Raw genomic sequence first — 108,694 nt, forward strand, 5'->3', positions numbered from 1 at the left:
CTGGTTTAGTCTTTCTCTATCTTGTTCTCTTGGCAGGTTTTTGTTCATGCCCGTGATACTCTATCCAATTGTCCCTTTTGTCAATCCCCCTCCACCTGAATCCTTACATTTTTTCAATAGAAATATTACGCCCCTCACTTTATCTGTAGCGTCTATGTTTGCAACAAATTTTACTCAACGGAGAGGGGGGGATTCGAACCCCCGGAGGTTTTAGCCTCATCCGATTTCAAGTCGGACGCATTCGACCACTCTGCCACCTCTCCAAATAATCTGTCGTTCTTGACTGCTGTCATCATTGCACGGTAATAGGGCGCTTTTGGCAACTAGCACAAAAACCGACAGATAACAGTATATCCTATCATTACAAAGTTGGCACTACTGAAGGGGAACGTTGATAAAAAATTTCTTGGGAAACTATCTGAAAGTCTTCCCCCACCCACACTAAAGAGGCTTGGGTAACTACATTTTCCGCCAAAGTCACAAGAGAAAAATTCCTCAACTTCACACCTTGTTTTTCCACAATGCGGGGTACAGTGGCTGCATTTAAGTAAATAATGCCTTCTGGACTTTTAAATACTGCTTTCCGCATCACCTGCTTAGTATGACGGAGTGTACGGTGCATATGGCCAAAGGTGACTAGGGGGATAGTTTTACCAGTGGTGAGACACAGAGAAATGGCCTCAGCTAAATCAGGGTCGCCAAAATCCCCACCGATGGGATGCCAATCTTTACCACAGGGGTCTTCGGGGCGATCGCCTAAACCACTCGGCCCATTATGACCGACAAAGATAATGTTGTCACAAGCGGCACTTTTGACAGCTTGAAAAATTTTCTCTGCTGACTCTTCCAAGCTGTTGACACCATATCTTTCTCTACAGATGTCAGCGAACTTCCACTCTGGCCCACCCCAGCTAAAGGGACGACCCCCAACCACAGTTAAATTCCAATCAGGGAAATCCAACTTGCCATAACCAACTTGGGTAGAACCTAATAAATCCAGTTGTGCTTGTACCCAATCTTCCTTGGTTCTGTCATAGGGACATTTTTTCCGTCCCCATTCTGTGGCCGTGTACCAGGCATCATGATTTCCCATGACTACTGCTTTGGGAATTGCCAGGGAAGCGATCGCCCTGACCACTTCCACTGATTCATTACCAAAATCCCCCACAAACAGCACCAAATCCACACCCAGATGCTTGAGTGCTATGCCATCTTCCACTTCCCACTGGTCGTGAACGTCGCCAACTACAGCAATTTTGAGATTTTGAGTTTTTTGACTGGTCATGCCACTTTAAAAAGCTGTCTAATTCCAGCATAGGCAACTCCGCCCAATTTGGACACAACTTCAGGAGATTAACCGTCCACTATTTTTGGTAAAAAATACTATAATTAATTGTAACAAAAACATAAATTGCAGCTAAAAGCAACTTCTAACTGTGTTTACAACTACAATTACTCCCAACCAACAGGGTATACCACTAGATTTATTTGCCGCCATTGAGGATTTAAAAAAAGAACTCAATGCAGTGATATTAGCCCATTATTATCAAGACCCAGATATTCAAGATATTGCCGACTTTATTGGCGATTCCTTACAACTAGCCAGGGCCGCAGCTAACACCAATGCAGATGTGATTGTCTTTGCTGGGGTTCATTTCATGGCAGAAACCGCCAAAATCCTCAATCCAGATAAATTGGTATTGCTGCCAGACTTAGATGCTGGTTGTTCCTTAGCTGATAGTTGTCCTCCAGAGGAATTTGCCGCTTTCAAAGCTGCCCATCCCAATCATTTAGTAGTGTCTTATATTAACTGCTCTGCCGAAATCAAGGCCATGAGCGATATTATTTGTACCAGTTCCAATGCGGTGAAAATCGTGGAACAAATACCCAAAGACCAGCCGATTATTTTTGCCCCAGATCGGAACTTGGGACGATACGTGATGGAACAAACTGGCAGAGATTTAGTATTGTGGCAAGGTAGCTGCATCGTCCATGAAACCTTTTCCGAAAAGAAAATCGTCCAATTAAAAATTACCCATCCTGAAGCAGAAGCGATCGCTCACCCAGAATGTGAAACCAGCGTCCTCCGCCACGCCAGTTTTATTGGCTCTACAGCCGCTTTACTTAATTATTGTCAAAAAAGCCCTAGCCAAGAATTTATCGTTGCTACAGAGCCTGGCATCATCCACCAGATGCAAAAATTAGCACCCCATAAACACTTTATTCCCGCTCCTCCAGAAAACAACTGTAACTGCAACGAATGCCCATTTATGCGGTTAAACACCTTAGAAAAACTTTATTTAGCCATGAAAAATCGCTCTCCAGAAATTACCATGTCAGAAGATATTCGCGTGGCAGCACTGCGACCAATCCAAAGAATGTTGGAAATGAGTGTTTAGACTCAGATATTAATTCCTTAAGGGATTTTCAGGAAATCAATGATCCAATCGGGCTTCTAGTCTGGGTTTAAGGGACGGCCATCTTACCTAACCCCCAAAAATTAATTAGACCTCTAGTGGTCATTGAAGTAGAGACGTTGTATACAACGTCTCTACTATGTTTGATTTGAAAATTCCCCAATTCATTAAGTTTGCAACTTCTGACCGTCTAAGTAACGGTCATTTACAAACACAAAACATATCGCCCATCTGCACTAGCTTATAATTTCCAAGGGGACGCGCTTCTCCATCGGTTAGTTTAAGGGGGATAAATGACTATCAAACGGTTGCTTTTAATTGCGATGACACTGTTAGCGGTGGGTTTGTCATCTATATCTTTATCGAATAGTTGGCAAAAACCTCAGTTCCAAAGTCTGCTGGAACTTTATCAAACCAATATTGTCCTGCAAGCACAGGCTTGGCAACCTGAAGATAGTTCTGAGAGTGATATCCAAAACTTCCGAGAATTAATTCTGGGTGATAAACCTTTAGACAGCGCCCAACAACAATATCAACAAGCACAGCAGTCTGTCCAAGGGAATTTAGAGAAAACCAAGCAGAAATTAGCTCAACTTCATTCCCCCAGTACCACCATCATTACAACGCCAAAACCTCTACCTGAGAAATCTCCAGCTACCCAAATCTCTGGTCAAAGTCAAGAAAAACAATTACAAAAATCTCTGCAACAGCAGGAAAAACTACTAGCTGAGTTGAACTTGCGGCTAGGTATTTTACAAGCAACAGCAGGAGAAACAGAGAAAGCCATTTCAAGCTGGAGTCAATTATCACAGACAGCAGAGGTAGATAGTCAAACAGAATTACAAGCAACAGCAAATGTATTAACGGGAATCTGGAGTAACCCACCTCGTGTTTTACCCAATTCTCAACAGCTAATACAAAACAATTTAGCTGGTTGGTTTCGTTCTACAGCCTTGATTCAGTTATACCAACTCCAGCAGCGTCAAGATGCACTCACCGCGGTGGAAACGGAACGACAAGAAACAGCTAGTGCGGCAATATTGAAACTAGCCCTCATTGCTACTATTCCTAGTGTCACTGCCTTAATTGGTTCAATATTATTAGTTTTTTTGCTATTGCAACGTTTAATCAAAGGCAAAGAAGCAATTTTAGCCCAAAATGCAGAATTAGTTTGGTCAACTCCTTGGAATGGGGAAACGGTTTTACAAGTTTTTGTGTTTGGCTTTTTATTAATGGGACAATTGTTTATCCCAGAATTATTAACACTATTACCATTGCCTAGAGGGACAGGTAATGCTCGCATCGAAGCTTTTTCCGTGTTTGTCAGTTATCTCTTAGTGGCAACTGGTGCGGTGTCAGTGTTGTATTTATCAATTAAACGCTATTTCCCCCTACCAGAACAATGGTTTCGCTTCAGTCTCAAAGGTAATTGGTTTTTGTGGGGACTAGGAGGCTACTGTACAGCTTTACCAATAGTGGTGATTGTTTCTTTGATTAATCAACAATTATGGCGGGGACAAGGAGGTAGTAACCCTCTGTTACAACTAGCCCTAGAAAGTCGAGATTTTGTGGCTTTGGGGATATTTTTCTTTACAGCTGCCATTGCTGCCCCCTTATTTGAAGAATTTCTCTTTCGGGGATTTTTGTTACCGTCCCTGACTCGGTATATTCCCGTTTGGGCAGCGATTTTGGCTAGTAGTGTGTTATTTGCGGTTGCTCACCTCAGCTTGTCAGAAATCTTGCCATTGACAGCTTTGGGGATAGTTCTGGGATTAGTATACACGCGATCGCGCAATCTCCTCTCTTCTATGCTTCTCCACAGCCTTTGGAATAGTGGAACTTTACTCAGTTTATTTCTCTTAGGTAGCGGGAATAATTAATTAGAAGTTCAGAACTGTTACGTTACACCTTGTCGATGAAAACAGCCTTTGATGAGTACAACGACAGATTTAATTGAATCCCATTAAACCTTTGAAAAAGTAGAAAATATTCCTCAACATCGCTTCTACCCAAAGCATGGCACGGTCTAACCAAGCTAAAATTTGCTCTAAGGGATGCTTTTCATAACCTAACAAAGTGGCAGAAATTTCGATCCAATCTGGTTTGGCTTCAAATCCAGATTGTTCACCAACTTGCATTTTTTTACTTCCCTCCAATTGTTTATCATTGATGGATGGGTTTGATGTAGCTGCTGATGGTTCTTGCAAAAATTCTTCATCAGATACATTGGGGGAATTGTCTACTTCTCTCTCAATGGCATTTTCTGTAACCTCACCAAATAAATCATCCCAACTTAGCCAAGGGTCTTCTATATTTTCAGCAACGAATTGATGATTGTCGGGTAATATTTGCCGTTTCCCTGGAACAGGGGTAAAGGAGGATTGTAAATTCTTGACTTCAGTTTGAATTCTCTTTCTATCCCTATCACCAAAAAAGTAATTAATAGCGGCTGCAATTAATTCAGAGATATTTAACTGCTGATGTTCTACTTTGTCACTATTAACAGTGATTTCTCCTCTCGCTTCTACGTATTCTTTGCCATAAAGGAAGATATTTAGCTGAGTTTGAGCAGTTTTGATAATTCCTTGACCTTGGTTCTGCACAGGGACTAAGGCTTGAGATTCTAAATTAGCCACAACTGTGTCGAAAAATGCCAAAATTCTCCCAAATTTGAAGAAAGATAATGGTGAACTATCTTCAATAGCTGAACTAGATGGTAAGGCTGTTTGATTTTCTTGATTTTGACCTGTGAGCTTATTTAAAATATTGTCAATTTTAGGTAATAACTCTTGTTGTTTCGCTTCGGCAATTAACTGCAAAGAATATTTGTATTCAGTTATTTCACTATTAATTCTATCAGCTAATTTATGCTGTTGTTGGGGTGTTAAAACATCTAAGATTCGATTATCCGTAGTCACCAAAACTAAATGGCGATTTTCTAATTGTGATGCGATTCCTTGTACCTTGGGGATATGATGCTGGAGGGAATCTTCTGTTGGTAGGGAGTGAGTAAGTTGAGAATCAATTTGTGGTTGTTTGCGAGTAATTTTCGACCACCAAGACCCCAATACAGTTAAGGGGTTGTGACTGGGAGAACTTGTTTCCACCACTGCGGGAGAAGGGAGATGTTCCACCACTTCTAAGATATTTTGAATTGGTGTGTCCGTGGCTGGTGCTTCTAGTTGTAATTGTGGTTTTGTGGCTGCGGTACTAGATTTTAAACCCTTGCCCACGGATTCATCAGGTTGTAGGATTTTGTAAAGTGGGTACAACAGCGCCTCCACACTCCATTTTGCGGCTACTTGTAAATTTCTGAAGCCGCTTTCCCACTGTTGTGTCAACCGCCGAGATTGCTGGTAGACAAAGTTAAAGAGTTTACTTTGATAACGACTAGAGGAACCAGAAGACATGGTAATGATGTGTTAGTTGTACCGTAATGTGGTTGTGAGACTCCCGCAAAACTGTTAGTTTTCATCAGTGCCATCATCTTATCGAAAATATGACCCTTCCCGTATCTCCAGCAAATACCAAATTTATCTTTGCAGCAATAGAAAACTTACGTTCTTGCTGTCAAGTTAATATTCAGTCTACTTGGTTTTACCACAATCAAGACTGGGTAATTACTGAGGTTATATCTTCCCATTGGTCAGATTGGCAACCTGTCCACCTAAATGATAAAGAACATATTGCGTGGAGTGGGGGAAAACAGGTGCTGTGGTTGCAACAAAGCTTTGTGGTTCCCCAAGCTTTACAGGGCTATGATTTGCAGGGGTTGGGGTTACGGTTAGCTTTGGTTTGGTGGGCAGACCAAGCGGAAGTTTATGTGAATGGTAAGTTGGTAGGAGAGGGTGATTTATTTGACTCGTCGCCGAGGGTGCTGTTGAGTGGGGATGTAAAATGTGGGGATGAATTTCTAGTTAATATCCGGTTAGTGAGTCCGGGCCATTGTGATGGAGCGTTGATGCGATCGCTTCTGGTGTACGAGTCAACAGATTATAATTCTCCTGACCCAGGTTTTGTGGCTGACGAGTTGGGGGTGATACAGCTATTTTTAGCTAAGTATGCACCAGATAAGTTAAATGATTTAGCCGCAGCAGTTGAGGAAGTCGCAAATTATCATTTTCCAGACGACTGGAACACTTTTCTTGTTTCTCTCCGTCAAAAAATTCTCCAATTTCACATTCCTAATCTCAATTCTCACATTTATCTTTTGGGTCATGCTCATTTAGATTTAGCATGGCTGTGGCCTGTGAGTGAAACTTGGAATGCAGCACAAAATACCTTTGAGTCAGCTTTAAAGTTACAGCAAGACTTTCCAGAGTTAACCTTTTGCCATTCTACGCCAGCATTATACGCTTGGATTGAGGAACATCGACCAGATTTATTTGCAGCGATTAAAAGCCAGGTAGACGCAGGAAAATGGGAAATTATGGGTGGTTTCTGGGTGGAACCAGATTTGAATTTAATTGCTGGGGAGTCCATAGTGCGGCAATTATTATATGGACAGCGTTATTTTCAAGAGAAATTCGGTCGTATTTCCCCTATAGTTTGGGTTCCTGATACCTTTGGTTTTTGTGCAACCTTACCCCAATTTCTAAGACAGGCCGGAATTGAGTATTTTGTCACCCAAAAATTGCGCTGGAATGATACCACTAAATTTGATTATGGATTATTTTGGTGGCGATCGCCTGATGGTAGTCAAGTATTGAGTTTCATGTCTGCACCCATCGGCGAAGGTATCGACCCCATTAAAATGGCCACATACGCCTGTGAATGGCATAGCCAAACTGAGTTACAAGCATCGTTGTGGCTACCAGGAGTGGGTGATCATGGTGGTGGACCCACCCTTGATATGTTGGAAATTGGACGACGCTGGCAACATTCACCAGTATTCCCTAAATTAGAATTTACCACCGCCGAAAAGTATTTACAGCAAATTACATCCCACACAGCAAACCTTCCAGTTTGGGAAGACGAACTGTATTTAGAATTCCATCGGGGATGTTACACCACCCACGCTGACCAAAAAGCGTGGAACCGACGATGTGAAAACCTGTTATATCAAGCTGAGTTATTCGCTACCTTAGCTAAAGTCTGCTGTGGGGTGAAATATCCCCAACAAGAAATAGAAACTGCCTGGAAACGAGTATTATTTAACCAATTTCACGATATTTTACCAGGTTCCTCAATTACTCAAGTGTATGAGGATGCTTTACCAGAATGGCAACAAGTGGAAGAGGTGGGAAGCAAAATATTAGAGGAATCATTGCAAGCGATCGCATCTCACATTAATCTACCATCGCCACCCCATCCCCAAAGTATACCTGTCATAGTTTTTAATTCTCTCAACTGGCAGCGTTGTGAAGTCGCCACCATCACTCTACCTAATTCTCCAGAATCTCAACCCGGATGGCAAGTCTATGACATTTTAGGAAATCAACTTCCATCTCAACAGACCACATCTTCCACCCTAATTTTTCTTGCCTCTGTCCCCTGCGTAGGATATAACATTTTCTGGTTGACTCCATCAACTAACCAACCCACCACCCCACCTCCTCAGAACTGGACGCTAGAAAACCCATATTTACGTATTCATGTCAACCCAGACACAGGAGACCTCAGCAGCGTCTTTGACAAAACCCAACAACGAGAAATTTTCAGCGGTGCCGGAAACCAAATACAAGGCTTCCAAGACAGTGGACAATATTGGGACGCTTGGAACATCGACCCCAATTATCACCATCATCCCTTATCCCCAACTCAGCTAAAATCAATCCATTGGCTAGAATATGGCCCAGTCCAACAGCGGTTGCGGGTAGTCCGTCAATTAGGTGCATCAGAATTTTGTCAAGACTACATCCTCCAAACCCATTCCCCCCTACTCAAAATTGCCAACACCGTGAATTGGCAAGAAAATCAAGTATTAGTGAAAGCAGCATTTCCTCTCAACCTAGAAGCTGATTTTGCTACCTATGAAATACCTTGTGGTGTAATTCAACGTACCACCAAACCTCAAACCCCATCTGAACAAGCTAAATGGGAAGTTCCTGCTTTACGTTGGGCCGACTTAACCGCATACACACCCACAGGAAAATATGGTGTTAGTATTCTCAATGATTGTAAATATGGCTATGATGCCACATCTAACCAACTCCGTCTCACCCTGTTGAGAAGTCCCAACTGGCCAGACCCCCAAGCAGACCGAGGGTTACATCAGTTTACCTATGCCATATATCCCCATACAGATAGTTGGGAACAAGCACAAACAGTTAGATATGGCTATGAGTTAAACATACCTTTGCAAATAGTAGTTAACCCACCCCAACAACCAACAGAAAATCAATTTCTTCCTATCACAGCATCAGCAGTAGAGTTTTTCAATTTATCCAATGAAAACTTAGTTTTAATGGCACTCAAACCCGCAGAAGATAATCCCGAAAAAATGATATTGAGATTTTATGAATGCCAAGGCAAAACAACTCCAATTTCTTGGACAAGTAACTTTTTCAAAATAGATGAACGAGTGAATTTACTAGAAGAAACAATGACAACCAATGTGCCAGAACCCAACAATATCGAACCTTGGCAAATCATCACCCTATCTCTTTCTCCAAACTATAGCAGGTGATAGGTGACAGAGTAGAGGGGAGGAAAAAGAAGATATTTCTATTCCTCCTTGTCTCCCTTGTCCTCCGTTTCCCCCATTTCCCTGTTCCCTCTCCCAAATATAAAATTTATTTGCACGACTACTTATACAGATAGCCAAAAAGCAACTTTAGGCATAAAAAAAGTGGTTCTGCATAACACAGAACCACTCTTCAAGCTTGCTACAAAGTTAACTACAATTAGCGGGCTTGACCATGACTAGAAGCCACTTCAATAGGCTTCATCAGATACAGTTTCAAGAACTGCCAGCCTAGAGAAACAAACAGAGGCAGCTTTTGGAAGAATTGCAGGAATTTAGGAGTACCAGAGTTAGCGATCGCACTCAATTTTTCGTTATTCTGAATGCAGATATCTAACCGTTGATAAAATTCTGGATTCTCAACATCTAAAATCACAGGGAAAACCCGTCCTGCGGTTTCATTGGTCTTCTTAATCACATAGATGTCATACTCTCTAGCATCCAAACCAATAGAAGCATAAAAATCCTTGCGTTGGATGTCATTGAGATACATTGTGGCAAACACTGACAACAGGAAGAAGCGACTCCATAGCTTCGCTTTCCAGTCGTTCAACATTTGCGGCTGCGCTCTCATAATTGCGTCAAAGAAATCACCATGTCGGTTTTCATCCTGACACCAATTTTCAAAGAAGCGGAAAATTGGATAAATCCGGTCGTTAGGATTTTTTTCTAAATGGCGATAAATGGTGATGTAGCGCCAATAACCAATCTTTTCAGATAGATAGGTAGCGTAGAAAATGAACTTGGGTTTAAAGAAGGTGTAGTTACGGCTCTTGGTCAAGAAACCCAAATCTAAGGACAGATTAAAGTCTGACATCGCCTTGTTTAAAAAGCCAGCATGACGTGCTTCATCCCGTGACATCAGGTTAAAGCATTCAGCCAAAACAGGACTTTTATCCTTCAAACGGCGGCCGAGTTCTTTATACAACAAAAATCCAGAAAACTCTGCTGTACAAGAACGTTCCAGAAATTCAACAAACAATCGGCGAGTTTCCCCGTCAATATGATCCCAGGATTGTTCAAACTCGGCATCCCGAACAAAGTGATGGCGGTTGTAGTCAGTGCGAAATTCTTCCAGAATCGCTCTTAACTCATCTTCATTGACCGAGATGTCCATCCGCGCCATCTCATCAAAGTCAGTTGTATAAAAACGGGGTGTTAAGAGGGTTTCCTTTGCCGGGACTTTAATCCCGGGCCGTATTTCTTCAAAGCCTGGTTTTTTTAGGGAATCTACCATGTTTTGATTGCTCTTTTGTTTTTTTATCTTGAGTACACCAGAGAGCCAAAGCCTATGGTCTCACAAGGTGCTAATTACATACAACCATTATAAATTTGTATAAAATTCAGTCTACCAAGGCGTGAGCCGTAAACTCACATATAAAACGTTAAGAGTTGCAACAAAAATTTCTATTATTACTGATAAAGTTACAACTAAGGCTTAATTTTTCAGTTACAAGGCATCACAGTTAGGGTGTGACAGGCTTAACCAGAAAAAATTGATTATCTTAGAATTAATCACTACTCTAGCTACCCCTGCTGATATTCCAGAACACAGCAGCAGCGACATATTAAAGGGTTGATAAAAAATGAATTTGCAAAAGCATGAGCATAAACAGCGTCTGCTTATCTCTTATGTGTTAACGGGGGCCTTGTTTTTCGGTGCAGGAGGACTACACCGTTTATATAACGGCAAATTTGTCTCTGGGTTATTATGGCTGCTCACTGGAGGAATGTTTGGAATTGGACAATTTATCGATTTGTTTTTAATTCCCAATATGGTGGAAGATTACGAGGAGAGATTGAGGATTAAAGCAGGTCTATCTCCCTTGGGTGTACCCTTCGACCCACCAGTTAACACCACCCAAGTATATAGTCCCATTGGCAACCAACTGGTTGTGAAATTAATTGAAGCAGCGGAAAGCAAAGGAGGAACTTTAACTGTGACTCAAGGAGTGAAGGCTACAGGAGCCAGTTTTGCAGATGTAGAAGCAGCTTTCAAGGAAATGCTGCGGTCAGGATACGTGAAAATAGACAACGACCCCATGACTGGAGCCGTTACCTACCATTTTCATGAACTGTGAAGTCAATTGTTACTGACAGGTAACAACTGACTAATTACTAATTACTAATTTCTACCTAGCCACTTTTGACCATTTAAGCGGTAGACTAAGCGAGATACCAACAAATCAAGAGTGATTTTACGCTCATCAATCAAGAAGGATTCAAGAGTGCTAGGTTTTTTACCTTCGTTACAGGAAAACCCTTTTTTACCTTGAATGTCGGCTTCTGGAAAATATACATTAAATTGGCGTTGCCCACTTTGCCAACTACCAATCACTTGCCAGCATTCTTCTGCGGAATCAAAGCCGACAATTGGATATTTCTGCTTGCCAAATGCCAATTGTAAATCTGACACTCCTTGTTGAGCAATTGCTTGTTGTAAAGCTGGCAAGTAATCTTGCTGCATGAACTCCTCAAATGGTTTATCTTCCACACTCGGAGCTTTTTCCTTTTTGGGAGCCTTAGCAGCAGCAGGTTTGTCTTCAGCAGAGACAGCAGCATTGGGGTTAACTGCTGGATTAGCTGTTTTAGGGTCTGGTGTGTTGGCTGTAGGGAGGTTTGAGGCTACAGGTTTGTTACGGCTAGGAGCCGCTTCTCCCGCTTGATTTTGATTGGTTTCTTCTGCCATTGCTCAGGTCAATCCTTTATTTAGCTTGCAGAGCGATCGCCTTATTGAGGATAATTGACTTAACCAAGTACCCTGTGGCGCTATACTCCACGCAGTCGCTCACCTTGAGTTAGTAAGTTAATTTCATTTTGACATACCAGAGCATAGCGATAGCTATTGAAAATATATACTCAATAGTTGTTTTGATTATATTTATTTTTCTCGATGATGACGATTTAATCACAACATATGAATATCCGCATCGTTGCCGAACAACTGCAAATTGAATTTACATTTACAGAACAACTTTTAGCTGTTCGGTTTCAAAAAATTTGGCAAATTCCTTTAGCGAATATCACTCAAGTAACCACAGAACTACCACCTAATACTTGGAAAGAAATACGCGCTCCTGGTAGTTTTGTTCCTGGGTTAATTAAAGCTGGAACCTATTACAATGATAGGGGTAAAGAGTTTTGGTATGTCACCAGAAAAAATAACTTTGGTCAGGTTTTAACAATTGAATTAACAAATGAAAACTATCGAAGAATTGTTTTTAATAATATAGATATAGCCACTGTTAATGAAGTGAGCGCAATAATCAATCAAAAAACTCAGATGGAGTAAGCAATATCTAGTCATAAAAATTTTCTCCCCACTGATTAGGGGGAGAAACCAAAGAACTTTCCTGCTGATATCTTCGATGTATTTTCTCAACCACCAGCTACAGCAGGAACAATGCTGACTTCATCACCATCTTTCAACGGTGTGGCTGTACCATCTAAAAAGCGGATATCTTCGCTATTAACGTACAAATTCAAAAACCGTCTGGGCTTACCTTCTTCATCACAGATTCGTGATTTAATCCCAGGACAGACTTGCTCTAGAGAATCAAATAATTCAGCAACGGTACTACCAACACATTGTAAGGTAGCTTGGTTATTAGTAAATTTTTGCAGAGCAGTGGGAACTAAAACTGTTACAGCCATCTTTAATGATTAATTTCCAATTCAGTGGTCGGTTGTCATTAGCTAGTTGTCCCCGATGAGTTGTCAGAATCAGGTCAGCAGGAATGAAGATTTTCTGCTCATTTCCCTGCTGTTTACCCCCTTTTACTTGTCACCAAGAACAAATTAGTAATAACTAAACAAGAACTTGCTGCCATTCGAGGCGGTCAAGTGTACGGGATCTTTCTAAAGCCCGTTCAAAACTATCTAGTTTGGCATCAATGGTCAAAGGTTCGCCAACGTAGCCTTGAACTGCTTCTTGGGTTTTTAAACCATTGCCAGTGATATAAACCACTGTAGTTTCATCTGGATCAATTTTGCCAGCTTCTACCAATTTTTTCAGCACAGCGATAGTTGTACCACCTGCTGTTTCGGTAAAGATACCTTCAGTTTCTGCTAAGAGTTTGATGCCTTCGATAATTTCTGCATCAGTGACTGATTCAATATTACCGCCAGTTTTTTGGGCTATTTCTACTGCATAAACCCCATCTGCTGGATTACCAATAGCAATGGATTTAGCAATTGTATTGGGTTTAACTGGTTTAATAAAGTCACGACCTTCTTTGAAAGCCTCAGCAATGGGAGAGCAACCTTCAGCTTGAGCACCGCTGAAACGGACTTTTTTCCCTTCTACCAAACCAACTTCTACAAATTCTTGGAAACCTTTATATATTTTGGTGAAGAGGGAGCCGGAAGCTAAAGGTGCAACTACGTGGTCTGGCAATTGCCAACCTAATTGTTCTGCCACTTCAAAACCGAGGGTTTTAGAACCTTCAGAGTAGTAGGGACGCAAGTTAATATTGACAAATCCCCAACCATGGGTGTTAGCTACTTCTGAACAGAGGCGATTGACTTGATCATAGTTGCCTTTAACTGCCATTAAAGTTGGGCTGTAGATAAGACTACCCAAAACTTTACCGGCTTCTAAATCTGCGGGGATGAAGACACAGCAATCTAAGCCAGCATGAGCAGCGATGGCTGCTGTAGAATTAGCTAAGTTGCCGGTGCTAGCACAGGAAACTGTGGTGAAGCCTAATTCTCTAGCTCTACTCAGGGCCACAGACACCACCCGATCCTTGAAGCTGAGGGTGGGCATGTTGACGGCATCATTTTTAATATATAGCTTGTTTAAACCCAGGCGACGGGCAAGACGATGGGAACGTACCAGGGGAGTCATACCAGTTCCTACGTCGATCACATCATCAGTGGCTACAGGCAAAAAGTGACGGTAACGCCAAATAGAATTTGGCCCAGCTTGAATAGTTTCTCGGCTGACTAAGCTACGTACAGCATTGTAATCGTACTTAACCTCCAGCGGGCCAAAGCATAATTCACAAACGTGACTAGCTTGGAGTTCATATTCTGCGCCACATTCTTTACATTTAAGGGCAGTGAAAGTGGCATTGCCTGCTTGCTTGAGGTTTGCGATCGCTTGGTTTGCTGTAGGTATTGCCTGAGTCATAGAACTAGCCTTCCCTGGATGTCTGTGTGTTTGTCCGTCAACTTTTGCCTGATAGTAACACGAGCAAAAATACTCGTCAAACATACCCGACAAAAAAAGTCGGATATTTAAAGGCAATATAGCAGGTGACAGTGCTAAAAGCCTTTGCTTGTCTAGCTTTTAACTTCAGTTCCGGATCAGATGAAACTCTTATTCTTCCGTAGACTAGAAAGCTTGTTCTTTTGTTGAGTAACTTCAAAACACCTTTAACCCAAACTTAGGTTAATCTTGAAGTTGTGTATTAACACAGTTTTACGAGTTGTTAAAAATAATTATATATATTAATCGAATCTAACTGGTTTAAACACAAAATTGAACAGGTCTATACAATCTATAAGTATTATTACTTGCGCGTAGACAAATAAAACTTTTAATACTTGAACTTACTTAAATAAATATACGTAGAAAATAATTTAGTGTAAACTTTTTTAATACTTTGATTGATACCACTTTTAATACTGTCATTTATGCCTTAAGATATACAGGGAAAATACCATGTATCAAAATTAGGAGCAAGTTTAGTAGTGTTTACATACAAATATAGATAATCCTAGAACCTGTGTAATTGTATTAATACGGAAAGCTAAGACCTAAATTCAGTGTTGAAACCCAACCCTTGTCATCACACTTCTTTGCTAGCTTCAAAGAAGAGTAGGTAAAAAACATTTCTGAGTTACATGGTTGCTGATACAAATATAAACTTATTGGTTCTGGCTTAAATATCCACAGTCAAACTCTCAACAACATCTCAGGCAATTTGGTCATTATCTACGCTTTCCACAACTTTTCCATAATCTTTTCCTAAATTGAAAATCGAGCTAACTTACCTATTAACTATGCATCAAACAATTTTATATCCTTACTGATTCATAGTTATTTCTTCTAGATAACCACAGTTACTAAATCTAGGTTAGATAAGCTTTATGCAAGTCTTTATATTAATAAAGACTGAGATTTTCTCTCTCATATAAATGCGTGAATAATGGTCTTAACTAATGATTTCCAATTGTCTAGCAATTAGAGAGGATTTAGTATGAGCCAGTTAAATCTGCATATGCTTTGTTGAATTACGACTAGAGAAATAATCAGCAATTTAATTGCTGCTTTTAGTTTATTCAACAAAAAAAATAGTGTTGTGAGTGCTATAACTTCCCATGAAATCAAATCAAAAACCTGTGCATCGTCAAAAATCCCGTGTTTTGCGGACTTTATTAGCAACAGCATTTTTAACTAATGGCATATTTCAATTTATTGCTCCCGTCTTAGCAGAAGGAACTGCCGCAGGAACATCCATTAGTAACCAGGCGACTGCTACTTATGAAGATCCAAATGAAACAGGTACAACCATCAATTCAACCTCAAATACAGTTACCGTCACTGTAGCTGAAGTTGCAGGTATTACAGTTGCTGCATCTGGAGTCACAGATAACAATGGTGGTTCTGTTGCTGTAGGTGATACCTTAACCTATACCTACACCATCACTAACATTGGTAACGACCCAACCAAATTTAGAATCCCCAATTTAGCTAAAGTAAGTGGACAAGCTACAGTTAGCGGCAACTTAGAATACAGCACAGATGGTGGCACAACCTGGACCGCCATTACTGGCACAGATGTAACCACAAGTTCCATCGTCCCTGGTGGTAGTGTATTAGTGCGTGTACCAGTGACAGTAGCAAGTGGTGCTAAATCTGGTGATGTGATTAAAGTCACCCTTGGTGATACCCAATCAGAAAATGCTCAAAACGTACTGCGGAATGATAGCGGTGGTGACGTTTATACCGTAGATAACCCAGATTCAGATCCTAATGATGTGGATGGTGCACCTGTGAACGGTGTCAGGGAAGCTAGTAATAGTCAACAAACTACCGTAGGTGCTACTCCCAAAAACTACTCTTTAGCAACATTGTTGAAGGTGAGAACTGGCTACAACAATAATTCCACCCCTAGCAATATCACAGACGACAAACTCACATACAGTTTAAGTCTGAAAGTAGAAAATAGCGATGTTACTGGACAAGGAATTAACCCTGCGCCTTTGGCAGGTTCTACTCTGAATGTGGACAGTTCCAGTAGTACCGCTTATATCTTGGTATCCGATGCCGTTCCTAAAGATACGGAATTAGCTGCTACCCCTACACCACCCCCTGGTTGGGACGCAGTATACACGTTAGATCCAGTTACAACTGATGCTAATGCTGCACAGTGGCGGAGGTTTACCACTACACCTCCTACTTTAGCCAATGTCACTCGTGTTGGTTTCATCAACAAACCAGCTCAAGTTTCTTCCATTGCTCCTGGTACCACCATTACAGGCTTCTCGGTTCAAGTCAAAGTTAAATCGACTGCTACTTCTCCTTTAAATGTGGCGAATATTGCCCAGGTATTTGGTCAAACTTCTGGCAATAATCTCCCTGTATACGATGAATCCGGTGACCAAAATCCCAGTAACTACGATGGTCCAGTGGGTAATATGACACCACCTGTTGGTGCACCTGATGCCAACAGTGACGGCATCCCCGACAGCATCCCAGATACAGCAGTTGATGATGGTTTCGTCAATAACACTGGTACTATTGCAGCGATTGATACTGAAACAGGTATTGATAACAGCAACAACAACACTGGTACTACCGCTGGTGGTGATGCCAACGTCTTTACAGTTCAAAACGCGGCAAATTCGTCCATTCTCAATGGTCCGAAAGATGCTCCTGGGGCGACTGGACCTGATGGCACGACAGCCACTGACTTTACTAACAAATCTTCCTTGATTCCTGCCGGAACGCTACCAGGCAGTACCATTAATCCTTCTGCGGTTGGTTTCCAAAACACCTTTAAGAATGATGGTTTAGATGCTGGTGTAGTCACCCTCACACCAACAGCACCAACTAATTTGACAGATTTACCAACAGGAACCAGGGTGACAATTACCTATGGTAGTAATTCTGCTGTTTATACTTACGATAGCGGCACTGGTATCTTCACACTCAACACAGGATCAACTATTACCATTCCTAATGTAGCAGGTGGAGCTAGTGTTAACTATGGTGTGGAAGTAGATTTACCCACTGGTACTCAGTTATCCACAGATATCGATAAAGGCTTCCCTGTCCGAATTACAGCTGCGATCGATAATTACACAACTGATACTAATACTGATGGTATCAAAGACAGTGGTAACGATGGTACCATTGATGCCTCTAACATCACCATTGACCGGGTATATACAGGCTTCTTGAAACTGTTGAAATTCTCCCGGATCTTGAAAGGTTCAGGGCCAGATGTAGGTACAGGACAGGGTAATTTTGAGTCTACTCCAGCCGTTAATGGTATCGATCCTAATCCATCTGTAGCTGATGTACCAAGAGTTCCAGCACCAGGCAATATTATTGAGTATCAGATTCGCTACAAGAATATTTCCGAAGTTCAATCTGGTACAGGTAACGTGATTTTGAAGGCTGATAAGGTGGTCATTACTGAAGATGGCACACAAAGTCCTAATAACTGGGCACTAGATAATGATGTGAATGGTCAAAGTGATACTAGCAACCAGCCCACCAAAGCTGTAGATCCTCGCGGTACCATTACCTTCTTCAGCGGTAATCCCGCCAACACGAGTGTAGGTGATATTACTGGAACAACAGCAGATACTGATGTCACCAAGTATATCAATAGCTTGAACGGCACTGTTGATCCACAAGTGGAAGGCAACTTTACCTTCCAACGGAAAGTGAACTAACATTTCCTACTCCCTCTCCAGCAGCTTTGGAGAGGGACAAATAATAACCATTTTGTCGAAATTTTGAGGTAATTTTCTGATGGACAGTATGAAGGCGAATGTACTCCGTAAAACTTGCAGTTATCTTTTAGTGGCAGCAATACCATTAATCAGTCAAATGCCGGGAGTAGCTGATTTATGGCAGCCTACTAGTGCTGTTGCCCAAAATGTCAATAAGAAATCTGCCCTACAGTTGCGGTTAAATGCAGAAAAACAGATAGTTGCCCAGGATCAGCAAGGCAAACAAACCAAGGTATGGCAACCCTTGAAAGGACAAGCGGTGGTACAGCCAGGAGATGTGTTGCGTTATACCTTAACTGGAGAAAATACTAGCGATCGCCCAATTAAGAATGTCACCATTAACCAACCCATTCCCCAAGGTATGGTCTATGTGATGAAGTCCATCACTGCCCCCGATGATACCAAAATTACTTATAGCGTTGATGGCGGACGTAGTTTTACGGAAAATCCCACAGTGCAAGTCAGACTGCCCAACGGCCAAGTAGAAACTCGCCCTGCACCAGCTAGTGCCTATACTCACCTACAATTTAAGTTGCCAGAATTGGGTGCAAAAACCACATTAAAAGCAACTTATAAAACTCAAGTACGTTAAATTTGCCAGTAATTAAATGCTGTGTACTGAGTAAGTGCTGGTAAACTATTACCCATTGATTTTGCAGTATAAAACCTCAATTATACTAGTATCTTGAACAAGAACACAGGTGGCATCCGTCAGGTAATTGGTCTCATCAGCCGTCCTCATCCACCACAACCCAACAAAATTTCTGGCAGTAGGAAGTGGTATAAAGTTTTAGCGGCTACTTTTCTACTGTCTAGTGGACTTCAAACCACTATTGTTCTACCTACTCAAGGCCAACAAACGGGAGCCTCTGTTACCCAAGGTAGAGTGATTGATTTTTTCAATCAAGCCGATTACACCTACACATTTAAAGACCCTGATCCAGTAGGGGGGGGAACAATTCCAGAGGGAATTATTCGCGGTGCCTCTAACCCGAATACTCTGAATAATGCCTTAGTAGACCCCTTTGGACAGATTTTAGGTTGTAGTGGTACACAATTGTCTGACTATACTGGCTTCTCCGTCGCTTTGTATGCAGCTGACCCCAGTGACCCTACTGGTACTGAATTAGGTAGCTTGCTTGCCCTCACGAAAACAGAAGTCCCTGATGTACCAGGTAACGGGATTCCTGCCGGTAGAGAGCCAAATGTGGAAAATAGTAACCCCTATTTTCTCAGCAATAATCCAGCAGGTGCTTACAACTTCTGGTTAGATTCCCGCAAAGGCCAAACTGATGTAGGCAAAACCTACATTTTAGTAGTTAATCCTCCTGCAAATTCCATTTATCAACAGAGACGTATTCAAATCAAAATTTTGGCCAATACCGCTAGTGGTGGCAACATCATTGTCAGCTATCTAGCATCATCTTTAGATGGTCAACCGATTAGTAGTACAGGGCAAACTCAGGTAGAAGTTTCCCAGGTATTAGTAAATAATGCAGAAATTCAAGGGCTAAGATTACTAGCTTTTCAACTCACTGCCAACATGTGTCAACCAAACCAAGTGCGGATTGTCAAAACAGGCGATCGCGCTACGGCAGAACCAGGAGACACAGTTATCTATCGGTTATCAATAAAAAATTTATCAGATACAACATTAAAAAATGTGGTAATTACTGACTCTTTACCCTTGGGATTCCGGTTCCTACCTCAGACAGTCAGGGCAGAATCAGGGGGTCAAGTAGCAAATATCAGCAGCGAAAGTAATGGCAACACCATCACCTTTAAAACTGATATTAATCTAGCCACTAACCAAATTTTAAATCTTGTCTATGCCGTGCAATTGACAAATGATGCCCAACGGGGCACAGGTCGCAATAGCGCCATTGTCAATGCCCAGCGAATTGATAATAATTTAGCCACTAAAGACGGCCCTGCCAGCCACACATTAAAAATTAGACCAGGTATTACCAGTGATTGTGGCACGATTATCGGTCGCGTATTTGTAGATAAAAACTTTGATGGGGAACAACAACCAGGGGAAGCGGGAGTACCCAATGCGGTGATTTTTTTAGAGGGCGGCAACCGCATTACCACTGATGCTAATGGTTTATTTTCCCTCGCTAACGTCCTGCCAGGATACCACACCGGAGTCATCGACCTGAGTAGTTTGCCTGGCTATACCTTAGCTCCCAATCAAAAATTCAGCGAACGCAACAGTCAGTCACGTCTAGTGCGGTTAGAACCAGGCGGTTTAGTACGCATGAATTTTGCTCTCACACCTAGCTTTCAAGAGCAAGTCGAAAAATGAAACCAAGGCTGCACCATCCACATAAAGTTAACCTGAGATTAATGGGGGCGATCGCTAGCGCCTTCAGCTTTGTGTTTTCACAGCAAATAGTCCAAGCCGAAGATACTAGCCCCAGTCAACCAGTCTCAGACCCTCCATCACCCGTCAGCCCTGAAGATAGCGTACAGCCACAGGAAACGAGTACCGATAGCGCCGCTACTAATACCCCACCAGCCCCCACACCGGAAACAGTAGCCATTCCACCTGCACCAGAAGTCTTACCCGCTGCACCACCTACCCGAACTATCCCCACAGCCCCTTCCCTCAACTTTCCCTCAACCCCTACCACACCAGCACCAGCCAGCACCCCAGCCACTACCCTTCCCACCAAAACCATCGCCCAAACCTCAGCCACAGGGCTGAAAATCCTCACCCCCACATCTGAAACTGTCTTAGATATACAAGCCACCTCCGTTATGGTGCAATCACCAGTGGGTAGTGAGGTGCAATTGCGAGTCAATGGTCAGTTAGTCGATAGCGCCTTGATTGGGCGGATCGAAACTGATACCACTAACAACCTATTGACCCAAACTTGGTACGGTGTCGTTCTCAATCCTGGGGAAAACACCATTTCTGCCCAAATCGAAGGAAGTCAAGCACCCCCCATCAGCGTGCGGGTAGTGGTAAGAGGTATCCCCACCCAATTAAAAATCGAGCCAAGAGAAGCGCGTATCCCCGCCGATGGACGTTCTTTGGCGATGATTCAAGGTCAACTGTTAGATGAAAATGGCAATCGCGCCAAACAAGATGCAGTCATCACCTTATTTCCTACAGCCGGGGAATTTGTGGGAGCAGACTTTAAACCTGACCAACCAGGTTTTCAAGTAGAAGCTAAAAGTGGTCAGTTCACAGCTGCCTTACGTTCCGACCTCAAGGCTCAAACAGTACGAGTGCGGGCAGTCACCAACGAATTAGAAGCCTTTACCCAACTACAATTTGAAACGGCCTTGCGTTCCAGTTTGGTAACTGGAGTGATTGATTTACGTCTGGGTGCCAGAGGCACAAATTACTATGGACGTTATCGAGATTTTTTACCAGGCGATAAAGACCATAGTACCCAAGTAGACTTTCATACAGCTGTATTTGCCACGGGAGCCATTGGCGAATGGTTATTCACAGGAGCATACAACAGTTCTCGAAGTTTGAATGAAGATTGTAACTGTGACTCTCGGCTGTTTAGAGCTTCCCAAGGTAGTGACCAAAACTATCCAGTCTATGGTGATAGTTCCACCAGTACCGTTGTTACACCTTCTATTGATAGCGTCTTTGTGCGGTTAGAGCGATCTCGTCCCACAGTAGGAGTCAGCCCCGATTATGTGATGTGGGGTGACTACAATACAGAAGAGTTTGCCCGATCATCCCAACAATATACGGCCACAACTCGCCAATTACATGGATTTAAAGCCAACTATAATTTAGGCGACCTGCAAATTACAGGTTTTTACGGCAACCATTTAGAAGGATTTCAACGAGATACCATTGCTCCAGACGGTACCAGTGGTTATTACTTCCTTTCCCGACGCATTTTGCTACCGGGCAGTGAAAATATCTTTATTGAATTAGAAGAACTGAATCGTCCAGGTACAGTAATTCAAAGAAGTCAGTTGAATAGGGGACAAGACTATGAAATCGATTACGATCGCGGCACGGTATTATTCCGGGAACCAATTCTCCGCACTGATGTTGATGGCTATGGACAAATTTTAGTCCGCCGAATTGTTGCTACTTATCAATACGATACCCAAGACTCTGACAGCTATATCTATGCGGGTCGTCTCCAATACAACTTTGACCGCACTCCCAATCAAGAGACTTGGTTAGGAACCAGTTATCTGCGAGAGCATCAAGGGGTACGCAACTTTGAACTCTATGGAGCGGATGCACAGATATCTCTAGGCAATAGCGGTAAATTAATTGCTGAATATGCTCACTCGACCAACGATTCTGATTTAGTGGGAACCGTGAGCGGTCAGGCCTATCGTTTGGAAGTGCAAGGAGAAATTTTCAAGGGTTTACAAGGTAGCGCCTATTATCGGTTTACAGATACTGGCTTTGCGAATAACGCCACCATTAGTTTTGTGCCTGGACAAACTCGTTATGGTGCACAACTCACTGGAAAAGTTTCTGAATCTACAAGTCTGCGGTTCCAATACGACCACGAAGATAACTTTGGCATTGCCCCCCAACCACGCAATACCTTTGAAGAACTGTTTGCACCGCAAACTGAAGCCACACCAGGTAGTAAAGTGGATAACTCCTTGACCACAGTTATGGCAGGAGTGCAACAGCGGTGGGGAGATGCCACATTTGATATTGATTGGATTTATCGCGATCGCCAGGATCGGATGGCTGAGGACTCTAGTAATCGGACCTCTCAACAATTGCGATCGCGTTTTACTTTGCCCTTGGCTAAAAATCTCACCTTCATGGCCCAAAATGAACTGAGTTTATCTAGCCAAACCGATAGTGTTTATCCCAACCGCACAATTTTCGGGTTAAATTGGGAAGCCATCAAAGGCATTAACGTTAGCCTCACCCAACAATTTTTCACCGATGGTCAATATAGTGGGAATTCCATCACCAGTTTAAATGTCAACGGTGAACATAAGCTAGGTTCAGACACTACTATCACTGGTCGTTATTCCATCGTCGGTGGTGCTAATGAAATGACTACCCAAGGGGCCATTGGTTTAAATAATAAATGGACTATCGCTCCTGGTTTAAAGTTGAGCTTGGCCTATGAACATGTGTTCGGCAACTTCTTCGGCCGTACCGCTAGTAGTCAGCAATTTTCTCAACCCTATGCCTTTGGTCAAGCTGCTTCTGGCATTAGCTTTAATAGTGGTGACAGTTACAGCATTGGCATCGATTATACTGATAATCCCCTGTGGCAAGCCAGCGCCCGTTATGAGTATCGTTCTTCCTCCAGTGGTAATAATACCGTTATCTCCGGTTCTGTCACTGGCAAACTTTCACCTGCCATTACTGCTTTAGCACGTTATCAACAAGCCAATTCTTCTAATCAAAAGCTAGTGGGCTTAGGGGACACAATTAATTTGAGAGTAGGTTTAGCTTATCGTGACCCCAATAGCGATAAATTTAATGCCTTACTACGTTATGAATATCGCCAAAATCCCTCCACTATCCCTGATACACTGCTGCTAGGTACTGGCACGGGTTCAGAAGACCATACCTTCGCCATGGAAGCGATTTACGCTCCTAACTGGCAATGGGAATTTTATGGTAAATATGCCCTGCGTAATAGCACTTCCTACCTAGCCCAGGATTTAGCGGGAACCAGTACAGTCAATTTGGCTCAATTCCGCGCTACCTATCGTGTGGGATACAACGTGGATGTAGTGGGTGAAGCTAGGGTTATTAATCAATCTACTTACACAGAAACAGGCTTTGTGGTAGAAGCAGGTTATTATCTCACTCCCAATCTGCGCCTCTCCGCTGGTTATGTGTTTGGTAAAGTTGATGACCGCGACTTTTCCGGTACTCGTTCTGCAAATGGCCCTTATTTAGGTTTAACTCTCAAACTCAACGAATTATTTGAGGGTTTTGGACTCCAAAAAGTTGCACCACCCCAACAAAAAGAATCTGTAATTCAACCAGTTGTGGAACAGCCAGGAACACCAGGGAAGTTAAAAATATGAAATTTTTATTATTAAAAAATCAATTAAATTTGACCAATTTATATCAAATAAATACAACCCATTCGCCTTGTCCAATCAGAAAAGTAGGGATAATGGGGATAATTTTCTTATCAGTTGTTAGTCAAATAAATATTGCATTGGCTCAAAGTCAACCAACAGGATGGAAAGTAATTGTTAATAGTCATCGAGATGTAGAAATTACCCCTGATGGGGAATTAACATTACGAGAAGCTATTTCTCTGGTCAATGGTAGTTTAAGAGTAGAACAGTTGAGCGATCGCGAAAAAAATCAGGTGGAAGCTTTGACTGGTAATTCCTCCCGCATCGAATTTAATTTACCACCACAACAAACCACTATTGCCCTCCAAGAACAATTACCACCCTTAACTAGCCCTGGCTTAACCATTGATGGGACAACCCAGCCAGGATATGATGCTAACTCATCTCCCACCGCCGAAATTAAGATTCCCCAACCCATAGTAAGTTTAACTGTCGCTGGCAATGCAGAGGTACTGCGGGGGTTGACTGTTCTGGCTAATAACATCACCATTCGTGGTTTGAGCATTTATGGCTTCACCTCTACCCACGCAGACACAGCCAGCACTCCTCCAGCCGATATTTTTATTGCTCCTAACTTTATCCCTCCCATCACTAAAGTTCTCACCCCCTTAGTTGGCACATTGCCACAACTAGAAAACCTCACCCCCACAGAAAACGTCGTCATTGAGGATAACTGGTTGGGCATTATGCCTGATGAAACAGTACCACCTGTTACTTCTGCCTTTGGAGTATCTGTTTTTAATGCCGTGGGCACAACCATCAGAAGAAACCGCATCTCTTATCACGATGGCAGTGCTATTATTACCGGACTGCGGGCAGAAAGAATGCAGATTGCAGAAAACATCATTCTCGGTAATGGTATTGCGGGAATGCCTGATGCCATCCGCTTAGATGGGAAAATTCATCAATCAGAGATTCGCTCGAACTTGATTTGTGCTAACGATGGTAGCGGTGTCTTTGTGTTTAGACCAGAAGGGGCAGTACGGATTTGGCAAAATCAAATTAAATTTAACGGCCGAAGGTTGCGACGTGCTGCCGTTTATTTAATGGGCAATGACAACCAAGTAGAAGATAACGAAATTACCTACCAATCAGGAGCCGGAGTCGTAGTTACATCCTATCCCCAAAGCGATCGCAATCAGATTATCAATAATCGCTTTTCTCATTTAGAAGGATTAAGTATTGACCTCAATACCCAACATAACGTAGGTGTACAAGACTTTCAAAATGGTGATGGCCCCAACCCACAGCGTAATTCCCCCAACCGACGGTTAGATACAGCCAACGCTGGTATTAATACACCAAAATTCCTTAGTCATGAGTTCTTTTGGCGGGAAAGTGGTGTTGTTGGCATTGATGGACTAGCTGACCCCAATTCCCAGATTGATATTTATCGCGTCAGTGGAAATCCAGATAGCTATGGTTTTTTACAAGAGCGTATCGGTACAGCCAACGCAGATGCTCAAGGCAAATTTAGCTTGAACTTAAGCAACCTCCAACCAGGAGAAAGAATCAGTGCCATTGCTACTCTGCCTCAGTATGGCACATCTGAACCGACTTACCCATCCTTAATTCGTTCTCTAGATACTAGCCAACCTCCGACCAACTCCACCGTAAAAATTGCTCAATCCTTACCCCAGTGTGTCACCAAACCAGTAGCAGAAACACCTCCACCACCTCCCCCACCACCGACTATACCTCCAGCACCAATCATTCTCAAAGTCCCGAAAAATATTCACTTTGCCCTAGATAAAGACAATATCAGTCCTACTAGTGGGAAAATCTTAGATGCGATCGCTCAAGTTTTACGTGATAACCCCTCTATCATTATCGAAATTCAAGGCCATACAGATAGACGAGCTAGCAATGCCTATAACTTGAAATTGGCAGCCCGCAGAGCTAAGTCCACCAGAAATTACCTCATCCGTCGGGGAATTGCCCCAGAACGCATGACCATTCGCTCTTTTGGTGAATCCCAATTACTCACCGATGGTAGCAGCAAGCTAGATCATGCTCGTAATCGGCGTGTAGAAATTAACTTCCAAGATTTCCGAGGCTTTGAGGTAATTGTCCAAGAACAAGATTTGCAACTGGAATAAAGGAGATATTTGTTATCAGCAAAATAATTTCATTTAGTCAAAATCTCAAATCTAAAATCTAAAATTGCTATGAGTCCAGTGTTAAAAAAAAATCTTTTAGCAGCTAATCATAACCCTGTAAACAACTATAAAAAATTCCTCAGTAGTCTAGCCTTATCAATGTGCTGTTTGAGTTATTGGACACAGATTGCTCATGCTGAAGGCAGTCGCAGTCTTTATCCTAGTGCAGCCACTGGCAGCAGAGCTAACATAGAATGGCGAAATAGCAAGTATGGAAATCTCATATTCCGTCGCACATTGTTAAAAGTATTTGCCAAACAAGGTGAATATATTTTAACTGGCTCTTCTGCTGTTGATGTCGGCAGTGGAGATATTTTGATTTTTAACCCTGGTCGTGTCACTGGTAGCGTTGGTGAGGAAACAATTCCCAGCACCGCTGATTTTCGTTGTTCTCCTGTCACAACAACCAATGCTGGAAAAATTACCTCCCGCGCACTAGAATTAGCCGGGCCTCGGTCAGTTGATGGAACTGGTAACACCTCTGGTTATATACCTTGTGCTTATCAAGCTCCCTCAACTGGGATTTATGATGTAGTTTTCTACGGTCCTGATGGCAATAATGTAGATACACAGGGTACGATTGCAGCAGACATTGCTTTATCCAATTCCATCAATTTTGATACTACTCAACGCACGAGTGTAGCAGCGTGGGACGTTACAGTCCGCAGTAGTGACATATCTTCAACCACTGATATTACTGGACGACTATTTAGTTATTATTTAGCTTTATTTACTGGAGCAAATGGCAGACCTCTGAATTTCCCAGTTTATCCTGTCACGACCGATGGATTTCGTTATCGTATTACACTTAGAGGTACAGATCCCAATGGTTTTGCCTTATACGGTAACCAAGTAGGTTTCTTTGACAGTGATGGTGTAACACCTCTTTACCATAATGTGTTAGGCACTGATGCTCAGTTAACAACTCCACAGGGTGGGGTTAAATTATCTCGTCCCCAATATCCTACTTTCTTTAACCTGCTTGACGATCAAGCATTAGCATATATTGATCGGTATAATCCAAATGGCACCCTAGATGGAACTGGTATTCCCGTTCTTCCCGGTATTCCTACTATTACTAACGTCGGCTTTACAGGTACTGCGGCAGCAAATAACAGTAATTTTGGTACTGGTGGTACTTTTAATTTTGACAGCAATGTTGAAGGTTATTACACAATTATTATCAGTAGAGATGGGGTCAACTTTGATCCTACCAAGGCAGAAAATCGGATTATCAGAGGAAATATCACGACTCCTGGTTCTCAAACAGTTCCTTGGGATGGCAAAGACAACAATGGTTCGTTTTTCCCAGTGGGTACTGGTTACAAATTTGTAGTCAGAACCCAAGCTGGTGAATATCACTTTCCCCTACTTGATGCAGAGAACAATTTTTCCGGTGGGCCAACCATTGAAATGCTCAATGCTACTAATCCACTAGGTAACAGGACAGCATTTTACGACGACAGGGGATATAAAACTATTGGCGGTACAACTATTGGTACTATTGGTTCCGTACTATGCGGTATTAATCCTCCTAACCCCGCCTTTAGTGACCCACTCAATGGTTTTGATAGTAGTTTAAATAACCGCAAATTCGGTCAATCTGGTGACAATGGAAATGCTAATACCAGCTGTAACGGTTCCTTTGGTGATGTCAAAGGACTAGATATCTGGACTTATTATACTCCTGTACTCGCACCGACTGACTTTAATATTGTTGATGCTGTTTCAGCAAATGCAGGAAAAGTCATCATCAATGAAGTGCTATATAAAGAAGTTGTCGGAAGTCCTGCTGCTTCCAATCCTGAATTTATTGAACTGTATAATGCCTCTTCGGTGGCTGTAAATTTGACTGGTTTTATCTTGTCAGATGGACATTTGACAGCTAGTGATAATGATGGAGCCAACGGCTTTACTTACACATTTCCTAATGGCACTACTCTCCAACCTGGTAAGTATGCAGTAATTTGGCTTGGTAATAATACCCCTAATAATCAAGCTACTAATGCTGCTTTTCAAGATTGGTTAGGAAATAATCCTAAACTCAATAACACTGGTGACGATATTTGGTTATACGATAATCAAAATAAGGTAATTGATTATATTGCCTATGGCACTGGTGGGGAAATTAATCAAACTCCAGCCTCTGTATTGAATCTTTGGAATGATGTCAATCAATCTAATTTAGCTAATGCTAGTGTAAATCAATCTATTAGTCTGACTCCCAATGGTCAGGATAGTAATAGTAGCAGTTGTTGGGAGCCAACCACAAGTACAGTACCTCTGACGAATTGTAGTAATGATTTGCAAACTAGAGATACTGATACTGTGACTGGTCGAATTACTAGTGTGGGAGAAAATAATAATGGTTCTAATCCTCCCAATTTAGTGTTAGTGAAACGCATTACTAGAATTAACAATTCAGATATTACCCAAATAGTAGATGGACGTAGTGATGTGCCGACCACTGATAATAATTATGTTATTCCTGCTCGTGCTGATGAAGATAACGACCCTAAATGGCCTGCTAATTATTTGCGTGGTTTAATTAATGCGGGAACAGTTAAACCAGGAGATATTTTAGAGTACACAATTTATTTTCTTTCCAATGGTCTAGGTAATGCTACTAAAGTTAAGTTCTGCGACTTAGTGCCTAATAATGTTACTTTTTTACCCACAGCTTTTAATGGGTTAACCCCCAAAGATGGTGGTTTACCAACAGCAGAGCAGGGTATTGCTCTAGCAATTGGTTCAATTACTCCATCATTTTATTTGACAAACGCAGCAGATAATGACAGAGGCAGGTTATATATACCAAATGATCCAGCTACACCGGCTCTCTGTGGCAGCAATACAAATGGTGCAGTTGTCGTAGATATTACGAGAGATCCAGATACTCCCTCTTTGCCGGCAGCTACTGGTTCTGGTACACCATCAAGTTCCTATGGATTTATTCGCTTCCGAGGAACAGTGAAATAATTACAGCATAGATGTAATCAACTACTTCTGATGGCTATTTTTTATAAACAGAAACTTGAAACTGATCAAGACTCATCGTACCAAATATATTTTGAGTTTTTTGTAATTGAAAATTGGATGATAAAACTTGTTGAATTTTCTGCCTTTCTGTCTCTACGTCTGTCTCGTTTTTTAACCGAGACCATACTGGATCAAAACTATCTAACCAAATAATACGAGAATATTTTTTTGATTTTTGTTGTAAAACTTGTTCTAAGCTAGCCGCAAATTGAGCAGGGTGCTGGGATAATAGCATGGCAGAAGATTGAGGAGGAAGATAATAAGCTAAACGCAGAACATGACCCCAAGCTTTAGAGTTCATAGCAACGAGAGTAGGCTGATTTATATCCTGTGATATCAAATCTGCAACTGCATGAAAAACTGAACGATGGCGGAAACTAAAATCACCAACACTAATAGTTAAATACACTGCCAATATCATGGCAGCTACTCCATTCACCCACTTTTGAGGAACTACTTTTTCTACCCATAAGGATAGTAATAGTAAACAGCCGGGGATAATAATAATCATCGTCCGTCCCCACCCAAAACCCAAGGTAAACTTTTTAGAAATGATATCTACTAATAAGGCTAGTAATAAAGGTAAGAATCCTAAAATTAAAGCTATTCCTAAATTAGTTTTTTCACCTTTCTGCCAGAGTTTAATAGTGCACAATAATAGGATGAAAAACGTTAAGATACCGGTAATAGTAATGCTCAAAGTTGGTAAAACTGTTGCCCAATCTCCTACTAATAGATTAATACCTAATGTTTGTAGAAAATCTTGTCCATGTTGTAACGCAGGTAAAACAGCTTTCTTAGCTGTACTAAATCTATTCAAATCTGCATTACGAAGTTGGATAATGGTTCCTCGTAATAACCAAGGTGTGGTCAGTAAAATTCCACCACTTAGACGCAAACCATGTTGCCACCAATTATGTCTATCAAGGTAAATAATTAAAACTGCTAACACCAAAATCCAATAGGCATAAAGATAAAAAGTTAATAATCCAGCTGCAATGGATACTAAGAAAATACCATTCCAAATCAACAGGTGGTAACGACTATGAGAACTTTCTTGATCTCGTTGATGAATTAAATGGAGTAGGGCCCATGCACTGAGCGTAGCCCATAAAACCAGAGGTGCATACATCCGCACGTTGAGAGAATGGAATAAATAAAAGGGATTTAATGCTAAAAGGGCTGCGAGAAATATGCCTCCACGATGTCCTAAGATGGTTTTGCCTAAACCATAGGTACTGCCTATAGTTGCTATACTGATTAGTGCGTTTGCACTCCGCATAGCAGCTTCGCTGTTTCCGAATAACCGCAACCATAGATGTTGAGTTAAGAAAAATAATGGTGGATGGGGTTCTCCTCCCAGTAGACTGTTGAATAAATTTCTCACAGTGGTAATGACATCACCAATACCTGATTCTGGTGGTAATTTGAGTAGGGATATATATTCTGTAAGTACAACTGGTATATCACCTGGGGTACTGTAAGCACCTTTGTTACCAGTAGCTAGAAGTAGTGATAGAACTTCGTCGTACCAAAATTCTCTACTTCCCATGTTGAGGATACGTAATAATACACCAACAAATATGGCTATTGCAGCTAATTTTGGCAGAGAAAATAACTTTTTCCAATTGCTTTTAAGAAAAAAAGTGTTCATTGTTACAGCAGTGTTTCTGTGTACAGCAAGTGTTTTGGGTAATAATCTGTATTTTCCCTGGTATTGTATGTTTCTGACTTAATTTGATATCTTTTATTATTAAATTTTTGGTAAAGCCTGGAAATTTATTCTTGTTCTGTCACTCTTAGAACACATTACCATGTGAGACTAATTGCTGATCGAAATCGATATTCGCTCATTCCAATACTTGTAGGTTACGCTCAAAAAATAAAATCATTGAGGTTGGGTTGAGAAATGTATCGCTAAAAGATATCTCGGTGATTATTTCTACCAATTCCTCTTTTGACAACTACTTTAGTTGTTCTCTGTATTTCTCTGGTGGTAGGTTTTTGCTCAGGGAAGCGATACTTTACCAAATCTTCCCTTTTGTCAATTCCCTCCACCTAAATCCTGATGCTAACTCTACCTATTGAATCTGTTAGTTAAAATTTTTGTTGAATTTCTGTTTAGCTTGTTCGTAAATTTCAATGGTAATTGGAGATAGACCGTTCTCTTGAGCATAGGCTTCAATCTTTTTACGGGCAAAAGGACGAACAAAAAAAGGAATTTCTTTAAGTTTGGCTTCTGCTTGGGCAGTCCATTGAATGGGTTCGCTCATGAATTTCTCGCTTTTAATTTTGATGGTTGATTAATACCTTACAGATTTTTGTAGGTAATGATGCCTTAATGAAGATGGCTAGATCAATTCTAGACAAATTGAGAAGAAATCAGCTTCTGGAACCTAAATAATTAGTAACTTTGACTACTATCATGATTTTTTCAATTGTTCTAAATAGACGGCACAATATATCAAGATTTTGTTACAAGTTTGTTAAGAAAAGTTACATGGCTCTTAACAAAAGGAAATTTGTCTTATGGGAGTTTCACTAGAGAAGAATCGACCACATGAAGTTGTCATTGTGGGTGGTGGGTTTGGTGGACTGTATACGGCAAAGGCTCTTGCTAACACAAATGTAAATGTTACTCTGATTGATAAACGTAACTTTCACCTATTTCAACCGCTTTTATATCAAGTTGCCACAGGTACTTTATCACCTGCCGATATTTCTGCTCCCTTGCGATCTGTATTCAGCAAAAGCAAGAATACTAAAGTTTTGCTGGGAGAAGTAAGTGATATTGATCCCAAAACTCAACAAGTGGTGATGGGTGACCAAAGCATCTCTTACGATACATTAATTGTGGCTACAGGTGCTAATCACTCCTATTTTGGGAAGGATAACTGGCAAGAACTTGCACCTGGGTTGAAAACTGTGGAAGATGCCATAGAAATGCGTCGGCGGATATTTATGGCATTTGAAGCGGCAGAGAAAGAAACTGATCTGGAAAAACGCCGTGCGTTATTGACTTTCGTGATTGTGGGTGGTGGCCCCACTGGTGTAGAATTAGCTGGTGCGATCGCTGAATTGGCATACCAAACTCTCAAAGAAGATTTCCGCAACGTTGATACTTCTGAAGCGAAAATCTTGCTATTACAAGGTGGTAATCGCATTCTTCCCCACATTTCACCAGAGTTATCAGAAGAAGCAACTTCAGCCTTACAAAAATTGGGTGTGGTTATTCAAACTCAAACTAGAGTAACCAATATTGAAAATGACATCGTTACCTTCAAGAAAGGCGATGAAGTGCAAGAAGTTGCCTCAAAGACTATTTTGTGGGCAGCAGGTGTTCAAGGTTCTCCAATGGGCAGAATCCTGGCAGAACGTACAGGTGTAGAGTGCGATCGCTCTGGACGTGTGATCGTCGAACCAGACTTGAGTATCAAGGGCTATAATAACATTTTCGTGATTGGAGATTTAGCCAATTTCTCCCATCAAAATGGTAGTCCCTTACCTGGTGTTGCACCAGTAGCTAAACAAGAAGGTGAGTATGTAGCTAGACTGATTAAACTACGCCTTCAAGGTTCTACATTGTCCCAATTTAGCTACAATGATGTAGGCAGTTTGGCAATGATTGGCCAAAATTTAGCTGTGGTAGATTTAGGTTTCCTCAAACTCACAGGTTTCTTAGCTTGGGTATTTTGGCTAGTGATTCACATCTACTTCTTAATCGAGTTTGACACTAAATTAGTAGTGGTATTCCAGTGGGCATGGAACTATATCACTCGCAACCGTCGCTCTAGATTGATTACAGGGAAAGAAGCTTTTGTTAGTCCACAAACTATCAACGATAGTAATCCCTACAAGGCTACAGAAACTAGACGGACAGTCAATGTCTAAGACTATCTATTTTTAGCAGCTAATCCCAGTTGAAGACTAGTAATAGACCCGCTATTAATCTCAACACTTATTTACCTTAGTGTGAGACTAATGGCGGGTTTCGCTTATATTAGGGGACAGGGGACAGGGGACAGGGAACAGGTGACAGGGAACAGGGAAGAGTGTTAAAAGCTGTTGTTTATCTCAGTTTTAGCAATCTTCTAACCGCCTTGTTTACGGCTATATAATACAAGGATTAACAGTGTCAGAAACCTTCTCCTATTTAGGGTGAAGATTACTTGAAATGAGTATTGAAAATACACAAGCAATATTAACCTCTCACTCTGTAACAATCACAGATATCAAGGCAGCACAACAAAGGCTTTTGGGTATTGTTCACCATACACCAGTGATTACTTCTAGTAGTGTGAATGAACGCACTCAAAGCCAAGTTTTTTTTAAATGTGAAAATTTTCAACGTACAGGTGCATTTAAGTTTCGTGGTGCGTATAACGCCTTAACGCAATTATCAACAGAGCAGAAAAAAACAGGGGTGATAACTTATTCTTCCGGGAATCACGGTCAAGCGATCGCTCTAGGGGGAAAATTACTCAACATTCCCACAACTGTAGTTATGCCAGAAGATGCTCCCCCAGTCAAGCAAACTGCCACTCGTGCTTATGGTGCAGAGGTGATTTTATATAACCGTCAGACAACTAACCGGGAAGAACTCACCAAAGGTCTGGCCCATGAACGTCAATTAACCCTGATTCCACCCTACGACCATCCCCATGTGATAGCAGGACAAGGTACAACAGCCTTAGAACTAATTCAAGAAGTGGGAGAACTCGACCTGTTACTAGTGTGTTGTGGAGGTGGAGGACTAATTTCTGGTTGTGCAATTGCCACAAAAGCACTTTTACCTAATTGTCGAGTTATAGGTGTAGAACCAGAATTAGCTGATGATGCTACCCGTTCCTTTTACAGCAAAACTCTACAAACCGTCCACAACCCCAATACCATTGCTGATGGTGCGCGTACTCCCAGCTTGGGTAAAATCACATTTCCGCTGGTGCTGGAATACGTTGACGATATGGTGACTGTATCTGAGTCTGCCATCATTCGCACCATGTTATTTCTTTGGGAACGGTTGAAAATAGTCATTGAACCTACTGGAGTATTAGCCGCAGCAGCACTATTAGAGGGTGTAATCACTGCACCAGGAGCAAAGATTGGTGTAATTATCAGTGGAGGGAATGTAGACTTATCGCAAATTGGTGAATTATTGACTACGAGGTACTATAGCAGGTGACAGGTGACAGTTAACAGGTGACAGTTAACAGGTGACAGTGCTAAAAGCCTTTTTTGTCTAAGTTTTAGTGTTAGTTAATGTCCTAACGGCTCTGTCCATTGCTATAACGGCCACTTTAAGTAAAATCTCTTTTAATACGAGTCAATGTCTGTTGTAAACTTTTAGAGTGAATCCAACCGACAAAGCCGCCATAAATCATTTTGTCATGGCAATCTCCTAAAAACACATGGTCAACACCAGCAGGGTTTTTCCATGTTCTCACGACTGTTCTATCCCTGAGTGTCATGATCGGACGAGAACTCTTAAAATCTCTATGGTGTGCGGGAGTCATACCAGGGACATTCTCTAAAATAGCCATTACTTCTTTTGTGACATTTACTGTGTGAGTTTTTACTGTAGCTTTGAGCCGTTCTTTGAGATTCGGGTCAAACAGTAGTAAAAAATCAATTTCTTTAAGAAGTTTGGTATGTGGTTGAGTCTCTCGTCTCTGACTATAAATACTTATTAAAAAACCTTCCAGTATTAATTTCGCCAAAGCATCTGTAATCAAAGCTGTGAATACCAAAACAGCAATTCCCCCCAGCATTCCTACTGGCCCACCCAGAAAGGCTAAAGCCTTGGTCATCGCAACTGCACCTGTAAAACCTGTAGCTGCCATTGTTCCCACCAAGATGATGATAGGTAATCCCACAGCCGCAACTTTTCTGACGAGTTCATCCATAATCTTGTCACCTCAAGACAAGATTTATTATGATGTTTATTTTAACACATGCTATATGCTAAATGGCTTAATGATTTATCTATGAAATACCATAGTGTTAGCTTTCTAAATCAAGAAAATATAAATAATTCAGAGATGTTTGCACCAGATTTTTAATTATTGAAAAATTCAAAAATATACATTCAGAATGTACCTCTCAATGCTGCATAGGCTAGGGTGAGAATGATGGGGACAATAATCGGGATAACAACCATCAGCGCAGTTTTGCTCAACCGGATTTTTTGTCCATCAGCTTTCATGACAGCAATTACAGCAGCAGCTGCCATGACAATCCAAATTACTCCAAAGATTATAAAAATAACGAACGCTGAGTCATTCATGATTTCTCTCTGCGTCTAATCTTTCAGTAGGATCATAGCTTATCTTTAAAGTGTATAGGTGAATGCTTTTTGCACTATTTTCATGATAATTGTGCGCCATTGTGCTGTTAAAAGAAGATGAGAAACAAGGGCGCACAGGAGGAAATTTCAAAAAGGTGAATAATTAATTGAGAAGTATAGTCCATTTTCTTGGAGCGATCGCTTGTCTCCATCTACTGATACGAGGGGAATACCCCAATCTAATCGCGCTGATAAGCTGTCATTTTGCTTCCACAACAAGCCTAAACCTGTACCAACCAGAGTGCTGGGTGAGGGATTGGCAGCTTGATTATTCCACCCTGTACCAACATCTAGGAAGGGGGCCAATTGTAAAACTGCTCCCATTTTAGGGGCACGGAAAATTGGTAGTCGTAATTCCGCAGAGAATAACATACCGTTATCTGTGAGTAATGTGTCTTGGCGATAGCCCCGCACACTTAGCTGTCCACCCATACCAAATTGTTCTAAAGGTACTAGGGAATCTGGGGTGAGTTGGATGTCGCCTTTAGCTAAAAATAAGGTATCTGGTGCTAATTGTCTCACCCATTGAGCCTGTCCTCTCCAGCTAAAAAAGCGGCTGTCTGGTTCTGTTTGGCTGACATTGGCATCAAACCAATCTACACCAATACTAAATTGCGATCGCGCCGCAAATACATGTTGATTGCTGCGTTGAGTATATTCTTGAAATAAGCGCAAGGCAGAAACTCTGGTGTTTCCTTGGGCATCTGCACCTGGTGAGAGAGGATAGGGGCCAATATTATCAATGCCCAATTCTGTTTGGCTTTCTTGACGAGAGAACAACAAACCAACGGCTAACTCTTCGGTGGGTTTTTGAAATAGAGGTTGTCGATAGCCAATTTCGTAAGAAAGGGTGTTGGATTGAATATCTAGGACATTGAATGGTTCTTCAATGACTTTATTCCACCCTTGGTTATAACCAAACCAGATAGTACCGTTGCGGGCATTCACAGGCACTGTGTAATTGAGATTGACGGTATCACTACCATCTGTGTTGGCATAGCCAATGGTCAGACTATCGCCAAACCCTAATAAGTTGGCTTCTTGGAAATCCACTCCCCGACGAAAACTACCCACACTAGGAGAACGTCCATTATCTAGGGTGGCTGTAAATTTAAAGCTGTCTGCTTCTTCGATTTCGACTTGTAAGATATTGGTTCCGGGAGTCACACCTGCTTGTAATTCCGCTGATAAATTTTGAATGCGCGGATCGAGACGAATCATTTGCAGTCTTTCCAATAGACGCGGCACATTCAAGGGTTTACCTATACCTAGCAGGATGCGATCGCGAATATATGGTGTTTGTAGTCTCCTGTTGCCAGTAATCTTGACTTCCTGGAGAGTCCCTTCTACAACTTGTATTTTTACTGTTCCTGCTTCTACTGTCTGCGGTGTAATCAATGCCCCAGTGGTGACATAGCCATTATCTGTATAGAGTTTGGTAATGGCATCTCTCACTTCCAATAGTTCTGCAAAGGATAGTTCTCGGCCAGTGAAAGGTTTAGTAATTGCCGCAAATTGTTCTGCTGAGAACACCGTACTACCCACTACTTCAATGCGGTCTACCTGAAATTTGGCATTAGCATCATCTTCACCCACCGTTGGCTGTTCTGGTAGTTGGGGAGGAGGAAGTAACTGGTCTAGGTTGGATGGTTCGGGTAAAATTTCCGATGGTAAGGGTGTGTTGGGCAGATCCTGTAACCGATCTGGTGGTAAAGATTGGGGATTAGGTGTTTGGGCGATCGCTATTTGATTTTGACATAATGCTCCCGTCAGCACAAAGCCAAATGTGAAATATCTGGATTGCGAAATTAAATTCCTAAACATTTTTCTAAGACTAACTGAGACCTGAGTGAAATATTGGCTAGTTTGCTCATCAATCCATCCCAGAATGATGTATGACACATCAATACCCAAGACTATGCGGTCAAATCAATGTATTAGTGTAGTAACTAAAACAATGCTTAATTAGTGAGCATGTATAAACTATATTACGTTCTAACAATAAATAACCATGTTTATGGGCAATTTTTTCCAGCTTATGCGATCGTCAAAACCCTGCTAAACCTTGGAAATCAGCCCCGTATCAAAATTATGCCCTCTTTGGCATCGGATATAAACAAATGATCGCTAAAAAAAGATTTAAATTTTATTTGCGTAATTTTACTTAAAAAATTTAATATTTAGGATGCCATATAATTCATCTTTTCTAAATACCGTCATGATTCGCTGTGTAATTATTTACTTTTATCTCCTATTGTTTCCAGATTGCTGTTGGAAGAGACATGGTTGGTATTAGCCAAAAAGCTTATAAATTAACATTTTTGCGGTTTTTATGATTATCTACCGCAGAAAAATACCAATTAAATTGGTAAATAGTGGCAAACAATACAATTTCACCTCTCAATTTAAGTTTTGATAACTTCTAAGGACACAACAAAACTCAATTGTTTATCTGACAACACAGAAAATCATGATTACCGCAGAAAAATTAGTCCAGGAATTTAACGCTAGTATCAAAGAAACTCACCCCCACATCTGGAACTTACTCCGCCACTGTTATGTCAAAGCACTCAATCCTGTTTGGGTAAGACACTATGTAGCTGATTTTCACTATCTTGGTATTTATTGTCCTTCGGCAATTTTTGCTGATGTCTTAGCAGAAAAAGAGTTAATGCGAGAGGTAGCAAAAAGTTTAGGATTAACGGAAGTAATTTGTATTAATGCTACCAGTCTCTTGCATGATCCACTCTCAATTCTGAAGCAAGTTCATCCGCAATTATGGTTAGAATTAGTCTGGATTGTTACCCAAGAATAATCATCATCAGATAAATAATTTCTTGGGCTATAATTTCTGAGCAAGGACTTACAAAAGTATATGTATTTTTGTATCTTAATTGCTAAAGAAAATATGTGGAAAATAGCCATGCAGGAAATAACCACTATATAAACATTCGTATGGAGTGAACGGTTGTCAACTTCGACAGTCTCTAATCCTGACGTAACTCTAAATCCTAAGACCCTGCCTGAATGAATTTCTCTGCACTATTCATGGTACGTCAGTGTCTTGTTCTTTTGAATAAGGACGAAAGCCCATGACAAAACCATACCTATCTCCAGATGATTTGCCTTCTTATAAAACTACGCAAATCAGTGAATTATGGCTCAGTCAACTGGAAGAAGTCACTAAAAAAAGCTTTTACTTAGCTTGTGATAGTTTAGTTCGGATTGTGTTATCCAGTTGCCATTGGTATTTTAAAGTTAATAGCGGTATTCTTACCTTAATCATGGTCTGCCATGATATAGAAAGTTATCAGAATATCATGACAAGTGTCCCCTATTTTGCTGACAAATTAAAGCGTTTTGCCAATAAGGCTAAAATTAGTATTAGTGCCCCAGTTAATAATGGCATTCCTTGGGTCATGAATATCAATGAACCTTGGTATGGAGAAGAATCATCAAGTTAATTAGTCATTTTATTGAGGCAACAGAATTCAGATATCTCAACCTAGAAATGTTGGTCAACTTCGTTATAGCCACGGACAAGCCTGTCACCTGCTATAATTACTCCAATCTGACAACCATTATTCATTATTTTCTCTGAATTCTGTATCCTGACCATCTCTTAATTGGAATCCATTTCTGCTAACTCTAACCAGCGTTCCGTTGCTTGATCAATTGCTTGCCTGAGTGCTTCTACCTGCTCATACAATTTTTGCACTTGAGTATAGTTACCTGGTGCAACATTAGCCATCGCGGTTTCTGCTTGCAATTTCTCAGTTTCTAACTGGGCAATTTTACCTTCTAACTGTTCAAACTCCCGCTTTTCCCAATTTGATAACCTTTTGCGCTTTTTCGGTTCCGGTTCTGGTGTGGCTGATGTAGGTTTTTCTGGGGTGATAGATTTGGGTTTTTCTTTGGTATTTGTACTCTGTTGTGCTGCGACTTCTTCCGCTTTTTTATAATCTAAATAAACTGAATAGTTACCAGGATATTGTCGTAAATTTCCCCCTGGTTCTAAAGCAAAAATTGTATCAACTGTCCTATCTAAAAAGTAGCGGTCATGGGAAACTGTAATTACACAGCCAGAAAAGTCTTCTAAATATTCTTCTAGTACCGCTAATGTTTGTACATCTAAATCGTTGGTCGGTTCATCTAGGATCAGAACATTAGGCGCACTGATGAGAATTCGTAATAAAAATAACCGTCTTTTTTCTCCCCCTGATAATTTATAAATTGGTGCATATTGCTGATTACCAGGAAATAAAAATCGCTCCAACATTTGGGAAGCAGTAATTTTTGTCCCATCAGCGATTTTGACAAACTCCCCTTCTTCCTTAATGTAATCAATCACGCGCTGATTTTCGTTAACAGCACCTAGCAATTCTTCAGAATGCTGGTCAAAATAACCAATATGAATCGTACTACCAATATCCACACTGCCAGAATCAGGTTGAACTCTGCCAGTAATAATATCCATCAAGGTAGATTTACCTGCACCATTACCGCCAATAATCCCTATGCGGTCTTCTGGACTAAATTCATAGGTAAAATTGTTGATTAAAGTTCGGTCGTTGTAGGCTTTAGTAATATTATTTAATTCAATAACTTTTTTACCAATGCGGCGACTGACGGTGGAAATATCTACTTTACCTTGAACTTGTTTAAATTCAGTTTCCTGCATCGCTTGAATGCGGTCAATTCTGGCTTTTTGTTTGGTACTTCTAGCTTTAGGCCCACGTTTGAGCCATTCTAATTCTCGCCGCAAAACCCCTTGAAATTTCCTTTGGCTACTAGCTGCTGATTCTTCTGCTTCAGCCTTCTTTTCTAAGAAATAGGAATAGTTACCTGTATAGGTGTAAATATCACCTTGGTCTATTTCTAGAATTTTATTAGTAACTTTATCTAAAAAATAGCGGTCGTGGGTAATTAATAACAGTGCACCGCGATAGCGATTTAAATAACTTTGCAACCATTCTACAGACAGTGCATCAAGATGGTTGGTTGGCTCATCCATGAGTAATAAATCTGGTTCTGCTAGCAAGGCAGTTGCTAAGGCAATTCGTTTCCGATACCCACCAGATAAAGTGCCTACTTTTGCTTCAAAATCCGCAATTCCTAATTGACTGAGAATAATTTTGGCATTAGTTTCTAATTCCCATGCTCCAGTTGCATCCATTTTCTGCATCACCGCAGATAAACGAGACATTAACTGACTATCTTCTGGATGATGAGCTAATTTGTCTGATAACTCTTCATATTCTCGCACTAAGGACATATGCTCCCCAGAGTCAGCAAAGACTTGTTCTAAAACTGTGAGGTTTTCATCTATTTCTGGCTGCTGGGGTAAGTAGATAATTTTGGCGCTGGAGTTAACTAAAATTTGTCCACTATCAATTGGTTCTAGTCCAGCAATCATCTTTAATAAAGTTGATTTTCCAGAGCCATTAGTACCAATCAGACCAACTTTATCAGATGTATCTAAACTAAAACTGGCATCTCTAAAAATTTCTTTGATGCCAAAATCTTTATTAACTGACTGGAGTGTAATTATACTCATATTATTTGGTCGTTGGCCATTGCTGATTAATCATCTATGTTGCCCTCCGCTTTGCCTGGTGAGTAATTTTGCTAGACAAATAAGTCTAGGGGTAAATGTCCATACATTTCGTTAATTCCCCCTTCTTGATAACTCTGACAAGACACTAGCACTCCGCGATGATGTCCAGAATAGGAATCGATGTAACACAGTCCATTTTTACCGTTTAATTTGATGTAGACTGGCCCTTCTATTTCTGGTAAATTACTGGGTGCTTCATGGCCAAAGGCATGAGAATAGGTTTTCATGGCCATGATACCTTCTTGGGCTGTATCAGCACAAATTCCTAAAATCTGGTAATCGGTCAGACTAGTCATAAACAGTAAGGCTTCCCGAATCAATCCTTTCTCTGAAGCTTTGAGAGTTGGTGCGATATCGAGACAGTTGAATTTGTTGAGGACTTTTTTGGCTTCTGGGACTGTGAGACGGTGATGATTGGGAGTAGACATATATTCGCTTATTATTCGTCAGGGGTGATTACTACGGAGGAGAGACTTGGCCACATTACTAGTATTTTTGACGAAAATCAAGGTGAATTTGGCATATTCCTGGGGCTGTAAATGTTGGGTGTACTGCCTTTTGAGTTGTGACTAATCATGAGCATATTTAGCGTTTGCACCCACTATTTCTAGGTTTAATTGTTGGTGAGAGCAAAATGAATTGCTTTCCTTTCAGTTTCAGAATTGCTGCTCAGATATGTTTGAGCGGATGGTTTACCCTAGACGCGATTAATGTCTGCCTGGGCTGCTGATTCAACTTCTCATGATTACATAGACGGTTGTTTATGTCCTCGGTTCCAAGATTTATATTGGTGCAATTGCCATAGGGAATTGACAGGAGAAGTCGAGTCAACTTAGCCCGAATCTCACACGACTATCTCATATTTATAATTAAGCGATCGCTCTCCAACAGTATCATAGTTCTCTTTTAACTCTCTTTGTTCGGTAATCTCTGCCTCTACTATAGTATTTGCTGCCAATGGTGGGCTAAATTTGTGCATAAATTAGCACAAATCCATCCGAGGATAGTATCCTAATTAACTACATTTTGTGATAGTATGAACTGCAAGCAAATGTAAACTGTTGTGGCCAAAGTATTATCCTCTTCGCCCTTATCGAGAAGGCGCAAACATGTTGCCCACCCGCTCCAACGTCTGTTTGACTATGGACAACAGTATCGTCAACAAATTTGGTTGGCGACTTGTGCATCTATTCTCAATAAAGTCTTTGATTTAGCACCACCAGCCTTAATTGGCATTGCGGTGGATGTGGTAGTCAAACGACAAGATTCAATGATTGCTCAGTTGGGTATCAAGGATATTTATGGGCAGTTTGTCGTATTGTTTTTCCTCACCGTCATCACCTGGGTTTTAGAATCATTTTTTGAATATGTTTATAAACTGCTGTGGCGCAATTTAGGGCAAAACATTCAGCACAATTTACGTTTAGATGCCTACAACCATTTACAGAATTTAGAATTAGCTTATTTTGAAGAACGAAGCACCGGTGGGTTAATGTCTATTCTCAGTGATGATATTAACCAACTTGAGCGTTTTTTAGATGTGGGAGCTAATGATATTATCCAAGTCATCACAACGATTGTGGTGATTGGCAGTACATTTTTTATTGTTGCTCCCCAAGTGGCTTGGATGGCATTTTTACCCATGCCTTTTATTCTCTTTGGTTCTGTAGCATTCCAGAAATTTCTTGCGCCTCGTTATGCAGAAGTTAGAGAGAAAGTTGGTTTATTAAATAGCAGGTTATCTAATAATCTCAGTGGTATTACCACGATTAAAAGTTTTACAGCAGAAGAATATGAAACCAATCGCGTAGCCGATGAAAGTTCTGCTTATCGTCGCAGTAATGCTAAAGCAATTGCCCTATCTGCGGTGTATATTCCTTTAATTCGCATGTTTATTTTGGCAGCATTTACAGTGTTGTTACTGTTGGGAGGGATGGAAGCCGTTGCAGGAAGATTAGCAGTTGGTGCTTATAGTTCCTTAGTATTTTTAGTACAGCTTTTACTTTGGCCATTAACAAGATTAGGCGATACCTTCGATTTGTATCAAAGAGCCATGGCATCAACTAATCGAGTCATGGATTTATTAGATACTCCCATTGCTATCCATCCTGGCAATATCAATTTACCTGTGGAGATGGTGCGGGGTGGTGTGGAATTTCAAAATGTTAGTTTTAGTTATAAAGATAGACTAACAGTAATTAAAAATTTATCATTAGAAATTCCGGCTGGGAATACTGTAGCGATTGTTGGTTCTACAGGTTCAGGAAAAAGCACCCTAGTGAAACTGCTACTGCGCTTTTATGAAATTCAACAAGGGAAAATTACTTTAGATGGGATTGATTTACAAAAATTAGATTTGCGAGACTTACGTCGCTGTATAGGCTTAGTCAGTCAAGATGTATTTTTATTTCATGGCACAGTAGGAGAAAATATCGCCTATGGTACCTTTGATGCCAAACCAGAAGACATCATCATGGCAGCGAAAGTAGCAGAAGCCCATGAATTTATTATGCGCTTGCCCCAAGGTTATGAGACAATTGTGGGGGAGCGGGGGCAAAAGTTATCTGGTGGACAAAGACAACGGCTAGCGATCGCGCGCGCAGTGTTGAAAGACCCACCAATATTAATCTTGGATGAAGCGACCTCAGCCGTAGATAACGAAACAGAAGCAGCTATACAGCGTTCCCTAGAACGGATTACCGTCAATCGGACAACTATAGCGATCGCTCATCGTCTTTCCACCATCCGTGATGCTGATTGTATCTATGTGATGGAACATGGCAAATTAGTGGAATCAGGAACCCACGAACAACTACTAGAAAAAAATGGCATTTACTCCAACCTTTGGCGTGTACAGTCAGGTTTAAAATCATAACCACTAAATCAATTTCATTGGCATTTTTTACTGACAATTTTTTATTTTGAATCCCTTATGATGTTTGGCAGTTCTCAACCAGAAACCCAAGAAAACAAATGGCGAAGACAATTAGATAGATTCGTCAAAGAAAATCAACAAGAACTAGCCGCCCTATGTTGGGGATTATGGTTAGAGAACGGTCGAGAATTGGGAACCATTGGTATCAATTTACAACCCACACCCCATTTCGTTTACTGTCCCCAAACCGCCGTAGAAAATCTCAATGAAAAAGTTGAAAATCGCCTCCAAGAATTATTAGGAATTATTGATAATCATCAACCAGAAACAGAAGTAGTGATGATTGCTATTGGTAAAGGTGAAATTAAATTAATTCAATTTGCACCAGAACCACCACCACCAGTTTGTTTTGAGCAACTTAGTCAGGATGTAGATACTTTATTAACTTCTTTAGAACAGAAAATGAGTGCAACCTTAGCAGTTTAAACATTGATATCACTAATTTGATATTCTTTGTGTCTTTGCGTCTTGGCGCGAAAAAATATGGAATTTATTTAAAGCACGTAATATTATAAATTGTGTATTTAGGGTACGTAATATTTAGCAAAAATCACCAATTTTCATCTCAAACCCAGGAGTGATAATGGCTACTAAGAAAGATTAGCGATCGCTCGATTTAAAATCTGCGAAAACATCTCCCGTTCAGCAGGTGCAATCCCGCGCATCGTTTCCTCCCGCACATCCGCAGCGATGGGAGGTAGCACAGTTTCTAAATCTTTACCAGCTTGGGTTAACCAAATTCTCCAAATACGGCGATCGTGTGTGTCCCTTTCCCGTCGGACTAAACCCCGTTCTTCCATCCGATCTAACACACCCGTTAAAGTTCCTCCTACCTGCTGGAGTTTATCCCCAATACTAGATGTAGGTAAACCATCTTCTTGCCATAAACAGCATAACACTAGCCAGTGAAATGGAGTTAAACCTAGTGGTTCTAAGCGATCAGTAAACTTGCGTGTAATTAATTGGGATAGCAATTTAATTCTATAGCCCAAGTTGTAAGGAGCTAGAACTTGTTGCCAAGATTCTAATACTGGTGAAGACTCAGATTGAGTAACCATCGGTTAAAATATTTCGCATACGTAATATTATTTTAACTAATAGTTAACTCCTTGGCAAGATAAATTTCTCATCCCCTTATGGTAACACTTGAATGAGTTGATAGTCCCTCACTGTTCCTACTACCCGATGAGGTCGAGATAAATCCGGGAGTGGTTGTGTATATACCCAAGTATAGCTAGCACCTGGGATTTGAGAAATAGAGTTAACTCGTTTCAAAGCCTGAGGAGTATAAAAATAGATGAGAACAGAGTCTTTTCCTTCATTCTCTACAGCATAAATTTGATGATTACGAAGAATTTCTGCTATATCTGCACGCTGAAAAAATGTCCGCAAATCAGGGTTTAAATCACCTAATAATCCTAAGCTGCCAGCCGCTGCCAGAGAAAACCAACCAGTCATCAACCAAGCTGCTATCCAGTAATTTTTGGTGAGAAATTTCTGTTGGAAATTGACTCTACTTATCCATACTGCCAGAGGTAGTAAGCAAGCCAAACCTGTTATTAATCCTAGAATGGCATATTGACGAATGGCTACCATAGATAGAGATAAAATCACCAGTCCGGCAATGACAAAAATTATGCCTAAAATTCCCAAGGCATAGCTAAGATTACGAGGTAAATTCCACACATATTTTTTGGTTTGATTTAATGCAGTATGACTAGTGAATCTGTTTTGATACATACTTCCTAACCAATCCAATCCCAATGCAGCCCAAAAAGCAATCCAGGGATATAACCACAGACTGTAGTGAGAAAAACGACTAGAAAATATAGTTAAGGCAAAAAATAAAATACTTGGCGCGATTACCAATAGGAAATAGTGGCGATTGTGGGGACGACGAATTAATAAAACTAGTCCAATAATTGCCAGAAAAAACCAAGGAAAGGACTTTAAAGGAAGATTCCACAAATAAAATGAAATGTCAGTATTATTATGTCTTTCTACACCTATCCTAATCACAAAACCTAGCAACTGACCAACGCTATCAGAACCATAACGTAACCAGTTAAAATATAACCAAATGCCTGTGGGAATTAAACCAATTAAGAATCCCAAATAAATCATAGGGTTGGTTGAATGCCGATGCCGTCGCTGTTGCCAAATTAAGTAAGGGAATAAAGCCAGGACAGGCAGAAAAATCATAAAACTTCTAATCAAGAATCCCAACCCTATACTCAATCCGGCAATAAAGGCTAATACGTGCTTATTTTGGGGATATATTTCTGCTTTGAGTAATGCTAAAATCCCGCCAAATATTAATAACATTGTCGCCATGTCTGGTGTTGATAAGCGACAATATTGCAACCAAAGATACTCTACATATAAAATTGCTACAGATAGATAAGCCAATCTTGGATTTAAGATGATTTTGCCGATTTCATAAATAATAAAAATGCAGCCAATGCCAGCAAGAAAGGCAGGTAATCTAGCAACACTATCACTCACACCAAACAGATGAAAAAAAATAGCTAGCAGCCAATAAAAACCTGGTGTTTTATGATGGGCTTGTCCCCAAGGTGCTATCCAGTCACCAGACTCAAACATTTCCCGCGATCGCCACCCATAGAGTCCTTCATCGTGAGCCATCAAACTCGTCTCACCAGAACTAAATAGTAATAAAGGTAGTATCCAAATTAACAAACTACATTGAGGAAATTTTTGCAGAAAGGAGATGATTTGGTGAATAGGTGTAATGAATCGATATTTAGACAACATTATATAAATGAGAATTGCAAATAAATGTCTGAGAAATTTAGCGAAACCCTTAGGTAAAATGAATGTAGGTTAGTATACAAAAAAAAGACGCTTCTTGCTAGCCACAATTTAGTCCTATAATTTACCTGAACCACAATTTATGCTGCTTCGTCCCGATCAACGGCTTAAGTTAGATGACTCAGACGACAAATTATTTTATGCTTATCCACGTTTTGTCACCCATGTCGATGTAGGTTTTATTCAACAATTAACAGATTTATATCGTCAGTTACTGAAACCAGACACTCGGATATTAGACATGATGAGTAGTTGGGTTTCCCATCTTCCTCCAGAGATAAATTTTGCTCATGTAGAAGGACATGGACTCAATGATGAAGAATTAGCACGCAACCCACGTTTAAATCATTATTTTGTCCAAGACATCAATGCTAACCCCCAGCTACCTTTATCTGATCAAAGTTTCGATGCAGTGATCAATTGTGTTTCCGTACAGTATATACAATATCCAGAAGCAGTATTTGCAGAAGTGCATCGCATCTTAAAACCTGGGGGGATAGCTATTTTCAGTTTTTCTAATCGGATGTTTTTTCACAAAGCGATTCAGGCTTGGCGGGATAGTTCGGAAGCTGCCAGAGTAGAATTAGTGAAACGTTATTTTGCTTCAGTATCGGGATTTAGTACCCCTAAGGTGATTGCTAATCAGCCAAGCGCACCAGTTTTTTTACAATGGTTGGGTGTACCCGGAGGAGATCCCTTTTATGCCGTGATGGCTGAACGCGCAGCTACCAATAATGATCAAAAGGTAAATTTTTAGGGCTGATGGTTACCATAGAGCAGATAATTGCCTCAAAGCTTTAAGTGTATAGGAGAAAGCAAACGTGTTTTTAACTCGTGGGCGAAAAATGGTAGCTGCTATGCTACTTTCCGTGTTACTACTGACAACAGCTTGTTCTACAAAAGCACCTAGTCGATTTGATCAAGCACAACAAGAAAGTAGTAGACAAACTAGTGGTCAAGCCGTTGCTAAAAATGCGACTCAAGGTAGCAAATTAAACAAATTCTTCCCTGATGAGGGAGATGGCTATGACCGAGTTTACGTACAAGAGAAAAAAGGTTTTTCAGAAGCGAATTTGAAAAAAGATGGCAAAGTGGTGGCCCAACTGGCAATTTCTGATACTACTAGCACCCCAGGAGTAGCGTCAAAATATGCCAACAGCACTGAGAAAATTGGTGGTTATCCATCTGTGACTACTGGTAAAACGCAGACATCTGTTTTAGTTGGCAAATATCAAGTCAAGGCTATTTCTAAAGATCCCACATTTACAGCCAGCGATCGCGCTACTTGGTTAGAAAAGTTTGACCTCAGTGGTCTAGGGAAATTGAAATAACATCTATCGCCAATATTAATTAAAACTCAAGTTAGGAGATTTTTGTGAGCAAACCGATTTTCGAGTTAGTTGACCAACTACCTACTAGTGGTCTAACGATTTCTTTATTAAATGCTTTAGATTTTATTGCTCCGGGGGAATGGCAAAATACAGTTGGTTTTGTCAATACCATTAAAACCGTTACTGGTGAAACCGACGAAAGTTTAATTCAACAAATTGGTGATAGAGCAGTTTATTTATTTAACGATCGCTCTCAAGGATACCAGACAGCATTGTGGCTTTATCAAACCGTTGATGGTACAGATAAAGCTCTAGGTGCAGCAGCTTTGGCTAACAAGGTGGGTGAATCTATTCCTCTGTTTGGTTTCTTAAACTCCATCACTCCCAAACCAGACAAAGCACAAACCATCGATTTAACATTAAAAATTGTGGCGGAATTAATCGCCTTTTGTCAAATTAATGGTATTCCTGGTGATAGCATTGGGGATTTTGTGGGCGCTTTGGGTGAATATGGAGGTGAGTCCCTCATCCGCATGGTGGCTTTAGTCTGCGTTGATGGTGTACTTCCCCTTGGCCCTGATTTCATCACCAAATCATTAAGTTTACTCAGTCAGATGAATCCCCAAGAGTTAGACCAAAACCCGACTTTCCGAACCATTAAAGATACCATTCCTGGTAGTAGCACAGGTGGCAAATTAGACTTTCTGGGTCAAAGTGTAGACTCGGTGAAAGGTTGGATGAATGGTATTGTTGCAGCCAATGCCTTAACAGCGCAAAATGTCCTTGGTCACTTAAAAGGATTTTTAGATTTCGCTGACGATAAATTAGATTATGTCGCAGCTTTCTTAGATGTGTCTACCAATTACTATGAACACACCGGGACACAAACTTTAGCTAGACGCTTAATTGAAAGAGCCGTAGCAGAAATTTAAGATTGGCTGATTGGTCAGGTAGTCAGTTGGTGATGATTTTTGATTCATACTGACTACTGAACTGAATATCTATCAAGGTTGCTATATTGGGTTTTTCTTAATCCGATATAGACTTTTATGTCTTGGTTGAAAACCCTACCTGCTGCTATCATCGCTTGTTACTGTACCATGTTCGCTCCCCAAGCGATCGCACAAACCGTTGACAAGGATGTATCTCGATTCATCTCTGGTGGTGGGACAGCAATTTATTTAGGCGCTGGTACACTTTTACCCCTATTCACAGATGGTAAACAAGGGGTACAGCGTTCTCTCCGCACATTCGACTCCCTCGGAACCAGCACCTTACTTTGTATTAGCTTAAAAGAAATTACCGATGTCCAAAGACCAGACTCAGACTCCCGTGATAGTTTCCCTAGTTGTCATGCTACAGCAGCCTTCGCTGTTGCAACTATGCAGAGCCACTATCACCCAGAGTCTGCTATCCTGTGGTATTCTGGCGCGACACTGATTTCTTATTCCCGACTTAATCTCAATCGTCATCGTCTGGCCGAAGTTTTAGCAGGAGCCGCTTTAGGATATCTCACTGCTAAATTAGAGTTAAGTCAAAAGCATGGATTAATACTATTTCCGCTAATTAGCAGTGGTAGTTCGGGTGAATCCATTGTTGGGATGCAGATAGTAGGCTCTTTTTAAACTACTCTGTCAGAACCAAGCTGTGATTATCTCTTGAAGCGAGAACGTTGTTGACGACGCTGCTTGTGTCTGGCTACAGCTTTCCGCTTTTCTTTTTCTAAAGGTGTTTCAAAGTGGCGTTTTTTCCGCATATCTTGAAAAATGCCCGCCTTAGAAACTTCCCGTTTAAATCTTCTTAGCGCTGACTCTATCCCTTCATTCTCCCCCAATACTACTTGCGTCATTCGGATTCCTCCTTTCCTGGATGAGTTGTTGCGTGTAAGTACAGTTGTTATGCGGTAGCTTTCCCTCCGATGAGAGTGATATTTTCATTACCGCCAATCTGCACTAGGGATAAAATAAAATGTCCAGCAGCATTCAGCCAAAGACTGTATCTGCTGGAAATTTTAGATATTAAAAAAGTTTAAAAAAGCTTTTAGTAACGACCGCCACCACCACCGCGGTTGCTACGGCTATTGCCACCCCAACCACCGCGAGAGGGGCTTCTTTCTTCACGAGGTTTAGCTTTGTTTACTTTTAAATCGCGTCCCATCCATTCAGCGCCATCGAGAGCTTCAATCGCAGCTGTTTCTTCAGCTTCGGAAGACATTTCTACAAAGGCGAAGCCACGAGGACGACCTGTTTCCCTGTCTGTAGGTAATTGTACTCGGCTTACAGTGCCGTACTCAGCAAAAGCCATCTTGAGGTCTTCAGATGTTACCTGATAAGACAAGTTTCCGACATAAATTGACATATCCGCTCTCCTAAATCAGAGGATGTAGAGATTTAGATTCGGAGAGACGCATTTAAAAATCATAAAAACGACCTACTCAACCGAAAATAATCCTTATGCCCTCAAGTATAGCACTGGTTTTTAAATTGAATTCGTAACGAGTTACATTTTCTCATAAATGTAGATTGAAAATCTGAAAAGCAAGAATTTGTAACAGTATATACATTTTGTACCATGAATTTTAGCGTTAAAAATATGTCTGCGGAAAGAGGTCAATTTTGTGTTTTTTCTCTCCAAGCTTCTGCAAGCTTCTTTTTCTGGGCATTGGTGATTGAAAATGTGAGCCAGTATCACGCAAAGACGTGATTTAATTATGTAATTTTACTGTTAAACTCACGTAAAAGCGCAAACTTGTGTCTAGTGCCAGCAGGTTTACCTATAGACGCTTCCTATAACCTATTGAGCAGGGTGCGGGAAAACACATATTGAATTTCTGAAGAGGTCTAATTATTCAGGTACAAAATCTTCTAGAATTTTCGCTGCTAAATTACACAGGTTTATATGGTCTTGAGAATTGCTAGCTAGCAAACCACCCCATTGATTAATATCGCCGGTGTTGTATTGCAAAGGTGAATGATCAAAGTGTGTAAATTTACCACCAGCTTCAGTTAAAATTAGTTCTGGTGCTGCCATGTCCCAATCTTTGGGTGCAGATTTACCAGACAGAGAAATATAAATATTTGCTTGCTGTTCCACCAGCGCAGCAATTTTACAACCGACGCTACCTATGGATTTTTGCTGTTGGCAAGGTAAATTTTTGAGTAAAAATTCTAACTTTTGATTTCGGTGGGAACGACTCACTACCACAACTAAATCTTCAATGCTAGGTTGAGAGGATACTTGTAATTTTTGAGAACCCGCTGCTGTTTCTACAAAAGTTCCTCCTCCTTTGGTGGCATAAAAAATCTTTTGTGCTTCTGGGATAGCAACTACTGCTAAAACTGGTCTTGTTCCTTGTACTAAAGCAATATGAATGGCATATTCCCCAGTTTTATTGATAAAGTCCCTTGTACCATCTAAGGGGTCAATAATCCATACCCACTCAGCAGGATGTTTGCCTGGTTGAGATTGATAAGTTTCTTCGCTGATATAACCAAAGTCTTGGTGACCAAAAGCAGATTGCAATGCCGATAAAATGTAGTGACTTACCGCTACATCTGCTGCTGTGACTGGTTCGTTATCTTTATATTGAATATCTAGATGAGAGTCCTGGGCAGTGCCATGATAGTAAGAACTCAATAACTTAGCTGCACCCCAACCGATTTGACGGGTTTTTATGAGTATTTCTGGTAAATTTCTCATTTTTAATCAATGATGATCCCTAAAGTATTGAGTGTGTGGTTTCGGAACAAAAGGCTATGTATGATTCTACTCGGCTTACTGTCTACATTGACAGTAGCGATCGCTTCCATAGTAGCTAGTATATATTTTTACGGTAATAACCAAAAGACTATCCCAAGAGACAACACCCACAGCCATGCCCCCAAGATGAGAAAAATGGTGTCAAAGGCTTCGCCGTGAGCCTCAGCCGAACGGTTTGATGATGTATTTAATCATCAAGCACAAAAAAGGGAGTTCAGGGATTATTGGGAGAAAGTGAGACGAAAAACCTGTTACAGATGTCTGGGAACGCCGTAGGGGTGAATTACTACAGATTACACCACTTTTTGACAGATGCCCCTTGGTCAGCAAACTAGATAAATGAACGACGCTTGGAGGTAATGAACAAGTGTAGTCAAACCAGAATCAGCATAACGTGAGCTAAAAGCCCATTTTTTCATTCAAGTTACTGCTGGTGAGTTAGCTTGTTTGCCTTTCGCTATTCATGCTCATATGCTGTGGCATGGAACAGGTTATTATCTGGCGAATCGAGGCATTGATACCCGAACAATTCAGAGTTATTTGGGGTATAAAAATCTTCAGTATACTGTTCGTTACACCAAACTTGCATCTACCAAATTTCAGGGGCTTTGGGATGATTGATGTTTAAACCCCTTGGCTAATTCTTGCCCATCTCCCCCGAAAAAAATCGCTCTCCTGTTATCTTCTTTGGCGGATAATCTTCTTCAGCCAAGTAATAACTGTAGCGTTCATTGTGAGCTATCACACCATTTACTACCTGTCCTAAAACATTCTGACCAGATTTTTCTAAAAATTCTTTAGCAAAAGTAGCACTACCGAAATCAACTATTCCTGGACGAACTACCAACAAAACGCCGTCAGCCATTTGTCCTAAAGTAGCAGCATCAGCAGCTACATTTAAGGAGGGAGAATCAATAATAACAAAGTTGTAGCTAGCAGCGAAAGTATCAATTAAGGTGGCCATACGTTTGGAGTCTAAGAGAGATGCAGGGCTAGGAGGCACTACTCCAGAAGTCAGAACATCTACATTATCCATTACTTGGTTAATGGTTGTATTAGTTTCTACCTGATCCACAATTAAATTACTTAAACCTTGAATATTGTTGAGTTCCCAGATTTTGTGCTGTACTGGTCGGTGTAAGTCTGCATCTATCAGTAATACTTTAGTTTCCATTTGCGCGATCGCGATCGCTAAATTAGCAGCTACGGTTGATTTACCTTCTTGAGGTACAGAACTAGTCACCACAATTACTTTTAACTCCTTATCAGCATTCATAAACCGCAGATTAGCCCGCAGCATCCGGTAAGCTTCACTAATGAGAGAGCGAGGAGTATCGCGAACTACCAGCGTTCTACTATATAAATCTATTTCTTCATTATTAACAGGCAGTTTTCTCGACTTCTTAAAATTGGGAATAATGCCTAATAAAGTAAATTGTAATAATTCTTTGGCTTCATCTACCGTCTTGATCGATCTATCACTTGATTCCAACACAAACACAACTGCTAAAGCTAATAAACTAGCTAATAACCCTGCACTCAAATATGAAATAATCGGAGAGAAAACAGGCTCTTCTGGCACTTCAGCTTCAGATATAATGCTGGCATTACCGACATTTTGATTTTCTGCTATACGGCTTTCTTGTAGTTTTTGGAGTAACAGTGAATAAGTAGATTGGGCGGCTTGTACTTTACGTTCTAGTTGGCGCTGTTGTTGTTCCAATCTTGGCAAGTTGTTAAGCCTTTCTTTATAAGCAGCTTGTAATTTCAATAAAGTAGTTGCTTGGCTTCCTAACCCAAGGCTATTTGTTTCTAATTCTACCAATCTGGCAGATAGTTGTTGTTGTAACTGTCCTAGTTGTAAGTTCTTATTAAGTGGTGGTTGATTTGTATCTGTGACCTGTTGTATACGTTTTTGCATCAGGTCATTTAATGAGCTTAACTTATCTTTTAAATCTATAATTTGCGGGTGGTCATCTTGCAAAACAGTCCGCCTAGCTGCTAATTGTGATTCTAGCTGTTGAATTTCTCTCAGAATTTCTTGTACACCCGCTGTTTGGCTAATAGCAGTGGTCATGACTGCCTGTTGGGTATTCATCTCTAACTGTTTACGAATTCCTTGAGACTGTGATTCAGCATCAGCCAGCCTAGATTTAACGTCACTAATTTGTCTCTCTAGTTCTGTGATTACTTTTACTGCTTCGGTTGCTTCTTCTTGGAGAGAAACAACTTTATATTTTTCTTTAAAATCAGCGAGTTCTGCTTCAGCTTTTTGGACTACTAATTCGGCATTTGGTAATTGTTTTTCTATAAATTTACGAGCTGCTGCCGCTTCAGTTCTCAAAGAAGATACATTCTTATCTAAATAAACTTGCATTAAGGTATTTACTACCTTCGTTGCTAATTCTGGATTTGTGTTTTGGTAGGATATTTCTAAAACATCAGCTTGTTTAACATCTTTAACTTTGATTTTATCTAATAAACTTTTTGGTTTTAGCGGCGCTCCTTTTTTATTTTTGAGTTCAAGTTTATCTATAACTTTTTGCAACACTGGGATAGATTGTATCACTTCTGCTTCCGTATTGACGGGATTATTTTGAGCCAGTGGTTCTAATTTGCCAAGTTCGATGCCTACACCTGTTAGCGAAGAAGTAGTATTAATTCTTTGAAAGCGTAATTTGCCTTCTGCTACATATATAGGTTTTTTGAGGCTTATAGTGAATTGAACGATTACAAAAACTGAGCAAAAAACCCCTACAGCAGGCAGCCAACGCCGCTTGATTATTTGCCCATATTTGTCGAGTGATATGTAAGATTCTTGTAATTCCATATAATTTTACCTTTCAGTTATTGTTAATGCTGAAAATGAAAAATTACTAAATCAAGAGTAAATAGTTAAATATTTTTTAGTATACTCATGAACTGATTGAATGCTATTAATTACTCTTTCTAACTCTTCAGTGCTAAGATTTGACCCCGAAGGCAAGCAAAGACCAGAGGCAAATAAATTTTCTGCTACTGCACCACCAAAACATTCACACTCAGCAAAAATAGGTTGAAGATGTAAAGGTTTCCAAACAGGACGAGATTCTATTTGTTGTTCCATCAGCGCGAGGCGGACTGTTTCTCTGTCTGCACCAAATGCAGCAGGATTAATAGTTAAACAAGTAAGCCAACGAGTAGCGATGCCATAATCAGCTTCTGGCATAAATTCTATGCCAGGTAGATTATTTAAAGCAGCGGAGTAAATTTCAAAGTTGCGTCGTCTAGCGGCGACTCGTTCATACAAAACGCGCAATTGACCGCGACCAATTCCCGCCAAAACATTGCTGAGGCGATAGTTATAGCCAAGTTCTGAGTGTTGATAGTGAGGTGCGGGATCGCGGGCTTGGGTAGCTAAGAAACGCGCTTTGCTAACTAATTCTTGGTCTTGAGAAACTAACATTCCTCCACCAGAAGTAGTGATGATTTTATTACCATTAAAAGAGTAAATTCCAATGCTGCCAAAAGTACCGGGGGAACTTCCTTTGTAGGTAGCGCCTAAACTTTCCGCAGCATCTTCAATTAGAGGAATTTCATACTGATTGCAAGCTTGCAAAATTGGCTCGATATCTGCACTTTGTCCATAAAGGTGTACAAGCACTACAGCTTTAGGTAATTTACCAATGCGGGCACGCTGTTCTAGAGCCTCCTGCAACAAATTGGGGTTCATGTTCCAAGAAGTGCGATCGCTATCTATAAATACTGGTCTAGCTCCCTGATAAATTATTGGGTTAGCAGTGGCAGTAAAAGTCAAAGTTGAGCAAAAAACTTCATCCCCAGTTTCCACACCAATTAAGCGCAAAGCCAAATGAATCGCCGCTGTCCCGGAACTCACAGCAGCAGCATAACCAGCACCTGTAACTTGGCAAAATTCTTGTTCAAAAGCGTCTACATGGGGGCCGATAGGTGCAATCCAGTTAGTAGCAAAAGCTTCTTGCACAAACTCGAGTTCGCGATCGCCCATGTGAGGAGTAGAAATAAGAATAGGTTTTAGCACTGTTTGTTACTTAGAATATAGCGATATTTGTTGATAGGGATGGGGAGATTTTCAACCTAGAGAAGTTTATTTCTTACATACAAAATAAATTGCCCCTTTAATTGGCTGCTGACGCATTTCCTCCAAGGTACTGTACATACTTCTTTTCCTAATTTGTTCACGAGAACTAATAGCAATAACCTGAAAACCAACTGCTTGTAAATCTTCATAAGCTTCTTGCACCTTATATCTATATAAGTAAGGTCCTTTGCCTAGCAAGAAACCTAATAAGTTGAATTTGCCACCATGAGAATTATAGGGAAAGTATTGAATGGATAGCTTTGAGCTACTTATTTTTCTAATAATAGACAAATATATCAAATATAAATTGTAAATGAACCCTCCAGTAGTTGTTTCAAAACTAATAAACGAAAAAAGGGCTGTTCCTCCTGGTTGTAAAATTCTATAAGCTTCTTTTAAAGCCTTTTTTCTTTCAGTTTCACTATTAAGAACAGAAATAATCTGCTGAATGTAAAGAATTTGTTCAAAAAATGAGTCTTCATAGTTTAAGCTAGTGACATCGCCTACTTCAAAATTGATGCTACCACTTAAATCTTTTTGTCTTGCCACTGCAATTAATTCGGGAACAATGTCATAGCCATAAAGTGAAGTAAATCCCATCTTTTGCATTTCTAATAAGATACGACCTCCTCCTGTTCCAGCATCAACAGTTTTTTTATGTTTGTCTAAATAAGTTTCAATGATGTACTTTTCATCAGGATTTAAGCCTGATTTTGTCGCCCAAACATCAAAATCTACTGTGCTGTAAAACTGTTTAACTTCAGTTTGCATAAATTTATACTCCGCTGATAGAATTTTTAAAAAATGCCAAATTATTTAACTACGACCTGTCAAACGATAGTATTTGTGTGGATAACGATTTTGAATAACTTGACGAATGACAGGATTAATCTTCAATTTTGTTGGGATATGTTTTACCGGAAAACCCATACTTTCTTTAAACACACACAATGCAGAGTCTTCGCGAGAGTGTAAACCATAAACAACTTCATGAATCTCTCCAGAACGGCGACAAGCCTGGACAAATTCAAATACCAAGCCGATGCCAACATAACTAGAGTATGCTTCTGTGGCAATTCTGACTTCGTGGATGTAAGCGGTGCCATTGATTGCATATCCAGTGATATAACCAGCTAACTTGTTATCAGCTAACCCAGCTAAGAGTAATGAAGATTGCAGATTAAGATATGCTCGTAAACTAGATACATATTCTGCTTTTGAAGGTATTTTTTCATGCGCTGTTCTTTGAGTAGATGAAAGCAGCACATTATATCCTTGTTCTTCTAACAGTGCAGAGTCCGTTAGTTCTACAAGTTGAGTACGTTTATAACATCGGCGTAGATGGTTTCTACGATTGGAGCCTAAATTTTGGATAGTATAATTTTGAACATTAGTTAGTAACTGAACAGGCATTGAGCCGTTAGCTTGACTAGTATCTTCATCACATAATGTAGTTCGATATCCCCAACATAATAAAGCTGGATGCTTGACTTTGTTAGCATTTAAACGAGCTAACCAATGAATAGGCTCGTAAAAGCCAAAAGCCACTTCTCGCCAATAATGACCTTCATGATAAACAATATGAGTACCTATTTGAGAGTGCCAGTGAGCATAATCTTTTTCGGTTATTGATATTAGCGTAGCTTCAGATATATCTCGCATTATTTTCCAACTCATGATGGATATTTTTTGTTTAATTAAGTGAGCGATAAGCAGGAAAAAAATTTGATTGTAGTACTGTTTCAGGGTCAACTTGTAATATCTTTGCTCTAGCAGATATTAAGCTGGAGTATTTATCTTTATCTGTAATTAACCGCAAAGTTAAAAAAGGATGTTTATCTGTAGCAAAGCCTACTTTGAAATGATATAAGCTATCTTGAGCGGCACCAACACCACCACCAAGATGCATAAATTTATTGCCGCGTTTTTTAGCCCAAAACCGAACATAATCAAACATTAATTTACTAGGCGCTTGCTTTAAAAATTCAGTTTTTGTTCCTCCTAAATGATATTGCACAATTTCACAACATTCTGTGAATATACCAGCACAAGCAACTTTACTGTCTAAATCAACAATACACAGAAAAACTTTTTCTTCTAAAGCTAATAAATCTTGAAAATATTCACGATTAAAATAGAAATATTGTTTTGCATTTACACGCTCCATCGTTTGATTATATACTTCAAGAAACTCATCTAAATAAGCTTCTAAAGGTAAGATTTTTGCCATAAAACCTGATCGTTTGCAACGATTAATATGAGTCCGATGCTCTGGTCGAGTTTGTTGCCAAATTTCTGCTTCAGCCAGCGTTAAATTAATAGAAACCGTTTGTCCACTAACATGGCATAATTCTGTGGGCAATATTGCGTGACAGCCTTGATTAATTATCGGATGCAGTCGTAAAAAAGCCGAACAAATGTTTTTAGTTTGCAGTACATTTACAAGCTGATCTAAGGCTAATTTTAAAAACTCTGGCGTATTAGCTGCGGCTTCATTTAACAAAAAGCCAGGATAACCATTAGGTGAAACAATATCAAAAATTTCTTCGTAAATGGTGAATTCATCAAACATATTATTACAAGAGCGTAATAAGTAAGGCAAACAAAATATTTTGTCATTTTCAGATATACTAATCATTTCTGCAATGGCAGAATTTTTTTGGGCTTCAGCTAGTAAATATGTTGGTAAATGATAAATATCATGCTGAATATTTTGTAATAGATTTATCCACAATGGATCTACTGGCTCAATAAATTGAATTTCCATACTCAACCCCTGAATATCATATTTATATGGTTGATACTTCAACATCTAATTTTTGATTAACTGATAACTTTAGTTTGGACACCTTTTTGTTCAGTATTTCCCATAAATTCTGATGCTGTGGCATAGCCTTCTTGATTAATACCTTCTTGTTTTAAAACTTTGAAAAAAGTTAAGACAAGTATTTGCAAGTCCAGCCATAAGCTCCAATGATCTACATACCAAACATCTAGTTTGAATTTGTCCTCCCAACTAAGACAATTACGTCCTTTAGTCTGGGTCAAACCTGTAATTCCTGGCTTGACTTCATGTCGGCGTGCTTGTTCAGTGGTATACCGGTCAAGATACCTGACTAATAAAGGCCGCGGACCAACAAAACTCATATCTCCTTTGAGGACATTTAAAAGTTGAGGAAGTTCGTCAAGACTAGTTTGGCGAAGGAATTTACCAAATGATGTGAGGCGTTGATCGTCAGGTAAGGTATTACCTTTAGCATCGCACTCATTTGTCATAGTGCGAAACTTATATAAATTAAAAATTCGGGCATTTTTACCAGGGCGAGGCTGAGAAAAAATTATTGGGTATCCCATACGAAAATAAATAGCGATCGCTACAGCCAGCATTATGGGAGAAAAAAACAGTAAGGCGATGGCAGCTACAGATATATCTAATACAGACTTAATGAACCTGTTGTATTTATTGAATTTGCTGCTCACAAAGTTTTGATGATTCATAGATTTAACCTGAGTAAAAAATAATATTTGGCTTGAGAATGAGAAAAATTTTATGGAAAGACAATTCCTAATTCTTTATAGAACTGGACTAGTCTTTGAAAAACTAATTCTTCATCATATTCAGCCTCAACACGCTCACGACTTGCTTTTCCATAAGCTTGTCTTAATTGAGAATTAGATAGTAAAGTTCCTAAAGCTTCAGCTAACTTGTCACTATTTTGATATGGTACAATTAAGCCAGTTTTACGATGTACTACTGCTTCTCTACAGCCACGAATATCTGTAGCAACAACTGGTAAACTCATAGACATTGCTTCTAAAATAGAGCGGGGCAATCCTTCATGAGTAAAAGTAGGCAATGTGAATATATCAAGCAGACCTAAAAGTTCTGGAACATCTTGACGCTCACCTGTCAATGTCACATGATTTTCGATGCCTAGAGTATAGATTTGCTCAATTAGTTGAGCCTGAATTGGTTCAGGATCACCAATACATTCACTACCAATAACTAGGGTATGCAGATTAGGAAATTGTGGAATTAGTTTAGCAGTAGCTTCAATGAGATATTCACTGCCTTTTTTGCGGGTCAAACGTCCAATTGTACCAATAATTAAGTCAGCCGTATCAGGAATACCCAAAGATTTTCGTAATTTGTTTTGATGGCTGGCATTGAGACGATCGCGTTGGAAAATATTAATATCGATACCGTTACCTAAATAACCTAATTTCTCGGGAGGACAAAGACTAAGTTTTGTAGCTGTGGTGATATCTTCATAATTTTGGCTGAGAATTAAATCTGTAATTAAAGCAGCAAGCTTCTCAATTATAAAATAAAATTTATACTTTGTAGGAGTTGATAAATCATGAAAGGGAAGACCATGAGAAGTATAAACGATACGCTTCACACCGGCGATTTTAGCTGCAATTCTCCCCAAAAAAGCTGCAATTGGTGTATGTACATGAACTAAATCGTATTGATTTTTTTGAATAATTTTCGTCAGTTGATATGTACTTTTTAAAGTGGAAATTAATGAGATTTTGCGTTCAATATTAATGGGGTGTACTTTATATCCTTTATTTTGTAGTTCTTCCACTTCTTTTCCTGGAGAACAGGCTATTTCAACTTCTAATTTTTGAGACAAAAAATATTTAATTTGAGGCAACAAAAGTGTCTCTGCTGTACCACCAAGAGCACAAATATGTAAAATCTTCATAAGGGATTTAAATGATTTTTATCATATATAAAAATTGTATTTTTAGCCTTGACAATCTAACTGAAACTATTTAAAACACTGCTCGATACCGATCTCAATTGAGGGAATTTCTCTGATATCAATGAAGATATGACTCGGACAAATGTGAGCAAATACTGTATATTCTGTCATTTGTAAATCTTCTTAATGGGAAACTGCCGAAATTAGCGTATCGAGGTATATAAGTTTTCCAATCAGCTAATTTAGGTCAATTCCAAATTGTTGCAACTCATGAATGATATCAGGAACACAACTGTTTCTTAAATCCGCTATATTTGCTTAGTTTTCAGCCAACCAAGCTTGGAACATCAGCACATCCCAGAGATAATACTGCCAATTGCGTTCGCCTCTTTGATGCTCATCCCACTTTTGCCGAATTGGTTGAGGATGAAAATATCCTTCTCGTCGTAATCGAGACTCGTCAAGCAAATCTTCTGCCCAGTCCTGTAAAGGCCCACGTAACCAGCTATCAATGGGAATACCGAAGCCCATTTTTGGTCGCTCTATTAGTTTTTTAGGTACATACTTATACAGAACTTGCCGTAATAACCACTTGCCTTGATTACCACGTATTTTCATTGATAAGGGGATTTGCCAAGCAAATTCTACAACACGATGATCTAAAAAGGGTATACGACTTTCAAGACTCACACCCATACTGGCACGATCTACTTTTACTAATATGTCACCTGGTAAATAGCTTATTAAATCCAAGAACATCATACATTCTGTAAAATCTGATAAACTTGCCCATAAATTGGGATGGCTTAAGACTGTGGTAAGTTCGGAACTACCAATAACAAATGCCTCGTGTGGTTGCCAATGGGACACCAAATCCGCATACATAATATCGGGTTTAGGAACTGCTAAAATGCTTGCTAATTTATGTAAGTTATCACCGGAAACTGCTAGTTTAAGCTTTGTTGACAACATGGCATCTACAGTCGCAACACCTTGATTCCAAGCCTTAGGGGAAACACTTGTTAAAACTTTTGCTGTAAAATAACGAACTGCTTTCGGTATCCAGCCTATGTTGTGCCAAATACTACGTCCCCAAAAATAGCGATTATATCCAGCAAATAATTCATCACCCGCATCACCAGAAAGAGTGACTGTAACATGATGTCTGGCAAGTTGAGAGACTAAAAATGTAGAAATTTGGCAAGAATCGGAAAATGGCTCGTCATATAAACTTGGTAGTTTGGGTATGACTGCTAGTGCTTCATTTGAGGTTACATAAAGTTCTGTATGATCTGTACCCAAATACTGTGCCACAGCTTTAGCATATTCAGCTTCATTGTAATCTTGTTCGTGAAAACCGATACTGAAAGTTTTTATAGGTTGCAGACTTTGAGCCTGCATTAAAGCTACAATGGTAGAAGAGTCTATACCTCCCGAAAGGAAAGCACCTAAAGGTACATCTGCAAGCATTCGTATTCTTACCGCATCCTTTAGGAGTGCTTCTAAGTGTACTATAGCTTCATTTTCTGAGCCTGTGAAGGGATAAGCAACACCTGATTCTGCGGCAATTTTTGCAGACCAATAGGCTATCGGTTGGGGATGAATCGAGTGTCTATTCCAACTCAGAAGAGTTGCGGGTGGTAATTTATAGATGCCTTGATAGATGGAATAAGGAGCAGGAATATAAGAAAAACGGAGGAATAAAGCCAAAGCATCACGGTTAATTTCTGGTTGAAAATGGGGATGGACTTTGAAGGCTTTTAATTCTGAAGCAAATATAAAAGTATTACCACACCAGCCGTAGTATAGTGGCTTTTCGCCGATGCGATCGCGTCCCAAATGTAAAACCCGTTCTTGACGATCCCATAGAGCAAAAGCAAACATCCCATTAAAACGCTTGGTTGCTTCTAAAACTCCCCATTGGCAGAAGCTAGATAACATTACCTCCGTATCAGAATGTCCACGAAAGCTATATCCAAGGCTTTGTAACTGCTTTCTTAATTCCAAGAAATTATAGATTTCACCATTGAAAACAATTACATACCGACCATCAGCAGATATCATCGGTTGATGTCCTTCTGGTGAAAGATCCACTATAGATAGCCGTCGGTGTCCTAAAGCGATTCCTGCCTCTTCATCAACCCAACTTCCACCATCATCTGGGCCACGATGAATCAGAGATTTACACATATTTTCGACTATATTGCCCATTTCTTCAGTAGGCATTTGTCTTTTAGTAGTAAAAAAACCAGTTATTCCACACATTGATTACATTTCTATAAAAATAGGTACTAAAAACTCTGGGGAAATATTTCCCCCACGAATAATTAACCGATTGTTGTTTGATTTTTGGTCTTCGCGCAGATATATCGCATAAATTTTATCTGTTTTTTGAATATTTTTATCTACGATGAAATCACAATTATCAAAAACTAATAGTTGTTTCTTCTGAGTTTTAAAACTAGGATGTTGCCACCAAATATCAGCCCCAGCGAAAAAATCATATGACCTATCTGTCATTTTTTTTGTAACGGTAAACTGACAGTTTTTAAAGGTAACATCATGAGGGAATAAAATCCTGTTTATGTAAGTATCGGCTGCACCAATTTTGAATTTAGAATTAGTAAATTTCATTTTTGAATTCAGGCTGAAAATATAAAAAGGTGCATTGCTAGAAACGATATTATTACCGATTACTGTAGAACCTTCATCAACAGCAATATCAAAATCACCATCAATTAAATTTAGATTATCAAGTTTAACATTTACTTTCAATGTTTCTCCATAACCTCGTCCATCAACTTCAATATCAATTCCAGTCGGGTCAATTTTCCCTTTTGTAGTCAGATTATAAACTTCAGCCGACGAGTTTCCACCAGTTAAGACAAACCCACCCCGAAATACATCTATAGCCTGACAATTATTGATTTTAACATCAACATTTGTATATACAGAAATTCCATCAGCAACTCCATTTTTTAAAATGCAATCTTCAATAAATACTTGCAATTTTCCAGGAAATTTCGGGTCAGCAGTCAAGAATATAAGATGTGCTTGTTCTAATTCATATTTTTTGTAATCACCTTGATTCTGGCTATTACCATCAAATGTAAACCCGCGAATAATTAAAGGTTGAGAATTTTCTTGACCAGCATAATTAGTTGTGAAAGTTCTCGTCCATTTTTCTTGTTTGTCTGGTCGTTTAATAGTTGCTCTATATCCCTGATAGATAATGTTGTCTTTGAGGATTACAGAGGTAACTATATAAACCCCTTGAGGAAATAATATTACTCCTCCTCCTTGGCGATGAATTGTATTTATTGCCTTTTGAATTGCGTGAGTATCGTCAGTAGCACCATCGCCTTTAGCACCAAAACTTTTAACAGATACAATCTTTTTTTTATCTTCATCCAATATTTTTATACTATGTAATTTATTGTCATTTTTAGAGGTTATAGATTTATTCGCTAGAAAATAAACTTGGGGTTTAGACATGGTAGTTAATAGGCTAAAGTAGATGTGCTGTATGACTATCAAGATTAAGAAGCTACAAAACAGCCAAGCATAAAATTTGCCGAAAAATAACTTAGCTAATTTTCTATAAATCAACATAAATCACCTTTACAGTCTTATGTAAATTTTTATCAATTTAATATTTATTTTTGGAACTTTGGTTAATTAAAGAATTTATGGATAGTAAATAAAACCAAAAAATTGGATGTCGTAATACATAGTGAAAGGAACTAAATATCATTAAGCATATAACAGCAGCAAACATTATGAATGATTGCTTTTTCCACGCTTGCCAAGCTATCCATCCTAGTAATGAAATATAGGCTATTATTCCCAAAATTCCAGAGCTACTACCCCAATCTATAAAAGTATTGTGTGCTTCAAAATCCAAAAAAGGTCCAGCCTCACCTGAATGAGCACCAGGTCCAAGACCAAATAAAGGTGAGTAAGAAATTGCTATCATGCCATTTTTCCATAAAATTGTTCTTGCGCTTCCTTGATCACCTTCATCATATATATTGGCAAAAGTACTATATATTTGCTGATAACCAAAATCAGCCAAAATTAAGATGATAATAGCAAATAATACCGCTATCATAGCTTGAATAAGACCTTTGATTTCTGATTTTATATATTTTTTAAATAAAAATTTTTTGGATAAAAATAAATATGATTCTAGAAATATACTTATAGTCAATCCAATCATCCATGCAAAAATTAACGCATCAGATTGTGTCGCTGTACCTAAAATAAAACACAAAATTATTAAAATTATAAATTTTAATTTTGATAAAATTTGATGACTAGTCTTGAAAAGATATAAAGAAAAGAAGGGGATTATACTTAATAATAAAGCCAATTGATTGGGATTCTTAGACCAACCTAGAAATCTAATCCCATCGTACCAAGTTATCAAAAAAGGCACAGAATAGGGAAATAAAAATAAACTGAATAAAGCCAACATCGAAAAAGAAATTACATAATCAATCATTTTTTGTGTTTGCGAATACAAAAAATCAGAATTAGCCAGACATATTGACAAAATAAATGAAAAGCCAAATGCAAAATAATCACGATACCATTCACTAGATTGTAAATTCATTGAGTCTGCTATTTCTAAACCCAATGTTAGAGAAGTAAATGCAACTATCCAAAACAAGGACACTAATTTTAGAATTGGTGTAATTAAGCATAATTTATTAATTAGAAGTTTGATTAAAGCTAATATTACCCAAAAAAATAGCATAATTTCACCGAGACCAATAGGAAGGCTTGGCAACCTTAGTTGAGTTGCATTTGTCAAGATTATTCCTATTAATAACCAAAATTTTTCTAAATTTTTCATACAAATAAATAATTAAATCAGTTTTTTTGAACACAATCAGACCAAACTATATTCCATTTATTTAAGTTTTTTTCACTCAAAGGAGAACCGATACGATGCTTTAGAAGCTTGAAATTTAAGCGTGTGCTAATAGCAAAGATATCTACTAAAGATTTAGCAGCTTGCTCTAATAATCCCCAAAATAAAAAATAATCTTTATCGGCAAATCCTCTATGAATTAGGGCTAATGCAAAATTATATCTACCAGTTAAAATCTTTTTTAAAGATAATGATTCAACTCTATATGCCAATAATATCTTGGGAAGACAAGCAAACTTACTTGTTTTGTATGATCTTAACAATAGGTCTTGGTCTTCCATTCTAATAGCATCTATTCGGTATTGATATTTAAGGAAATATTCTATTCTTCCTATCCAGGTAGGATGCGTCATGGGAAAACCAGACCAAGGACGAGAACATATTTGAGAATGTGTTTCTTTTACGGTATCACTTCCTCTAGCCTTACCATCTTGATGAAAGACAATTACCTGAGTTCCTAAAAGATCAATTGTTGGGTTATTTTCTAGATATTCCACCTGAGTTTGTATGCGTTCAGGAAAGGAAATGTCATCTCCATCCATACGCGCAAAATATTTGCCTCTACTCATAGCAATAACTTGGTTTAAGCGTGTTGGCAAATTTTGGTGTAATCCATCGGCAATTACATAAATCCGTGAATCATTAAAACTCTGAGCTATTTCTAATGTCTTGTCTGTGGAACCATCATCAATTATGAATAATTCCCAGTTGTTGTAAGTTTGATTTAAGATAGAGCGAATTGCCAAACTGATAGTTTTTTCACAATTAAAAACAGGCATACCGATGCTAACAAGTGGTTCCATGATATTCTCCTTTGTTGACTAAGTATCTAGCTTAATGATTTTGATTCTTTTTCTCCAGTAAATATAGCGAATCAAGGTAGAAGTTTTCTAATTCTTTTACATTGGTATGGATATTAAATGAGCTTTGCTCAACCAGCTTAAGAGCTTGTTTTACGGTAATTCCTTAAAAAGCTATGCTCAAGGGATACAATAACTTTCATAAGATATTCATTAACTCCCCTTTATAACTATTTGTGTTTGTTCCAACTAATACTGATTAGTACTGTCATAGGGATTAAGAAAAAGGGATTTTTAGGCTTTTTTGTGTGATGCTATATCTGCGGCATACTGAAGATATGTATTTTCTAATGCTTGAACCCTGATTTGAATATTAAATTGGCTCTGCTCAACTAGCCTCAGAGCTTCTGCTTGGGTAATTCTGGGTAAGGTATTTCTATGAGCCAGAATCACATCAGCCCATGTCGAGGCTGGTTGTGATAAAGCCATTCTATGTAGCAGAGGCTTAACTACATCGACTTCTTCTGTGATTGTGTCTGAAAACACACATGGTAGACCCGCAGACTGTGCCTCGTAAATCACACTTGCCAGACCCTCGTAAAAGGATGGAAAAAGTAAGATATCCATAGCACCCAGCATCAGTCGGGGTACATCAGACCGCAGACCCGCAAAGATAACACTATCTGCTAAATTCGATTGCATGACCTTTTGCTCAATCTCTGGTCGTAGCGAACCTTCACCTATCAACAGCAAACGCATCTTCGGTTCTTGCTGGGCAACTGCTGCGGCGATTTCGATAAGAAACTGATGATTCTTTTGTGGATCAAATCTCCCAACGTGTCCAATAACGAAAGCATCCGCAGGTATGCCAAATTCAGCCCGAACAGCAACCCTATCAACGCAATCATGGAATGGACTAAAGTCCCTAGCAGGGTAAAGAACCTGGCAAGGTAAGTTAGTTTCCCAAGTAGAGCCGAATAGAGATGCGGCGGCTTTCCGACTACAGCTCAGACGAAAATTTGCATAACAAGCAATCCACCGTTTCATCAAACTTATATAAAAACGTCGATAGATGCCAGCCTGAGCATCAACTGGAGAGCTATCGAGATGACTGTGGGCGATGCGAATAGGCACACCAACTTGTTGTGCTATGCGTAGGACATAGCCACTTAAGTGATGAATATGACTGTGGACAATATCATACGGTCCATAATTACGTAGGATTTGCTTGAGATTAAAGTCATAATTCCAAGGTAAGGAGGGATAATTACAAGGGATGATTTTGCTGCCTAAAGCACGAATTTCGTCATCATAAGCACAGGGTTGCGTAGTGTGAACGAGGAAATCCATTTGAAAGCGATCGCGATCAATCAATCGCAAGGTTTGTATTTCTGTGGTTTCACTACCAGCTTTCACCATACCGCCAAAAACATGCAGAATGCGTAATGCCATAATTTGAACTCACTTTAATTGATGTTAATGAGATAAAAACTTGAAATTCTATCAAGATAGAGCGGGCTATGGCAGATTTTTTGTAGCCAAAGCATGAGCATTGTTGTTTTGATTTTTTAGTTGAGATAGTGCATGAATAGTGACTCCTAAATTTATAACTGCATTCATAACAGTTGCAATCAACAAGGCGATCACGGCACCTTGCAGTTTTAAAGTTGGTATTAACCACAAGCAAGTAATAAGCAAGATAATGCTGATGAAAGCAGACCTATGCATTTGGATACGGAAGTATCTAGCTGCTGTAATCCCATAGCCGAGAAAAGAAGATATGTAGCCTATTGCTGCTACGACCATCAGCCATACAAATAAATTTGTATGTTGGGCATACTCAGGTTGATAAAGAAGAGTCAGGATTTGCCTACTAGCAATCACTGATACGAACAAACCTGTGCCACCTAATAAGACTGCTAATCCTACCAACTTTAAAAGAAGTGTACGAAAAGCAATACTATTTCCTGCAACATAGTATTTAGCTAATTTTGGGCTAGCTGAATCTCCTAAAGCAAAAACCACCATATTTCCTGCCACCATCAGGTAAGCAATAGCAGCAAATATCCCTAATTCGCGCTTCCCCAAATATTGTTCAATAAAGTAGCGGGGAATGTTGGAGTTAAGCGAAATTAGCATCATCACAAATCCTAGAGGTAAAGAAAACCATGTTAGTTTTACTAGGGTTCTTAGATGCCAACGAGGTAGGGGCATTTGATGTAACATCAAGACACTGCTACGAATGTCATAGGTCAGTAAAGCTACAGTCCAGGCAATCACTAAGCCGACAACTCCCCAGACGACATTGCCCGATAGATACACTCCTAACCCTAGTAATAGTAGTGATAAAAGACCCTTAATCATCAACGAAATCGCATTGCGATCCATCCGTTCTTGTTGCTGGAGTAACCCGTAATATATATCACTGATTGACTCAATAGCCTTGGCTAAACCTACTAACAAAATCACCAGTGATGTTTCCCAGTCATAGCTTGCAACAAAAGTAATAATTGCGATCGCCACTAAGCCTAACCCCGTTGCAATCAACCTTAGCCCCAAATAATCGCTGAATAAATACTGTTGTTGTGCATCTGTTGCCTGGACAGTTCGCAATTGCAGATTTGTGAACATGAATACAGGTGCAGCTACCGCTAACCCTAAAGTAAACTTCCCTACCATTTCTGGACTACCAAGTTTAGCCAGCACTACTAGCATTCCCCACTGACAAGCGGCATAAATAAAATTGCCAGCGAAAGTCCAGGAAAAGTTGCGACGTAGTGTAAGTGGCTTACTTTCTTGCATAAATTTGTGTGGGTTTTAATTTACCTACCAATTTCTGAAATACTTGGCGCAAAATATCTGTTTTTTAGCTAAACTACTTGTCTTGATATTTATTCATTAATTAGGCGTTTTGTAACCCCAGTTTTGCCAAGCCATTCTCGGCTGATTTTTTAATATAATCATCATTTTTTGTAAGAGGTAATAAATTACTATTATCTAGTGATTTTGGTTGATAACCTATGACAATTTTCTTCAGTAGAAAGCTGATGTAATTTGCATCATTGATAGCAGCGGCTTGACATAAAGCAACTACATTTATATTTAAATCTTCTGGAATGATACAACTAGCATTTTTAACAACAAATAATTTTTCATGTTCGGTTGGGTTGTATTCTTCTCCTTCAATAAATAACTCTTCAAATAGTTTTTCGCCTGGGCGCAAACCAGTAAATATAATTTCAATATCTTTATCAACTTCGTATCCAGACAGGCGAATTAACTCCTCGGCTAAGTCCACAATTTTTACGGGTTTACCCATATTAAGCATTAAGACTTCACCGCTACGACCCAAGACTACAGCTTGTAAAACTAGTTGTACTGCTTCTGGTATGGTCATGAAATAACGGCAAATATCAGGATGAGTAACAGTAACTGGTCCACCTGCGGCAATTTGTTTTTTAAAAGTAGGTACTACACTACCACGACTTCCTAAAACATTACCAAATCGGACAGCTAAATAAGGCTTACCACTTTGTCTTGCAGCTTGCAATACTAACATTTCAGCAACTCTTTTACTGGCACCCATGACATTAGTTGGTTTAACAGCTTTATCTGTAGAAATCATCACAAAATGTTGGACATTGTATTGCAGCGCCATATCTAATAAATTTTTGGTTCCCAGCACATTATTAGTAATAGCTTCTGATGAATTTAATTCCATTAGAGGAACGTGCTTATGAGCAGCTGCATGAAAAATTACGTCGGGTCGGCATTTTTCAAATGCCTGTTTGAGGCGATCGCGACAGCGAATATCACCGATAAATGTATATATCTCAGGTGTATGTAGTTGATCTTTGCTATCTTCTTGGAGTATTTTAATTAACTGCTCTAATTCTTGCTGAATATTGAAAACAGAATTTTCTCCATGTCCAATTAAAATCATTTGAGCAGGACGACATTTGCAAATTTGACGACAAAGTTCGCTACCAATTGATCCACCTGCACCTGTAATTAGTACAACTTTGCCTTTAAGAAATTGCAATACCCTTTCTATATCTGTTTGTATTGGTTCGCGTCTGAGTAAGTCTTCAATTCTGACATCTCGAATGCTGTCTACTCTTACCCGACCATTGAGGATTTCGTGTATTCCTGGTAAAGTGCTAGTCTGAATACCCTTTGCTTTGCAAATATCCACGATTTCTCGAATCACCGTACCCGCAACTGATGGCATGGCAATGATGACTTTATGAATTTGCAGAGATTGGACAGACTCAGGAATTGTATAGTGATCGCCTACTACTGGAATCCCACGAATCTTGACGTGTAATTTTTGCGGATCGTCATCAATGAATGCAATAGGATTGAAACCAAGCTGCGGATTTCTTTGCATTTCTTCTACAAGACTAATGCCAGCATTACCTGCTCCTACAATCAGTACGCGCTCTTGTAGAGTAGATACTGTATAATTTTGGCTGATTCTATCTAAAATCCGAATGCTGAAACGTACTCCACTCACAAGAATACACGAAAACAAGCCATCAATTAATGGAAATGATGGAGGTAATTCAGCTATATTAGAAAACGGTAGTAAATCACAGTTATAAAATATCAACATTTGGACAACTAATATGATACCCATAGACAAGATAATATTGATTAATTCTTCAATACTCGCATAGCGCCAATAGAGCTTATAAAAGCGTAATTTATACAATATAGTTATTTTGACTATTAAAAAAAATATTGTGATTTTTCCTAACTCAGATATATATGTTTCCAGTCTTGTCTGTCCGTCTAAACTAAGAAGCAAAGCAAATAAGGGCGTGATGGCAAAGATAGCACAATCAAAAATAATTAAATACTTATTTCTAAGATTCAGAAAATTTTGATACAAAGAGTTAAAGTATTTTTGTAGAAACTGATGGTTTTGAAAAATTAGGTGTTCCATTTCTATGTAATTTGCTAGTGATTTATTGCTATTATTAGTTGTCAGAAAACATCAATCTAAGATAGTTTTTCCTATCCATCATCTATGTACTGGTAAATCTTATTTGACTTATTCTGCTTATGAGGTACTTCATGCTAATGTTGACTATTGAAATTTTCAATAGCAATAAATACCGTTGTAAAAATATGATGAAGAAAGAAGAAGTCGTGTTTCACTTGGTAGCTTTATAAGGCTAAACGCTGCAATCTTTATTCAAGATTTTTTTATCAAATTTTACGCTATTAAGTCTCGCCGAATTGGCACTGATTTAGGTGAGTTTGATCAAAAAGGCTCAGTGCGGATGAAATATGTTGTACTTCAGCAGTGTTTTTACGCGATTAAATCTATGATAAATGCATAATCTACAAATTTATGCAGGCATGGTACTAAATCAAATGATTCAACTCATGCCTGGGATTTTACTCCGGGGTTCCACTCCAGCCAAACCACCAAAACCACGAAGTAAATCTCCGGGTTGGAAGATCGGACAGCAAAGGCAACGTAGAATTCGCTATCCCATTGTTAAAAAGCGTACTTTACCTTCACTTAAAGCCCAGCCAAAAACTGCTTGATGTTTAATTTTTTGTATTTTTCACTTTGCTTTTCTTCAACTCAGCGTCCCTGAGTCCTTTTGTGTTTTTAGTCTCAAGTTCAGTTGGATAGATTTTTTAAAAGCTGAAAGTTTGAATTTAATTTGATTAAAATACAACCAAAGAATAATTCAAATACAAAATAGATTATTTATAAGTAACAGCAGATGGTAATAGTTTTTTTAGACAAAATGAATGCAAAATTATGTCACGATAAAATTGCCTACAACAAGACTGAAGTGCTAACAGAAATATCTACTAAAGAACAGCAAGTTTTAAGTGGATAAAACTAGGTCTGCTAGAGCTACGAAGGTTATTGTCCGTATTATCTCACACAATGCAAAGTTTGTGCGACTTGCCACTAGCTTTAAATTACATATTGAAAAAAGTGCAAAAGATACGAGGACTCAGCAGCGTTTTTAGTTCAATTCAAACCTACTTGAAGTTTTGAGGAAATGTTATGGAGCTTGTAAAACTGCAAGAAGCCATTGAGCGTGCAGGTGCTAACTGGCAAGGAGGCGAAACTACTCTGTCTCAACTCTCAGATCAAGAAAAGCAGATGCGTCTGGGCTTTCAGCCCCGTCCAGATGAACCCTCCCTACAAGAGCTTGAACAAATAGGGCGCATTAACTATGAGGCTTTCATAACATTTAAAGCTCAGGGTCAGACTGTTGGTTATCCAAATGTCTATGATTTGCGAACCGGAGGTTTTGTCACATCTATTAAAGATCAAAAAAATTGCGGCTCCTGTGTTGCCTTTGGTACAGTCGCAACCATTGAAGCAACTTTCCGTCGTCAACGTAATAATCCAAACCTGAATATAGATTTGTCAGAAGCCCACTTGTTTTACTGTTATGCCAAAAATGAAGGTATGAACTGCAAGACAGGTTGGTGGCCTGATCACGCAATGGAAGCTGCCAAAAAGGGCATTGTTGATGAAGCTTGCTTCCCTTACACACCAGGGGATCAGGACTGTAAGCTTTGTTCTGATTCGCAGAATCGTCTGGTAACTATTAGTAATTATCACAAGATTACAGATATATCTGCAATGAAAGAATGGTTATCTAGTCGTGGTGCGCTCAGTGGTTGCTTTAGCGTCTATGACGATTTCTTTTCTTATAAAAGCGGTGTTTATCGTCATGTAACTGGTGATTTAAAAGGTGGACACTGTATATCAATCATTGGTTATAATGACAACCAAGGATGCTGAATTTGCAAAAACAGTTGGGATACTGATTGGGGTGAGCAGGGCTTCTTCAAAATTGCTTATGGTGAGTGTGGAATTGAAGCCTCGGTCTATGCAGCAGACGGAATTGCAGAAACAGGTTGGTTAAATAATGTGAAAGTTCAAGGACTTTGGACTAACAACCAAAATCTCAATTCCTATGTATACTTCAGTGAAGGCATTGGTTGGCGTAGGCTATGTACCTCTAATACCAATGATCATCTAGATATGCTAGTACAATTAGCAGCATCCAAAGAACAAGATCACCTTGTGTCTGTTTACGAAAATAACGGAATTATTACTCAGGTTTATGCTTGGTAAGCAAAATTTACTGATTAGTAACAGCTAGTTTTTTCAGCATAATGAGTTGACAAAAATGAGATATCACACACCTTGAAACTAGTCACCGTTACGCATGATTGTTGAAATTTTGTTGTAGTAATTTACGCAAGAATTCAAGTTACTTTAATAGAGAATTTTAATCATGACTCAAGTATCTGCGTCAAACCCTGCTGTAGCCACTATCAATGGTCAAGTGTCTAGCACACCCGTTGAACTGATGCCTCCAAACAGTGTTTCCAGCCAAAACGGTAGCATCTTAGATTACCCCACGGTTGAACCCCCAGTCTCTACTGTGGCTGCTACGATTGATACTCGTCCTACCCAAGAGCCTCCCAGTCAATTAACAGTTCAAGAAAAAGCTATTAGTGCAGGCTGGCAAAAGGATAAAAAAGTGCTGGGGCTTTGGAGTGTGTGTTCTAATCAGCGCACTGGTTATATGTATGTTGATGGAATGGGCTGGCGCAAGTTTGCTGACAATTCTGACAGTGCAATCATCGCATTTAATATTATTGCATCTCATGCCAAAGTGACTGGTAAAAGTGCGAATTTCTATGAAAGCGAAGATGGTAAAATTAACACTCTTTACGTTTGGTAAGGCTTGTTCTTCACAACTTTTTACTTCGTAGTAAGGGGCTGCCGTCCCAAAATCTTCAGGTTAAGGCGGTAAGGTAGCAGAGGAACTGTTCCTCTGCTCCTCTGCTAACCACCATGAAAAGTTCGTGTGTTGTAGCACTATGTCAGCCTCAAGAGCCGATTCGGATTTTAAGTTGAATTAATCCAAAAAATTCTGTCTATTTTTACATAGTTTTTCAGTATAAATTTGGCAATTCATCACCATTCTGCCTAATACCTTATAAGTTAATAAGTTTCAACATAGTTTATGTCTGAAGTGACGCTATCTCAACTTAATAATGGTCAAGTTGTAACACTCAAACGTGGACAAATACTTATACTTAGTTTGGAAGAAAATTCAACAACAGGCTATCGTTGGTCGAAACCTACCTTAAATACACAAGTCTTACAACTTAAAACTGATGAATTAAAACTGGCTAATAATGCTGGAATAGGCAGTGGTGGACAGCGTGTATTCACTTTTCAAGCTAATAATCTTGGTCAGGTGAAATTACAATTAAAAAATTTCCGTGAATGGACTGGTGAGCAATCAACTATTGAATCCTTTGAAGTCACTGTTCTGGTCATTTAAAATATCCTCTTAAGATATAACTTGCAACTACTAAGCAAGTTATATATACATGAGTTATTCTTTAATTGAATTAGAAGTAAATAGCCATTAAAAGTTGAGAAAACTTGCTTCAGAAACATTTTGTTAATTTTCCTCACCATTTAAGAATAATCTCACTTATAACAAGTGAGGAAGTAAAATATGACAGAATATAGTGTGTGAAAAAGCAATATACTGGCCTTAGTAATAAATACTCCTACTGGCAGAAGTTAGTAATAATTATTTAACCCTACAAATGAATAATGATTACCAGCAAAGCTGCTGATAAATTGTGAGGACTCACTCTTAATATTGCACGAAATTGTAGTTGGTTTAAGCTTTTGTTCAACTGTTTTAGCTTTTCACTCTTTTTGAAAAAAATGGCAGGTTTCGATTTATGTTTTCAAAAGATAACTGTTACTTGGTTTCCGCTTCACCAGAACTCCGATCCAGATTTCTCCGCACTAAAGAATTAGTGCAGGCGGGAGAGGGATTGCCTGACGTAGCAACAATTGATGTTCTTGATTTGCGAACTTTCAGCTTAATTAGCAGTAGACGCAAACGCATCCATACGACAACTGGAGAACTGACTCCAGTTGTTGGTACAAGAAGAGCTTTAGTGCTTTTGGTAGATTTCTCAGACAATAAGGCTACTCAAAACCAACAACACTATGCAGATATGCTGTTTTCTAGCAGCAACGATGGTACAGTGAGCTTGAAAGATTTTTACTGGGAAGCTTCTTACCACAAACTGACAGTAACTGGTGAGGTCAGTGGTCAGGGAGGAGCTACACATGGTTGGTATCGCGCTCCAAGACCATACTCCTATTACACCAACAATAATTTTGGCACAGGTTTTTATCCACAAAATACTCAGAAGCTAGTGGAAGATTTAGTGGATTTGGCAGACCCCTTTGTAAATTTCGCTGACTATGACAATGATGGTGATGGAATTGTAGATGCTGTATTCATTGTTCATGCGGGTTCTGGAGCAGAAGTTACTGGTAACAAAAACCACATTTGGTCGCATAAATGGGAAATTTCACCAAAAACTGTAGATGGTGTGAAGGTTCAAAGCTACAGCATTGAGCCTGAAGACGGAAAAATTGGTGTATTTTGTCATGAATTAGGACACGTATTTGGATTACCAGACCTTTATGACACTGACTACAGTTCATCTGGTACTGGTGATTGGGATTTGATGGCTGCTGGAAGTTGGAATAATGGTGGACAAACACCAGCCCACCCAACTGCTTATTGTAAAGTTAAACTCGGATGGGTAAAACCCGTGACAATCTTCAATAGCCAACAAAATGTCACCATTAAACCCTATGCTACTAATGATGGACAAATCTACAAACTGCCAATCAAAGAGATTAACAGTAAGGAATATTTCTTACTTTCAAATCGTCAGAAAAAAGGGTTTGATCGGTACTTACCGGGTAAAGGTCTAATCATTGAACATATAGACGAAAATAAAACTGGTAATACCAACGATACTCACTACCTAGTTGACATTGAACAGTGTGATGGCAAGCTAGACCTGAATAAGGGTGCAAATAGCGGAGATGCTAACGATCCATTCCCTTATGGTATGAACAGTTCTTTTACGGACAGCACTACACCCAACAGCAAAGCATACGATGGTTCTGATTCAGAGATTGCGATCGCTGATATCCAACGCAAAGGAGATAACATTACTGTAGATATTAAGTCTGGGGTACTACACGCTCCTAAGATCCCTGTGGCTCGATAAGCAAGGTGGTAACAAGAGTATAAATTCAATATCCTGAACTGAGAACATTACACCCATGAGGTTGCTGAATCGCTCATTTAGCAACCTTACAGCGATTTTCGGGTAAATGATTACCATTTTTTTGTCTCATGCAGAGGTGCAGAGAATAATCAAGAGTGTGGTCTAAATATATGAAAACCGCTATAAATTGGTTGGGTAAGTAATATGAGTAAGATTTTCAAGTGGTTATTATTTGCTCTTGCTCTTACTATTGGGTTATCGAGATTTGCAATAAATGCCACTTCACTTAACTCTGTAAGACATGATGTTGCAGTTGAGATTTTAGGGGGAAAGCATTTTATGGCATCAAAGTTACAGGGAATAATGGCAGCACCTAATCAAAGTGAAATAGAAGCAAAGGTGTTGCATATTGAACAATCCAACCAATTTCCGGATAAATGGTATTTAGAATTAGAAATTCTAGAAAGTAAAAATATAACAGGAGGTAATTTCGCTCAGACAGGAGATAAAGTCAAAGCATTTACTATTCAATCCAGCCTTAATTTTGCGAAAAATAATATAATTACTGCTCAAGCCGAGTTTTTAGGTGATGCACACGGTGGTTTCTTTCGGCTGAATAATATTGAGGTTTTCAAACCATAATTGTGCTTTTTTGAAAGTTAAATTACCCAATCCTAATCTGATAGTTCGGACTACTGATAACTACTTGCTTGACGGTTGAACATGAGATGATATTGTCCGCCTCTTGCTATTAATTCCTCATGACTTCCTGTTTCTAAGCTGTTGCGTTTTTAATTTGCACATAGATGATGGTCAGGATGTCTACTCCGCATAATTTACATTAAATGATGGTATGCAAATTATAGGATTTTCAGCTTATAATCTTGCCATTTTCTAAAACAATAATCCGGTCTGCCAGTTTGGATACAGCTAAACGATGACTGATGACAACAACCATTTTATAGCTATCATTTGGGCTTTTCTTTGACACCACAGATTAATCGTATTGCGACTGATATTGAACAATTGGCTCGCCTCACTCTTTTTGAGACCGTCCAACTCAATTGCTTGCATCACCTTTTTCCGGAAATCATCACTATAAGGTTTAGCCATATAAGTTTGAATCACAATACTAGGAATACTTCATAGTTTATGTCCTAATCTAATTGGCTACAGCTATAATATAAATTAATCTCAAACTCTTGTTTTTTGTAATTTAAAATCACACTATCTCACCAAATTGCATTATTATTCAAAATCTGTAAGATTTTCTCTTACTATGAAATTTATTTAAGAATTGGTACTTGTTTGTTACTAAAAAGGTAACCTTCTAGTAAGTATCAAGCATTGAGTCAAAAGTAATCAAAAATCTTGCACTGAGTTTAAGCAATTATTACACCGTAGAGGTTTATCAATTCGATATTTTCCGGGAGTATTCACTTGAATATATCGGCGCAGTAATTATCTCGGATTTGAACTCTAATCCATGTTTTGACTGGTCGCAATTCCAGATCATAGGAGTTCTATGGATTTACCAAGCCTAATTTCAGCCTTAGCAGCAGCAGCAGGCGCATTAATAACAGTTCTGCGATATATGCAGGAATCACAGAAACCAGCAGAAGCAGAACCCACACAAGTTACAGAAAAATTTATACCACTGATACGCTATTCAAAATTTCAAACTGCATTCTTAGCCAGTGTTATCATTGTCGGCTTACTGATGGGAGTAGTGCGACCTTCGGGATTATTACAGTCATCGGAGTTAATGGCATTTGATCGGATGATGCGATCGCGCCCTCTTGAGCAACCAGATCCGCGCTTACTGGTAGTCACAGTTACTGACGATGATCTAGATTATCAAAATCAGAAAAAAATGCAGAAGGGAGGAGAATCTTTATCAGATCAAGCACTTGAAGAAGTCTTACGAAAATTGAGTCAGCATGAACCGCGAGTAATAGGTTTAGATATTTTTCGTGATTTTAGCGTCAACCAAAAATTCCCAGAACTAACAAAACAATTTCAGGATAACAAGCGTTTGATTGTGACGTGCAGTGTAGAAAGAACAAAAGCTCCTCCTGAAATTCCGTCAGAGCAAAATCAACGTTTGGGTTTTAGTAATATCCCGGAAGATTCAGATGAGGTTATCCGTCGCCAATTCTTGGGTATGACACCAAGCGATCAGTGTTACACAGATCAATCATTCAGTCTGCGCATTGCACTTCTTTACTTAGAAACAAAAAATGTTTCACCAATCAAACTAACACCAGATAAAAAGACTTTACAAATTGGTAAAGTCTTTTTTCCCAAGTTAGTTTCAGATGCTGGTGGATATCAGTTACCGAGAGAAGAAGAATTAGGCTACCAAATTCTTCTCAATTACAGATCGCTGAAAACTGTTGAATCAATTGCCCAGCAAATCAGCCTCACAGATATCCTTGAAGATGCACAAAAAGATAGATTACCAAGTCTGGTCAACGATCACATTATTTTAATTGGTACGACTGCCCCAAGTTCTAACCCGGATTTCCACATGACTCCCTATGGTGAAAAAATTCCAGGGGTGTTCATTCAGGCACACATGGTGAGTCAAATTATTAGTGCTGTGTTAGATCCGCGACCTTTGTTGTGGTGGTGGCCACCGATTTGGGAAATCATCTGGGTTTGGCTCTGGGCATTGGTTGTAGGGATATTAATTGAATATTGGCGATCGCCATTGAGGCGGACTCTAGTTGTAGGTATAGCGATCGCCATTTTATACGGACTATGTTTTTTTGCTTTTACTCAGGGTGGCTGGTTGCCGCTTATACCCAGCACCCTGAGTTTGTTTTTCACCTCAGCGTGTGTAGCCATTGCTTTAGCGTATTCGCAGACCACCTCTAGCAACAGTTGATAGCATTTAGAGGAAATTATGAATAGAACAAAGTCAATTTTTCAACAATATTCCCTTGTTTTTTCTGTCTCTTTGGTAGTGGCTGGCTTAACTAGCTATCCCATATCAGTTTTAGCAGAATTTACTAACTCAAATATCAATTCCAACTTTTATTTAGCAAATTTAACCCGCAAACCAAAACTTGATTTTTCTGGCACGGGTAGACCAAATCGACAAACAGATGCTGCTAGTCGTGGCAATTGTGACGGCATAGAAAGAAAAGAACTAACTGCTTTGGTGCCTAAAACAGCAACATGGGCATTAACTGTCTCTGAGTATCCTACTTTTTGGGTTTATGTTCCTAACTATCCGAGAAATATCAAATACGTTGAGCTAGTATTACAGGATGAAGCAGCACAAAAAACTCTAGATAGAACTCAATATACAATACAATCAACGCCGGGGATTGTTGGTGTTACTTTGCCATCAAAACCTCAAAATGCCCTGCAACAGGATAAAGTTTACAATTGGTATTTTCGGCTTGTTTGTAATGGTGGTCAGAGTTTTGATGTTGGGGGATCAATCAAACGAGTCAGCCTTGGTTCTGCTATAACTAACGATTACCAAAGTTATTTAGATAATCGGATTTGGTATAACGCATTGACAAATTTAGCTGAACGCCGTCGCCAAAATCCACAAGACCCAACTTTAAAACAAGAATGGGTTGATTTATTAGAAGCTGAAGGTATTGGTTTAGAAAGGCTAGGTCAAGAATCTAATTTTGGTACTGTAATTCCCCAAAGTTAAACAATCAAAATTCAGAACTGTTCCAGTTGGTGTCTAAATTCCCAACTGGAATAAAACTAATACTAAATTAAAAAATGCTTGCGACAGATAAACCAACCTGCGCTACGCCCACTTGCCAAGGAGATAGTTGGGGAGGTGTATTTTGGCATTTATCAGTGGTTGAGCAGACTGGATATGAACCCGCAAAAATAAAAATTACAAATTATTTACAGCCAATTTCCCACTAAAACAAAGGGGGCCCAGTAATAAGGGCGTTCCCATTGTTTATTGGGATCACTATTGTTTAACAGAGCTAACTGAGCTTGCTGGAGAGCTTCAGCTTTACTCATGTTTTTCCTGCCATTCGTATGAACTAACTCACGATAAAATTCACCCATGAGTTCAGATGTAGATTCATCATTTACAGACCACAAACTTGCTAACGTACTTCTCGCTCCGGCTCTCACAGCAACGCCAGCTAGTCCTAGAGTGGCGCGGCTGTCTCCTGTGGCTGTTTCACAAGCACTGAGAACAAGTAATTCAATAGAAATTGGTTGATTTCTTTTTCCTGCTCGCAGTAAACTATCCAAGTCTTTGATTTTAATTAGGCGATCCCAGGTTGCAATAAAAGTTTTTTCGGGATCAGAGTTAAATTCACCATGAGTTGCTAAGTGAACAATAGTAAAATTTGCAGTTGCTAGATGCTGTTGCAGTGTATTTTTCATAAAATCTTGATCTAGTAATCTTTCATGATTTTGAATTTCTTTCTCAATTTCTCCTAATTCATTAGGTACAAAATCAAGATTATGAAAATACTCATTTTCGTAAGTAAAATTAAGTTCTTTACTTATACCGGCTATTATGGCTTTTAAGGGGACATTTGCTAGAGGGCGAGGATTAATCAGTTGCAGTCCAGGAGTGAGAACTAGAGCATATTTTTGCACTAAATATTCTTGACTGGGGCGGTCATATAAGACGGACATAGGAATATTTCTTAACATTCCATCCAAAACAAATACTAAAGTTTTTACTTGATTCTTGGCTAACTTAGGTTGTATTGGTTGAATTAACCAATCGTATGTTTGTTGAGATAATGCTTGAATTTCGTAAGCAAAGCTGGTTTTATCGTTGAGACGATCTATTAGTTGTTGTAAGTTTTTTTCTAATTCTTCTTGGGTAACTGTTGTGGTGTAGTGTTCTAACTTTTCTTGGCCTGGCAATTTCAAGATTAACTCTAAGCGTTCTGGTAAAGTAATTGCATACAAAACTGCGGCTTTGGGAGTGGCTTTATCTACGACTTGATCAATTTGTTGTGGTTTAGCTTGAATGCAAGCATCTCGAAAGTAATCATCCAATTCTGCTAATTGAAGAGCCTCAATTACATCACGAGCTTGTTTGAGGTTTTTTTGCTGAGAATTGTTACCTTGCAACAGCAAATCGACAAATTCTCGATAAACTGGTGCTACACTGTCTCGAAAAGTGTATTGCACTTCTGGATTAATTACAGCAGTCAGGTCTTGACGTAATGACTTGAGAGTTTCAAATGCTCCTGTGTAAGCACTAACTGCACCTTGTTGGTTATTTTGAATTCGTCGCAGTCGTCCTAATTGCCATTGCCAACGATAGGCAATGTCTGGCGCATTGAAGGAAGAAGCTAACCGCAAGGCTTGTTCGGTCAACCTTTGAGCATTAGTGATGTCTCCAATTTCTTGGTAAACTCCGCCTAAATAACCCAAAGCGTAGGCTTCTGCTTGCTTGTCTTGCAAAATTTGAGCATGGTTGCGTGCAGTGGTGACAATTTTTGCCACATCTTCCCATGCAGGCATCAGTGAAGGTGGCAAGGTATTATCCCCAGTGTTGGTTATTTTTTTCTGGGTTACTCCGCATTGCTGAAGTAGGGGGGATGATAATTGAGATACTTGTGGATTTATTGCTGATTTCAGACAGATGAGATTTTGTGCCAAATTTATTTGAGCATATATAGCTTTGTGGCTAATAGGCAATTTATTTAGTTGGGGTTGAATTTTAGGCAGTAGTGTTGATATATCAGCCCATTGTTGAGTCTGGATTAAAAGACTGAGTAAACTTAGTTGTGCCTTGGTGCTAGTGTTGGCATCAGGGGATAATTCAGCTTGGTGATAGCAGCCTGCTGCTTGTTGGTATAGTTCGACAGCAGTATTATTTGCTTGTGCTATGCAATTTTGAGATGATGTGAATGTAATTGGCGTGGTAATTTTTTCTGTTTGGGCTTTTTGATTGCCTAATGTCAAAAATGTATTACCTAAACTGAGGTAGCTTGCAGCCAAGTTTTGAGTATCACCTAATTGTTGTGCTAATTTTACACTTTCTGCTAAAACCAGTTCAGAATCTTTTCTATTACCAATCACTCGCAGAACATCACCGAGGCTACGTAATCCGATGACTTGTAAAGATGCCAACTTTCCTGTTGTTGCAAGTTTTGCACTCAGGTTTTGTAGTTTTTGTTCTGAGATATTAAGGTCTTGATGCTCAATTTCTAAAGCTGCTAGTAATGTTTCACAAGCTCGCCGATAAAGCCCTGATTCTTGCATTGCCTGAGCTTGGTTAATCTGATTTTGGGTGAAACTTTGTTTATCGCCGATATCCTTATATATGTCAGCTGCTTGTTGCCAAGTTTTCAGGGCTAGTTGCGATCGCCCCATTGCTAATTCTAGCTCCCCTTGAATATCCAAGGTTTGCGCTTGGATGCGGCGTTGCGTTGGTGTTTGCTCCTGGGTTTCGAGGAGTTGGAGACTAGTTGCGATCGCCTGTTCTGCTTCTGTCCACTTACCTAGTTGTTGTTGTGTGAGGGAAAGATTACTCAAAGCCATTGCCTGATTGAGCTTATCCCCTTGAGCAGCAAAAGCTTCAGCCGTTTGTTGCCAAATCAAAGCCGCCTGCTCAAATTGTCCGGTAGTGTAGAGTTTTTTGGCTTGTTCTACCAGTTGTAAAGGATTTTGCTGAGTTTGAACGATGACAGTTGATGCCGAGACTTGGTGAGCAACCAGGGGAATGGTGAAAGAGAGGACAAATAAAAGTATTAATAGTAGGATGAGCGATCGCGGTTTATTTACTGTAGGCGATCGACTGGTGTATAGTTTTTTAACTAGATTCTGCAATCTCTGCACTAGGTTAGACAGTTTTAACATCATATTCTGCCTTCCTTGTAAATATTTTCTTTATGGGTTAAAAATACGTGAATTCTAGACTTTGGCTTAACCCCTCTCCAAACCTCTCCCCGCAACGGGGAGAGGCTTTGACTCTTGCTCCCCTTCCCTACAAGGGAAGGGGTTGGGGGTTAGGTTTAAAAGAACGTTGCACACCACGTTTAATTACAAATTACGAATTAATTTAAGGTACTGGACAAACATCTGAATTAACGGGACGTTGCGAACCTGTGCCTGTGGGGTCATAACCTGTCAGCATCACCTCACCATTTTTATCGAATATCCATCCTTGAGCAGGCACAATTGATTTAGTAACTGAAGACTTCCCTTTCTCCCCTGTCCCCTGGCCACTGAGCGTAGCCGAAGTGCTGCGCCTCTGCTCCCCTGCTCCCCTACTTCCTCCAGGTGCAGGTTCGACTAAATCAACTCGCACAGTGTCACTGCTAGTAGCTTCATTGGGGCTAGGTGGTAAGCCACCGCGTCCAGTGATGATAAACTTACTGGTTAAACCCCGTTGACAGGGATTTTGAGCAATTTGCTCAGTGGGATCTACAACATTCTTGGGCAATTCAACTAACCCATGACTGGGATCAACATTTGGGGTGTTAAGTGTCACGTTGCCAGTTATGCCAAATTGTGAACTAGCAGTAATGTCACTACGCAGGGTAGGAGATTTGCGATATTTCATGCCGAAGATACTTGTTGCAGAGATGTTAACATTACCCCCTCTACCTGTGAAAGCATTAGCTGTAATATTGCTATCTTCTGAGGGTAAGGCAACGATGAATTTAGAGTTAATGTTGATGTTGCCTCCATCTCCACCAGCCTGAGCAGTACCAGCATTAGTGGATATGTTACTCTTGCGGCGTAATAGCAATAGGTCGCCAATTTTCAGGAAAATACTTCCACCCTGATTGCTGGCTGTTTCCGCCGAGATAAAAGCTTGATCATCCAGTGTGAGATTATCTGAATTGATATTGATATCACCGCCTTTCCCTTTTCCCTCGCTATTTACCCCGATGCCTGCATGATCACGAATCACTAATGTTCTGGGATCAATGGTTATTGTACCAGCGTCTCCTACAGAGTCAGGACTGGTATTGGCAAATATCCCGCTTGCAGATCCTTGATTAGTTACTATGTCTCTAGGTAATTCGTTAAGTGAATTATCTTTTATAGCCTGTTCAACCCGTTCTAATCGTTCATTAAAGTTAGGGTCGATGCCAGAAAGATTTATGCCGTCAGAGATATTCAAGAAAATGTCTCCGGCACGCCCGCTACCACGCGTAGTTGTGAGGACTTGTCCGCCACCAGTGGCAGTAAATGACTTGGCATTGATAGTTATTTTTCCTCCATTACCAGCATTAGAAGTTAAGGCATCTACCACTGCACCATTTGTTAAAAGAAAGTTGCCAGTTGTAATACTTATATCTCCTGACGCTTTAGAATCTGTTGCAGTTGTTCCTGTTTCGGCACTGGCAAATAATCCACTAGAATACCCTTCTGTTAGCCATATTTTAGAAGAATCTGAGAAGTTAGCAAAACGATTTGGAGTAGAACTAACACCAGAAATATTGACAAAATCGGTAGCGTTAATATTTATATTTCCAGCTTTTCCTCTTCCAGCAGAAGGGCCTGATGCTTGACGCATAACAGCAGCACCTATCTTAGCACCATCTGTTAAGCTAAGCGATCGCGCATTAATATCTATATCACCCCCAATTCCTATACCTCCCGGTCCCACATTGCTGTAAATACCAGTACCATCAAGTGAGATAGCATCCTTTGCTTGCACAAACACTTTTCCCGCATCTCCGGTTCCAGAGGTGCTGGCTTGCAAATAAGCACGATTGTTTAGAAAAATCGAGCCAGCATCGGATGTGATGCTGATATTTCCTCCATTCCCACGGCTTCCTTCTTCCATATCAGTAAAAATGGCGCTAGATTTTTCATCGCCTTGACGACTAAAGGTAAAACCGTCTATCTGAACATCACCCTGAACATCAACGTTCACATTGCCACTATTGCCTTGCCCACCCTCTTTTACACTGGATTGTAGTTGTCCGCCATTAAGCAAATTCAGAGAGCCAGTTTTGATATTAATGTCTCCGGCTCGACCAATTGCTTTATTTCCCAAATCGCTGAAGATACTACTACCATATTCATTTTTGTCCGTAATCCTACCATCAATTGTGACAGCATCACGGACATCTATATTCACCTTGCCAGCATTGCCACTTCCCGCAGGTTGACCATTTTCGGCTCCACGAACTGAGGTTTGAATTTGAGAGCCATTGAGTAAAGACAGTGACCTTGCTTGAATCTTCACCTCACCACCCTGTCCGACTGCTCCATGTTCCACATTGCTGAAGATATCACCACCATCAAGTGCGATAGCATCTTTTGCTTGCACAAATACTCTTCCCGCATCTCCTGTACCATAAGTATTGGAATTCAGACTTGCCCCATCTTTGATGCTCATTAACCGAGCTTGAATTTCAACACTGCCAGAATTGCCGACAGCTTTGGAATTCACATCGCTGTAAATGGCAGTCCCACTACCTGCTAGAGAGATAGAATCCTTGGCTTGTACAAATATTTTGCCTGCATCTCCGGTTCCAGAGGTGCTGGCTTGCAAATAAGCACGATTGTTTAGAAAAATTGAGCCAGCATCGGATGTGATTCTGATATTTCCTCCATCCCCACGGCTTCCTTCTTCCATATTAGTAAAAATGGCACTAGGTTTTTCATAGCCTTGACGATTAAAGGTAAAGCCGTCTATCTGAACATCACCCTGAACATCAATGTTCACATTACCACTATTGCCTTGCCCACCAGTTTTCACACTGGATAGTAGTTGTCCACCATTAAGCAAATTCAGAGAGCCAGTTTTGATATTAATGTCTCCGGCTCGACCAATTGTGTTTCCCAGATAGCTGAAGATACTACTACCATATTCATTTTTGTCTGTAATCCTACCATCAATTGTGACAGCATCACGAACATCAATGTTCACCTTGCCAGCATTGCCACTTCCCGCAGGTTGACCATTTTCGACTCCACGAACGATAGTTTGAATTTGAGAGCCATTGAGTAAAGACAGTGACCTTGCTTGAATCTTCACCTCACCACCCTGTCCGACTGCTCCATGTTCTACATTGTTGAAGATATTACTGCTACCTTGCAGACTCAGTGCATCACCAACCTCCAATGAGACTGTGCCAGCACGGCTTGGTTGTCCAGCGATATTTTGTTTTGCCGAAGTACTGGAACTCAGTTCCGCTTTATCCCTCATGCTCATTGACCGAGCCTTAATCTCAATATCCCCTGCATTACCTACTGCTTTGCTTTCCGCGTTGTTGAAGATGCTACTACTCTCAAGAGAGACGGAATCCCCAACTTGTACAAATATTTTTCCCGCATCTCCGGTTCCAGAGTTACTGGAACTCAGTTGACCGCCTTCAGTAAGAGACAGTGAACCCGCCATGATATGGATGTCACCACTGTTGCCTATGACTCCTGTATTTACAGCACTGAAAACTGCACTGGGCTTTTTATCTTTGTCGACACCAGCAATTGTGACAGCATCACGGACATCAATATTCACCTTTCCAGCGTTTCCGCGTCTTGGTGGTTGGTTATTTTCGGTTTCACGAACTAAGGTTTGAATTTGGGAGCCATTGAGCAAAGAAAGTGACCCTGTTTTAATCTGAACGTCACCACCCTGTCCTACTCCTCCATATTCCACATTGTTGAAGATATTGCTACTACCTTGCAGACTCAGTGCATTACCAATCTCCAATAAGACTCTGCCAGCACGGCTCGGTTGTCCAGTGGTATCCTGTTTTGCCCAAGTACTGGAACTCAGTGCCGCTCTATCCCTCATGCTCATTGACGGAGCCTTAATCTCAATATCTCCTGCATTACCGACTCCTTTTGGCTTCACATCGCTGTAAATACCAGTACCAATTCCTACAAGAGAGATAGAATCTTGAGCATTAATATTCACAGTGCCTGCATTTCCCTCACCAAAGGTGCTGGTACCAATTTTTGCTCCATCAGTAAGACTTAAATTTTGAGCAGTTATGTTAATATCACCACCATTACCTGTGGCTCCAGACATTATAATATTGCCCACTAACGCATCAAATGAAGCTTTAAAGGAGTTGGTATTAACAGTAATATTACCAAGATTGCCAGAGGCATTATTTACCACTTGCTGGTATATACCAGATGATCTTTCACTCTCTCCAACACCAGAAATATTAATCTCATTGGAATTAACGGTGATGTTGCCTCCGTTTCCCGTACTTTCAACACCACCCACTAGCCGTCCACCATCACGCATCGAAAGGATGTTGGCATAGGCTGCAATGTCTCCCCCGCCACCGCCTCGCACATTTACTCGCGCATCATCAGCTAAAGTTACATTTGCCAGCAAATTATTATACGGAAAATTAAGTTTGAAGATGTTGTCAGTAATCTCTAGTCCAACTGTTCCTGGTTCTGCCAATCCTCCTAGCTCAACTCTTCCTCCTGTTGCCGTCAGTTTGCCCCCCTCTAAGTTAACGTCACCGCCCACAAGTGATAAAGTTTTCCCTGAATCCACCTGAAGTCCAACATCATCAGCTACAGACCGATTAGTGATCCTCCCTGAATTATCCCGAAACCGCAAACCAATGGGTATATTAATCGCCAACATGGGTGGTGCTTGTGGGTTGCTGGCGCTAAACTCTAACCCACCATCAAACAAGAAACTATTCGCTGTACTTGCCAAGAATGAACCGTGCATATCTAAACGCGCCTTTTCCCCAAAGAAAACTCCGTTAGGATTCATAAAAAATAGATTGGCATTACCATCATCAGCAACACCAAGAGTTCCTAATATATTGGAAAATTTTTCCCCTGTAACTCGACTAAAAATATTGTCAATTCCAGCTGGATTGGAAAATAACGCTGCCCGTCCTTCATCTACATTAAATTCCCGAAAACTATGAAAAAGGTTTGCCCCCCGACGCGCACCGCCATTAATTCGGTCAGTGTTGGCATTCGAGTTGACAACTGACTTTTCAGCACCGAGACTATTATCAGGAATTATCTGCCCTTTGGCAGTGTCTATGGAAGATAGACAACCCAATGTGGACAGGGGTAAAGTCATGAAAAAGAGCGATCGCGAAGCGCTCCGCAGGAATCGCCTCAGTCCTTGCATAATCTCCAACCTCTGGACTATTCGTTGGGAAGGCGATGGTAAATTTCAACTATTTCACACAAGGTTAATTAATGCTGAGATTAAAAGATGATTTGTCTGAGAAAAACATCCAATCAGTCAAATATTCACTGCCAATGATATTTTTCCCCACAAGTCAAATCATAAAATTGAAAACTTACGCACCGTACATCTGTACAGTAAGTAATGTGTATATCTCTTCCATCATTCTTTAGTCTCATCCCATTTTTGTTTCTTAGGAGAGATAATCATCTCAATCTCTTGTTTTTATTGACTTCAGAAGTCTGTCTTCAAACAAAGTTTTTTCTGATTACAATAAATTGATTAAAACGACTTAACATTAACAGAAAAAGACAATCCATTTTCTTGCAATGAATTGTTACCGCCATCAACACTAATCAATGGTAATCCCCAGTCAAGGCGCATATTTAGCCAGTCTGATATTTGCCACTGTAAGCCTAAACCCGTTGACAGCAGAGTATTAGAATTTAGTTCAGAGTTTGCATAACTATTCCAGCCAATGCCAAAATCGACAAAGGGAACGAGGTGTAAAATTCCCTTAATTTCCGGTACTCGTAAAATCGGCAATTGCACCTCAGATGATAAAAAAGCGCCGTTGTCAGTGAGTAGCAAATCTTGCCGATAACCCCGGACACTCCCCCAACCGCCGATAGCAAATTGCTCTAAAGGTACAAGTGGGCGCGTCGTCAATTGTAAATCTGAGCGCACAACCAGCAATGTCTCTGGAGCCAAAAGCCGCACGTACTGTCCTTGTCCCCGCCAGTAGAAAAAACGACTATCTGGCGGCTCATTATTAATTGTGGAGTTAAACGCACCTATCCCTAGATTGAATTGTGAACGCAGGGCAAATACTTCTGTAGAATTGCGACTCGTCCATTCTTGAAAGAATCGCAATGCAGAAATGCGAGTTCTGCCATTATCATCAGCACCAGGGGAAATGGGAAAATTTAATCCCAACAGAGAGGTTTTACTTTCTTGTTGAGAGAAAGTTAAACCTAGAGCAAATTCTTGTCTGGGGGTTTGCAATAAAGGCTGACGTAGGGTTAGTTCCAAAGATTGAGAATCACCGAGGATATCCAGGCGGTCAAAAGGTGGTTCAATTACCTGAGTGGTGGTTGCGCCATATCCTATTTGCAGCGTACCATTGCGGGGATTAATAGGGATAGTGTAGCTAATATCATAGGAATTACTGCCATCACTATTACTATAAGTTGCCTTGAGTTTATCCCCAAAGCCGAGTAAATTACCTTCACTCAATCGCAATCCCCGGCGAATGCTACCTACACTTGGGGCGCGACTATTATCAACAAAAAATTCACCATTTAATGAATCTGCCTCCTTAACGGTCACTTTCAGCCGACTTAACTCTGGACTTGTCCCCGCAGACAGTTCGGCAGAAATATTTTGAATGAGAGGATCGAGTTGTAATAATTGTATAGCTTCCAGCAAGCGATCGCGGTTTAAAGGTCTGCGGGTGGCGATCACTAACCGACTTTTGATATACCCTGGATTTAACCGACTTGTGCCTATTACCTGAATATCTTCTAAACCACCTTCTACAATCTGAACTTTGACAACAGCTTGGTCTTTAGGAAACCTTTGCTCGGCTGGAATCACTGCACCAGAATTGATATAACCAGCATCGGTATACAATTTAGTAATAATTGCCTCTACTTGTACTAGTTCAGTAAAGGTAATGGACCTGCTGATAAATTGCTGAGTTAATTTCGTTAATTCTTCATTACTAAAGGCAGTATTGTCGTTAAATTCAAACTTTTTAATTATAATCGTCTGGGGTATTTCGGGGATTTGTGGAGGTGTATGCGGACTGGGGGTCGGTGTTTGCAGTAAATCTTCGTCAGCAGGTGGCGCGGTTGGCTTTGTCGGTGGTTCGGGGATTATCGGCCTAACTGGGGAGGGAATCTGAGTTAGTACAGAGTTGGGTTTTTCCTCTACTTGCCAATTTACACTAGAACTAGCAACAGATTTATTCGCACTACTGGCGATCGCTATGGTAACTGTACCAAGTACCCATATCTTGTGCCAAGATATCAGAAATTTTTGCCTAATCTGATTTTTCATTGTGTAAAAAAGCGAACGACATTAAGTAGGCTCTTTGACTAAATCACAGTCAGGCAAACTTTATTAAGCGCATCAAAAATCTACCGTTTAGACCTCTAATTTCCGTAAATTCTGACAGTTATTTCATCTATCTATTAGTAGATGAAGATGAAAATGTATTAAAACTTGTTATACCAATTCGCCAAAAGCAACCAACACATTGAGCAAAGCCCTCCCTAACCCTCCCCGCTTGCGGGGAGGGTGCACGATAGTGCGGGTGGGGTAATCATGTTTTGCCAACATTATTCGCTTTGGTATTAGAGGGTGTTTGAAAAGTTTTTGGCAGTCAAAATTTAGGCAAGTCGCCTAACCGTAATACGGATGGTAAGGTAGATCAAAGTTTCAGATGTTTCGGACAATAACTCATAATCTCGGACTATATGACTCCTACGTCGTCACGCTGCGCTATCGCCGACAGCCCATCAGCCAAGCAAAAGTGCGTTCCACGGAATTTAGTTTGGCTAATAAAGTTATTGAGCATTTTAAACATGATAGAATTATTCTAAATACAGTCACCAGAGAAAAATCTTTAAATCAGTATTTCCAATAAATGATAGAAGGTACTTCTACAGCAGATGAAATTACCAATCTTCTCCAAAGTTAAATATTTCTCGATGATTTTTCTTTTTATCATAATATCTTAGCCAGAATTATGATCATTTTCCATCCATTTACGTGTGCCGAAAAATTGGCAAGATTTAGCGGCAATTTTTGAGGCTTGATATAGTGCTTCTGGAAAATTTGTCTGCAAAATATAATGACAGAAAGCACCGTGAAAAATATCTCCTGCACCTAAGGTATCAACTGGTTGAATATGTGGCACTTCTACATAGCCACAATGACCATAACTCAAGTATTGAATAGGTTTTTCACCTTGGGTAATGGCAATGTGAGAAATACTAAATTTTTGCAAATAGTTCAATACTTCTTCCCTATTATGACAATTGGGAGGATAAAAGTTAGCAGAACAAATGGCATAGTCTACAAAGGGTAAAATATCCTCAAATCCTGGTTTCCAACTGCCACCATCAATCACAACAGGAATGTTTTGATTTTTGGCAGTTTGGGCAATAATTTTACTAATGGCCATTTGATGCCCATCAATTAAAACCAGTTGAATCCTTTGCCAAATATCTGGAGGTATATAGACACTACTAACTTGATGTTTAATTGCATTAATAGAAATAACTGCTCTTTCCCCTGTTTCTTGGGTAACAATGATAGATGAAACTGGTGGGGATGTATCTTTATGGGTATCTAAATCAAAAATTTCAATTTGGTAGTTAGCCAAATCTGTACGGATAAGCTGTGTCATGGGATGGGAACCCACTACTGCCAACAGAGTAGCTTGATTACCTAAATAACTAAATGTAACAGCGGCATTAGTTGCCGGGCCACCTGCGGCCACCGTATAGTCAGAAGCAACAAGTTTTTGATTATTTGTTGGGGCAGAGTCGGCAAGGTAAATTAAATCTAAGGTGACTAAACCTACAAATAAGCCTAAATTTGTCATTGGGTAACTGCCTGTATTAAATTCTGCAATTTCTGCATACAATACGATTATCAGATTTTTTCTGCTGCATACTGTGACCGTTTCACTTTCTTGATGATACAAATATTTGGTCAAGGGTTTAGCATTGCTCAACCCCTACAATAAATTTATATGTCAGAATTTGCGTGCAATGGTATAACATCTGCAAACATGGAAATTTTTAAGCTTTAATTGTTAATTGATTTTATGCAAACTGATCCAAAACCAGGAACACTATACGTTGTCGGTACGCCTATTGGTAACTTAGAAGACATGACCTTTCGGGCTGTGCGAATTCTCCAAGCTGTAGATTTAATTGCCGCAGAAGATACACGTCACACAGGGAAATTACTACAACATTTTCAGGTGAAAACTCCACAAATGAGTTATCATGACCATAATCGGAGTACCCGCATTCCTGAGTTATTGGAACATTTGAAGTATGGAAAAGCTATCGCTCTGGTGAGTGATGCGGGAATGCCGGGAATTTCTGACCCTGGTTTTGAATTGGTAAAAGCTTGCATTGATGAAGGGATAAGCGTTGTTCCCATTCCGGGCCCTAGTGCAGCTATTACTGCCTTGAGTGCTTCAGGACTTCCCACCAACAAATTTATTTTTGAAGGCTTTTTACCTGCAAAAACTCAACAACGGCGAGAATATTTAGAGTCTTTGCAATCGGAATCCCGCACATTGGTTTTTTATGAATCTCCCCACCGATTACGGGATACTTTACAGGATTTAGGGGCTGTGTTGGGACGCGATCGCTCTATTGTCATAGGCAGAGAGCTTACCAAATTATACGAAGAATTTTGGCGCGGCACAATAGGGGAAGCAAGCGATCGCTACAACCAACAAGAACCCCAAGGCGAATATACCTTGCTTGTAGCTGGGATACCACCCAGCAAACCCCACCTGACAGAAACAGAACTAAAAGCAGAATTATTACAAATAATGAACCAAGGTATTTCCCGTTCCCAAGCCAGTCGTCAGTTAGCACAAGAGACTTCCCTATCCCGTCGTTATCTCTATCAATTAGCACTTTCCATCGTTTTAGATGACGAATAAATCTTCATCATTTCTTGGACGAAAAAATCAATTTTGCCGTAAATTTACGCATCTACAAAGCAAGATGATACTACTACAATAATTTCTAGTCTCAATATTATTTGGTTTGCCAATCACTATGAGTTTTTCATTACATAAAATTACCAATTGCCTATTTGGTTTCACTCTCATTACCACATCTGCAAACTTGGCTTTTAATCAACCAGCCCAAGCCCAACTCAAAGTTTGCAATGAATCAACTAGTACAGCTTACGTTGCTGTCGGTTACGGACTTGGTGATGATAAATGGAAGTCAGAAGGCTGGTGGCGTGTTCCTAAAGGAGAGTGTGAAACTGTAGTCAAGCAAGCATTAGATATTGAAGATTTCTATTATATTTATGCTGCTGACGAAGACGAAAACTTTGTTTGGAAAGGAAGCAATCAAGACCATAAATTCTGTGTCAATACCCAAGAAGATTTTAGTCTCGTCTTTTCTGGTGATAAATGTTCTGGTGATAACACAGATAAAAGAAATTTTTTAGAAATTAAAGTTGATAATCCTACTTATACTTATAAATTAACTGATTGAAGTCTTAAATTTACATTCAATCAATCACATGTTCTCAAATTGTATGAGAATTCAAGTCAGTAAATTATCAGTATTTTTCAAATAATAAAGTTGAGTTGAATAAGCTCAACTTTATTATTTGTGAGTTTTACAGTTTCAATCCCTAATAGGGATTATGGATTATTTTAACGTTTGACGGATTAGCGCCAGCGCGGCGGATTAGGTTTCAATCCCTAATAGGGATTATGGATTATTTTAACCCAAGGCGCTTCGGAAGTTTTTGCAGAGTTAGCAACTAAAGTTTCAATCCCTAATAGGGATTATGGATTATTTTAACTGGCAGATGCCCAAATGCGATCGCGTAATTTCTGGTTTCAATCCCTAATAGGGATTATGGATTATTTTAACGCCGATTGTATTTCTTGCTGTACACCCGATCCAGTTTCAATCCCTAATAGGGATTATGGATTATTTTAACCTTGCAAACTTTGAGCATGACCACAAGTTACTTCAGTTTCAATCCCTAATAGGGATTATGGATTATTTTAACTTGAGCTATTTGCTCTTTGGTCATCTCCAGCGAAGTTTCAATCCCTAATAGGGATTATGGATTATTTTAACAAACTTCTCTACCCAGTGGGGATGAAACGGGTAGTTTCAATCCCTAATAGGGATTATGGATTATTTTAACTTTAAAATTGAGGGAGGTATTTTAAGTTGTGCCGCGTTTCAATCCCTAATAGGGATTATGGATTATTTTAACTTTAATCTGGAGTCCGCGGTCAAGCAAAATTTTATTCATGTTTCAATCCCTAATAGGGATTATGGATTATTTTAACCTCAATATCTTGAGCAAAATTGAGGAAGTTTACACGTTTCAATCCCTAATAGGGATTATGGATTATTTTAACCATAGTTTTAACCAAATTTTAGTTTGTGCAAATGACGTTTCAATCCCTAATAGGGATTATGGATTATTTTAACCGAATGACCCCTTATTGGGTTACTCCCATGAGCAGCTAGTTTCAATCCCTAATAGGGATTATGGATTATTTTAACGCAAAACTAGGATTAGTTCTGGTGGGAGCGATAAGCAAGTGTTTCAATCCCTAATAGGGATTATGGATTATTTTAACGTGAGTGGCCCATCTGCTGGGCAGCTAGAGAAATATCTGTTTCAATCCCTAATAGGGATTATGGATTATTTTAACTGTAAAAGTTTAAATGGTGGATGTCTGGGGAAAATGGTTTCAATCCCTAATAGGGATTATGGATTATTTTAACTGCGGGAGGCTAGAACCTGGGACTTATTTAGTTTTCAAGGTGCAGTTGCGCGAATGAGATAAATATAACATTCAAACCGAAGATAGCACAAGTAGAAAATTAGCTGAAATAGAATCCCTGTAAGGTGCGCGGATCATTTTTATCAATCAACCTCTTCAAGACCTGATGTATATGGGTTTTCAGGTATTTTACCTTTACCTCTTTTTTTACACCTAACCATCCGCGCACAGATGCAGCTAAGAGCTAAATTTTTGATAGATAAAGCGGGGATGACCCAGACTTATATAACTACGGCTACACTGAAAAAGGTGCGTTTTATTTCTACCCACTGACACGATGAATCCTCAATCTTCCCGTTCTGACAAAATTCTGGTTGTGGACGACTCCCCGGATAATATTTTTCTCGTCAAAACTATTTTAGAGGCGGAAGGTTACACAATTAGCTCGGCTGAGAATGGTGCTGAAGCTTTGATAGCATTGCAAACATATAGTTGTGATTTAGTTTTACTAGATTTAATGATGCCGGGGATGGATGGCTATGAAGTGACTAGACGAATTCGCAGGGAAATAAATTTACAACAATATATCCCCATTTTATTGATTACAGCCCATGATACTGCTGATGTTGCACAGGGTCTAGACTTGGGTGCAGATGATTTTATTCGTAAACCTGTGGCAGTGGAGGAATTATTAGCTAGGGTGCGATCGCTCTTGCGCCTTAAACATAGTATAGATGAACGTGACCAAATTGCCCGTCAGCGGGAAGATTTTGTTTCTCGTCTCACCCACGATTTACGGACTCCACTCATTGCCGCAGAGCGAATGTTGATGCTACTGCAAAACGGTGCTTTAGGACAACTGTCTCCAGAAATTTACGAAGTGATGACCATCATGTCACGTAGTAATACAAATTTGTTGTCTATGGTCAATACTTTGTTGGAAGTTTATCGTTTTGAAGCTGGTCGCAAGAGTTTAGTTTTTCAACCTGTACAACTGAGTCAGTTAATCACGGAAGTTGCGGGAGAATTAAAACCCCTAGCATTGGCAAAAGCTTTAGCTATTAATCTTGATTTTGCTGGTGATTTAGCTGCTCAAGCCATTATATGCGATCGCTTAGAAATTCATCGTCTACTTACTAATCTGATTGGTAATGCCATTAAGTTTACAGACTCTGGCTCGGTGACTATCAGTTTAAAAGATCCAGAACAGTTAAATCATTTAAATTCGCAATTTTTTATTAATTCGGTTCCTAATAATTATATTGCCATAGAAATTAGAGATACAGGTGTTGGTATTCCTTTAGCACAACAAGCCAATATTTTTGAACGTTTTCGTCCTGGAAATCATCAAAGTTCTGGCAGTGGTTTAGGATTGTATTTGTGTCATCGCATTGTTACGGCTCATCAAGGTCAAATCATAGTTGATTCGGAAGTGGGAAAAGGAAGTATTTTTACTATTTATTTACCTAAAAAACAGTCGATAAATTGACTATGAGCAAATATTATTCAATAATTTTAAATGTTGATTTACCGGAGCAATAGTATTTGCTGCTATCATGCCACTTGCCGCTACAGCAGGTAAACCAATTCCAGGAAAAGTTGAATCTCCACAACATAACAACCCAGATAAAGGTGTTGTTGCACCAGGAAATAAACCTTGACCCGCAGCTATAGCTGGGCCGTAACTACCATGATGACGACGCAAAAATCTACTGTGGGTGAGAGGGGTTCCCACTAAGGTGACTTCACAACGGGAACGAATATCGGGGATAATTCTTTCTAAAGCTTGCCACATTACTTCCCCACGTTCTTGTTTTAATAAGGCATATTCTGGACTATTGCGTTCTATTCCTTGCCAAATGGCAAATGGTTCATTACCAGGAGTATAAACGTGAATTACATGTTTACCTGCTGGTGCTAAAGATGGGTCGAGAACTGAGGGAATAGATATCAAAACCACATTTTGTGGTGCAGTTACGCCTTGATGCCAATCGTTAACTACAATGTAATGAATGCCCAAGTTTTTAGGTAATGCTGCTGCATCAATGCCTAAATGTAGGTGCATGAAACTATCACATTCAGGGGTTGCTTGTTGCTTCTGTAGATAGAATTTAGGTACTGCACCAGGGGGAATGAGTTTGAGGGTATCCCACACAGAAGCGTTGGAAACAACTGCTTTACTTGCTTTAATTTCTTGACCATTGCGGAGACGCACGCCTACAGCACGTCGGTTTTCTACTAAAATTTCTTCAACATGGGCATTTAAGACTAATTTACCACCATGTTTCGTTAATCCTCGCACCAGTGCATCAACTAAGGCACCACTGCCACCTATGGGATAATCTAACTGGACGTGGGGACGATACCAGTCTGCAAACATGAATGCAACTTCTGCGGCAATTGTTCCCTCTGCGGGTAGTCCCGATAAGAGAAAGCAAAGCAGGTCTAACCAGTTGCGAATAAATGGGTCTGTAATCACACCATCAATGATGCGGGAGAAGGGCCCAGTTAATTTGATGACGTTAGCAGCTTGTTGCAGTAAAGCTGGGGCAAATTTACCCATAGTGAGTATGGCACCTAAATCGTAGCGTAAGGCCGCAGGTGGGAGAGCGATCGCACTTTTACCCAAAGGTGTCATAATTTCCTGTAGTTTACGCCATTCTGCTACAGCTTTTTCTCCCCGTAGTCTCTGCAAGATGTCACAAAATTGGTCAGCACCAACTTGAGTATCAAAGTTACCTTCTGGCAAATAGCAACCCCAGGTATCGTAATTGACGCAAGGTAAATCTTCTCCAATGGCATCTAGAACCTGCCGTAAAGGATTAGGAGAAGGGGTGTAAGATAAACCAGAATAGAGGGATGGCCCAGACTCGAATTTATAGCCATTGCGTTCAAAACTATGTGCTGCACCACCAGCAATGGAATGGCTTTCTACCACTGTGACATCAATTCCGTAGTGGGCCAACAATGCACCACAACTTAATCCTCCAATACCACTACCAATGACGACTACTTCTGTGTTGTTCATGAATAATAGTTGATTACTAGACGTTGTTTGATAATGATAAATTTTGTAGTGTCCCACAGCTAGGTTAAAACCCTTGAATAATCTACTCTCATTAAAGGAAAAATTACAAGCAGCACTTGATGTCATTACCACCCGCAAAGATGGTTCTCCGATTACCAATTTGCAAATAGACGCAACTACTGCTACAGAACTTGAGCAGTTGACTACAGAGTTAGAAAGTTGTAATCCCCATCCTCATCCCCTAGCCAATGCTATCGATTTATTGGCTGGTTGCTGGCAACTGCAATACTCTACTGCTAGGGAAATTCGGTCTTTAGTGAATCTACCTTTGGGTTTAAAGTTAGGTCAAGTTTATCAAGTAATTAATGTTGATAATAAACAGTTTTTTAATGTTGCTTTTGTCCAACATAATTGGGGATTATTATCTGGATATGTACGAGTAACTGCCAGTTTTGAACCTGCAATAGAGGATTCATCACCTGTACCAGATAAACGCATCAATGTCTATTTTGACAAACGCTTTTTAGCTATTAATAAAATTGTTGGTGTTCATACTCCTCAACTCAATCCCTTTAAAGTTATGTCTGCAAATAATCCTCGTGGACGAGTGGCAAGTTTGGATATTACTTATTTAGATGAAAATATGAGAATTGGTCGGGGTGGTGATGGTAGTTTATTTATTCTCAAAAAAGTGGATGCTATCCCTGGGAATACAAGTTTAATTTAAGGCTTGTTATTCCTTGGAAAATTCTCATATATACATTTCATGTAGGGTGTGTTGTCGCGTGGTGCAACGCACCGTCAATCATTTTATTTCTTGTAAAAATGCTTTTTGTCGTTCTCGTCTCTGCGTACGCCAAAAAATACAGCAGATTTCATTAGCCTCTGGCATAACACACCCTACGAAATAATTGATATTTGTTCTGCTCCAGACCAAAGAGGAAATTACCAACAGATAGATTAATTTACTGTTATCACTATCTCAATATTTATACGGTTGAGTTTATTGTTAAAAATATTATAGTATTTAAACAAGTCTAACTAAAAAAGTATAAAATTTTATTTACTTTTTTAGTTAGATAGACATGGTAATTACTGATTGCTGATCATTAATTTATTATCTGAAGTTTTAGTCTTCACATCTGTTACAGAAAGCTAATAGTCTCACAGTTCTGATAGTTACTCTGGAGAACTCAAAGCCAGAGATTGATTAAACATTTCCGCATCTATAATTTAATTTATGAGCTATAGCTCCCCCATCACTATCCTGCTGATTGATGATTGTCTTGAAGATAGGGAAATAGTTCGTCGCTTTTTACAAAGGGACAAGTTATATACCTATCGCATTGTGGAATTGGAAACAGGAATAGAAGCAATAGAATGGTGTCAACGAGAGACACCAGATATCATCTTGCTTGATTATATGCTGCCTGATGGGGATGGGATAGAGTTTTTGGAGGAATTTAGACAATATTTCTCCATTAGTCAAACCTCAGTAATTATGCTGACGGGACAAGGTGATGAAGTAATTGCCGTGCGGTCAATGAAAAGTGGTGCCCAGGATTATCTAGTCAAAGGGCAAATTACAGCGAAAATACTGCAAAGTACAATTCATCAATTATTTACCCAATTGCAGCTGAACCGACAATTAGAGCAAATTCGGGAACAGCAACAATTGATTGCATCAGCAGCTTTACGGATTCACCAATCACTGCAATTAGAAGAAATTCTCTCCACCATAGCTACAGAAGTACGCCAGTTTCTCAAAGCCGACCGGGTGCTTGTGTATCAATTTCACCCAGATATGAGTGGTACTATTGTGGCTGAGTCAGTGCTGCCGATCTGGAAAGTATCTTTTGGAATGCAAATAGAGGATACCTGTTTTCAACAGGGTGGTGGTAGACAATATTATCAAGGCAGAAAGCGGTCGATTGATGATGTTTATCAAGCTGGGTTAACAGACTGCCATTTACAACTGTTAGAAGAATTTGCAGTCAAAGCCAACTTGGTAGTACCAATTATGGTGACAGAGCAATTATGGGGTTTATTAATTGCTCATCAATGTTCTGCACCACGGCATTGGAAACCCCATGAATTGGATTTGTTGGATCAACTTTCGATTCAAATTGCGATCGCTATTCAAAAAGCAAGCGCCTATGAACAAGCACAAGCGGAACTAGCAGAACGCAAACAAGCAGAAATGGCCCTCCAGGAAAGTGAAGCCCGATTTCAGGCATTCATGAATCATAGTCCTTCCGCTTCCTGGATTACTGATACAGATGCTCGCCTAGTTTATGTCAGCCAAACTTATCTCCAAGTTGTAGAACTGGGAGCGCAAACGGTAGATGATGTCATTGGCAAAACAGCCTATGATTTGTATCCTGTAGAAATTGCTCAACAGTTTGTGGAAAATACCCGACTAGTAGCCCAAACCCAGCGGGTTCTAGAAACTATTGAAAAAGCTCCTAGACGAGATGGCACTATAGGAGATTTTTTAGTTTATAAATTCCCTTTACCCAACATATCAGGGCAATGTTTAGTAGGTGGAGTGGCAGTTGATATTACTGAAAGGGTACGTGCAGAACAGGCATTACAACAATTGAATCAAGAATTAGAAACAAGAGTTGAACAACGTACCGCAGCTTTACAAGAAAGCGAAGAAAGATGGCAGTTAGTATTAAGAGGTAGTAATGATGGAATTTGGGATTGGGATTTTAGAAAAAATGAAATATTCGTCTCCACTCGCTGGAAAGAAATGCGGGGATTGGAGGGTGAAGAAATTAGCAACAAGGTAGAAGAATGGTCAAGTCGCGTTCATCCTGAGGATTATGGGCGGGTTATCCAGGCAATTTATGACCATTTTGACCACAAAACACCTTTTTTCCAAGAAGAATACCGCATCAAACATACAGATGGCTCCTATCGCTGGATTTTAGACCGGGGTCAGGCTTTGTGGGATGAAACAGGTAATGTGATTCGTATGAGTGGTTCCCAAACAGATATCACCCAACGCAAAAAAGATGAAGCTGAGTTATTAGCAATCAGTACACTGCAAAAAGCTATTTTAGATGGTAGTGATTATTCAATTATTTTCACTGATTCTGAGGGTGTGATTCAAATTTTTAACGCTGGTGCCGAAAAAATGTTAGGGTACACAGCCGATGAGGTAATTGGTAAACACGACCCAAAATTATTTCATAAAGCAGAGGAAATACAACCACTTATAGCCAAACTTTCCCTAGAATTAGGTAGAGAAATTCCTGGAGGGAAGGAATTTTTTACTTATATGACTCAAAACGGCCAGATTTATGAAAATGAATTTACTTACATTCGCAAAGATGGCTCTAGTTGCCCTGTATTTCTATCACTTTCTGCCCTGTCTAATTCTCAAGGTCAAATTATTGGATTGTTAGGTATTGCCAAAGATATTACTGACCGCAAACGCAATGAGGAGGAACTACGACATCTTTCCGCTCGGTTGTCCCTAGCACTTCAAGCAGGAGCTATTGGCACTTGGGACTGGGATCTAGTCAAAGATCCTGAATGGGATGAACGGATGTATCAATTGTATGGCCTGCAAAGGTCAGAAATTTCATCAACTTATGAGGCTTGGAGAAAGGCAGTTGCTCCAGAGGATCTAGCTGAATTTGATGCTGATTTTCAACAGATGATGGAGGAAAAAAAGGAATTTAGGAGAGAATTTCGGGTTATACATCCAGATGGTAGTGTTCACTTTCTCATCTCCGCGCTTGTGGTCCAACACAACGAACAGGGTAAACCTAAACGCATGGTGGGTATTAACTACGATATTACTGAGCGGAAAAGAATAGAGTTAGCTCTCAGGAAAAGTGAACAACGCTATGCAGCTTTGACACAAGCTGCTCCAGTGGCTATCTTTCAAATTAATAGTGTTGGTGAATGTATATATGCCAATGACCGCTGGGGTGAGATCACAGGTAGACCAGCCATAGCTGCATTGGGGAAGGGATGGATTGATACTTTACACCCAGAAGACCGCGATCGCATTGTGGCTAAATGGAGTCAATGGTATCAAAACTATGAACCAGGACAAATTTATCGTCTGGAAGGTCGGTGTCTACGTCCTGATGACAGTATTACTTGGTTCTATTGTCAAATCCTAGCAGAAACCGATGGCGAGGGAAACATAGTTGGCTATATTGGCACATTGACAGATATCACTGAACAGAAACAAGCAGAAACACAATTGTGGCAGACCAACGAAGAACTGACCAAAGCCAATACAGAATTAGCCCGTGCAACAAGATTGAAAGATGAATTTCTGGCCAATATGAGCCACGAATTACGAACCCCCCTCAATGCCATTTTGGGCATGTCTGAGGGCTTACAGGATCATGTGTTTGGTGCAGTGAGCGATGTACAATTAAAAGCGATCGCTACTATCGAGCGTAGCGGTAGACATTTATTAGAACTGATCAACGATATTCTCGATTTATCAAAAATTGAATCTGGCAAATTAGAACTAGAATTGAGCGATGTTTCCGTCAAAAGCCTCTGTGATTCTAGTTTAATTTTCATTAAACAGATGGCATTGAAAAAAAAGATTAGCCTCAAATCCAATATTGCCAGTAACTTTGGTACCATCCAAGTAGATGAACGCCGGATGCGTCAGGTGCTAATTAATCTTTTGAATAATGCAGTCAAATTCACCCCAGAACATGGTTGCGTATCCCTTAAAGTTTGGCTAGAAGCACCAGTCTCTCCCCATTCCCCTACTTCCACATCTAGTCCCGTTCTCTGCTTCTCCGTCATTGATACTGGTATTGGCATTAGCCAACAGGACATGGGTAAACTGTTTCAGTCTTTTGTCCAAGTTAATAGTAGCCTCAACCGTCAATATGAAGGCACAGGTTTAGGATTGGCCTTAGTCAAGCGCATCGTGGAATTACATCACGGCACAATTACAGTCAGTAGCGAAATAGATAGAGGCAGTTGTTTTACTGTCCGCATTCCTTACCTGACCAATCATGAGAAGTTACCTACCCTAGTCCATCTTCCCTCATCTGTTGAGCAAGAATTATCTCCACCCACTGTCAAATCCCATGTGATTTTGTTAGTAGAAGATAATCAAGTGAATATTTATACAACCTTAGATTATTTAGAAAGTCGGGGCTATCGGCTGATTGTTGCTAACAACGGCAAACAAGCCCTAGAAATTTTGAAAACTGAACAGCCTGACTTAATTTTAATGGATATTCAAATGCCCGAAATGGATGGGATAGAAGCCATCCACCGCATTCGTCAAGATTTGCAGGTTGATGTGCCTATTATTGCCTTGACAGCCTTAGCGATGCCAGGTGATAAAGATAACTGTTTAGCTGCCGGGGCTAATGAATATTTCACCAAACCTATCCAATTCAAGCAATTAGTAGCAACTATTGAGAAACTTTTGAAACGTTAAACACTTACATAGGAAAATTTGCCAGTCATAATAGAGATTAGTGAAAAATCGCAGATTAATTAAAGTATCTATGAAACGTCGCGAGTTTATCAATTGGGTAGGTTTAGGTTGGATAGCCAGTTCTTTACCAGTGGCAATTGCTGCTTGTTCTTCGGAAACAACTACTCAAGCAAATTCCCCAAATAATTCCACTTCCCCAAATAACTCCACTGCTCAAACATGGCAAAAAGTGGGGACTGTGGCCCAATTAGATCAAAAAGGTCAACTATTAGCTCAAAATTCACCAGTGGGCCCAGTATTGGTAGTGGGAACATCAAAAAGCAAAAATTTAATTGCCGTCAATCCTACCTGTACCCATAAAGGCTGTACTTTAGGATGGCAAGCCAAAAAAAATCAATTTGTCTGTCCCTGTCATGATGCAGAATTTGGTCCAGATGGCAAAGTAAAAGAGGGCCCAGCGGAAAAACCTCTCAAGACTTTTACAGCCAAAATCGAGGGTGATGCTGTGTTGGTTAAACCTGCATAAAGATTACCAAAAAATCAATTCTCTCAGCCATCAGGGGTGTATAGGATTAATCCCATTTCACAAAAATTCGGAACCAAATATATTGGTTTGTTAATTCTTTCCCCCTACCCCCACAGACCAAATCGAAAATTGATTGCTAGTTTGTGGTACTAGTATTTAAATCTACTAAACTAAGAAGATAAACCCGTTAACATAGATTACAGCCATCAGTGCAAGGCTACATAATAAGATGCGTCTAGAGCAGCTGCAAGCCTTTCTAGCGATCGCCCAAACGGGCAGCTTTCAACAAGCAGCCAGAAAGTGTGGTGTAACCCAATCAACCATTAGTCGTCAAATCCAGTCATTAGAAGCTGATTTGGGGGTAGAACTGTTTCATCGAACCAGCCAAAGCAAGTTAACTTTAGGGGGTGAAAGATTACTACCCCGTGTCCGCAAGATTTGCCAAGAATGGGATACAGCCACTAAAGAATTAGCAGACTTAGTAGCAGGGAAACAGCCAGAACTGTGTATAGCTGTGATTCACTCCCTGTGTGCATCCTATCTGCCACCGGTATTACAAAAGTTTTGCCATGATTATCCAGATGTACAATTGCGAGTAACATCGTTGGGAAGCGATCGCGCCTTAAAAGTTCTCAAAGATGGTTTAGTAGATTTAGCGATCGTTATGCACAACCGCTTTTTAATCACCAGCAAAGAAATGGCTGTGGAAGTCCTGTACGAAGAACCGATAGAAGTTCTCACATCCATAAATCATCCCCTCGCACAATATGAATATGTACCTTGGTCAGAGTTAGTTCGCTACCCCCAAGTCATATTTAAAGATGGTTACGGAATGCAGCGTCTGATTCAAGATAGATTTGAACGACTAGAAGCAAAACTACAAGCAGCTTTAGAAGTAAATACCTTAGATGCCTTTCGTGGTGTAGTTCGGCAAGGAGAACTCATTGCCCTATTACCCCATTCAGCCCTCCTAGAAGCCAGATGCGATCCCACCCTTGCTGTTAGGCCCCTAGCCACTAACAATAGTCTGTCACCAGAACACTCCAATTTAAGCCGACGGGTAGTGATGGTCACAACTCAAGATCGACTACAAATTCCTCCCATTCAGCACTTTTGGCAACTTGTCCGTGATAACATTCAACTCCAGTTGAATCAACAACGCAGTGCTTGTTAAAAATAGCTCTATTTAAAGTAAGTTCGGGTTAAAGCTATTTTGCTATTCATTAGACATCTGGTAGTAATTAAGTGTGCGTGGTGTGAAACCCTTGTAGAGAAGTTCCGCTGGAACGTCTCTACATTCATTTTCACCAGATGTCTATTCCACGAAAAAATAGGGCTTGTGGGTGAAGATATAGTAATTTTTTCAGATGATCCCGAATATAGGTGATTGAGAAGTTAGCATCCATAGTTATAGATAATGAAGCTCCCACTAAAAGCGGGTTCTAGTCCTGACTCCTGCTATAACAATTTATTAGCATCAACGGGGATAAATCCAAACTAAAACATCAGGAGTATGAAGATAAACCAACTCATCCTCAACTCTGTGATTATGTCTCACCCATTGGCCAACAATTGTATATTGTTCATTTTTCAAAGGATCATCCTCTAAAGAGTCCGAGAATAGAAAAGCTAATTGCTTACCAATTTCATTGTCAGATAACTCTAAAAGATGATTAAGCGGTGAATTATAATCAATTATGTCACCTATTTGATAAGAAATTTGAGCCTTTTCCAGGTTAGCAACAATCAAGGATAAAGATAAAGGTGATTTCTTCCCAAATTTAGGATAAAGTTCCCTTTTCATTTTTTGAAAATCCCCATCAGGGTGTTCAGTCGCAATTACACAACAACCATGAGGAGCCATAATTTCTTGAAGACGTTCAAGAGATAATATTTCTTCATCAGTTCCTCTCGGAAACTCATATAAAGAATGCAAAACTATCACCAAATCGTAAGATGTGCTCAAACTAGCACTGGCTAAGGTTTGAGCAAATACTTGCCCCAAAAAAGAAGTAGATCGATAATTCTGAAATAATTTCTTCTGTTGCTCTAATTTGGGTTCTAAGGAATCAATAATTATTTGTAATTGAGGGAAATTTTCTCTCAATTTTCTTGCTAAATATATTGCTTTATTTCCATTCCCAGAACCAACATCAAGAATTTTTTGCGTTTCTAAATTTTGAAGATGCTTGAGGAAATCAGGAGCAAATTTCGGTAACTGCTCAATAATAGCTTCTGGAGTTAAAATATCTTCGTGAGAAACACCCAAAAATAATTCTAATCCGGCTACGTATTCTTGTTCTTTAACTGTTGGAGTATACATATCTCGACAAATTCCATTCATGTAATGAAAACCTAAATGGTTTCTTCTTAAGTTTGAAAATACCAACTGAGCGAAGTTACAAGAAAATTGGATTTTTAATTAAGTTTTGGACACCCCATATATAGGCTAAACAAACACATCTATATTGTGTTTGTTTATTTTCAATGAAAAACTATCACTTGACCAATACCCAGCGGGAAATAACCAGTATTTATAGCGGTTCCCTGTCTAATGAAGTACACACCAATTTATTCACTGTTTACTGCTCTCTGTTCCCTAAAACGAAAAAACCTTATACCTCACTAGCATGGGAACGGCTATATATCAATTATGTTGTCACTATAATCTAAGCAATTTCTTGTTTAGTATTATTATGTAATAATTATAAATTGTGAAACGCAGAAACATGTAGGTTTCTGTAACAATTTTTAAGAATAACATATTTAAGCAATAAATTATAATATCTGGCAGATTTGTATTTATCAGTGCTATTCAAATTAGAAAACAAATCATACCAGGAAAATTACTAGTATATATTTTGACAGTTTTTTTGCAAAGTGTGACCTATTGCACTCGTCTGTAATATGAGGAAGGTAGACAATTGCTTAACCTTAAAAATAAATTAAAATTTCCCCAATTTTCGGTTAAAAGTAATTGGCAATTTTTATTGTCTTTAATTGGTTTACCAATTATTCATTTATGTTTAGTGAAACTTGCTATCTCTATTTCTTTGGATAATGGTGTAGCAGCAATTTGGCCTTCTTCTGGTATTTATATAGTGGGAATATTACGCTTTGGTATTAAATTTTTACCTGCCATTGCATTTAGTGAATTCCTGAGTAACACATGGTTATATGGTATTATTTATAAAACACCGTATGTTGTTTTAGTAGTGACCATAATTACTATAGTAAATTCTTTAGATGCTCTAATTATTTACTTGTTAAATAAAAAATTTATAGGTTCTGATAACTATTTTGAACGGTCTCAAGATACATTCAAATTTCTAGCAATTGCTGTGGGAGAATCTTTTTTTACTTCTCATGCAGCAATTCTGACTCTTTGTTTAACTCAAAACCTTCCTTGGGACGCTTATCAAATATCCTGGTGGGCTTGGTGGATGGCATTACCTTTAAATACGTTATTTATTACTCCTCCTCTCTTAGCTTGGACAAAAACACATCATAGAAAACGTCCCTTACCATCTTCTTGGAAATTAGAGTTGTTGTTAATGGGATTCATTATTGCTGTAATTAATCAGATTTCTTTTATTAAAGCTTATCCAATTGAGTATACTTTTTTACCTATTTTAGTTTGGTCTGCTTTTCGGTTTCGTTTGCGAGAAACAAGTATTGTAACATTATTAATCGCGGCTCTGGCTATTTGGGGGACTACTAAAGGAACAGGTTCATTTTATCGTCAATCAACGATGGAATCCCTGATTTTATTACAATCTTTTATTGGTGTTTTTGCTCTCACATCTTTAGTTTTATCCGCCACTATTCGAGAAAACTGGTGGGCAGAATTTCGCCTGAAACAAGCTAATGAAAATCTAGAAGAACGAGTAGAAAAAAGAACATTAGAATTACAAGATGCACTCAAAGAATTAAAATTAACTCAGTCACAAGTTATTCAAAATGAAAAGATGTCAAGCTTGGGTCAACTAGTAGCAGGTATTGCCCATGAAATTAATAATCCCGTCAATTTTATTCATGGTAATATCACCCATTTTAAAGAATATACACAAGACCTGTTAAATCAGAAATGTTGAATCCTAATACAAAACTTTACATATCTAGTTATACTAGCTCTAAAAAGGTTAAATATGTCAACAAAACATAATCTCCTCAAACCAATGAACATAACTGATTTTCTGACACATACAAGATTGTAAATAGCGAAGTTTATCTAATAGCT

General features: G+C 39.6%; 79 protein-coding genes, 1 tRNA gene, 3 pseudogenes and 1 CRISPR repeat array. Of the genes and pseudogenes, 42 read left to right on the forward strand and 41 right to left on the reverse strand.

Going from position 1 to position 108,694, the window contains the following annotated elements:
• Positions 1-178: 178 nt before the first annotated feature.
• Positions 179-263 (reverse strand) — tRNA-Ser (locus H6G73_RS12390).
• Between the two features lie 98 nt (positions 264-361).
• Positions 362-1,285: a TIGR04168 family protein gene (locus tag H6G73_RS12395; protein WP_190604804.1), complete on the reverse strand. Its 924-nt coding sequence runs from the start codon at positions 1,283-1,285 to the stop codon at positions 362-364.
• Between the two features lie 151 nt (positions 1,286-1,436).
• Here H6G73_RS12395 and nadA point away from each other — a divergent pair, with 151 nt between their 5' ends.
• Both nadA and H6G73_RS12405 read left to right on the forward strand, forming a co-directional pair.
• Complete coding sequence (nadA, locus tag H6G73_RS12400) at positions 1,437-2,399, forward strand: quinolinate synthase NadA (RefSeq protein WP_190604806.1); 963 nt, start codon at positions 1,437-1,439, stop codon at positions 2,397-2,399.
• Positions 2,400-2,710: 311 nt separating this feature from the next.
• Entirely contained in the window at positions 2,711-4,297 is a 1,587-nt protein-coding gene (locus H6G73_RS12405) for a CPBP family intramembrane glutamic endopeptidase (protein ID WP_190604808.1), read from the forward strand.
• 69 nt (positions 4,298-4,366) lie between these two features.
• Here the strand turns inward: H6G73_RS12405 and H6G73_RS12410 are convergent, their stop codons facing one another.
• The gene (locus H6G73_RS12410; protein ID WP_190604810.1) at positions 4,367-5,827 is read right to left on the reverse strand and encodes a hypothetical protein; all 1,461 of its coding nucleotides are present in this window, start codon (positions 5,825-5,827) and stop codon (positions 4,367-4,369) included.
• Between the two features lie 89 nt (positions 5,828-5,916).
• Between H6G73_RS12410 and H6G73_RS12415 the strand changes: the two genes are divergently transcribed.
• Entirely contained in the window at positions 5,917-9,045 is a 3,129-nt protein-coding gene (locus tag H6G73_RS12415; protein WP_190604812.1) for an alpha-mannosidase, read from the forward strand.
• A 217-nt stretch (positions 9,046-9,262) separates the two neighbouring features.
• On the opposite strand, the gene acsF is transcribed toward H6G73_RS12415, so the two are convergent.
• Positions 9,263-10,339 (reverse strand): magnesium-protoporphyrin IX monomethyl ester (oxidative) cyclase, encoded by a 1,077-nt coding sequence (gene acsF, locus H6G73_RS12420; protein ID WP_190604814.1) that lies wholly within the window; start codon positions 10,337-10,339, stop codon positions 9,263-9,265.
• Between the two features lie 349 nt (positions 10,340-10,688).
• Between acsF and H6G73_RS12425 the strand changes: the two genes are divergently transcribed.
• Positions 10,689-11,183 carry a TM2 domain-containing protein gene (locus H6G73_RS12425; protein WP_190604816.1) on the forward strand — a complete coding sequence of 165 codons (495 nt, stop codon included), beginning with the start codon at positions 10,689-10,691 and terminating at the stop codon, positions 11,181-11,183.
• 44 nt (positions 11,184-11,227) lie between these two features.
• Here the strand turns inward: H6G73_RS12425 and H6G73_RS12430 are convergent, their stop codons facing one another.
• The gene (locus H6G73_RS12430) at positions 11,228-11,791 is read right to left on the reverse strand and encodes a DUF2996 domain-containing protein (RefSeq protein WP_190604818.1); all 564 of its coding nucleotides are present in this window, start codon (positions 11,789-11,791) and stop codon (positions 11,228-11,230) included.
• A gap of 228 nt (positions 11,792-12,019) precedes the next feature.
• On the opposite strand from H6G73_RS12430, the gene H6G73_RS12435 reads away from it, so the two are divergent.
• A complete protein-coding gene (locus H6G73_RS12435) occupies positions 12,020-12,394 on the forward strand; it encodes a hypothetical protein (protein WP_190604820.1) in 375 nt (124 codons plus the stop codon).
• An 86-nt stretch (positions 12,395-12,480) separates the two neighbouring features.
• Here H6G73_RS12435 and H6G73_RS12440 read toward each other — a convergent pair whose 3' ends face one another.
• Complete coding sequence (locus H6G73_RS12440) at positions 12,481-12,756, reverse strand: MoaD/ThiS family protein (protein ID WP_190604822.1); 276 nt, start codon at positions 12,754-12,756, stop codon at positions 12,481-12,483.
• A gap of 154 nt (positions 12,757-12,910) precedes the next feature.
• Positions 12,911-14,236, reverse strand: a complete 1,326-nt coding sequence (gene thrC, locus H6G73_RS12445) for a threonine synthase (RefSeq protein ID WP_190604824.1) — start codon at positions 14,234-14,236, stop codon at positions 12,911-12,913.
• A 1,193-nt stretch (positions 14,237-15,429) separates the two neighbouring features.
• On the opposite strand from thrC, the gene H6G73_RS12450 reads away from it, so the two are divergent.
• From H6G73_RS12450 to H6G73_RS24175, 6 genes are all read left to right on the forward strand, one after another.
• On the forward strand, positions 15,430-18,015 hold the full coding sequence (locus H6G73_RS12450; RefSeq protein ID WP_190604826.1) for a beta strand repeat-containing protein: 2,586 nt from the start codon (positions 15,430-15,432) through the stop codon (positions 18,013-18,015).
• 88 nt (positions 18,016-18,103) lie between these two features.
• Complete coding sequence (locus H6G73_RS12455; protein ID WP_190604937.1) at positions 18,104-18,667, forward strand: DUF11 domain-containing protein; 564 nt, start codon at positions 18,104-18,106, stop codon at positions 18,665-18,667.
• A gap of 135 nt (positions 18,668-18,802) precedes the next feature.
• Positions 18,803-20,383 carry a hypothetical protein gene (locus H6G73_RS12460; protein ID WP_313947899.1) on the forward strand — a complete coding sequence of 527 codons (1,581 nt, stop codon included), beginning with the start codon at positions 18,803-18,805 and terminating at the stop codon, positions 20,381-20,383.
• On the forward strand, positions 20,380-24,081 hold the full coding sequence (locus H6G73_RS12465) for a TonB-dependent receptor (protein ID WP_190604828.1): 3,702 nt from the start codon (positions 20,380-20,382) through the stop codon (positions 24,079-24,081). The genes H6G73_RS12460 and H6G73_RS12465 overlap by 4 nt, the downstream gene beginning before the upstream one ends.
• Positions 24,078-26,240: an OmpA family protein gene (locus H6G73_RS12470; protein WP_242034185.1), complete on the forward strand. Its 2,163-nt coding sequence runs from the start codon at positions 24,078-24,080 to the stop codon at positions 26,238-26,240. The genes H6G73_RS12465 and H6G73_RS12470 overlap by 4 nt, the downstream gene beginning before the upstream one ends.
• A 69-nt stretch (positions 26,241-26,309) precedes the next feature.
• Positions 26,310-29,279, forward strand: coding sequence for a lamin tail domain-containing protein (locus H6G73_RS24175; RefSeq protein ID WP_199317715.1), 2,970 nt, complete (start codon positions 26,310-26,312; stop codon positions 29,277-29,279).
• 34 nt (positions 29,280-29,313) lie between these two features.
• Here the strand turns inward: H6G73_RS24175 and H6G73_RS12480 are convergent, their stop codons facing one another.
• Positions 29,314-30,993 (reverse strand): glycosyltransferase family 39 protein, encoded by a 1,680-nt coding sequence (locus tag H6G73_RS12480; protein ID WP_190604830.1) that lies wholly within the window; start codon positions 30,991-30,993, stop codon positions 29,314-29,316.
• Positions 30,994-31,432: 439 nt separating this feature from the next.
• Positions 31,433-31,612, reverse strand: coding sequence for a PCP reductase family protein (locus H6G73_RS12485; RefSeq protein WP_190604831.1), 180 nt, complete (start codon positions 31,610-31,612; stop codon positions 31,433-31,435).
• Positions 31,613-31,868: 256 nt separating this feature from the next.
• On the opposite strand from H6G73_RS12485, the gene H6G73_RS12490 reads away from it, so the two are divergent.
• Positions 31,869-33,230 (forward strand): NAD(P)/FAD-dependent oxidoreductase, encoded by a 1,362-nt coding sequence (locus H6G73_RS12490; RefSeq protein ID WP_190604833.1) that lies wholly within the window; start codon positions 31,869-31,871, stop codon positions 33,228-33,230.
• Between the two features lie 283 nt (positions 33,231-33,513).
• Positions 33,514-34,521, forward strand: coding sequence for a threo-3-hydroxy-L-aspartate ammonia-lyase (locus H6G73_RS12495; RefSeq protein WP_199317716.1), 1,008 nt, complete (start codon positions 33,514-33,516; stop codon positions 34,519-34,521).
• Between the two features lie 115 nt (positions 34,522-34,636).
• On the opposite strand, the gene H6G73_RS12500 is transcribed toward H6G73_RS12495, so the two are convergent.
• The 3 genes from H6G73_RS12500 to H6G73_RS12510 form a co-directional block, all read right to left on the reverse strand.
• The gene (locus H6G73_RS12500; protein ID WP_190604834.1) at positions 34,637-35,242 is read right to left on the reverse strand and encodes a hypothetical protein; all 606 of its coding nucleotides are present in this window, start codon (positions 35,240-35,242) and stop codon (positions 34,637-34,639) included.
• Between the two features lie 182 nt (positions 35,243-35,424).
• Positions 35,425-35,622, reverse strand: a complete 198-nt coding sequence (locus H6G73_RS12505; protein WP_190604836.1) for a hypothetical protein — start codon at positions 35,620-35,622, stop codon at positions 35,425-35,427.
• A 147-nt stretch (positions 35,623-35,769) separates the two neighbouring features.
• The gene (locus tag H6G73_RS12510) at positions 35,770-37,506 is read right to left on the reverse strand and encodes a ShlB/FhaC/HecB family hemolysin secretion/activation protein (protein ID WP_190604838.1); all 1,737 of its coding nucleotides are present in this window, start codon (positions 37,504-37,506) and stop codon (positions 35,770-35,772) included.
• 646 nt (positions 37,507-38,152) lie between these two features.
• Here H6G73_RS12510 and H6G73_RS12515 point away from each other — a divergent pair.
• Both H6G73_RS12515 and H6G73_RS12520 read left to right on the forward strand, forming a co-directional pair.
• Entirely contained in the window at positions 38,153-38,497 is a 345-nt protein-coding gene (locus H6G73_RS12515; RefSeq protein ID WP_190604840.1) for a hypothetical protein, read from the forward strand.
• A 277-nt stretch (positions 38,498-38,774) separates the two neighbouring features.
• The gene (locus tag H6G73_RS12520; protein WP_190604842.1) at positions 38,775-39,146 is read left to right on the forward strand and encodes a hypothetical protein; all 372 of its coding nucleotides are present in this window, start codon (positions 38,775-38,777) and stop codon (positions 39,144-39,146) included.
• A 158-nt stretch (positions 39,147-39,304) separates the two neighbouring features.
• Here the strand turns inward: H6G73_RS12520 and H6G73_RS12525 are convergent, their stop codons facing one another.
• From H6G73_RS12525 to H6G73_RS24825, 3 genes are all read right to left on the reverse strand, one after another.
• Entirely contained in the window at positions 39,305-41,239 is a 1,935-nt protein-coding gene (locus H6G73_RS12525; RefSeq protein ID WP_190604844.1) for an ABC-F family ATP-binding cassette domain-containing protein, read from the reverse strand.
• Positions 41,240-41,310: 71 nt separating this feature from the next.
• Positions 41,311-41,727 carry a DUF1824 family protein gene (locus H6G73_RS12530; protein WP_190604846.1) on the reverse strand — a complete coding sequence of 139 codons (417 nt, stop codon included), beginning with the start codon at positions 41,725-41,727 and terminating at the stop codon, positions 41,311-41,313.
• A gap of 416 nt (positions 41,728-42,143) precedes the next feature.
• On the reverse strand, positions 42,144-42,278 hold the full coding sequence (locus tag H6G73_RS24825; protein ID WP_256443784.1) for a hypothetical protein: 135 nt from the start codon (positions 42,276-42,278) through the stop codon (positions 42,144-42,146).
• An 84-nt stretch (positions 42,279-42,362) separates the two neighbouring features.
• Between H6G73_RS24825 and H6G73_RS12535 the strand changes: the two genes are divergently transcribed.
• Positions 42,363-44,174, forward strand: coding sequence for an ABC transporter ATP-binding protein (locus H6G73_RS12535; protein ID WP_190604847.1), 1,812 nt, complete (start codon positions 42,363-42,365; stop codon positions 44,172-44,174).
• Positions 44,175-44,231: 57 nt separating this feature from the next.
• Positions 44,232-44,660: a beta-carboxysome assembly chaperone CcmS gene (gene ccmS, locus H6G73_RS12540; protein ID WP_190604849.1), complete on the forward strand. Its 429-nt coding sequence runs from the start codon at positions 44,232-44,234 to the stop codon at positions 44,658-44,660.
• 164 nt (positions 44,661-44,824) lie between these two features.
• On the opposite strand, the gene H6G73_RS12545 is transcribed toward ccmS, so the two are convergent.
• The gene (locus H6G73_RS12545; protein WP_190604851.1) at positions 44,825-45,292 is read right to left on the reverse strand and encodes a MarR family winged helix-turn-helix transcriptional regulator; all 468 of its coding nucleotides are present in this window, start codon (positions 45,290-45,292) and stop codon (positions 44,825-44,827) included.
• Between the two features lie 76 nt (positions 45,293-45,368).
• Positions 45,369-47,009 carry an ArnT family glycosyltransferase gene (locus H6G73_RS12550; protein WP_190604853.1) on the reverse strand — a complete coding sequence of 547 codons (1,641 nt, stop codon included), beginning with the start codon at positions 47,007-47,009 and terminating at the stop codon, positions 45,369-45,371.
• A gap of 139 nt (positions 47,010-47,148) precedes the next feature.
• On the opposite strand from H6G73_RS12550, the gene H6G73_RS12555 reads away from it, so the two are divergent.
• The 4 genes from H6G73_RS12555 (at position 47,149) to H6G73_RS12570 (ending at position 50,022) form a co-directional block, all read left to right on the forward strand.
• Positions 47,149-47,823 (forward strand): class I SAM-dependent methyltransferase, encoded by a 675-nt coding sequence (locus H6G73_RS12555; RefSeq protein WP_190604855.1) that lies wholly within the window; start codon positions 47,149-47,151, stop codon positions 47,821-47,823.
• Between the two features lie 64 nt (positions 47,824-47,887).
• On the forward strand, positions 47,888-48,397 hold the full coding sequence (locus H6G73_RS12560; RefSeq protein WP_190604857.1) for a hypothetical protein: 510 nt from the start codon (positions 47,888-47,890) through the stop codon (positions 48,395-48,397).
• A 44-nt stretch (positions 48,398-48,441) separates the two neighbouring features.
• The gene (locus H6G73_RS12565) at positions 48,442-49,329 is read left to right on the forward strand and encodes a hypothetical protein (RefSeq protein ID WP_190604860.1); all 888 of its coding nucleotides are present in this window, start codon (positions 48,442-48,444) and stop codon (positions 49,327-49,329) included.
• A 117-nt stretch (positions 49,330-49,446) separates the two neighbouring features.
• Positions 49,447-50,022, forward strand: coding sequence for a phosphatase PAP2 family protein (locus tag H6G73_RS12570; protein WP_190604862.1), 576 nt, complete (start codon positions 49,447-49,449; stop codon positions 50,020-50,022).
• 26 nt (positions 50,023-50,048) lie between these two features.
• Here H6G73_RS12570 and rpsU read toward each other — a convergent pair whose 3' ends face one another.
• The 3 genes from rpsU to H6G73_RS12585 all read right to left on the reverse strand — a co-directional run bounded on the left by rpsU (position 50,049) and on the right by H6G73_RS12585 (position 52,096).
• Positions 50,049-50,246, reverse strand: coding sequence for a 30S ribosomal protein S21 (gene rpsU, locus H6G73_RS12575; protein WP_190604864.1), 198 nt, complete (start codon positions 50,244-50,246; stop codon positions 50,049-50,051).
• A 191-nt stretch (positions 50,247-50,437) separates the two neighbouring features.
• Positions 50,438-50,755, reverse strand: coding sequence for an RNA recognition motif domain-containing protein (locus H6G73_RS12580; protein ID WP_190604866.1), 318 nt, complete (start codon positions 50,753-50,755; stop codon positions 50,438-50,440).
• 486 nt (positions 50,756-51,241) lie between these two features.
• Positions 51,242-52,096, reverse strand: a complete 855-nt coding sequence (locus tag H6G73_RS12585; protein ID WP_190604868.1) for a 3'(2'),5'-bisphosphate nucleotidase CysQ family protein — start codon at positions 52,094-52,096, stop codon at positions 51,242-51,244.
• Positions 52,097-52,105: 9 nt separating this feature from the next.
• Here H6G73_RS12585 and H6G73_RS12590 point away from each other — a divergent pair, with 9 nt between their 5' ends.
• From H6G73_RS12590 to H6G73_RS25115, 3 genes and pseudogenes are all read left to right on the forward strand, one after another.
• On the forward strand, positions 52,106-52,315 hold the full coding sequence (locus tag H6G73_RS12590; protein WP_190604953.1) for a hypothetical protein: 210 nt from the start codon (positions 52,106-52,108) through the stop codon (positions 52,313-52,315).
• Positions 52,272-52,488 (forward strand): annotated as a pseudogene (locus tag H6G73_RS12595) (hypothetical protein); the annotation flags it as partial. The gene H6G73_RS12590 and the pseudogene H6G73_RS12595, both read left to right, overlap by 44 nt.
• A 115-nt stretch (positions 52,489-52,603) precedes the next feature.
• Positions 52,604-52,777 carry a tyrosine-type recombinase/integrase gene (locus tag H6G73_RS25115; RefSeq protein WP_199317717.1) on the forward strand — a complete coding sequence of 58 codons (174 nt, stop codon included), beginning with the start codon at positions 52,604-52,606 and terminating at the stop codon, positions 52,775-52,777.
• Between the two features lie 16 nt (positions 52,778-52,793).
• Here H6G73_RS25115 and H6G73_RS12605 read toward each other — a convergent pair whose 3' ends face one another.
• The 14 genes from H6G73_RS12605 to H6G73_RS12670 form a co-directional block, all read right to left on the reverse strand.
• Positions 52,794-54,986 carry a GumC family protein gene (locus tag H6G73_RS12605; RefSeq protein WP_190604870.1) on the reverse strand — a complete coding sequence of 731 codons (2,193 nt, stop codon included), beginning with the start codon at positions 54,984-54,986 and terminating at the stop codon, positions 52,794-52,796.
• Between the two features lie 51 nt (positions 54,987-55,037).
• Positions 55,038-56,195, reverse strand: coding sequence for a DegT/DnrJ/EryC1/StrS family aminotransferase (locus H6G73_RS12610; protein WP_190604872.1), 1,158 nt, complete (start codon positions 56,193-56,195; stop codon positions 55,038-55,040).
• Between the two features lie 66 nt (positions 56,196-56,261).
• On the reverse strand, positions 56,262-57,026 hold the full coding sequence (locus tag H6G73_RS12615; protein ID WP_190604874.1) for a class I SAM-dependent methyltransferase: 765 nt from the start codon (positions 57,024-57,026) through the stop codon (positions 56,262-56,264).
• A 45-nt stretch (positions 57,027-57,071) separates the two neighbouring features.
• Positions 57,072-57,932, reverse strand: coding sequence for a hypothetical protein (locus tag H6G73_RS12620; RefSeq protein WP_242034186.1), 861 nt, complete (start codon positions 57,930-57,932; stop codon positions 57,072-57,074).
• A gap of 16 nt (positions 57,933-57,948) precedes the next feature.
• Positions 57,949-59,022, reverse strand: a complete 1,074-nt coding sequence (locus H6G73_RS12625) for a GNAT family N-acetyltransferase (RefSeq protein WP_190604875.1) — start codon at positions 59,020-59,022, stop codon at positions 57,949-57,951.
• 56 nt (positions 59,023-59,078) lie between these two features.
• Positions 59,079-59,753, reverse strand: a complete 675-nt coding sequence (locus H6G73_RS12630) for a sugar transferase (RefSeq protein ID WP_190604877.1) — start codon at positions 59,751-59,753, stop codon at positions 59,079-59,081.
• Between the two features lie 50 nt (positions 59,754-59,803).
• Positions 59,804-60,967 (reverse strand): glycosyltransferase family 4 protein, encoded by a 1,164-nt coding sequence (locus H6G73_RS12635; protein ID WP_190604879.1) that lies wholly within the window; start codon positions 60,965-60,967, stop codon positions 59,804-59,806.
• 318 nt (positions 60,968-61,285) lie between these two features.
• Positions 61,286-63,232 carry an asparagine synthase (glutamine-hydrolyzing) gene (gene asnB, locus H6G73_RS12640; RefSeq protein ID WP_190604881.1) on the reverse strand — a complete coding sequence of 649 codons (1,947 nt, stop codon included), beginning with the start codon at positions 63,230-63,232 and terminating at the stop codon, positions 61,286-61,288.
• Between the two features lie 3 nt (positions 63,233-63,235).
• Positions 63,236-64,462, reverse strand: a complete 1,227-nt coding sequence (locus H6G73_RS12645) for a glycosyl hydrolase family 28-related protein (RefSeq protein WP_190604883.1) — start codon at positions 64,460-64,462, stop codon at positions 63,236-63,238.
• 154 nt (positions 64,463-64,616) lie between these two features.
• Positions 64,617-65,825: an O-antigen ligase family protein gene (locus tag H6G73_RS12650; protein WP_190604885.1), complete on the reverse strand. Its 1,209-nt coding sequence runs from the start codon at positions 65,823-65,825 to the stop codon at positions 64,617-64,619.
• A gap of 17 nt (positions 65,826-65,842) precedes the next feature.
• A complete protein-coding gene (locus tag H6G73_RS12655) occupies positions 65,843-66,706 on the reverse strand; it encodes a glycosyltransferase family 2 protein (RefSeq protein ID WP_190604887.1) in 864 nt (287 codons plus the stop codon).
• A 291-nt stretch (positions 66,707-66,997) separates the two neighbouring features.
• Entirely contained in the window at positions 66,998-68,155 is a 1,158-nt protein-coding gene (locus H6G73_RS12660; protein ID WP_190604889.1) for a glycosyltransferase, read from the reverse strand.
• Between the two features lie 66 nt (positions 68,156-68,221).
• The gene (locus tag H6G73_RS12665) at positions 68,222-69,505 is read right to left on the reverse strand and encodes a lipopolysaccharide biosynthesis protein (protein WP_190604891.1); all 1,284 of its coding nucleotides are present in this window, start codon (positions 69,503-69,505) and stop codon (positions 68,222-68,224) included.
• Positions 69,506-69,605: 100 nt separating this feature from the next.
• On the reverse strand, positions 69,606-71,651 hold the full coding sequence (locus tag H6G73_RS12670; protein WP_190604893.1) for a polysaccharide biosynthesis protein: 2,046 nt from the start codon (positions 71,649-71,651) through the stop codon (positions 69,606-69,608).
• 419 nt (positions 71,652-72,070) lie between these two features.
• Between H6G73_RS12670 and H6G73_RS12675 the strand changes: the two genes are divergently transcribed.
• From H6G73_RS12675 to H6G73_RS12705, 7 genes and pseudogenes are all read left to right on the forward strand, one after another.
• Positions 72,071-72,262 carry a hypothetical protein gene (locus tag H6G73_RS12675; protein WP_190604955.1) on the forward strand — a complete coding sequence of 64 codons (192 nt, stop codon included), beginning with the start codon at positions 72,071-72,073 and terminating at the stop codon, positions 72,260-72,262.
• 577 nt (positions 72,263-72,839) lie between these two features.
• A pseudogene (locus H6G73_RS24425) lies at positions 72,840-73,571 on the forward strand (C1 family peptidase); the annotation flags it as partial.
• Positions 73,572-73,619: 48 nt separating this feature from the next.
• Complete coding sequence (locus H6G73_RS24995) at positions 73,620-73,826, forward strand: hypothetical protein (protein ID WP_244997525.1); 207 nt, start codon at positions 73,620-73,622, stop codon at positions 73,824-73,826.
• A 163-nt stretch (positions 73,827-73,989) separates the two neighbouring features.
• Positions 73,990-74,442, forward strand: a complete 453-nt coding sequence (locus tag H6G73_RS12690; RefSeq protein WP_190604897.1) for a hypothetical protein — start codon at positions 73,990-73,992, stop codon at positions 74,440-74,442.
• Positions 74,443-74,727: 285 nt separating this feature from the next.
• Entirely contained in the window at positions 74,728-75,051 is a 324-nt protein-coding gene (locus H6G73_RS12695) for a protease inhibitor I42 family protein (RefSeq protein ID WP_190604899.1), read from the forward strand.
• 415 nt (positions 75,052-75,466) lie between these two features.
• Positions 75,467-76,825, forward strand: a complete 1,359-nt coding sequence (locus H6G73_RS12700; protein ID WP_190604901.1) for a M6 family metalloprotease domain-containing protein — start codon at positions 75,467-75,469, stop codon at positions 76,823-76,825.
• A 204-nt stretch (positions 76,826-77,029) separates the two neighbouring features.
• A complete protein-coding gene (locus H6G73_RS12705; protein ID WP_190604903.1) occupies positions 77,030-77,467 on the forward strand; it encodes a hypothetical protein in 438 nt (145 codons plus the stop codon).
• Positions 77,468-77,797: 330 nt separating this feature from the next.
• On the opposite strand, the pseudogene H6G73_RS12710 reads toward H6G73_RS12705, so the two are convergent.
• Positions 77,798-77,938 (reverse strand): annotated as a pseudogene (locus H6G73_RS12710) (IS630 transposase-related protein); the annotation flags it as partial.
• A 412-nt stretch (positions 77,939-78,350) separates the two neighbouring features.
• On the opposite strand from H6G73_RS12710, the gene H6G73_RS12715 reads away from it, so the two are divergent.
• Together H6G73_RS12715 and H6G73_RS12720 are read left to right on the forward strand one after the other, a co-directional pair.
• On the forward strand, positions 78,351-79,715 hold the full coding sequence (locus H6G73_RS12715) for a CHASE2 domain-containing protein (protein WP_190604905.1): 1,365 nt from the start codon (positions 78,351-78,353) through the stop codon (positions 79,713-79,715).
• Between the two features lie 18 nt (positions 79,716-79,733).
• Complete coding sequence (locus tag H6G73_RS12720; RefSeq protein ID WP_190604907.1) at positions 79,734-80,501, forward strand: DUF928 domain-containing protein; 768 nt, start codon at positions 79,734-79,736, stop codon at positions 80,499-80,501.
• A gap of 206 nt (positions 80,502-80,707) precedes the next feature.
• On the opposite strand, the gene H6G73_RS12725 is transcribed toward H6G73_RS12720, so the two are convergent.
• The 3 genes from H6G73_RS12725 to H6G73_RS12735 all read right to left on the reverse strand — a co-directional run bounded on the left by H6G73_RS12725 (position 80,708) and on the right by H6G73_RS12735 (position 90,995).
• On the reverse strand, positions 80,708-83,650 hold the full coding sequence (locus H6G73_RS12725; RefSeq protein WP_242034188.1) for a CHAT domain-containing protein: 2,943 nt from the start codon (positions 83,648-83,650) through the stop codon (positions 80,708-80,710).
• A gap of 199 nt (positions 83,651-83,849) precedes the next feature.
• The gene (locus H6G73_RS12730; RefSeq protein WP_190604909.1) at positions 83,850-88,874 is read right to left on the reverse strand and encodes a two-partner secretion domain-containing protein; all 5,025 of its coding nucleotides are present in this window, start codon (positions 88,872-88,874) and stop codon (positions 83,850-83,852) included.
• Positions 88,875-89,216: 342 nt separating this feature from the next.
• Positions 89,217-90,995 (reverse strand): ShlB/FhaC/HecB family hemolysin secretion/activation protein, encoded by a 1,779-nt coding sequence (locus tag H6G73_RS12735; RefSeq protein WP_190604911.1) that lies wholly within the window; start codon positions 90,993-90,995, stop codon positions 89,217-89,219.
• A gap of 385 nt (positions 90,996-91,380) precedes the next feature.
• Between H6G73_RS12735 and H6G73_RS12740 the strand changes: the two genes are divergently transcribed.
• Positions 91,381-91,584: a hypothetical protein gene (locus H6G73_RS12740; RefSeq protein WP_190604912.1), complete on the forward strand. Its 204-nt coding sequence runs from the start codon at positions 91,381-91,383 to the stop codon at positions 91,582-91,584.
• 90 nt (positions 91,585-91,674) lie between these two features.
• On the opposite strand, the gene H6G73_RS12745 is transcribed toward H6G73_RS12740, so the two are convergent.
• Positions 91,675-92,547: a sugar kinase gene (locus H6G73_RS12745; protein ID WP_190604914.1), complete on the reverse strand. Its 873-nt coding sequence runs from the start codon at positions 92,545-92,547 to the stop codon at positions 91,675-91,677.
• Positions 92,548-92,772: 225 nt separating this feature from the next.
• Between H6G73_RS12745 and rsmI the strand changes: the two genes are divergently transcribed.
• The 3 genes from rsmI (at position 92,773) to H6G73_RS12760 (ending at position 96,949) form a co-directional block, all read left to right on the forward strand.
• Positions 92,773-93,630 carry a 16S rRNA (cytidine(1402)-2'-O)-methyltransferase gene (rsmI, locus tag H6G73_RS12750; RefSeq protein ID WP_190604916.1) on the forward strand — a complete coding sequence of 286 codons (858 nt, stop codon included), beginning with the start codon at positions 92,773-92,775 and terminating at the stop codon, positions 93,628-93,630.
• Positions 93,631-93,748: 118 nt separating this feature from the next.
• On the forward strand, positions 93,749-94,198 hold the full coding sequence (locus H6G73_RS12755) for a DUF1036 domain-containing protein (protein ID WP_190604918.1): 450 nt from the start codon (positions 93,749-93,751) through the stop codon (positions 94,196-94,198).
• 132 nt (positions 94,199-94,330) lie between these two features.
• Positions 94,331-95,461: direct repeats of the CRISPR family, unit length 37 nt; unit sequence GTTTCAATCCCTAATAGGGATTATGGATTATTTTAAC.
• Between the two features lie 336 nt (positions 95,462-95,797).
• Positions 95,798-96,949, forward strand: a complete 1,152-nt coding sequence (locus H6G73_RS12760; RefSeq protein WP_190604920.1) for a hybrid sensor histidine kinase/response regulator — start codon at positions 95,798-95,800, stop codon at positions 96,947-96,949.
• On the opposite strand, the gene H6G73_RS12765 is transcribed toward H6G73_RS12760, so the two are convergent.
• A complete protein-coding gene (locus H6G73_RS12765; protein WP_190604922.1) occupies positions 96,950-98,488 on the reverse strand; it encodes a phytoene desaturase family protein in 1,539 nt (512 codons plus the stop codon). It abuts the gene before it with no gap.
• 73 nt (positions 98,489-98,561) lie between these two features.
• On the opposite strand from H6G73_RS12765, the gene H6G73_RS12770 reads away from it, so the two are divergent.
• The 4 genes from H6G73_RS12770 (at position 98,562) to H6G73_RS12785 (ending at position 105,628) form a co-directional block, all read left to right on the forward strand.
• A complete protein-coding gene (locus H6G73_RS12770) occupies positions 98,562-99,215 on the forward strand; it encodes a PAP/fibrillin family protein (protein ID WP_190604924.1) in 654 nt (217 codons plus the stop codon).
• A gap of 513 nt (positions 99,216-99,728) precedes the next feature.
• Entirely contained in the window at positions 99,729-103,928 is a 4,200-nt protein-coding gene (locus H6G73_RS12775) for a PAS domain S-box protein (RefSeq protein ID WP_190604926.1), read from the forward strand.
• A 70-nt stretch (positions 103,929-103,998) separates the two neighbouring features.
• Entirely contained in the window at positions 103,999-104,454 is a 456-nt protein-coding gene (locus H6G73_RS12780) for a QcrA and Rieske domain-containing protein (protein WP_190604928.1), read from the forward strand.
• Between the two features lie 229 nt (positions 104,455-104,683).
• A complete protein-coding gene (locus H6G73_RS12785) occupies positions 104,684-105,628 on the forward strand; it encodes a LysR family transcriptional regulator (protein WP_190604931.1) in 945 nt (314 codons plus the stop codon).
• 303 nt (positions 105,629-105,931) lie between these two features.
• On the opposite strand, the gene H6G73_RS12790 is transcribed toward H6G73_RS12785, so the two are convergent.
• Entirely contained in the window at positions 105,932-106,777 is an 846-nt protein-coding gene (locus H6G73_RS12790; RefSeq protein ID WP_190604934.1) for a class I SAM-dependent methyltransferase, read from the reverse strand.
• Between the two features lie 601 nt (positions 106,778-107,378).
• On the opposite strand from H6G73_RS12790, the gene H6G73_RS12795 reads away from it, so the two are divergent.
• Positions 107,379-108,548, forward strand: coding sequence for an MASE1 domain-containing protein (locus tag H6G73_RS12795; RefSeq protein ID WP_190604936.1), 1,170 nt, complete (start codon positions 107,379-107,381; stop codon positions 108,546-108,548).
• Positions 108,549-108,694: the final 146 nt, after the last annotated feature.

Source organism: Richelia sinica FACHB-800, assembly GCF_014698825.1.
Lineage (GTDB): Bacteria > Cyanobacteriota > Cyanobacteriia > Cyanobacteriales > Nostocaceae > FACHB-800.

What these genes read in the sequence shown, in the direction of transcription:
- H6G73_RS12395 (WP_190604804.1), bottom strand. Translation starts at nt 1,285, where the DNA reads ATGACCAGTCAAAAAACTCAAAATCTCAAAATTGCTGTAGTTGGCGAC.
- H6G73_RS12405 (WP_190604808.1), top strand. Translation starts at nt 2,711, where the DNA reads ATGACTATCAAACGGTTGCTTTTAATTGCGATGACACTGTTAGCGGTG.
- H6G73_RS12410 (WP_190604810.1), bottom strand. Translation starts at nt 5,827, where the DNA reads ATGTCTTCTGGTTCCTCTAGTCGTTATCAAAGTAAACTCTTTAACTTT.
- H6G73_RS12415 (WP_190604812.1), top strand. Translation starts at nt 5,917, where the DNA reads ATGACCCTTCCCGTATCTCCAGCAAATACCAAATTTATCTTTGCAGCA.
- acsF (WP_190604814.1), bottom strand. Translation starts at nt 10,339, where the DNA reads ATGGTAGATTCCCTAAAAAAACCAGGCTTTGAAGAAATACGGCCCGGG.
- H6G73_RS12425 (WP_190604816.1), top strand. Translation starts at nt 10,689, where the DNA reads ATGAATTTGCAAAAGCATGAGCATAAACAGCGTCTGCTTATCTCTTAT.
- H6G73_RS12430 (WP_190604818.1), bottom strand. Translation starts at nt 11,791, where the DNA reads ATGGCAGAAGAAACCAATCAAAATCAAGCGGGAGAAGCGGCTCCTAGC.
- H6G73_RS12435 (WP_190604820.1), top strand. Translation starts at nt 12,020, where the DNA reads ATGAATATCCGCATCGTTGCCGAACAACTGCAAATTGAATTTACATTT.
- H6G73_RS12440 (WP_190604822.1), bottom strand. Translation starts at nt 12,756, where the DNA reads ATGGCTGTAACAGTTTTAGTTCCCACTGCTCTGCAAAAATTTACTAAT.
- thrC (WP_190604824.1), bottom strand. Translation starts at nt 14,236, where the DNA reads ATGACTCAGGCAATACCTACAGCAAACCAAGCGATCGCAAACCTCAAG.
- H6G73_RS12450 (WP_190604826.1), top strand. Translation starts at nt 15,430, where the DNA reads ATGAAATCAAATCAAAAACCTGTGCATCGTCAAAAATCCCGTGTTTTG.
- H6G73_RS12455 (WP_190604937.1), top strand. Translation starts at nt 18,104, where the DNA reads ATGAAGGCGAATGTACTCCGTAAAACTTGCAGTTATCTTTTAGTGGCA.
- H6G73_RS12465 (WP_190604828.1), top strand. Translation starts at nt 20,380, where the DNA reads ATGAAACCAAGGCTGCACCATCCACATAAAGTTAACCTGAGATTAATG.
- H6G73_RS12470 (WP_242034185.1), top strand. Translation starts at nt 24,078, where the DNA reads ATGAAATTTTTATTATTAAAAAATCAATTAAATTTGACCAATTTATAT.
- H6G73_RS24175 (WP_199317715.1), top strand. Translation starts at nt 26,310, where the DNA reads ATGAGTCCAGTGTTAAAAAAAAATCTTTTAGCAGCTAATCATAACCCT.
- H6G73_RS12480 (WP_190604830.1), bottom strand. Translation starts at nt 30,993, where the DNA reads ATGAACACTTTTTTTCTTAAAAGCAATTGGAAAAAGTTATTTTCTCTG.
- H6G73_RS12485 (WP_190604831.1), bottom strand. Translation starts at nt 31,612, where the DNA reads ATGAGCGAACCCATTCAATGGACTGCCCAAGCAGAAGCCAAACTTAAA.
- H6G73_RS12490 (WP_190604833.1), top strand. Translation starts at nt 31,869, where the DNA reads ATGGGAGTTTCACTAGAGAAGAATCGACCACATGAAGTTGTCATTGTG.
- H6G73_RS12495 (WP_199317716.1), top strand. Translation starts at nt 33,514, where the DNA reads ATGAGTATTGAAAATACACAAGCAATATTAACCTCTCACTCTGTAACA.
- H6G73_RS12500 (WP_190604834.1), bottom strand. Translation starts at nt 35,242, where the DNA reads ATGGATGAACTCGTCAGAAAAGTTGCGGCTGTGGGATTACCTATCATC.
- H6G73_RS12505 (WP_190604836.1), bottom strand. Translation starts at nt 35,622, where the DNA reads ATGAATGACTCAGCGTTCGTTATTTTTATAATCTTTGGAGTAATTTGG.
- H6G73_RS12510 (WP_190604838.1), bottom strand. Translation starts at nt 37,506, where the DNA reads ATGTTTAGGAATTTAATTTCGCAATCCAGATATTTCACATTTGGCTTT.
- H6G73_RS12515 (WP_190604840.1), top strand. Translation starts at nt 38,153, where the DNA reads ATGATTACCGCAGAAAAATTAGTCCAGGAATTTAACGCTAGTATCAAA.
- H6G73_RS12520 (WP_190604842.1), top strand. Translation starts at nt 38,775, where the DNA reads ATGACAAAACCATACCTATCTCCAGATGATTTGCCTTCTTATAAAACT.
- H6G73_RS12525 (WP_190604844.1), bottom strand. Translation starts at nt 41,239, where the DNA reads ATGAGTATAATTACACTCCAGTCAGTTAATAAAGATTTTGGCATCAAA.
- H6G73_RS12530 (WP_190604846.1), bottom strand. Translation starts at nt 41,727, where the DNA reads ATGTCTACTCCCAATCATCACCGTCTCACAGTCCCAGAAGCCAAAAAA.
- H6G73_RS24825 (WP_256443784.1), bottom strand. Translation starts at nt 42,278, where the DNA reads ATGCACAAATTTAGCCCACCATTGGCAGCAAATACTATAGTAGAGGCA.
- ccmS (WP_190604849.1), top strand. Translation starts at nt 44,232, where the DNA reads ATGATGTTTGGCAGTTCTCAACCAGAAACCCAAGAAAACAAATGGCGA.
- H6G73_RS12545 (WP_190604851.1), bottom strand. Translation starts at nt 45,292, where the DNA reads ATGGTTACTCAATCTGAGTCTTCACCAGTATTAGAATCTTGGCAACAA.
- H6G73_RS12550 (WP_190604853.1), bottom strand. Translation starts at nt 47,009, where the DNA reads ATGTTGTCTAAATATCGATTCATTACACCTATTCACCAAATCATCTCC.
- H6G73_RS12555 (WP_190604855.1), top strand. Translation starts at nt 47,149, where the DNA reads ATGCTGCTTCGTCCCGATCAACGGCTTAAGTTAGATGACTCAGACGAC.
- H6G73_RS12570 (WP_190604862.1), top strand. Translation starts at nt 49,447, where the DNA reads ATGTCTTGGTTGAAAACCCTACCTGCTGCTATCATCGCTTGTTACTGT.
- rpsU (WP_190604864.1), bottom strand. Translation starts at nt 50,246, where the DNA reads ATGACGCAAGTAGTATTGGGGGAGAATGAAGGGATAGAGTCAGCGCTA.
- H6G73_RS12580 (WP_190604866.1), bottom strand. Translation starts at nt 50,755, where the DNA reads ATGTCAATTTATGTCGGAAACTTGTCTTATCAGGTAACATCTGAAGAC.
- H6G73_RS12585 (WP_190604868.1), bottom strand. Translation starts at nt 52,096, where the DNA reads ATGAGAAATTTACCAGAAATACTCATAAAAACCCGTCAAATCGGTTGG.
- H6G73_RS12590 (WP_190604953.1), top strand. Translation starts at nt 52,106, where the DNA reads ATGATGATCCCTAAAGTATTGAGTGTGTGGTTTCGGAACAAAAGGCTA.
- H6G73_RS12605 (WP_190604870.1), bottom strand. Translation starts at nt 54,986, where the DNA reads ATGGAATTACAAGAATCTTACATATCACTCGACAAATATGGGCAAATA.
- H6G73_RS12615 (WP_190604874.1), bottom strand. Translation starts at nt 57,026, where the DNA reads ATGCAAACTGAAGTTAAACAGTTTTACAGCACAGTAGATTTTGATGTT.
- H6G73_RS12620 (WP_242034186.1), bottom strand. Translation starts at nt 57,932, where the DNA reads ATGAGTTGGAAAATAATGCGAGATATATCTGAAGCTACGCTAATATCA.
- H6G73_RS12625 (WP_190604875.1), bottom strand. Translation starts at nt 59,022, where the DNA reads ATGGAAATTCAATTTATTGAGCCAGTAGATCCATTGTGGATAAATCTA.
- H6G73_RS12630 (WP_190604877.1), bottom strand. Translation starts at nt 59,753, where the DNA reads ATGAATCATCAAAACTTTGTGAGCAGCAAATTCAATAAATACAACAGG.
- H6G73_RS12635 (WP_190604879.1), bottom strand. Translation starts at nt 60,967, where the DNA reads ATGAAGATTTTACATATTTGTGCTCTTGGTGGTACAGCAGAGACACTT.
- asnB (WP_190604881.1), bottom strand. Translation starts at nt 63,232, where the DNA reads ATGTGTGGAATAACTGGTTTTTTTACTACTAAAAGACAAATGCCTACT.
- H6G73_RS12645 (WP_190604883.1), bottom strand. Translation starts at nt 64,462, where the DNA reads ATGTCTAAACCCCAAGTTTATTTTCTAGCGAATAAATCTATAACCTCT.
- H6G73_RS12650 (WP_190604885.1), bottom strand. Translation starts at nt 65,825, where the DNA reads ATGAAAAATTTAGAAAAATTTTGGTTATTAATAGGAATAATCTTGACA.
- H6G73_RS12655 (WP_190604887.1), bottom strand. Translation starts at nt 66,706, where the DNA reads ATGGAACCACTTGTTAGCATCGGTATGCCTGTTTTTAATTGTGAAAAA.
- H6G73_RS12660 (WP_190604889.1), bottom strand. Translation starts at nt 68,155, where the DNA reads ATGGCATTACGCATTCTGCATGTTTTTGGCGGTATGGTGAAAGCTGGT.
- H6G73_RS12665 (WP_190604891.1), bottom strand. Translation starts at nt 69,505, where the DNA reads ATGCAAGAAAGTAAGCCACTTACACTACGTCGCAACTTTTCCTGGACT.
- H6G73_RS12670 (WP_190604893.1), bottom strand. Translation starts at nt 71,651, where the DNA reads ATGGAACACCTAATTTTTCAAAACCATCAGTTTCTACAAAAATACTTT.
- H6G73_RS12675 (WP_190604955.1), top strand. Translation starts at nt 72,071, where the DNA reads ATGGTACTAAATCAAATGATTCAACTCATGCCTGGGATTTTACTCCGG.
- H6G73_RS12690 (WP_190604897.1), top strand. Translation starts at nt 73,990, where the DNA reads ATGACTCAAGTATCTGCGTCAAACCCTGCTGTAGCCACTATCAATGGT.
- H6G73_RS12695 (WP_190604899.1), top strand. Translation starts at nt 74,728, where the DNA reads ATGTCTGAAGTGACGCTATCTCAACTTAATAATGGTCAAGTTGTAACA.
- H6G73_RS12700 (WP_190604901.1), top strand. Translation starts at nt 75,467, where the DNA reads ATGTTTTCAAAAGATAACTGTTACTTGGTTTCCGCTTCACCAGAACTC.
- H6G73_RS12705 (WP_190604903.1), top strand. Translation starts at nt 77,030, where the DNA reads ATGAGTAAGATTTTCAAGTGGTTATTATTTGCTCTTGCTCTTACTATT.
- H6G73_RS12715 (WP_190604905.1), top strand. Translation starts at nt 78,351, where the DNA reads ATGGATTTACCAAGCCTAATTTCAGCCTTAGCAGCAGCAGCAGGCGCA.
- H6G73_RS12720 (WP_190604907.1), top strand. Translation starts at nt 79,734, where the DNA reads ATGAATAGAACAAAGTCAATTTTTCAACAATATTCCCTTGTTTTTTCT.
- H6G73_RS12725 (WP_242034188.1), bottom strand. Translation starts at nt 83,650, where the DNA reads ATGATGTTAAAACTGTCTAACCTAGTGCAGAGATTGCAGAATCTAGTT.
- H6G73_RS12730 (WP_190604909.1), bottom strand. Translation starts at nt 88,874, where the DNA reads ATGCAAGGACTGAGGCGATTCCTGCGGAGCGCTTCGCGATCGCTCTTT.
- H6G73_RS12735 (WP_190604911.1), bottom strand. Translation starts at nt 90,995, where the DNA reads ATGAAAAATCAGATTAGGCAAAAATTTCTGATATCTTGGCACAAGATA.
- H6G73_RS12740 (WP_190604912.1), top strand. Translation starts at nt 91,381, where the DNA reads ATGTTTCGGACAATAACTCATAATCTCGGACTATATGACTCCTACGTC.
- H6G73_RS12745 (WP_190604914.1), bottom strand. Translation starts at nt 92,547, where the DNA reads ATGACAAATTTAGGCTTATTTGTAGGTTTAGTCACCTTAGATTTAATT.
- rsmI (WP_190604916.1), top strand. Translation starts at nt 92,773, where the DNA reads ATGCAAACTGATCCAAAACCAGGAACACTATACGTTGTCGGTACGCCT.
- H6G73_RS12755 (WP_190604918.1), top strand. Translation starts at nt 93,749, where the DNA reads ATGAGTTTTTCATTACATAAAATTACCAATTGCCTATTTGGTTTCACT.
- H6G73_RS12760 (WP_190604920.1), top strand. Translation starts at nt 95,798, where the DNA reads ATGAATCCTCAATCTTCCCGTTCTGACAAAATTCTGGTTGTGGACGAC.
- H6G73_RS12765 (WP_190604922.1), bottom strand. Translation starts at nt 98,488, where the DNA reads ATGAACAACACAGAAGTAGTCGTCATTGGTAGTGGTATTGGAGGATTA.
- H6G73_RS12775 (WP_190604926.1), top strand. Translation starts at nt 99,729, where the DNA reads ATGAGCTATAGCTCCCCCATCACTATCCTGCTGATTGATGATTGTCTT.
- H6G73_RS12780 (WP_190604928.1), top strand. Translation starts at nt 103,999, where the DNA reads ATGAAACGTCGCGAGTTTATCAATTGGGTAGGTTTAGGTTGGATAGCC.
- H6G73_RS12785 (WP_190604931.1), top strand. Translation starts at nt 104,684, where the DNA reads ATGCGTCTAGAGCAGCTGCAAGCCTTTCTAGCGATCGCCCAAACGGGC.
- H6G73_RS12790 (WP_190604934.1), bottom strand. Translation starts at nt 106,777, where the DNA reads ATGTATACTCCAACAGTTAAAGAACAAGAATACGTAGCCGGATTAGAA.